We start from the raw sequence: 108,741 nt of genomic DNA, 5'->3' as shown, positions 1-108,741 counted from the left end.
TTGAGGCAATGTCCCGGAATAGTCCCGAACCTGTATCGGCCGGCCCTGAAAAAGCGGCGACGGAACAACCGACTAAGCGGACAGGCACGGACGCTTCATAACCCACAGGTCGGCGGTTCGATCCCGCCTCCAGTCACCACCTTTTTCTGACCGAGCCGCGTCAAAAGCGGACGTAGATGTATTGTTCTTCAGCGAATCGCGCTGGCGATTGTCTGGGCGCTATGCTAAGTTGTGCATGGGTAGGCATGCGCTGGATTTATCCCGAGTTGCTTTCGAGCGGCAGCACTCTCGCAGTGTGAATCAGGGACCGGGGGCCTACCCACACCCTTCCGTGAACGATTTGATTATCGCGCTTTGAGCGTCCGTTGGCCGGGAGGCCGCAAGTGATGGGACAAAAGCAAAGCCTCGGTTGAGAGCATTGCCATCCTTCTGCAAAACGCAAGGTTTCAGTAGTTGCGCGTATGTTGGCTCGTGGTTGCCGTAGACGTTCGGCTCGACAGCAGTCCAAAATGCGCTCGTGATGCAGTCCGCAATTTGTAGGCCAGCCCATTTTGAGTGGTCTTCTACAATCACATCCTCGACATTCAGCACGTCCCACAAGATAGAACGGACTGGACGCATCAGTTCTTTCCCATCCCGCATCAGCCGTAGGTACTCCCCCATACTGTGATAATCGGTGCCGCCTCGCCGAGAGAACACGAGGCGAACTCGGCAAGGTTCTTCTTTAGCGGCATGACGACAGGCGTAAGTTACACGTTCAAGCAGCCATCGCACGAGATAGTTGTAGAGATATCCCTTTTGCTTGAAGACAGGTGCGAACTTGGTTCCGGGTATGGTCGTCTTATTGGAGAGCATGACGGCTGCTCCTAAAGGAAAACCGCCGATCTCCTGGCAGGCGACGACTTTTTGGTCGTGGTTCAGGTCGCGGAAATGAAGATCTCTGCGTGATCGCTGAGGGAAGCGGGCCAGTATTTGTCGCTTTAACGCGGGTAACCGCTGGTCATTCTCCGCTGAGACGATGCAGCAGCCGATAGCGAGCCAATGGGATTGCCCACCCACTTGGCCTCCCTGTTTCAGCTTGCCGAAGCCTTCATCGCCCGCTTCATCAATGTAAACGACGTATTCCTTGCTCATCCTGATTTAGTAAGCGGACGCACAACGCTGAGTCGAGTCGATCCAGGCTACGCAGCGCTGAGCCGCCGGAGACAAAAGCCTCTTAGGAAGGGGGCGCGCCGTGGCTCCAACCCACCACTGCCGCCGCTCCACCACCCAAGTGTCGCATCTGGTCTTCGCAACCGGCCCGGTCCTGCCGCGTTCAGCGGCCGACAACCTTGACCGGAAAAACCTCATGACCATACGTACGAAGGCCCTGCTGGCCGCCGCCGCCGTTCTGTCGCTGGGCGCCGCCGCCTGCACCGAGGCCGAGCAGGAAAACACCGAGGCCCATGCCGAGGCGGCCGCCGATAACACCGCCGAGGCCGCTGCTCGAGCCGGTGAAGTGATCGAATCCGGCGCCATGAAGGCCGCGCGGGCGGTCGAGACCGGCGCGGGCAATGTCGCGGACGAGCTGGAGCAAAACCAAGCCGAAGCCGCCGCCGAGGGCAAGCCCGGCGCCGTCAACCCGAACACCGATCAGCGCGTGCCGGCCGACAACTGACGCCTCAGGCGCCCGGCGTCGCCCCGACCGGGGGCGCGCCCTCCGCCAGCAGGGCGTCGATCAGGGCGTGGGCCTCGGGGCTGTTCCAGTCGGCTTCGCCCGAGAAGGTCGCGCGGATGCGGCCTTCGCGATCCAGGAAGATGGTCTGGGGCATCTTGCCCTTGCCCGGAAACTCGAACGGCAGCTGGAATTTGATGTCGCTGTACAGCGGCAGGGGCTCGTGAACGTCGATGAAGCTCTTGGCGTCGGCCAGGGCGTCGGGCGAGGCGTCGACGTTGATCGGCAGGACGATCAGATCCTCGTTGCGCTGATAGGACCGGGCCAGCTGGGCCAGGGTCGGCATTTCGGTGCGGCACGGGGCGCACCACATGGCCCACAGATTGACCACCACCACCTTGCCCTCGAAGGTCGAGAACCGCACCGCCGTGTCGTTGCGGTCGCGGAACATGTATTCCGGCGCGGTCTTCAGCTCGGACGGCGTCTCCAGCGACGCCAGCGGCCCGACGGCGAACCGGGCCAGATCGCTTTTCGCAACAGGCGTCGTCTGGGGTTGCGCCTTCTGCCGATGATTGGCGTATAGCGACATCGCCAAGCCGCCGGCGCCGGCGAGCGTGCTGAACAGCACGAGCGCGCCGACGACCGCCCAGATCGCCTTTCTCGAGCCACTCATGACAGACGCCGCCTCCGATACCGCCCAAGCCAGTGCTTCTAAGGCCCCGGCCAAGCCCGCAGGTCAAGACATGTGGGGCGGCCGCTTTTCGTCGCGCCCCGCCGAGATCATGCAGGCGATCAACGTCTCCATCGGCGTGGACCAGCGTCTGTGGCGTCAGGATATGGCCGGATCGCGCGCCCATTGCCGGATGCTGGCCAAGCAAGGCGTTATCCAGCCGGCCGACGCCGAAGCCATCCTGGGCGGGCTGGACGCCATCGAGGCCGAGATCCTCGGCGGGACCTTCCCCTTCCGCGACCAGTTCGAGGACATCCACATGAATGTGGAGGCCAGGCTGTCGGAACTGATCGGCGAACCCTCGGGCCGGCTGCACACCGCCCGCAGCCGCAACGACCAGGTGGCCGTCGATTTCCGCCTGTGGGTTCGCGACGCCGCCGACCGCACCATCGCCCAGCTCAAGGCCTTGCAGGCCGCCCTGCTGGGTCGGGCCGAACAGCACGCCGGCGACCTGATGCCCGGCTTCACCCATCTGCAGACCGCCCAGCCGGTGACCCTGGGTCACCATCTGATGGCCTATGTCGAGATGTTCGGCCGCGACGCCGGCCGGTTCGCCGACGCCCGCACGCGGATGAACGAAAGCCCGCTGGGCGCCGCCGCCCTGGCCGGCTCGCCCTTCCCGATCGACCGCCACATGACGGCGGCCGAACTGGGCTTCGACCGGCCGATGGCCAATTCGCTGGACGCGGTGTCGGACCGCGATTTCGCCCTGGAAAGCCTGGCCGCCGCCTCGATCACGGCGGGACACCTGTCGCGCCTGGCCGAGGAGATCGTGGTCTGGATGACGCCGATGTTCGGTTTCGCCAGCCTGCCGGACGACCTGACGACCGGGTCGTCGATCATGCCGCAGAAGCGCAATCCAGACGCCGCCGAACTGGTCCGGGCCAAGACCGGCCGGATCCTGGGCTCGCTGGTCGCCCTGTCCACCGTGATGAAGGGTCTGCCGCTCGCCTATTCCAAGGACATGCAGGAAGACAAACCGCCGGTGTTCGAGGCCTTCGACGCCCTGGACCTGGCCCTGGTCGCCATGACCGCCATGGTCTCGGCCCTGCGGCCCAACACCGAACGGATGGCGGCGGCCGCCGGGGCCGGCTTCTCGACCGCGACCGATCTGGCCGACTGGCTGGTGCGTGAACTGAACCTGCCGTTCCGCAAGGCGCACCATGTGACGGGCGCGGCGGTGAAACAGGCCGAGGCGATGGGCGTGGACCTGTCGCAACTGCCGCTGACGGAAATGCAGAAACTCGAGCCGGGGATCACGGAAGCGGTTTACAAGGTGCTGACCGCCGAGGCTTCGTGCCAAAGCCGTCAGAGCTATGGCGGCACCGCGCCGGAACAGGTCCGTGCGCGCATCGCCGACTGGAGAGCCCGCCTATGAAAGTCTTTGGGAAAAAGACCCTGATCCTCGCGGGCCTGCTCGCCCTGTCGGCCGCCGGCTGCGGCCGCATGGCCGACCTGGAATCGCCGGCGCGCGAGACCGAGCGCGCGCCGCGCAGCAGCCGCGCCCCCGGCCTGCCCGAACCGGCGACCCTGAACCGCCCGTCCAGCAGCGTGCCGATCGACGGCGGTCCCTCCAATCCGATCGGCGCCGGCGCCGCCCAGAACGACCCCCGCTAGGCCGCCTTGCATCATTTCGACCTGAAGGACGGCGCCCTGTACGCCGAAGGCGTCCCGCTCGAGATCATCGCCGACGAGGTGGGGACGCCCGTCTATGTCTATTCCACCGCGACGCTGAAGCGGCACTACGGCCTGTTGCGCGCCGCCGCCGACGCCCATCGCGAGGCCCTAGGCGAGGCCCTGATCGCCTTTGCGGTCAAGGCCAACTCCAACCTGTCGGTGCTGGCGACTCTGGCCAAGTTGGGCTCGGGCGCCGACACGGTGTCCGAGGGCGAGATTCGTCGGGCCCTGGCGGCGGGCATCCCCGCCGACCGGATCATCTTCTCCGGCGTCGGCAAGACGGATGTGGAGATGGTGTTCGCCATCGGCGTCGGCGTGCGCCAGATCAATATCGAATCCGGCGCCGAGCTGGATCGGCTGATCGCGGTCGCCGCCCTGATGCAGGCGTCGCCCGCCGTGGCCGTGCGGGTCAATCCGAATGTGGGGGCGGGCGGCCACGCCAAGATCACCACGGGCGGCAAGGGCGACAAGTTCGGCGTGCCGGTCGAGGAGGCGATGGCCCTCTACGCCCGCGCCTCGGCCTCGCCCCATGTCACGCCCGTCGGCCTGGCCTGTCACATCGGCAGCCAGATCACCGACCTGGCCCCGCTGGAGGCCGCCTTCACCGTGCTGGCCCAGATGACGCGCGACCTGCGGGCCCAGGGCCATGCGGTGACGCGGCTGGACCTGGGCGGCGGCCTGGGCGTGCCCTATTCGGGCGGGGTCGAACCCCCGTCGCCGGCGGATTATGTCGCCATGGCCGCGCGGGTCCTGTCCGGGCTGGACGTCGAGGCGGCGTTCGAGCCGGGGCGTCTGCTGGCCGCCAACGCCGGGGTGCTGCTCAGCCAGGTGATCCAGGTCAACGAACGCTCGGACGGGCGGCGCTTCCTGGTGCTGGACGCGGCGATGAACGACCTGATGCGCCCGGCCCTGTACGACGCCTTCCACGACATCAAGCCGGTCAATCCCCGTCCCGGCGCCGCCCTGTCTCATGACGTGGTGGGGCCGGTCTGCGAGACGGGCGACACCTTTGCGCGCGACCGCAGCCTGCCGCCGCTGGAGGCCGAGGATCTGGTGGTCTTCACCGGGGCCGGCGCCTATGGGGCCGTCATGGCCAGCGAATACAACAGCCGCCCCCTGGTCCCTGAGGTTCTGGTCGACGGCGACCAGTGGGCCGTCATTCGGCCGCGCCCCACCTATGAAGACATGCTGGACCGGGAACCCTTCGCCGACTGGCTGTAAGGTGGAATTAGTCTCGACCGTTATAAAGTAACGGAGTATAGGCCCGCCCATGTCGCCCGTCTCCGAACCGTCCGTGTTGCTGTCCCTGCTCGGGGGCGGCTTCGTCGCGGCCTTCCTGCACGCCGCCCTGCCGACCCATTGGCTGCCCTTCACCCTGGTGGGCCGGGCGCAGGGCTGGCGGGCGTCGCGCGTGCTGCTGGCCGTAACTGCGGCGGGCCTGGCCCATATCGCCTCGACGGCGGTGGTCGGCGGCCTGATCGTGGCGGCGGGCCTGGCGCTGGATCAGTGGGTCGAGGGGCTCCTGCCTCATCTGGCGGCGGTGCTGCTGTTCCTGTTCGGCGCCTTCTACCTGGCGCGCGCCACGGTGTTGCGGCCCGCAACGGCCGGCGGCCCGACGATGGAGGCCGCGCCGCCGGCCGTGTCCGACAAGGCCGCCTTCCTGGGCCTGGTCGCCATGATGGCGGTGTCGCCGGGCGAGGTGCTGCTGCCCATCTATCTGTCTTCGGCCTCCCAGGGCCTGGCGGCCCTGGCTCTGCTGACCCTGGTCTTCGCCGTCGGCACCATCGCCGGCATGGCGGTGTTCACGGGCCTGGCCAGCGCGGGCGCGTCGATCCTGCGGATGGAGCGGTGGGCGCGCTATGAGGGGGCGGTGCTGGGCGTGGCCCTGATCGCCCTGGGGCTGGGGATCGTTCTCCAACCGCATTGATGGGTATTACATGATAACATTCAATGCGTTATCAAGTACCAGCTTGGCCGTTGTCGCAAAAGGCGTATAGGCGGAGCCATGAACGTCTCGCTCGAACACGACCATTCCGATCATGGGCACGATCATGATGATCACGGCCATGACTCTTCGCATGGCCATCACCACCATCATCATGGGCATGGGCACGCCCATGGACCGGTGGACACCGGCGACTGGCGCTACGCCGTCGGCCTGGTGGTCAATCTGGCCTTCGTGTTCTGCGAGTTCGGCGCGGGGCTGATCGCGGATTCGACCGCCTTGCTGGCCGACGCCGGGCATAATCTGTCGGATGTCCTGGGCCTGGCCATGGCGGGCGGCGCGGCCTGGCTGGCGCGGCGCGGGGCGCACGGGGCGGCGGGCGGCCGGCGGACCTATGGTTTCGGCAAGGCCACGGTGCTGGCGGCCCTGGGCAACGCCCTGCTGCTGATCTTCGCCTGTGGGGCCATCGCCTTCGAGGCCGTGCGGCGTTTTGCAGAACCCGCGCCGGTCGGCTCGGGCGTGATCATGACGGTGGCGGCCATCGGCTTCTTCATCAATCTGGGCACCGCCCTGCTGTTCATGAAGTCCCAGCACGACCTGAACGCGCGGGGCGCCTATCTGCACATGATGGCCGACGCCGGCGTGTCGCTGGGGGTGGTGGCGGCCGGCGGGCTGATCATGCTGACCGGCTGGTCCCTGGTCGATCCGATCGTCAGCCTGGTCATCGTCGCCGTGATCCTGTGGTCGACCTGGGGCTTGCTGAAGGACTCGGTCAATCTGGCCATGGACGGGGCGCCCGCCGACGTGGACGTGGCCAAGCTGGAAAAGGCGCTGATGGGGCTGCCGGGCGTGCGCGCGGTCCACGACCTGCACGTCTGGGGCCTGTCCACGACCGAGACCGCCCTGACGGCCCATCTGGTCCACGACCGCGAGGACGGCGTCGCCCTGCTGATGGAGGCTCAGGCGCTGGCGAAACGCCATTCGATCCGCCACACGACGCTTCAGCTGGAAAGCGAGGCCCTGCCGGACTGTCCGGGGTGTTGAACCCCAGCCGCCGTCACCCTCGGGCTTGACCCGAGGGCCGGGCGCTCCGCCAGCTGTTCGCTGGCCGTCGAGGCGCAGCCCGATCCCTATCCGGTCCTCGGGCCAAGCCCGAGGATGATGATAATGAGAGGGGGCCTACGCTTGGGCGAACGCCAGCGGCGCGCCCCAGAATTGCGACACCATTTCCGACTGCGGACCGGCCTGGCCCGTCGTCAGGAAGTCGCGGCGGCCGCTGTCGCCCAGTTCGAATTCGGGATGTCGCGCGAAATACCGCTCCAGCGCATCGGCCACGGCGGTCGGCTGGTTGATCAGCACCGTCCCCGCCGGCAGGGCCGAGGCGAACAGTTCGGCGATGATCTCGTAATGGGTGCAGCCCAGGATGGCCTTGTCCGGGTGGCGGCCGATGCGGCGACGCAGGGCGTCGACATGGTCGTCCACCACCACCTTCAGCTCCTCGCGCGGGGCGCCCAGCTCGATCAGGCCCGCCAGGCCGGGGCAGGGTTCGGAGAAGACGGCGATGTCCTCGCGCCGCTTGTCGATCTCGATCTCGAAGACGCGGCTGATAGCGGTGGCGGCGGTGCAGAAGACGCCGGTGACAGCGATCGCCTCGACTTTATCCCCTTCTGCGGCGCGCTCCGCCTCGAAGCTCCAGGGCTTGCCGGTGGCGGCCTCGATGGTCGGCACGATGATGCCCAGCACATTGACCGGACGGCCCAGACGTTCGCGCAGGCTGGGGATCCAGGTCTGCTGCAGACGGCGCAGGGCGATGGCGCTGGCGGTGTTGCAGGCCAGGACCACGACCGAGGCGCCGGCCTCGAACAGCCGCTCGCAGCCCGCCCTGGTCAGTTCGACGATGTCTTCGCCGCCGCGGCCGCCATAGGGCGCGTGGGCCTGGTCGGCCAGATAGACGAAGTCCCGCTGGGGAAAGCGTCGGGTCAGTTCACGGTGGACGGTCAGGCCGCCCACGCCGGAGTCGAATACGCCAATAGCCATGACCGCGCTTTAGAACAGTGCGACGATCGATCCAACAAGATTACGGGCCTTTAACGGGCGGGGCAGGTGACGATCCGGTCCGGTGCGCCTAAGTGTGACCCCGACATGATTTTTCCACGGAGCATTCCATGCACAGACGCCAGCTTCTCATCGCGGGCGGCAGCCTGATGGCCCTCTCGGCCTGCGCCTCCACCGGATCCGGCGCTACGCCCGCCGCCGGCGCGCCGACCGCCATGGACCTGGCTGAAGAAGGCCGCATCGCCCGCGCCGTCCTGCCGGCCGCGACGCCCAAGGCCGAACTGCTGCAGCCGTGGACCGGTTCGTATGACGGCCTGCCGCCGTTCGACAAGGTGACCCCGGCCAAGCTGCGCGAGGCCATGCTGGAAGGCATCGAGCTGCAACGCGCCGACATCGCCGCCATCGCCAACAACCCGGAGGCCCCGACCTTCGCCAACACCATGGCGGCGCTGGAGCTGGCCGGCGAGCCGCTGGACCGGGCGTCCAACCTCTATGGCGTCATGACCTCCAACATCGGCGGCGAGGCCTATGACGCGGTCGACACCGAACTGTCGCCCATCCTGTCGGCGGCCTCGGACGAGATCACCTTCAACGCGGCCCTGTTCCAGCGCGTCAAGACCGTCGCCGACAACGCCGACGCCATGGGCCTGAGCGCCCAGCAGAAGCGTCTGGCCGAGCGTCGCCGCGACGCCTTCATCCGTTCGGGCGCGAATCTGGACGCGGCCGGCAAGGCCGAACTGGGCCGGATCAACACCGCGCTGTCCAACGCCTTCACCCGCTTCGGCCAGAAGGTCGTCGCCGACGAAAACGCCTGGACCCTGATCTCGAACGAAGCCGGTCTCGCCGGCCTGCCCGCCTCGAACAAGGCCGCCGCCGCCTCGGCCGCGCGCAGCCGCAATCTGACCGGCTGGGCCATTCTGAACACCCGTTCGGCCGTGGACCCCTTCCTGACCTTCGCCGACGACCGCGCCCTGCGCGAGCAGGTCTGGAAGAAATTCGTCAATCGCGGCGACAACGGCGACGCCAATGACACCAATGCGACCATCGCCGAGATCGTGAAGCTGCGCGACCAGCGGGCCAAGCTGCTGGGCTATCGCAACCATGCCGAACTGCGGATGCAGGACACCATGGCCAAGACCCCGGCCAATGCGCAGAACCTGATGGACCGCGTCTGGGCTCCGGCCAAGGCGCGCGTCGCCGAAGAGGTCGCCGACATGAAGGCGATCGCCGGCTTCGACATCGAGCCCTGGGACTACCTCTATTTCGCCGAGAAGGTCCGCAAGGCCAAGTACGACCTGGATCAGAACCAGCTGAAGCCCTATTTCGAACTGAACGCGGTTCGCGCCGGCTCCTTCGCCATGGCCGAACGTCTGTACGGCTTCAAGTTCACCAAACTGCCCAAGGGTTCGGTCCCGACCTTCGAGCCGGACGTCGAGGTCTATGAACTGCACGACAAGGCCACCGGCAAGCTGATCGGCCTCTACTACACCGACGACTACGCCCGTCCGGGCAAGCGTTCGGGCGCCTGGATGACCACCTACCGGTCCTTCTCGACCCTGGACGGATCGAAGGTGATCCTGGGCTCGAACAACAACAACTTCACCAAGCCCGAGCCGGGCGAGCCGGTGCTGATCTCGCTGGACGACGCCGAGACCCTGTTCCACGAGTTCGGCCACACCCTGCATTACTTCTCGTCGAACGTGACCTATCCGTCGTTCGGCAATACGCCGCGCGACTTCGTCGAATATCCGTCGCAGGTCCACGAGCACTGGGTGCTGAGCCGGCCGATCCTGGACGGCTATCTGAAACACTATCAGACGGGCGAGGCCATGCCCCAGGCCCTGGTCGACAAGATCCAGGCCTCGTCGACCTTCAACCAGGGCTATGCGACGGTCAGTTATCTGTCCTCGGCCATCGTCGACATGGACCTGCACACCCAGGCCACGCCGCCGACCGACATCGACGCCTTCGAGAAGGCCAGCCTGGCGCGGATCGGCATGCCCAAGGAGATCGTGATGCGGCACCGCCTGCCGCAGTTCAATCACCTGTTCACGTCCGACGCCTATTCGGCCGGCTACTACAGCTACCTGTGGTCCGAGACGATGGACGCCGACACCTGGGCCTATTTCGAGGAGTCGGGCGACGTCTTCAATCCGGACATCGCCGGCCGCTTCAAGTCGATCATGCTGGCGCCCGGCAACACCACCGACCGGGCCGAGGCCTACCGCGCCTTCCGGGGTCGCGACCCGGACGTGGCGGCCCTGCTGAAGGTCCGCGGCTTCCCGGTGTCCTGATCCTGGCCTGTCGGCCTTCGGCCGAGTTGGACTGAATGAGCGAACGGCCGGCGGAGCGATCCGCCGGCCGTTTCGTTTGGGCGCGACCTGGCCTAGATCAGGATCAGAATCCGCCGAGAGAAGAGCCCGCATGTCCGTCGTCGCCTCCTACGTCTATCGTGACGGCAAGCGCGTGCGGGCGGCGCCGCTGACGGAAAAAGGCCTGACGATGAAACCCGGCGAATTCGTCTGGATCGGCCTGCACGAGCCGACCGACGCCGAGTTCGACGTTCTGGTGAAACGGTTCCACCTGCACCCCCTGGCGGTCGAGGACGCCCTGTCGGCCCACCAGATGCCCAAGGTCGAAGTCTATGGCCACGAACTGTTCGTCGTCGCCCGCACCGCCGAAAAGGTGGACGACGTCATCCGCTATGGCGAGACCCACGTCTTCGTCGGCACGGACCACGTCATCAGCATTCGCCACGGCTCGGCCCGGTCGCACACGGCCCTGCGCGCCCAGCTGGAGGCCTCCCCCGAACAGCTTCGCGCCGGTCCCGACTTCGTCCTGCACGGGGTGCTGGACTTCATCGCCGACGCCTATGTGCCGATCGTCGACGGAGCCGAGGACAGCGTGCTGGAGCTGGAGCAGCGCGCGCTGGAGGCCTTCCTGTCGCGGCGCGAGATCCGCCGCCTGTTCACCCTGCGCCGCGAACTGCTGAAGTTCCGGCGCATCCTGGGGCCGATGGAGGAGGTGGCGGGTCGGCTGCAGTCGCTGGACCTGCCCTGTATCGACCCGGACATCCGACCCTATTTCCGCGACATCGCCGACCATGTGCGTCGGGTGAACAGCCGGTTGAACGGGCTGACGGACATCCTGGCCTCGGTGTTCGAGGTCGCCAATCTGCTGGAACAGCAGCGACAGGGGGTGATCACCCGCAAGCTGGCCTCATGGGCGGCGCTGCTGGCCGTGCCGACGGCCATCGCCGGCATCTACGGCATGAACTTCGAGTTCATGCCGGAACTGCACTGGCGTTACGGCTATGCGGTCGTGATGGGTCTGATCGTCGCGGTCTGCGTCGGCCTGTACATCACCTTCAAACGCACGAAGTGGCTGTAGGCCGGCCGATGCGGCGAAGGGCGACGGGCACCCTTCGCCGGTCTTGGATCAGCTGTTGGCGAACAGGCCGACCACCTGGGCGACCTGACGGGCGTCGCGCGGGGCGCGGGCGTAGTCGACCTGGCGCGAACGCGGCAGTTGGCGCATCGCCTCGGCGCGAACGGCTGAGCGGCAGGCGTGGCTGCGAACGATCCGGCTGCCCGTAACGGTGAAGTTGCGGCACAGGCCTGCGGCGGCCTGGTCGATGCGGCCGTCGAAGGCGGCGGCGCCGGCGGCCGAGGACAGGTCCAGATCGCGGAAGGCGATCCGCGCGTCATTGCTTTGGGCCAGGGCGGGGGACACGGACAGGACGGCGACGGCGAAGAGAACGGGGGAGAGAACCTTCATCGCTTTGCTCCTAAAGGGAAAGATAATCGCTCGAAACGGCGACGAAGGCGCAATACGCGTGTTGTGTAACAGCTCAATGAGGGTTCAGCCGCCGATCCAAGACAGGCGGATTAAATCGTCGTCATGGTTGCGGCTGTAATCAGCCGCTGTTGCGCAGCCCAGCCGCCACGCCGTTGATCGCCAGCAGAATCCCCTCGCGAACACGGGGGTTTTCATCCCCGGCGCGGCGGCGGCGGATCAGTTCGATCTGCACATGGTTCAGCGGCTCGACATAGGGCATGCGCAGCCGGATCAGCCGATCCAGTTCCGGCTGGCCGCCCAACAGCTTGTCATGACCGGTGATGGCCAGGACGGCGTCGTGGGTTCTCTGCCACTCGTCGCGGATCTCGCCATAGATGCGCGCCGCCAGCGCCGGATCGGGCACCAGGGTGGCGTAACGGCGGGCCACGGTCATGTCCGACTTGGCCATGACCATTTCCATGTTCTGGACCAGGGTGCGGAAGAAGGGCCAGACCTCGGCCATGGCCTTCAGTTCGGCCATGTCCTGGCCCTGGACGGCCGAACCGAAACCGAACCAGCCGGGCAGCATGACCCGGCTCTGCGACCAGCTGAACACCCAGGGAATGGCGCGCAGATCCTCGATCCGGGTCGAGGCGGTGCGCGATGACGGGCGCGAGCCGATCTTCAGGTCGGCGATCTCGGCGATGGGGGTGGCGGCGCGGTAATAGTCGACGAAGCCGTCGGTCTCATAGACCAGCTTGCGATAGGCGGCCATCGACCGGGCGGACAGGTCCGACAGGGTGGCGCCGTGGTCGGCGGTGAACACGTGATCCTTGCCCTGGTCCAGCGAGGCCAGGACGGCGCCGCAGGTCAGGGCGTCGAGGTTGCGCAGGGCGATCTCGGGCTCGCCGTACTTGTTGGCGATGACCTCGCCCTGTTCGGTGGTGCGGATGCGGCCCTGGACCGTGCCTTCCGGCTGGGCCAGCACCCCGGCGAAGGACGAACCCCCGCCGCGCCCGACCGTGCCGCCGCGCCCGTGGAACAGCTGCAGCTTCAGGCCGGCGGCCTTGGTCACCTCGACCAGGGCGCGCGAGGCCTCGTGCAGCTCCCAGCCGGATGTCAGATACGAGCCGTCCTTGTTGGAGTCCGAATAGCCGATCATCACTTCCTGAACGCCGCGCGCCTTGGCGACGGCCAGGGCGGACGGCTCCTTCAGCAGGCGCTCCAGCGTCGGACGCGAGGCGCGCAGGTCCTCGATGGTCTCGAACAGGGGGGCGGCCTGGATCGGGCAGGCGGCGGGATCCTCGGGGCGATAGAGGCCGACCTCCTTGAGCAGCAGATAGACCTCCAGCAGGTCCGAGGCCGCGTCGGTCTTGGAGACGATATGGGTGCGGATCGCCTGGGGGCCGAAGGCGGCCAGGGCCTCGGCGGCGGCCTGAAGAATGCCGCGCTCCTTCAGGGTTTCGGCCGCATACTCGGCATAGGGGCTGAACAACAGGCGCGGCGAGGCCAGTTCTGCGGCCAGCACCGCAAGCCGCCCCTCTTCGTCCAGGCCGGAATAGTCGGCGCAGACCCCGGCCGTCTTCAGCAGGTCGGCGACGACCCGTTCGTGGACGTCCGAGTTCTGGCGCAGGTCCAGGGTCGCCATGTGAAAGCCGAAGATCTCGACGGCGGTGACCAGGTCGCTGAGCCGGTCGTCGGCGAAGACCTCGCCATTATACGCCACCAGGCTGTCGCGCATGATCTTCAGATCGGCCTCGAAGGCGTCGGGGCCGGGGTAGGGCTCGGCGGCGACAACGGCGCGGCGGGGCGGCGGGGTTCCGCCCCGCGCCTCATAGGTGGCGGCCAGGCGGCCGTAGACGCCGGTCAGGGCGCGTCGATAGGGTTCGTCGGCGCGATGGGGGGACGGGTCGTGGGCGGCGTCCGCCAGGACGGCCAGTTCCGGCGAGACCTGGGCCAGTTCGGCCGCCAGACTGAGTTCGGCGCCCAGGGCGTGAACCTCTTCCAGGTAATAGCCCAGGACGGCGCGCGACTGGGTGCGGAAGGCGGCGGCCAGCACGGCGCCGTCGACGTTCGGATTGCCGTCCCGATCGCCGCCGACCCAGGTGCCGACCCGCATGAAGGGCTGAAGGTCCGGGGCGTCCAGCAGACGCCGCCAGGCCGACAATTGCTTCGGCGCGACGCGCAGGAAGATGCGGTCCAGGAAGGAGACGACGGTGTCGATCTCGTCCTGCACCACCAGTCCCTGGGTGCGGACCAGACGCGTGGCCCACAGGATGACGATCTGGCGGCGCAGGGGTTGGTTGATCTGGGCGGCTGAACAGGCGTCGCCGGCCTTGTCGCAGGCGTCCAGCATGTCGCTGACGGCGGCGATCCGGTCGATGACGCTCTTGCGCCGCACCTCGGACGGGTGGGCGGTCAGGACCGGCGAGACCAGGGCCTCGTCCAGCAGGGCGCGCACCGCCGCCTTGTCCACCTTCTGTTCGGCCAGCCGTTGCAGGGCGCCTTCGGGCGTATCGGGACGGGCGCCGGCCACGACCTGGTCCTGGGCGCGACGACGGGTGGCGCGATCCTCGGCGATATTGGCCAGCAGGGAGAACAGGGCGAAGCCGTGGGCCAGGCCGGCGGCCTGATCCACCGTCATGGCGGTCAACAGCTTCTCCAGCCGCTTGGCCGGATGCGAGGCCGGGTCGCGGTGATAGGCGACCGAGGCCTGGCGCACCGCCTCGACATGATCGAACAGATCCTGGCCGCCTTCCTGACGAATGACCTCGCCCAGAATGCCGCCCAGCAGTCGGACTTCTTCACGCAGGGCGTCGTCGGCGGCGGGGGTCATCATCGGCATGTCCTAGTCGGCAGCGGGGAGACCGGCATGTGAAAGAGCCGAAACGCCCCCGTCAACGCACGTTCCATGACAGGTCGCGATAGGAAAGGTCATGGTGAACCCGCCGTTAGGGTTTCTTAACCGGCGCGGTGCAAGACTGGGCGTGAAGGATTCCGCCCCGTGTCCATGTTCGCCAAACGCCAGTCCGCCCTCGCCGCCGCCGCCGGTTCTCCGCCCGCGGCGCGTGGAAAGCCGAGCCTGAAACCTGTCGTCGCCGCGCTGAAGAAGCCGCCGGTGATCGCGGGGCTTTCCGGCCTCTTCCTGCTGTCCGCGACGGCCCTGTTTCTGACCGTCCTCGGCGACCCGCGCGCCGGCACGCCTTCAGCCCGGATCGCCCTGCATCGTGAAGAGGCCGCGCCCGCCCCGGCCCCGACCGGGTTCGAGGCCTTCTCCATGGGGGCCATGGGCCTGTATCAGGACCTGACCGGAACCGGGGACCCCAGCGGCGCCGCAGGCGGCGAGGCGGTGATCACCCTGCCGGACGGGGCCACCGTCGCGGGCGGGGCCAGCTATAGCGCCCCCGTCCAGGCGGCGTCTCCGCTGGCCAAGGCCCCGATCGCCGGCCTGTCGCAACCCGGTCCCAGCGGCCCCCTGCCGATGATCGCGCCCGACGGCCGCGTTCCGGCCCAGGCCTATGCCCGGCCCTTCCGCTCGAACGGGAAGCCGCGCGTGGCCCTGATCGTCGGCGGCCTGGGGCTGAACGCCGTCACCACCCGCGCGGCCATCGAACGCCTGCCGCCCGAGGTGACGCTCAGCTTCGTGCCCTATGCCGACAATCTCCAGTCCTGGATCGACCAGGCCCGCGCCCAGGGCCACGAAGTCATGCTGGAAATGCCGATGGAGCCCACCGGCTATCCCGACAACGACCCCGGCCCCTATACGCTGCTGGCCAGCGGAACCCCGGACGACGTCCAGGCCAAGATGGACTGGCTGCTGGGCCGCGCTGTCGGCTATTTCGGCGTGACCAACTATCTGGGCGACCGGTTCGCCACCTCGGACACGGGAATGAGCGCCTTCCTGTCGACCCTGCGCCAGCGCGGGATCGCCTTCCTGGACGACGGTTCGTTCCAGCGCCGTCCCGGCGCCTGGGCCCGCGCCAGCGCCGACAAGGTCATCGACCAGACCCAGTCCCCCGCCGCCATCATCGCCGCCCTGAACAGTCTGGAAGCCCAGGCCAAGCTGCGCGGCTCGGCCCTGGGGACCGGCTTCTCCTATCCGGTGACGGTCGAGGCCGCCGCCCGCTGGACCGCCGGTCTGGAACAGCGCGGTCTGCAACTGGCGCCGGCGTCGGCCATGACCCTGCGGCCGGGGCGCTGAGAAGTGGCGAGTGGCGCGTGGCGAGTGGCGAGTGAGGACTCTCGCCGGCTAAGCGCGTCGATGTGGCCGCGCGGCCTCGCCACTCGCCACGCGCCACTCGCCACTCGATGACCGACCTCAGTCTGTACCGCCCCAATGTCGGGGTCGTGCTGTTCAACGCCAACGGCCTAGTCTGGTACGGCCGCCGCCACGCCACGCCCGGCCCGCATAACTGGCAGTTCCCGCAAGGGGGCGTGGACGAGGGCGAGGATCTGCTGGCCGCCGCCCTGCGCGAACTGCGCGAGGAGACGGGGGTGACCTCGGTCGAGTTCCTGGCGCGGACCGACGACTGGATCCTGTACGATTTCCCGCCCGAGGCGATGAACAATCCCAAGGCCTGGCGCGGCTTCGTCGGCCAGCGCCAGCAGTGGTTCGCCTTCCGCTTCACCGGACAGGACAGCGAGATCGACCTGGCCGCCGACGACGAGATCGAGTTCGACGCCTGGCGCTGGGGTTCCCTGTCCGAGGCCTGCGACCTGATCGTGCCGTTCAAACGCCCGGCCTACGAACAGGTGGTCGCCGCCTTCGCGCACTTAGCGGCATAGAGGGCTCGCATATTCAAAGTATCTGTGTCTGCCTGTCTACAGGGCGAGCCGACGTGAGGACACGGATATGAAACTCAGCGATCTGATCGAGGAAACTCTCAGTGAAATCGCCCAGGGCGTGAAGAACGCAAAAGAGAAGTCCAGAAGCGTCCTTGCCATAACTCCAGGCACTCTCGATGGAAAAATGGTCGCTGAAATCACCTACATTGAGTTTGATGTCTCTTTGGTTGTTTCGGACGCACACGAGGCGTCTTCTTCCAAAGACGGTGGCGTGGGCGGCAGCCTTAAGGTGGTTTCCGTAGGTGGGTTGGAAGCACGCAAGGGCGGGGCCGAGGCCACCAAAAACGTTGGATCGTCCCAGTTGACCCATCGCGTGTCGTTCAAGGTTCCAGTTTGCATGGCTGCTGAGTTCGACTTGCGCTGACTACTGGTCGTCGGACACAAAAAAGGGCGGCGCGAGCGCCGCCCTTTCCAGTTTCGGGAGACCGATCAGGCCGCCTTGGCCTTGTCCGTCTTGCCTTCGATAAGGGGCTGGGCGCCGCCGATCTCGATGCGGCGGGGCTTGAGCGCTTCCGGCAGTTCGCGCTTCAGCGAAATCGACAGCAGGCCGTTGACCAGATTGGCCTCGCTCACGACCACATAGTCGGCCAGCTGGAAGCGGCGCTCGAAATCGCGCTCGGCCAGGCCGCGGTGCAGATAGGTCTTCTGCGCCTCGGCGTCGTCATTGGCGGTCTTGCGGCCGGTCACGGTCAGCAGGTTTTCCTTCACCTCGATATTCAGCTCGTCGGGAGAGAATCCGGCGACGGCGATCTCGATGCGATAGGCGTTCTCGCCCGTGGTCTCGATATTATAGGGCGGATAGCCGCCGTCCTGGCTGGTCCGCGCGGCGGTCTCCAGCAGATTGGCCAGACGGTCGAAACCGACGGCCGAACGGTACAGCGGGGTGAAATCATAGGTACGCATCAGCATCCTCCTGAGGATCAGCAAGGTTGAGCCGCCCGGCGGTTTGCCCGGACGGTTGGGGTTCAGCCCGGCGACCCGAAATCGGCGCCGTCGGTCTGGAGAGCCCGGAACCGGCGCTCTCGGACACTGAAATGGGATGCGGCGAACCAGCGTCAAGGGGGTGGAATACGCGGCAAATCGTCGGCGTCTCGGGATCGTCATTTGCGCCGGCCGCGATGCTCCGTAAGGAGAGGCGAACCGGATCAAGGAACACGCCCATGCGTCTCGCCGCCCTCGGCCTCTCCGCCCTGCTGTCGACCGTCGCCCCGACGATGGCCGCCGCCCAATCTCCGGCCCCGCCGCCCGCCCAGACCGAAGGCGCCTGGACGCCGCCGCGCTCGGCCCTGTCCAGCGCCATGCCGACCTTCGAGGAGGATACGGCGCTGAAGGCCGCCGTCGCCGCCCAGACCCGTCCCGCCGCCGACCGGGCTCGCGACGCCGCCCGTCACCCCTATGAGGCCCTGACTTTCTGGGGGCTGACGCCGGGCATGACCGTGGTCGAGATCGAGCCGGGCGGCGCCAGCTGGTGGCGGCATATCCTGGAGCCCTATGCGGCGGCGACCGGCGGTCGCTATGTCGGGGTCGGTCGCCCGCTCGAGGGCATGGGGGTCGAGGCCGGCTCGGCCGACTTCATCCTGGTGGCCCGCGCCTTCCACAACTGGTCGCGCGACGGCCGCACCCAGCCCTATCTGAAGGCCTTCTACGCCGCCCTGAAGCCCGGCGGGATCCTGGCCGTGGAACAGTACCGCAGCGCCGAGGGGCTGAACGTCGCCGACGTCGCCTCGACCGGCTATGTGCCCGAAAGCTATGTGATCCACGAGGCCCAGGACGCCGGCTTCGTCCTGGAGGCCCGCAGCGAGCTGAACGCCAATCCCAGGGACGACCACGACCACCCGTTCGGCGTCTGGACCCTGCCGCCGGTGCGCCAGTCCCAGGCCCGCGACGGCTCGGCCGCCCTGACCCCCGATCAGCGCGCGACCTTCGATGCGGTCGGCGAAAGCGACCGCATGACCCTGCGTTTCCGCAAACCGGAATAGTCGGGTTTTGACCCGCGCCACGAACCTGCTTATGCCCGTTCGACCAAGGTTTGCCGGACACGGGGCCCGGCGTTCCGAGGGGGTGTTTTGATGGCTGCTCTTTCTGCGATTTCCAGCGACCCGTCGCGCCGGTTCCTGTTGTCCGGCGCCGCGGCTCTGGCCCTGATCGCCGTGGCCGGCTGCGGCCCCAAGAAGGAGGAGGCCCCCGAGGCGCCGCCCGCCCCCGCCGGTCCGCCCGAAGGATCGCTGGAATGGGCCGTCGCCGGGCCGTGGCGCGCCCAGGACCGGCCCCGCGACGCCTTCCGCCATCCGATGGAGACCCTGCGCTTCTTCGGGCTGCAACCGCGCATGACGGTGGTCGAATTCTGGCCCGGCAGCGGCTGGTATACCGAAATCCTGGCCCCTTATCTGACGCGGGGCCAGGGGACCTATATCGCCGCCCTGTTCCCGGAAGGTCCGACCGCCGATCCGGCCCAGGCCGCCCTGAACGCCGCCTTCCAGACCCGGTTCAGCGCCGACAAGAAACTGTATGGCGAGCCCCAGTTCACCACCTTCGGCGCCGCCTCCGGCCCGGTGGCTCCGGTGGGCACGGCCGACCTGTGCCTGTTCATGCGCACCCTGCACGGCTGGATGGCGGCCGGGATCGCCGAAAAGGCCTTCTCCGACGCCTTCGCCGCCCTGAAGCCCGGCGGCGTCCTGGGCGTCGAACAGCACCGTCTGGCCCCGGAAGAGGACCAGGATCCGGTGGCGGCCAACGGCTATGTCCAGGAGGCCTTCGTCCGACAGCTGGCTGCAGAGGCGGGCTTCGTCTTCGTCGCCGCATCCGAGGTCAACGCCAACGAGAAGGACACCAAGGATCATCCGTTCGGCGTCGACACCCTGCCGCCGACCCGCCTGACCGCCCCCCGCGGCGACCCCGCCGACCCCGCCTTCGACCGATCCAAATACGAGGAGATCGGCGAGAGCGACCGCATGACCTTGAAATTCAGGAAACCCGAGTGAACCGCGCCCAAGCCTTCGCCGCCAACGCCCCCCTGATGGGGGTTCCAGGCGCGTCCTCGCCGCCGGGCGGCAAGGGCGACTGGTACCGTGGGGCCGGCGGCATGCGGCTGCGCGCCGCCCTGTGGACGCCGTCGCACCTGACCGCCGAAAAGCCGCGCGGCACGGTGGTGCTCAGCCCCGGCCGCACCGAACCGATCGAGAAATATTTCGAGGTCATCGGCAATTTCCTGGCGCGCGGCTGGTGCGTCCTGGCTCACGACTGGCGCGGCCAGGGTCTGTCGGCGCGGCTCCTGCCCGACCGCCTGAAGGGCCACGCCCGCGCGGTCGAGGAGTTTCTGGACGACTACGGCCGGCTGCTGGACGCCTTCGAGGACCAGTGCCCCAAGCCCTGGATCATGGTCGGCCATTCGATGGGCGCCTGCCTGAACCTGTTGTCGCTGGAAGCCGGCGAGAGCCGCTTCTCGGGCGCGGTCCTGTCCAGCCCGATGCTGCGCATCAAGACCGGCAAACGGTCGATGTGGTCGGTCAAGCTGGCGGTCCGCTGGAACATCCGCCACGGCCACGCCGGCGACTATATCCTGGGCGACCCGGATGATCCGTTCGATCACACCTTCGCCGAGGACGCCCTGACTTCGGACGAGGCCCGCTACGAGATGTGGCGCCAGCAGCTGTACGCCTGCCCCCACCTGGCCATCGGCGGCCCCACCTACGGTTGGCTGGCCTTCGCCCTGGACGCCGGCGAGCGGGCGCTGAAGCCCAAGGCCCTGAAAGCGGTCAAGATACCGGTCGCCATCGTCCAGGCCGACAATGACGACGTGGTGTGGAAACAGACCAACCGCTGGGCCGCCAAACGCCTGGGCCGCGGCCGCTATGTCGAGGTCCCCGGAGCCCTGCACGAGGTGATCATGGAGGCCGACGACAAGCGCGCCGTCTTCCTGGACGAGTTCGACGCCATGGCCGACTACGTCTCGCCGATCCAGGATTTGTCCCCCGTTGATCCGTCGGCCAGGATCGAGGACGTGACGGAAGAGACGCCGTCGGTGGCCTAGAACTCGGTGCTCTGCGGTCGGGATTGAATTTGGCGTCTAGAAGGCCCGCGTGAAGCCGATCTCCATGGCTTTGCGGCTGTAGTCGTAAATCCCGACCGTGGAGTCGTTCTCTTCGAACGTCGCTCGAACAACCGGCGTCAGCTTGGCGACGGTCAGCGTTCGGAACGTCACGCCGGCCTTTGCTGTAACCAACCACTCTTCACGGCGCTCGGGAAATAGGAAAAGTCGAGCATCGCCGACTGTGCGCCTAAGACCGGTCGAGACAAAGATTGTCCCCCAGCGCATGTCCCGCCACCCACCGACCGTGATTCCTCCGGCCCATGTCGCATAGCCTGGATCCTCTGCGGTCTGGCGTGTCGCCGAGGCGCTGAGGGTCAGACCCGAGGCTGAGGTGATGGCGCGCTCATAGGCGACCGAGGCGTCATAGAGCCAGCCGTCCTGAAGCGCGTTCTGATCATATGTGGCGGCGCCGGCGCTGGCCGATGTCACGATCTGGGATTTTGCGTCAATCATCCGGACCCAGTCCACAGCCACCGTCCGCGTTTGGGCATAGGCTTCGCCGCCGAACCACCGCCGGGTCTCTCCGATGGACGGACTGAAGCGATCCTTGCGGCCACGCCATTCGATTCCGATCAAGGCGGACGCCGACACATCATTGAAGCGGTCATCGCCATAGAGGTTGGCCAGCCCGGCGACGCGCGGAAGCAACGACAGGCTCGGGCTCAAGGGCAGTTTGGCGAAGCCCTGTCCTGCTGTTCTTACTCCCAGGCCGGACTGGGCCCGTGCGTCATCTGACAGGGTGAGCGGGGCGATGATGGTGTCGAGTGTGCGAGCCTGTGTCGCACGATTGATATTGCTGTCCGGCGCGAGGCTCCATTCGACCGAGCCACCGAACCTCTGTGGGGACCGCAAGGCGGCGGCGAATTGCTGGACCATCGGCGCCGCGTCTGCCGGGATCCCGGCGGCCTGAGCCTGCCTCAACTCTCTGCGCGCTTCATTCTCAAGGCCCAGGGCCGCAAGCATCCGCGCCAGTTCAAGCCGCGCGGCCAGGGCGTCCGGCTTTTCGTTGAGCAGGGCTCGGAACGCCAAGGCGGCTTCTGCGTAGCGTCCCAGGTCCGCCAGCATCAGCCCCTTGCGGTATCGCGCCTCGGCGCGGATGTCGGCGTCGGCGTCCTGAGCAAGGGCGTCATAGGCGGCGACGGCGTCCACCACGGCGCCGGCCTGGCGTCGCGTCTCCGCGAATTCGAAGACCTGAGCGGCTGTAAGCCCTTCGACGACGTCCTGGGCGCGTAGCGGCGTTGCGACCAGCACTGTGCTGATCGCGAAAAGCATGCCTCTGCGCCAGGCGCGTGGAATACGGCGCGGAATCACCGCCGACGTGCGATCGTCGCCCCGCCGATCTGAGTACGCCCTGCCTGAACGCTCTCCGGTACGAAGATATTGAAATCCCCGCCGATCTCTTCGCCGGTTGGCCCGTAGAAGCGTGTGACGAGTTCTCCGGCCGCTGCGCCCGCCTGAGTTAGGCCGACGGTGGTCCCCGTAGTCGTGCTGCTTAGCCGGCCCGCAAAATCGTACCGTCCGAAGTCGACCGTGCCGCTGCTGCTGCGACCATTCAGCGTCAGATCGCCCGAATAGGTCTGCCCGCTGAAGTCGACGTTGAAAACCGACGTTCCGCGCACATCATACTCCACGCCGCTGGCCGCGTTCGCCCCTGCGCCATAGACGACGCCCTCGTACCGCGCTGTGCCGGTTCGCGTGGTCAACAGACCCAGCGGCGTTTCAAGTCCATACACGAAGTGATGGTGCTGGCTGGTGGTCGCTATACCGGAGCGAACTGTGCTGCTCCAACGTCCCAGTGTCGAGTATGTCAGCGCCAGCTGGCCGTTGGAGGAGCCGACCTTGAACAGTTCCAAGCGTACCCCGGTGTCCCCAAAGGTTTTTTTCGTAGACGGTAAAATTGGGGTCATCGGAGGCGACAATCGAGTTCACGGTGAAGTCGCCGCCAGCCATGTTGGATAGACCGGGACCAAAGGAGAAGTTGCCGCTCGTGCGGTCCTGAAGCTGCCCGATCATGCGGTAGGTCCAGAGTTGGTTCTCTGCGCGACCATCCACCTTATCAAGGAACAAGCCGGTCCCCTGCACATAGAACAATTGCGGCGTCACCATATTGGTCAGGGTCAGGTTGACGGCCGGGCCTGTGCCACGCTGTCCGGTGAGGCTGCCCGTGAACGACGCCCCTTCGCTGTTCGTCGCGCTGAAACTGGCGCCGATTTCCTCGGCGCCCGGTCCGTAGAACAGTCCCGATAGAGACCCGGTCAGCTTGGCGTTACGGCTGCCTGCCGTCACATTGCCCGAAAATTTTGGCTCGGTGCTGGACAGAGTGCCGGCGCCGATCAGCTCTATGCCGCCGCCGCTCACGCCAGAGCCCGTTATAAGCCCCGTCTCGGTCAGATAGGTCTGGGTCGAGAAGACGCCCGCCATGAAGTCCACGTCGAAATTGCCGCGGCCCTGAAGGACGCTGGGCTCAAATCCAGGCACAGACGACATGCCGAAGACGTCGATGGCGAAGTTCGCCCGTCCCGCCCGCGGCATGGCGGCGGCTGGCGTATTCAGGCCGTAGACGAAGGTTGCGAACTGATCGTTCTGCCGGTCGCCGACCGTGTTGGAACGTTGCCAGATCCCCATACCCACATATCGATTGCTGGTCTGGCTCGAGTACGGCGTCGTCAACAGCGTAAGCCGGTCCTTGCCGGCGGCGCCTTCCTTCTGAAAGCGGGTTTCGCCAGTTGCGGTAGCGGTCACGTCGCCCGGCGCAAAAGTCTGGGTTCGGCCGGCGACTGAGACCGTGTAGCTCTTGGCGGAGGCGTCATATGAGACCGACAGGGTGTCGGCTGCGCCGCTGCTGTTTACCGTGGTGCCCGAGGTCAGATTGAACTCGTTATTGGCTGTTGCGGCCGGTCCGGTGAAGGTCTGATTGACCGTCAAGGCGGCGATGTTGCTGTTTGTGGGGGCGACAGGGGGAGTGACCACTCCTCCGCCGCTGCCGCCGCCTCCGCCACAGGCTGTCAAAGTCGTCGCCGCCAAGGCGATCAACCCGGTTCGAATAAGACGCATACCATCCCCCATACGCTGCCCGGCATGTAGCGGGGGGCGTCCCGCCGGGTCAATCCACAACTGCGGGTAGACGGCAAGTCTTCATAATGGGCGGGGTCACGCGCCTTCGCCAGATTGGCTTCCGCTGCTACCCCGCCGCCCGCTTCAGCGTCACCAGCGCCTGATCGATCAGCCGCTCATCCCCGACCGCCAATATCTGCCCGCTGCCGTCCGGCGCATCGCCGCGCCAGTTGACGACCCGGCCGCCGGCGGCCTCGATCACGGGGACCAGGGCGGACCAGTCCCAGGATTTCAGGCTGGCTTCGGCCACCAGGTCCATCTGGCCCGCCGCCACCATGGCGTAGGCATAGGCGTCGCAGCCCAGGCGGGCCAGGCGGGCGGCGGCGCGCACCTGGGTCCAGGCGCCCCGTTCGGCGCCGTTGAAGATGTCGGGGTCGGTGGTCGAGATGACGGCGTCGGTCAGGTGTTCGCAGGCCCGCACGGCCAGGGGCCGCTCGGTCGCGCCGCGCAACAGGCGGGCGCCGGACGGGCCGCCGATGAAGATCTCGTCCAGATAGGGCTGGGCGATCAGGCCCACAGTCGGCTTTTCGGCGACGCGCAGGGCGATCAGGGTGGTCCACAGCGGCAGGCCCGAGATGAAGGCCCGCGTCCCGTCGATGGGATCCAGAACCCAGACGTGCTCGGCGTCCGGCCGGTCCTCGCCGTATTCCTCGCCGATCACGCCGTGGTCGGGATAGCGGGCGGCGATCAGGCGGCGGATCGCGGCCTCGGCCTGTTTGTCCCCCTCGGTGACGGGGTCGAAGCCCGCCGCCCCGCCCTTGTCCTCATGCCCGATGCCCGAGCGGAAGAAGGGCAGGGTGACGCGCGCGGCTTCGTGCGCCAGTTCAACGGCGAAGGATTCGAATTCGATCATGGGCGCTCTTAGCGCGGATCGCCCCGTGCAGAGAACCCCGGCCGCAACGCCTGCGCCCTATTCGTTCAGGCGACCGCGTCGTTGACGTCGTGCAGGGACTTGGCCAGATCCAGCAGGCGTCGGCGCGGGCGTTCGCCCAGCTGGTAGTAGGCCTGGATCAGGTCCAGCGTCTCCTTGCGCGAGAACATCTCGCCCCCTCCGGCGGACGTTCCCGGCGCCGCGTCCTTGCGCTCCAGCGCCTCGGTCACGCCGTCGTAGAAATAGCTGACCGGCGTCTCCAGCGCCTCGGCCAGTTGCCACAGACGGGCGGCCGAGATCCGGTTGGCGCCGCATTCGTATTTCTGGATCTGCTGGAAGCGGATGCCGACCTGAACGGCCAACTGCTGCTGGGTCAGGCCCAGCAGGCGGCGGCGGCGACGCAGGCGGCGGCCCAGGTGGAGATCGATGTCGGTGGCCATGACCCTCAATGCCTTATCTGAAGACCTGTCCCGACACGGGACGGTTCGCCCGCCACGCCGCAATCCGCGTGCCGCAGGTCGCGTCAGGGGCGAGTTTCGCGGCTCATCGAACTCTGCATGTCGTGATCGCAACCCAATCCGGCCGCGTGCATTTACTCCCCAGCTTGGCTTCACAGGAAGGAACCTACACCATGGGCATTATCGCCTGGATCATCATCGGCATCGTCGCGGGCTGGCTCGCGGAACAGATCATGGGCCGCAACCACGGCCTGATCACCAATCTGATCGTCGGCGTCATCGGCGCCCTGATCGGCGGCTTCGTCGCCAATGCGCTGGGCTTCGCCTGGGGCGGCTGGATCGGTTCGACCATCGTCGCTACCATCGGCGCCATCATCCTTCTGTTCCTTCTGGGTCTGGTCAAGCGTCGCGCTTGATCGTCCCTCTGGACTGAGAATGAACGAAAGGGCGGCTCGCGAGAGCCGCCCTTTTTGTATGTTTCGACCGGCTTATTGCGCCGCAGGGGCGGGCCGGAAGTCGCCCTGCGCGGCGATCAGGACGCCGCCCTGCACCGTGGCGGCGTCGGCGGGCAGCAGGCGGGTCGATCCGTCGGGCAGACGGATCAGATAGCCGTCGACACGGCCGCCCGACCCCCGACTGACGCCCACGACCTGGCCCAGCGCCTCTCCGCTCGATCCCCGCGCCGTTGCGCCGACGGCGACCTCGGCGGGGGCGTCTTCCGAGCGGGCAGGGGCTTCGGCAGGCGTATCGACTTGGCGCGAGGGCGGCGCTTTGTCCTGACCATCGGCCTGAATCGACGCGGTTTGAGCCGACGCGGTTTGGGCCAGGACGGCTGTGGCCGCCAGGGCCGCGAGGGTTGCGAAACGCATCATGGAACGGTCCTTCCTGTCAGGTGACAATGGAAAAGGCGGCCGGGATGTCCCGGCCGCCTTCTCGACGTCTGTGGCTCAGGCTCGAGCCCAGGCCGTCATGGATCAGCGCTGGGGCTGGTCGCCGGTCGGCGGGGCCATCGGGTCGCTGCTGCCCGACGGATCGGCAGGCTCGGTCGTGGTGGGTTCCGTGGGGATCGGCCCAGTCGGGGCCGGTTCGCCCGTCATCGGCGCGGCAGGCTCGGCGGGCATGGCCGAAGGATCGGCGGCGGGGGCGGGGGCGGGCGCCGTTGCGGCGGACGGAGGCGGCGGCGCGCTAGCGATCGGGGCGGCGGCGTCGTACTCGGTCTTGGTATAGGCCACCACCACATTGGCGCCGTCCTGGCGGATGCCGTTCAGCGGCACGGCGCGAAGCTGGCCGTCGGCGCCGCGAACTGTCAGTTCCTGGGCGCCCGAGGCGTTGTTCTGAACGCCTTCAAGCTTGCCCAGTTCGCCATCGGGACCGTGCACCGAAGTGCCGGGCGTCAACGACAGGCTGGGCTGAGCGGGGGCGTCTTGGGTTGCGGGGGCCGCGGGAGCGATTTCCTGCGCCAGGGCGGGCGAGGCGATCAGGAAGGCGGCGGCGGCGCTGCTCAGAATGGCGGTCTTGAAATTCATGGGAGAACATCCGGTTGCACGGGCCCGGCGCCCGCAATCACCAAACCCACCATGTTACGGATTGTTTCGTCGGCCCCAAAATGACCCTGAACCTGCCCCGGTTGGACGATTCCTGGTCTAAGGTGCGGCATTGCGTCGAATCGGCAGGAGGCCGCGTGAATCGCCGGAACGCCTATGTCCCCGGCCTGCTGCGCAGGCTGTTGGGTCTCGCCTATGAGCTGACCCCTCAGGTTTTCGCCGTGGTGGCCTTCTGCGCCGGGGCGCTGATGCTCATTTCGGCGGTGACGCCCGAGTTCGACGACCGGTTGCGGCAACTCACCGGCGTCGTGTCGCCGATCCTGATCGACCTGTCCCATTTCGTGGCCAGCATCGCCGGATTCATGCTGATCCTGCTGTCGGCCGGTCTGTGGCGACGGCGCCGCGGCGCCTATTGGGCGGCCCTGGCGGTGCTGGCCGTCGGGGCCGTCTTTTCGGTTCTGAAGGGGCTGGACTGGGAAGAGTCCGTCGATCTGGCGCTCGTCGCCGCCCTGCTGGCGCCGTGTCGCACGGCCTTCAACCGCCGCTCGCGTCTCAGCGAGCCCCTGCGGCCCGGCTGGCTGCTGCTGCTGATCGCGGTGGTGGGGTCGATGCTGTGGCTGGGCTTCTTCGCCTATCGCGACGTGGCCTATTCGGACGAGCTGTGGTGGCGGTTCCTGGTGGATCGCCAGGCCTCGGGCTTCCTGCGGGCGGGGCTGGTCCTGTCCCTGCTGACCCTGCTGGTCGCAGGACGCTCCCTGCTCAGTTCGCCGGGCGCCGACAGTCACGGTCCGGCCTCGAAGGACCAGATCGAACGCGCCCGCATCGCGCTGGAGGCGGCGGAAGAGGCCACGCCCGAGGCTTGGCTGGCCATGCTGGGCGACAAGGCCCTGTTGTTCAGCCCCTCGGGCCGCAGCTTCCTGGCCTATCGGGTGCGGGGCCGGCGCTGGATCGCCATGGGCGAACCGGCAGGGGCGCTGGCGGAACGCCAGGAGCTGCTGTGGGCCTTCACCGAACTGGCCGACAGCTACGGCGGTGCGGCGGTCTTCTACTCGGTCGGGGACGATATCCTCAGCGAACTGGCGACCATGGGCCTGGCCATGCGCAAGGTCGGCGAGACGGCGGTGATCCGCACCGAGGCCTTCGCCCTGGAGGGCAAGAGCAAGCAGAACCTGCGCACGGCCGTGAACCGGGCCGAACGCGAGGGGGCCAGTTTCGACATCCTGCCCGCCGGCGCCGCCAGGGCGCTGGAGCCCGAGCTGAAGGCGATTTCGGACGCCTGGATGAGCCTGCACAACGGGGCGGAGAAGTCCTTCTCCCTGGGCCGGTTCGACATCGACTATCTGAACCTGACGCCGTTGGCGGTGGTGCGCGAGGAAGATCGGATCGTGGCCTTCGCCAATCTGCTGGTCACGCCGGGCGAGGCGGCGGTGGACCTGATGCGCTATACGCCCGAAGCGCCGCATGGGGTGATGGACTATCTGTTCATCCGCTGCGTCCAGTGGGCCAAGGCCGAGGGGATCGCCACCTTCGACCTGGGCATGGCGCCCCTAGCCGGGCTGGAGGATCGTCGCGTCGCCCCCGTCTTCGCCCGCGTCGGCGCCCTGGTGTTCGAGGAGGGCGGCGCCCTCTACGGCTTCCAGGGTCTGCGCAGCTACAAGGCCAAGTTCGCGCCGGACTGGAAGGCCCGGTTCATCGCTGCGCCCGTATCCACCCCCCTGCCCCTGGCCCTGCTGGACGTGGCCCTGCTGACCAGCGGCGGCTGGCTGGGCATGTTGGGCCTGCGCAAGGGCCGCTAATATCGACGGGCGGCGCCGAAGCGGTCATGGTGCGCCCATGTCGTTCAAGCCCCTCTTTTCCCGCGCCCTGGCCCTTGCGCCGGAGCGCCTGCATTTCGCCGCCCACAGCCATCACCTGTGGCCCGACGTCAGTTTCGAGGCCCAGCAACAGGCCTGGCTTGACGCCAATCGGCACGCCGACCGCAAATGGGACCTGATCTTCGACGAGATCGTCCCCCAGGCCCAGGCCGAGGTGGCGCGCGAACTGAGCCTGGCCTCGCCGGACAGCGTGGTGTTTTCGCCCAACACCCATGACCTGCTGCTGCGGGTCTTTTCGGCCTTCGAGACCCAGCCGGTGCGGATACTGTCCACGGACGGCGAGTTCCACTCGTTCCGGCGCCAGGCCGAGCGCTGGGAGGAGGCGGGCCAGGCCGTGGTCACCCGCGTGCCCCTGGCGCCCTTCGACACCTTCGCCGAGCGGTTCGTCGCGGCGGCCGCAGCGGGCGGTCACGACTGGATCCTGGTCAGCCAGATCTTCTTCCGCACCGGCGGCCTGTTCGACGGGATCGAGGCCCTGGCCGCCTGGCCCGGCCCGAGGGCCCGTGGGTCCTGATCGACGGCTATCACGGCTTCATGGCGACCCCGACGGATCTGTCGGCCGTGGCGGACCGGGTCTTCTATGTCGGCGGCGGCTACAAATACGCAATGGCGGGCGAGGGGGCCTGTTTCCTGCACGCCCCCGACGGCTTTGCGCCCCGGCCGGTGGTCACCGGCTGGTTCGCCGAGTTCGGGGATCTGTCCGGCCCGCCGGGCGGGGTCCAGTATCGCTCGGACGGCGGCCGGTTCTGGGGCGCGACCTTCGACAGTTCGGCCCTGTACCGGTTCAACGCCGTGCGCCGGATGTTGAGAGAAGCCGGGCTGACCACGGCGGACGTGGCGGACCACAGTCGGGCGCTGGCGATGCAATTCCAGGCGGCGCTTCAGGCCGGAGAGGCCGGAGCGGTCGGCGCAGCCGAGATGCTGAACCCGGTCCAGGGCGACGACGCCCGCGCCCGTTTCCTGGCCCTGCGCCACGACAACGCTCCGGCCTGGCGGGCGGACCTGCTGGCGGCCGGCGTGGTGACCGACGTGCGCGACGACGTGATCCGGTTCGGCTTCGGCCTGTATCAGGACGCCGCTGACGTGGATCGGCTGATCTCGGCCTGCCGCGCCCTGTAGGGTTTCAGCCTCCCCTAGAAGAAGGTGGTGTCGTCCTGCTTCTTGGCCTGGGGCGCGGCGCGGGGCGTCGTCGCCGGCGGGGTTTGGCGCGGCGTCCCGGCGTTCGGCGCCCGTCCGCTGGGCGACTGTCCGCTGGGCGATTGGCCGTTGGGCGTCTGCCCGTTCGCAGGCGGGATCGCCGGCAGGGCCGGATAGGGCATGGCCGGGGTCTGGCCCGCTTCGGCCGGGCTTCCGTCGCCCGGATAGGCTTCCGCCGCCGGGAGCTCGTCGACCGGCGTCGCCTGACCCACGCGGTCGGGCGCGTTCAGATCGTCACGGATGAAGGCCCAGGACCGACTGTCGGCGCAACCGCAGGCCTTCAGGAAGCCGTCGCGGTCACGCCACAGGATCAACGGATAGGTGATGTGCACCCCGGCGTCGCTGAGCAGGGCGGTCAGGCGTTCGTCGAACTGGCGGCTGGCGTCCACCACGGCCGAGCGGGCCAGATTGCCGTCCGCCTGGGGGATGCCGGCGGCGGTCCAGTTCCGCGCGGGCGTCGCCGTCCAGCGTTGGTACAGGGACCAGTCGCGGGTCAGCCACAGTTCCGCGATCGTGGCCCGTTCGGCGGCGGTGGACTGGGCCAGGCCCTCGCGGTCGGCGCGAGCGAACAGGATGACGCGCGGCTCGACCCCTGCGGCCTGAAGCTTGGCGACCTCCTCCTGCTCATAGCGCTGGGCCGACGCGCTATCGCGATAGCCGACGATATAGAGGGGTTCGCCCCCGCCGCCGCCCGACACCCAGGAGGCCTCGTCGAGAAGTTGCTGGATCTGGGCCTGGTTGCGGCTGATCGTGACCGGCTGGAACCGCGAATAGAAGTTCCAGTAGGCCCAGTAGCCGAGCCCCGCCAGGATCAGGCCGATCAGAGCGGCCAGGGCGGACCAAATGAGGAATCGACGCATGGGGGAGGAGTGCTCCAGCTTCACCGTTGGCACGGGTTAACGCATAGCACCGAAATCCGTTGTCCGCTCATTCGCCGTGCCGTTTTCCCCGGCGAAATCCGCAGGTGACGTTCGCACGCCACACCCGCCCATCCCGGCCCGCGCCGGGATGGGCGGGGGATTTCAAGGCTGCCAGCCCGAGGTCTGGTCGATGTCGCTTTCGCCCGCCAGGGCCCCGCGGGTCTTCTTCACCTCGGCCCAGGCGGCGCGCAGCAGGGCCGCCACGCCTTCGCCCGACACGCCCGAGACCAGCATGGGCCGACGACCGGCGACGGCCTCCAGCTCGGCCGCCTTCTCCTCGCGCGCCTCGGGCGTCAGGGCGTCGATCTTGTTCAGGGCCAGGATCTCGGCCTTTTCGGCCAGACCTTCGCCATAGGCTTCCAGCTCGCCCCGGATGATCCGGTAAGCCCCGGCCACATCGTCCTGGGTGCCGTCGATCAGGTGGATCAGGCTGGCCGAGCGCTCGACATGGCCCAGGAAGCGCGTGCCCAGGCCCGCGCCTTCGCTGGCGCCCTCGATCAGACCGGGAATGTCGGCGATGACGAACCGCTCGGACGGCGACAGGTCCACCATCCCCAGGTTCGGCGCCAGGGTGGTGAAGGGATAGTCGGCGATCTTGGGCTTGGCGGCGCTGGCCGCTGACAGGAAGGTGGACTTGCCCGCATTGGGCAGACCCGCCAGGCCGATGTCGGCGATCAGCTTCAGCCGCAGCCAGATCCAGCGTTCCTGCCCGTCCTGGCCGGGGTTGGCGTAGGTCGGCGCCTGGTTGGTCGGGCCCTTGAAGCGGACATTGCCCCAGCCGCCGTTGCCGCCCTTCAGCAGCAGTTCGATCTTGCCGGGCGTGTCCATGTCCAGGAGCACGGTCTCCTTGTCCTCGTCCAGCACCTGGGTGCCGACGGGCACCTTCAGATGCACGTCGTCGCCCTTGCCGCCGTGCATCTGGCGACCCTGGCCGTGGTGGCCGGTCTGGGCCTTGAAATGCTGCTGGTAGCGATAGTCGATCAGGGTGTTCAGCCCGTCGACCGCCTCGATCCAGACGTCGCCGCCCTTGCCGCCGTCGCCGCCGTCGGGGCCGCCGTTGGGAATGAATTTCTCGCGTCGAAACGACACGGAGCCCGCGCCGCCGTTGCCGGAGCGGATATAGATCTTGGCCTGGTCGAGGAACTTCATCGCGGGCTTATGCCGCAAGACGACGGCGAATTACAGGCGTGACCTTCGGTTCAGCGTGTCTCGAATGTCAGGGTGATTTCGCGCATCCCTGCCTGACCGGAGTGAGCCCGGCCAGTCCTGACCCCGCGCAGGGCTTCGCGGCCGAAACCCTGGCCGACCGGCGTCTCGGACACGATCAGGCAATTCGTGGGGATGCCGTTGGCCGTGAAGTCGCACCGGAGAACCACGACGCCGGATTTCACGCCCGTCTCAAGCGCCTTGGCGGGCATTTCAATGCGGGGCGGAGTTTCCCAAACCACGGGCGGCGCTGAAGCCGTGGCCTGGGCGGTCGTCAGGGCGGCCAGAAGAGCAAACAGGGTCATGTTTCAGAGCTAGATGACCACGCCTGTCGTCGCAACCCCCGATTTTACTGTCTGCTTCCTAGCCGAGCTGTGACGTTCATGGAGCGTTAAGCGTTGCAGACGAGATTCTCGGTCATGAACGTGTCCAGCGCGACATCCATGACCAGCGTCCTGGCCGAGGGCCGGGTCCAGCGCGAAAAACAGGCGCAGGAGCGCGCCGAGGCCAGGCTGCGCGATGCGCGCTCCGCCGTCGAAACGTTGAAGCAGCGCAACACCGCCGCCGCTAAGGACGCCCAGGAACAGCGCAAGGCGGCCGCCAAGCAGAAGATCGAACAGATCAAGGCCCGCATCCGCATGTTGCAGATGAGCGGCTCGGCCGATCCCAAACTGCTGGCCCAGTTGGCGAAGGAACTGAAGTCCGCAGTCAAAATGTACGGCGGATCGGGCGGCGCGTCGGTGGAGATCGGCGGCGCCGACGCCGGTTCTTCGGCGGCCTCCAATGCGGCGCCGGCGGCGGACCCCAGCGTCGGTGCGACCGAGACCGCGTCCACGGAGACGCCCATCGCGGCGGAGCCTCCCGCCCCGCCCGCGAATGAGGATGCTGCGGCGCCCAAGGGCGAGGGCGAGGGCGAGGGCGAGGGCGAGAAAAATCCCGAAACCACCAAGTCTGAAGACAATCCGTATCGGCGCATGGCGGCGGAAGCCCAGGCGCGCGTCGCTGAGCAGTCACGACGCGGGGCGGCGCAGCAGGAGGATCGCGACTTCCTGTCCGACGCCCGCAATCTGGCGAGCCAGATCAAGAGCATGGCGAAGCGGGCGCAGCACCAGGCCGAGACCGACCCCGCCCTGCGCCAGCACGCCGACCAAGCGGCGCAGGCTGCAACCGAGGCCGTGCGGGCGATCGAGAGCGCCGGCCGCGATCTGGGCGCGGCCGGGGTCTCCCTGACGGTCTAGATCAGCCGCGCGCCCAGACGCCGAACGGATCGCTCCATTCCAGGCCAAGGGCCTGGGCCACGGCCGGATAGGTGATCTCGCCCTTCAGCACGTTCAGGCCGCGCGCCAGGTGGGGATCGGCCTTCAGGGCGTCCAGACCCTTGTCGGCCAGGGCCAGGCCGAAGGGCAGGGTGGCGTTGTTCAGGGCTTCGGAACTGGTGCGGGGCGCGGCGCCCGGCATGTTGGCGACGCAATAATGGACCACGCCGTCGATGACATAGGTCGGGTCTTCGTGGGTCGTGGCGTGCGAGGTCTCGAAACAGCCGCCCTGGTCGATGGCCACGTCGATCAGCACCGATCCCGGCTTCATCGTCTTCAGATGGTCGCGCTTCACCAGTTTCGGGGCCGAGGCGCCCGGCACCAGGACGGCGCCGATCACCACATCGGCCTTGATCAGTTCTTCCTCGATCGCGCCGATGGAGGAATAGCGGGTGATGACCCGGCCGCCGGTGATCTCGTCGATATAGGCCATGCGCGGGATCGAGCGTTCCAGCACCACAACCTCGGCGCCCAGGCCCATGGCCATCCGCGCCGCGTTCAGCCCGACCACGCCGCCGCCCAGCACCAGCACGCGCGCCGGGGCCACGCCGGGAACGCCGCAGAACAGCAGGCCCATGCCGCCGTTATGCTTCAGCAGGGTCTCGGCGGCCGAGAAGACGGCGATCCGACCCGCGACTTCCGACATGGGCGCCAGCAGCGGCAGGCCGCCGCGCGCGTCGGTCACGGTCTCATAGGCGATGGCGGCGCATTTCGACGCCAGCAGGCCCTTGGTCTGTTCCGGGTCGGGGGCCAAGTGCAGATAGGTGTAGAGGATCTGGTCCTCGCGCAGCATCTCCCACTCGACCTTCTGCGGCTCCTTGACCTTCACGATCATGTCGTTGTTGGCGAAGATGGTCGCCGCGTCGGCGACCAGGGTCGCGCCCGCCTTTTCGTAGTCGGCGTCGGTGAAACCGGCGCCCAGGCCGGCGCCGGTCTGGACCGAGACCGCATGGCCGTGGGCCACATATTCGCGCACCGCCGTCGGCGTCAGGCCGACCCGATGTTCGTTCTTCTTGATTTCGCTGGGAACGCCGACGCGCATGGGGAACCTCTCCGGAAATAATGGGAGCGTCCGTCTCTGCGGGCGGATCGCCGTTGCGCCACATATAGCGCCGAGCGGGTCGCAGAATCCTGTTCATTTGACGACCTGATCGCCATACATGCGCAGTCTCTGCGATGGATTGACCAAATGAAGACTGTTTCCGCCGTCGAACTGGACGGAACTGACAGGAAGATGCTCCGCCTGCTGCAGCAGGACGGACGGATGACCAATGCCGACCTGGCGCGTCAGGTGGCCCTGTCCGAAAGCGCCTGCCTTCGTCGTTTGCGAGCGCTGGAGGCGGCGGGGGTGGTCGATCACTATGCGGCGGTGATCAGCGAACGGGCCGTGGGCCTGCCGATCAGCGTCTTCGTCACCGTCACCCTGTCGTCCCAGTCCGAGGCGGTTCTGACCGCCTTCGAACAGGCCGTGGCCGCCGCCCCCGAGGTGATGGAATGCTATCTGATGACCGGGGGCGCGGACTATCTGCTGCGGCTGGTGGTGCGCGACGTCGACGATCTGGAACGGGTCCACGCCAAGACCCTGACGCGCCTGCCCGGCGTCCACCGCGTCTCCTCCAGCGTGGCCATGCGGTCGGTGGTCAAACGGGGGGCCTTGCCGGTGTGAGCGGCGGTTCCCAGATCGAATGGGGACATCTGGTCTGGGGGATATATGGATCGCGACGGTTTGATCTGGTTCGGCCTGGCGATCACCGCCGCCTTGGTCGCCATGCCGGGGGTGCTGGCGGGCGGACTGGCGCTGCTCCCGTTGTTTATCGTCTGCGTCGGCCTGGCCTGTACTCTCCATTCGGGCTGTCGCCGTCTGGTCGTGAGCACCACCCTGCGCCTGTTGTCGCGCGGCGCCTTCAGGACCGCGATCATCGTGCTGGGCGCCGTGATGCTGATTCAGCTTCTGCCGCTGGAGTTGGCGTTGTTCATGGCCGGCGACGTCCTGGCCTATGTCGAGGTGCTGGCGGCTGTCGGACTGATCGCGGCGAACGCTCGCGTCCAGGTCATTCGAGGGATGATCGAAGCGAAGACGGATCAGTGGCGGGCCGCGGTCCGGCGTCGGATCGCCAATCGCACGCCCCGGGTTGGGCGGCCTTCGGCCCGTCGTCGCCCGCCGTCACCGGACGACGACCCGGCGGCCGGTTGGGCCTTCGCGTGATTTGACTCGTGCGGTTCAGTGTGGATCATACGACCTATGGGTGTTGAAGAGAGCATCGTCGTCTGGACGGATCGCGAGCCCACGCTCGATGAGGAACTGCGCGCTCTGGGCGAGGAGGACGTCGTCGAGATGGCTAATCTCCCGCCTGACTGGACCGGCGTGCTGGCGACCATTTTCATTTCGACCGCATTGGGCGGCCATGGTCCGAGGATCAAACTGTACCTCAAGACGGGTAGACACCAGCCCAGCGCCTCAATCTCGATAGGTCCAAATCCTCGCGTCCTGGCGAGCAGTCTGGAGGAGCGCGATCTTAATCGGATCGCGCCCAAGGCTCTGGAGTGGGTCGCCCTGAACCATGAAGCCCTGACGCGTTTCTGGTTCGAAGGTCAGGACTTGATGATCCAGGACGTGGCCGATTTCAGCCGGTCCCTAAAAAGGGTGTGACCCTCACCGCAACGCCAGGGTCACCGTCTTCACCTCCACATATTCGTCGATGCCGTGGATCGAGCCTTCGCGGCCGTAGCCGGACTGTTTGACCCCGCCGAACGGGGCCACGGCGGTGGAGATCAGGCCGGTGTTGACCCCGCACATCCCCGCCTCGATGCGGCGGCTGAACCGCATCGCCCGGTCCAGATCGCGGGTGAACAGATAGGAGGCCAGGCCGTAATCGCTGGCGTTGGCCTTCTCCAGAACCTCCTCCTCGCTGTCGAAAGGAAAGACCGGGATCATCGGGCCGAAGGTCTCCTCCTCGCGGAACAGGGCGTCGTTTCCGCCCAGGGTCACCGTCGGCTGGAAGAAGCGACCGCCCAGTTCATGGCGCGAACCGCCGGTCAGCACCCGCCCGCCGTCGGCCTGCACCGCCGCGACGTGCTTCTCGACCTTGTCGATGGCCTTGTCCTCGATCAGGGGGCCGACCTTGACCCCGTCTTCGAAGGCGTTCCCGACCTTGATCTTCGCCACTTCGGCCGCGAGCTTCTCGGCATAGGCCTCTGACACCGACCGTTCGACATAGACGCGGTTGGGACAGACGCAGGTCTGGCCCGAGTTGCGGAACTTGCCCTTGATGGTCTCGGCCACCGCCAGATCCAGATCGGCGTCGGCGAAGACGATCAGGGGGGCGGCGCCGCCCAGCTCCATCGACACCCGTTTCAGGGTCGGGGCGCACTGTTCCGCCAGTTTCCGACCCACGCCGGTCGATCCGGTGAAGGACAGTTTTCGGATCAGGGGACTGTCGGTCAGGGCCTTTCCGATCACCGCCGCCTCGCCGGTCACGATCGACAGGGCGCCGACCGGCAGGCCCGCCTGATAGGCCAACTCGGCCAGGGCGATGGCGGTGAACGGAGTCTGGCTGGCCGGCTTGACCACGGCGGTGCAGCCGGCGGCGAAGGCCGGACCCAGCTTCCGCGTCAGCATGGCCGCCGGAAAGTTCCAGGGCGTGATCAGGGCGCACGGCCCCACCGCCTCGCGATAGGTCAGCAGCAGATGGCCCAGCGGGCTGTCCTGGGTCTCGCCGATCAGGCGTTCGGCCTCACCGGCGAACCATTTGATGAAGCCGTTGGCGTAGACCACCTCGCCCTTGGCCTCTTCGAACGGCTTGCCGTTCTCCAGCGCCATCAGGGCGCCCAGCCCCTCGACGTTCTCGTCGATCAACTCGGCCCATTTACGCAGAAAGGCGGCGCGCTTGTGCGGGTCGGTGCGGGACCAGGCGGGAAAGGCGGCGGCGGCGGCCTGAATGGCGGTCTCGGTCTCGGCGGCGCCCAGATCGGGAACATGGCCGATAATCTCTCCCGTCGCCGGATCATCGACCGCGATCCCCCCGCCGTTGGCCGGCACGGGCTCTCCGGCGATCAAGGCGTGCTGGCGAAGCAGGGCGAGGCCGGCGTTCCGGGCGGTCTGGTTCACGGAAATTCTCCTGGTGCAGTCCTGAAACGAACAAGGCCCCGACGAAGCGGGGCCTTGCAAGCATCTTCAATGCGACATTCGCCGCCGAAAGATCAGTTCTTGGCGTCTTGGGCGGCGCCCGAAACGGCCGAACCGGCGGCCTGGGTGTCACGACCCACGCCTTCGACCGTGTTGCAGGCGGCGGTGGTCAGGGCGGCGGCGGCGGCGACCAGTACGAAAATCTTGCGCATGAGAAAGCTCCGGTTGAGCCGACATGGGAGTCTGTCGGTCTTGGCCTATCAACGCGACCGCACAGTCCCGGTTCCGTCCTGACCGCCCGACTTGTCTGCGGGGTCCGTCGGCGACAGGGCTTCCGGCGTGGCGAAGGTCATGCGGGCGATCGCCCCGCCGCCGGGCGACTCGATGAACTCGGCCTCGCCGCGCAGTTGTTTGGCGAAGGCGCCCATCAGGGTGCGTCCGACCCCGACCTCCGCCCCGGCCGAGGCGCCGGGTCCGTCGTCCTCGACTTCCAGCGTCGAGGTGTCGCCAAGGACCCGGAACCGGACCTTCAGCACGCCGCCCCGCCCGGCGAAGGCGTGTTTCTGGGCGTTGGTCACCGCCTCCACCAGCCACAGGGCCAGGGGCGCCAGCTTGTCCGGATCGACCAGCAGCGAATCCGCCTCCACCGAACTGACGACGACCGGGCCGCGCCCCGCCTCGCTGGCGACCAACTGGCCGACCAGTTCCGTCAGGAAGTCGCGCGCGTCGGCATGACGGATGTCGTCGCTCTGATACAGGGTGCGATAGATCAGGGCCAAGGCCGATATCCGCTGGCGCGTATCGCCCAGAGCGGCCTTGGCCGGGGCGTCGGTCAGGGCCCGCTGCTGCATCGACAGCAGGGACGAGATGATCTGAAGATTGTTCTTCACCCGGTGATGGATCTCGCGCATCAGCGCGTCCTTCTCGGCGATCGAATTCATCAGCTCGCGGTCGCGCACCGTGATGGCCTCGGCCATCTCGTCCAGGGTGCGGGCCATGGTGCGGATCTCGGCCGGGGCGTTCATCGCCTGCAGCGGCCGCACCGAGAACCGGCCCTTGGCGTAGAGGGCGGCGATCCGCTCCAGATAATCCAGCCAGCGAATGAAGATGCGTTCCGACAGCAGCATGACCGCCGCAAAGGCCGTCAGCCAGGCCCCCAGCGGCAGCAGCAGACTGCCGATCGGATTGAGCCGCGCCCAGGACAGCAGGCCGGGAGCCGGGGCCGACAGCAGGGCGTACAGGTCGCCGCCGGCCAGCACGGCCCCGGCGTAGTCGCGACGCTGGTTGCGGCTGTCCTTGGCCGCGAACACCGCCGTTCCCTCGTCGCGCGCTCGGGCGACCCAGCCCGAAACGTCGCCGCCGTCCGCCAGGCGGAAGGCGGCGGGATCGCTGGCGACCAGGATCCGGCCAGCGCCGTCGGTCAATGCGGCTTCGGAGGCCGAGGGCAGGGCGGGGTCCTCGATGTCCGGCTGAAGCGCGGACAGGGGGATCACGGCGGCCATGGCGCCGTCGAACCGGCCCATGGGGCGTTCTGAACGCACGGCGACGATCAGCGCCGCCGGATAGCCGGCGTTGGCCGGCGCGCGAACCACGACCAGATCCTCGCCGCGCCGCAATCTTTGGAACCAGTCGGCGCCGGCGGCGGGGGCGAGGCCGGCTCGAACCCCGTCAGGCCGTCCCGACGCGCAGACCGCCTCGCCGGTGGGGCTCAGGCGGTACAGGCCCTCATAGCCCTCCAGCCGATCGACCAGCGCCGTCAGACGCGGCGCGCAATAGGGACCGAGCGCATCGAGGCTCAAGGCGCGCAGCAGAACCTGCGCGCCGTCCAGCCGCGCCTTGGCGCTGCCGGCGCTGCGCTCGGCGGCCAGCTGCAGATCGACCTTGCGATCTTCGGCCTGCTGGCTGAAGTCGGCCTGGGTCTGGATCAGGATCAGGATGAAGATCGGCAGCAGGGCCAGGGCCATGGCCACGCCGAGGCGAAAGCGGATGCCCTGGAACCGAGCGGTGTTCAATTTCCGACCGAGTCGCGGCTGCGCGTCCGCGTCGCCGGGTCTGGTCTCGTCCGCCACCGGGGATCAGGACCGGGCGCCGGCCAGCCTGTCGGCCTCGCCGAGAATCGACCGCATCGCGTCGCCCGCCGCCTTGCCGTCGCGGCCGTAGCCGCCTTTTTCCAGCGTGGCCGCCAGGGCGCGGCGCGCCCGGCTGACGCGGCTCTTCACCGTACCCACCGCGCAGCCGCAGATCTCGGCCGCCTCTTCGTAGGCGAAGCCGCCGGCGCCCACCAGGATCAGCGCTTCACGCTGCTCTTCAGGCAGGGTCTTCAGCGCCTGGCGCAGTTCGTCCAGGGCGACCGGCGCCTCGGGGTCGTCGACCGCCACCAGGGTCCGTTCGGCCGCTTCCTGATCCAGTTGGGACTGGCGCCAGGACCGGCGCTTCTCGGAATAGAATTGGTTGCGCAGGATCATGAAGGTCCAGGCCTTCATGTTGGTGCCCATCTGATAGCTGGCCCGCGCGTCCCACGCCTTCATCATGGCGTCCTGCGCCAGGTCGTCGGCGGCGGTCGGATCACCCGTCAGGGTCCGTGCGAAGGCGCGCAGATGAGGGATCAGCTGAACCAATTCCCGCTTGAAGCCGTCGTCGTCGGCCGAAGCGGGTTTCGGGGCGGCTCCCAGGCGAGACGTGCTCATGCGCCACCGCCCGACGCCTTGGCGTCGGCGCGCTTCAGAATTTCCAGGAATTCGTCAGGCACAGGCTCGTTGACCACCTCGTCGAACATGTGGCGCAGCTTGACGCCGATGGCCTGCTGGCGAAGTCGAGCTTCCTCAAGCCCCGCCTCCCCCGCATTTTCGACGTCGTTGCGCCGCGAGGAATCGGAAGAATTTATCATAGACAGAACACCGCCCACCCAACTGCAGTGCAGAAATGCGGACTGGATAACGTCGCCCCTGCCGCCGGGTTCCTCCCATTTTGGGAATAAATACTCAAGCTTGCGGCTTGGTGCGGAACCGTGGTGGATTTGATACGTTTCAACCCGCTGTAGCGCTGCGCCCTGGTCGGGCGAGACAGCGATTTTTGTCGGGGACTATCTAGCATGAGCCTTCTGGCCAGACTTGCGCCGCATCTGCCCTATGTCCGTCGGTATGCACGGGCGCTGACCGGAGACCAGGCGACGGGCGACAACTATGTGCGTGTCGCGCTCGAGGCCCTGGCGGCCGGCGAGCAACAGCTTTCGACGGACATGACGCCGCGCGTCGCCCTCTATCACGTCTTCCACGCCATCTGGTCCTCGACCGGGGCGCAGTTGGAAGACGTCAGCGGCGTCGATGGCCGCACCGACGCCTCGAGCCGTCTGCTGCGGATTGCGCCGCGCTCGCGTCAGGCCTTCCTGCTGACCGCGCTGGAGGGCTTCACGCCGTCGGAAGCGGCGCAGATCCTGTCGGCCGACGCCCGCGACGTCGAACGCCTGATCGCCGAAGCCCAGTCCGACATCGACGCCGAACTGGCGACCGATGTTCTGGTGATCGAGGACGAAGCCATCATCTCGGCCGACATCCAGAGCCTGGTGAAGGAACTGGGGCACCGCGTCACCGGCGCGGCCACCACCCATGACGAGGCCATTGAGGCCGTGGCTCGCCACAAGCCGGGTCTGGTCCTGGCCGACATCCAACTGGCCGACGGGTCTTCGGGCATCGATGCGGTCAAGGAAATCCTCAAGGACATGGACGTGCCGGTGATCTTCATCACCGCCTTCCCGGAGCGCCTGCTGACCGGCGAACGGCCGGAACCCACCTTCCTGATCACCAAGCCCTTCCAGCCGGAAACGGTGAAGGCGGCGATCAGCCAGGCCCTGTTCTTCCACCCTTCGCGTCACAAGCAAGCGGCCTGACCGCCCTTTCGAACTGAACGCCGTCAGGGCCCCGGTCGCTTGCGCGCCGGGGCCTTTTTCTGTCCGCTAGTTCGACGGCGCGGTCGGGGCGTTGACGTTCGGCGTCTCGCCTGTCGGGGCGGGCTGAGCCTCGCCCGCGGGGCCGGTGGGGGCGTCGGCGGCCGGCGGGGTCTGGGCGTCGCCCTGGAAGGCGCGGGCGTCCACCGCCTGGTCGCCGTCATTGGCGTTGGTGGTCGACATGCCGCCCTGGCTGAAGGCCCAGATGGACAGCAGAAGCACCGCCGCCGCCCCGCCGGAGAGGATCAGCAGCCACAGAATGCGCACGCCGGACCGGCCCTGGCGGGTGGACTGGGCGTCGATCGGCCGGTTGGATCGATCCGCGTCCGTTATCTTCGTCTGGGGGTCTTGGTGGCTCATGCTCGGCCTCCCTTGTTCTGTTTTCTGGTCGCGCCTCAACGCCCTGCCGGTGGCGACGTTCCGATCGGCGCGCGGCTCCGGCGAACCTTGTTCGTGGGAAGACGAAAAATTGCACGCAACCTCTGGAACCACTCTCTCGGCCTGCCGTTATCGGCTTGCGGAGGCGGCGACGCCCCCCCGACTTGAGATTGGCGAAAGCCAATCTGTCGCCTCCGCGCCTCATTCTCGATGATGCCACTTCAAAGCGGTCCGCAAGGGCCGCTTTTTTCTTTTCAGCCACTTAGCGGGTTTGATGGGCGGTGAGCGGCCGCTGGAAATCAGCCGCCGCAACTGCGCCCAGGGTGAGAAGATCCTCATGATCCCGCTGAGGCCCCGCTTCTGGGACTAGGCGGCGGACGAGAAGCAGCAGGCGGCGCTGGCCAGGCTTGAAACTCGCTCAGCGCTGAACAAATTCGGCTAGTCAAAGAATCGCGTTATGTTAGCCGCTCGTGCAACTACAGGTAAGGCGGAAGCCATGACACGTGGTTTGATCGTCGGCGAGACCGGCAAGCTTCTCCTCCAATCCGGCGGGTTCGAGGGGATGGGCGAGGATGAGGGGCCATCTCGGCAGCAGGTGCGATATTGGCTCCTGTTTTGGGATCAGGCCGTGCACGCCCGCAATGCGTTGCTAGGCGGCGCCCCGTTGCCGGACCGAGACTTCCTACTTGATGTGGGCTTCCTGTCGGAACGACCTGCACCGCCGATCCAAGGAAACTTCTCACTGCCAGGCGTTTTGCAGGATGCCTATTCAGACGCCCTCTTGGCATGCGAGCGAGAACAGCCCGGTTCTTGGGCCATGGCCACAGGCTTGGGCACGCTGGACCCAGAGGAAGGCGAGTTGTTCGACGGCGTTGAGGATCGCGGCTTATTGGTGCGGCTATACGGGGCCATCCCTGTTCCTGACAAAGATGTGCACCTGAATGATGTTCTTGAGTTCAAGGCTAAAAGAACGTCAGAGCTTGCTGCGCTCCGCCACCAAATCGAACAAATCTATCTAAAGGCCGGATCTAACGATGATGATCCAGCCGTGGCGATCAGGCTCGGTTTAGAAAAGGTTGCCGTTGCGGGAGCCGACTGCGTTCGCGTCATGCGAGAGCGCAAGCTACCCTTCAAGATGACGACAGAACTGGCGAGCCTAAACCTCGCCAGCGCCGTGATCGCTGGCGCCGCCAGCCTAGCAGCCCATCAACCCATTGAAGTGATCGCAGGCAACGTCCTTACGGCAGGGTTTTCAACGACGCTCGCCGTGTCTTGGAAGGGGCGAGCGAAGGCCGGAGTGCCGTTCCAATACGTTGCGGATTTCCACGACGAAGTCTTCGGCGAATAAGCCAGTTTCGGACGTTTATATAGATCAAGCCGAGGCAGAAGCCGAACACGGGCACCCGCCAGTCGAATGGCAGCCAGTCCATCACTTATCGCCTCCACACGACCCGCCATGAAACACCACCAGCCGGTCCAGCTGGTCGGCGTTGGCGCCGAAGGCGGTCATGATGCGGATGGCGGCGGCGCGCGCCTCGGGCGTCATCGTGCCGATCACCGCCGCCGGAAACCCGGCCGGGCGCCGCGCACAGGTCAGCAGCTCGCCCTGGGGCCGCAGGTCGGGGGCGTCCACGACCGTGACGATGGGCGGCGGCGCGGCGCTAACAGCCCGGCCCGCGCACCCCGGCAAGGTCGTTGAGAGCGCAAGCAAAGCCAGCGCCGACCCGGTCATTCTCGACTTTCGCATTCTCGGTTTCCATGTGGGTAATCGCTTCCAGCGACCGTTGCGAGTTGGCGGCCGCGATCAACGCACCGTGACGTGGGGCGACCGACTATCACGACGCCAACCAGGCGGTCACCGATGTAGGCGGCAAGGCTGAAACGGTGCCCGCGCGGGGCGGCATGATGCCGATGGTTCGCACTCACGACCGCGCAGGCATCTTTCTCGATCATGCCACTTGAAGGCGGCCCGCAGGGGTCGCCTTTTTCTTTTCGCTCTCGACCGCCGGGGGCGGCAGGGTCAGGATGGCCTCAAAAGACAATCCTAGGAGATAGACGCATGGCTTTGAACGGCAAGACGAACCGCCAGTGGGTGCTGCGCCAGCGGCCCAAGGGTCTGATTCAACCGGGCGACCTGGAACTGGTCGAAAGCCCGATCCCGGATCTCAAGGAGACCGAGGTTCTGGTCCGCACCGTCTATCTGTCGCTGGATCCGACCAATCGCACCTGGATGAACGATTCCGAGGGTTATCTGCCGCCGGTGGGTCTGGGCGAGGTCATGCGCGGCCTGACCCTGGGCGTGGTCGAACACAGCCGATCCGACCGGTTCAAGGTCGGGGACGTGGTCATGCCCGCCTCGGCCGGCTGGGCCGATTACGCCGTCGTGCCCGAGGGCGGGCTGCGTCCGGTCCACCGTGCGCCAGGCCTGCCGTTGACGGCCAATATGTCGGTCCTGGGCATGACCGGCCTGACCGCCTATTTCGGCGTCACCGACGTGCTGAAGGCCAAGGCCGGCGAGACGATCGTGATCTCGGCCGCCGCCGGCGCCGTGGGCTCCATCGCCGGCCAGATCGCCAAACAGCGCGGCTGCCGCGTCATCGGCATCGCCGGCGGACCCGAGAAATGCGCCTGGCTGACCGACGAACTCGGCTTCGACGCCGCCGTCGATTACAAGAACGAGGATGTCGGCGCGGCCCTGGATCGGCTGGCGCCGGACGGGATCGATCTGAACTTCGAGAATGTGGGCGGCGACATCATGATCGCTGTCTTCAACCGGCTGAAGGTGCACGGCCGGATGGCGGTGTGCGGCCTGGTGTCGTCCTACAACGCCACCAAGGCGCCGCCGTCGCCGAACTTCGCCCGCATCATCACCCACCGTCTGACCGTCCAGGGCTTCCTGGTGCTCGACTACGCCCCGCGCGCCCGCGAAATGGTCGCCGAGATGGGACCCTGGCTGGCCGAAGGCAAGGTGAAGTGGAAGGTCCATGTCGATGACGGGCTGGAAGGGGCGGTGGAATCGCTGAATCGCTTGTTCACCGGCGATCACGACGGCAAGCTGCTGGTTCGCGTCTCCGAAGAACCGGCCTGAGGATATCCATGAGCGACCCCCTGCTCGTCCATTACGAGGATCTGGAGACGGGACAGGTCGTGCCCCTGGGCGCCTGCGCGGTCGATCCGGCCGCGCTGGACGTCTTCGTCGAGCGGTTCTCGCCCGGCTGGGACGTCGCCTATGGCGCGCCGGACGCCATGGTCTACGCCCTGTGGAGCCGGCTGGCGGCCGAGAAGGCCGGCGGCTGGGCCCAGACCAAGGTCCTGGCCGTGGACGGTCTGCGCTATCTGCGCAATCCGCCGCCGGGCGAACTGCTGCGCGGACGGATGACGGTGATGGGCAAGGATCCGGTCGGAGACGAGAAGGGCATCGTCATCGCCTCGCACGACCTGCTGGATGAAGGCGGTCGGCTGGTCTTCTCCTGCCTGACCCGCGCCGTCTTTTCGCGCCGCTGAAACGCAGAACGCCCCGCCGGCGAACCGGCGGGGCGTTCCATTTCGATCGGAGGGCGGGTCTTAGTTGACCGTGCCCGGGGCCTGGCGAAGGAAGGCCAGGGCGATCAGGCGGTCCCAACCCAGCAGCGACACCAGGTGGGCGTAGATCTGGCCCAGGGCGCCGTTGTCGCGCAGTTCGGCCAGCTTCTCGGCCGGCAGGGCCTTCAGCTTGTCTTCCGAGACGGCGTAATATTCGGCCAGCTTCTGCGGCGCGCCGGGCGTGCCGTCCGGGTTGCGCGGCGTGAAGACGGCTTCGCGCACGTCCAGCAGATCCAGGTCAGTGATCAGCTTGACGAAGGCCTCGGTGCGCTGACGCTCCTGCTCGAAGTTGTTGCAGAACTCCATCGCCATGGTGGTGTAGTCGCTGGCCTGGCCGTTGACGAACAGCGGGTTCTGGCCGCCCTCGGCGACGATCTCCGCGCCGCGGTCGATGCACAGGATCAGGCGCTGGTTCTGCTTGTCGTCGGCGAAGACGAACGGATAGCGGCGCACATAGGCCGGGATATAGGCGTCGGGGCGGAACTCGCCGTCGGCCGCCACGAACAGGTTCTCGCCCTGGCGCAGGCCCATGACCACGACCGGCTGGCGGTTGTCGCCGGTGAAGATCACCGGATAGGACAGGGCGGCGGCGGCGAACTCGGTCACCGTCAGCGGCACGACATTGGTCTGGCCGACGAAGGCGTAGGGCTTGTCGGCCGGATTGACGCCCAGCGCGCCGTGCAGGCCCGGATCCAGCGGCTCGGGGTTCTTGTAGAAGAGGACATTGCCCTCGAGCGGCGAGTTGGTCGTGTCGGTCATGAGAAGCCAGGCGCTCTGGAATGGAAACGAGGCGGGCCTTCTAGCCCAAGCGCGTCCCAGCGGCAAACGGAGGCGACGCCCGACGGCGTCTCATGTTGCGGCCAGGCCGCTCAGCCATTAGCTGTGGCGCATGACCTCCACCTGCGACCACGATCACGATCATGCGGGCCTGCACGGCGCGGCCCTGATCCGCGCGCTGGAGGGGGCGGAAGCGCGCATGACGGCGGCGGGCGAGCGGATGACGCCGCCGCGTCGACGGGTGCTGTCCCTTCTGCTCGAGACCGGCGAGCCGGTGAAGGCCTATGACCTGATCGCCCGCTTCGGCGAGGACGGCCAGGCCGCCAAGCCGCCTACCGTCTATCGCGCTCTGGAGTTTCTGGAACGCCAGGGCATGGCCCACCGCATCGCCTCCATCAGCGCCTATGTCGCCTGCGCCGGACATGAAGAAAACACCGCGCCCCATGCGGCGGCCTTCCTGATCTGCGACTGCTGCGGGGCGACGCGCGAGATCAACGGGCCGGACCAGGGCGCCATGGACGCCGCCGCCGCCGCCGCCGGCTACGCCATCGCCCGCACCACCATAGAGGCGCACGGACTCTGCGCCGCCTGTCGTCAGGCCGCATGATCATGGATGCTGCGCTGATGTCCCCGCCCCGTCGACTCAGCGTGCCGATCAACAATCACTGGGGCGCGGGCCGGATGTCCGTGATGGACTTCGGCGACCCGAAGCGGCCCGTGGACCTGATCTTCTCCCACGCCAACGGCTTCAACGCCGCCACCTACCGCAGCCTGTTGTCGCCCCTGTCGGCCAGTCTGCGGATCTGGGCTCCGGATCTGCGCGGCCACGGCGGGTCGGACCTGCCGGTGTTCGCTCGGCCCAAGTCCAGCTGGCTGGATCACCGCGACGACATCCTGGCCCTGATCGAGGCGATCGACGGGCCGCCGGTGGTCCTGGCCGGCCATTCGATGGGCGGAACCGCCTCGCTGCTGGCGGCGGCCGAACGGCCGGATCGGGTGTCGAGCCTGGTCCTGTTCGATCCGGTGATCTGGCGGCGCGCGGCGGTCTTCGCCTTCAACCTGCCCTTCGCCCACCGGCTGATGAAGGACATCCCCATCGCCAGGGCCACACGCCGCCGTCGCCCGGTGTTCGACAGTCGCGAACAGGCCATGGCCGCCTATCGCGGACGCGGCGCCTTCAAGGGCTGGCCCGACCGGGTGCTGACCGACTATCTGTCCGAGGGCCTGGTCGAGACGTCGGACGGTCTGACGCTGACCGCCACCCCGGCCTGGGAGGCCGCCAACTACGCCGCCCAGGCGCATGATCCCTGGCGGGCCCTGCGCCGCTATCCGGGGCCGATCCATATTCTGAAGGCCGAGCACGGCGCCCTGACCCATGTGCCGGTCGCGCCGCGCGGCCTGCCGAACGTGACGGTCGAGGTGGTCGCCGGCGGCGGCCATCTGTTCCCCATGACCCATGCCGACGTCGCCCGCGACGCCCTGTTCGAGGCGGCGGTCTGAGGGCGGACGATTAATCGGGGGACAGGCGCCGAGCCCCATGATAAGGGCGCCGCTGAGCATAACTCCCCGAGACGTCCCGCTTGTCCTTCTTTCACGCCGGTCCCGCGCCCAAAGGCGCCGGCCCCCGATCCGGGGGGTTGCGGGACGGTTTGATCCTGACGCCGGGAATGAAGGTCGGGCTGTTCGGCGGCTCCTTCAATCCGGCCCACGACGGTCACGCCCATGTGGCCGAGACGGCCATGCGCCGCCTGGGCCTGGACCGGGTCGTCTGGCTGGTCTCGCCGCAGAACCCGCTGAAGGACGCCCGCCACAGCGCGCCCCTCTCCGAACGCATGGCTTCGGCGCGTGAACACGCCCGCGGCCCGTCGATGATCATTTCGGATTTCGAGACTCGCACCGGCGTGGCCTGGACCGTGGACACCCTGCGCCTGCTGGTCGCGCGGCATCCCGGCGTGCATTTCGTCTGGCTGATGGGGTCGGACAATCTGGCCAGTTTCCATCGCTGGCGCGGCTGGACCGACATCATGCGGCTGATGCCGGTGGCGGTGATCGCCCGGCCGGGCTCCCTGCTGGACAGCCGCACCGCCCCGGCGGCCGCGCGGTTCGCGACCTTCCGCGTTCCGGCCGAACAGGCGGGTCTGTTGCCGACCCTGTCGGCGCCCGCCTGGACCTATCTGACGGCGCCGCTGAACCCCCTGTCCTCGACCGCGATCCGGACCGGGACCGGACGACGCGCGGCCTCGTGATCGGGGCGCCGGTTCACGGACGGGCCCATCCGTGCTAGAGGGCTTCTTTAGTCAATGCTCCTGGAGCCCTCCGCTGACCCCCTCGCCCGCGTATGATACGCAAGACGCCGCCGTTTCGAACACGGCGCACGAGATGGATGCCATAGAACCTCTGCATTCCGAAGACGGCTTTGAATCCGACGGCGCGCCCAGCGCCTTCGGCGATTCCGCACCGCGCCCGATCGGCTCGACCCCGCTTGAAGAAGCCATTCTGAGCCGCCTCGACGAGGACAAGGCCCAGGAGATGGTTCTGATCGATCTCAAGGGCAAAAGCGCCATGGCCGACACCATGATCGTGGCGTCGGGCCGGTCGCACCGCCATGTCGGCGCCATCGCCGACCACCTGCTGCGCACGCTGAAGGAACAGGGCCTGGGCAAGGCCAAGGTCGAGGGCCTGCCGCATTGCGACTGGGTCCTGATCGACGCCGGCGACGTGATCGTGCATCTGTTCCGCCCGGAAGTGCGCACCTTTTACAATATCGAGAAGATCTGGGCCGTCGATTCCGCTCACCGCATGGTCCGCGACTGAGACCATGAGGCTGGGGATCGTCGCCATCGGCCGACCGGGCCGAGGGCCAGAGGCGACCCTCGCCGACGACTACGCCAAGCGCGCCACCCTGTCCGGACGCGCGCTTGGCCTCGGCCCCCTTGAACTGATCGACCTGGAAGCCAAGAAGCCGGGCAAGGGGCCGGAAGCCGAACTGATCCTCGCGGCCGCGGAAGGGTCGCATCTGATCGCCTGCGACGAGCGTGGAAAGACCTATTCCTCGCGCGCCTTCGCCGACCATGTCGCCAAACTGCGCGACCAGGGGGAACGCCGTCTGGTCTTCGCCATCGGCGGCGCGGACGGGCTGGACGACAGCGTGCGCGCGGCCGCCTCATCGACCCTGGCCTTCGGTCCCCAGACCTGGCCCCACGCCCTGGCCCGCGCCATGCTGGCCGAACAACTCTATCGGGCCGTGACCATCCTGGCCGGATCCCCCTATCATCGCGACTGACATGGGTCGCGCCGCCACACTCTCTCTCGCCCTGCTGACGGGCTTCGTGCTCGCCGCGCCCGCCGTGGGCCGGCAGGCGCCTGAAAGCGAGCTGGCCCGCACCCAGGCCGAATACCGCGACGAGGCCGTGCGGGCGCGCCGCCTGCGCGCCGACGCCGATGCGGCCAAGTCCGAACTGGCCCAGCTGGAGCGACGCCTGGCGGCCTTGCGCGCCGACGAACGGACCGACGACCGCCAGATCGACGACCAACGCGCCCGCCTGCGCCAGCTCAGCGAACGCGAGGCCGAACTGGTCACGAACCTGGCCCGGGAGCGCGGGGCCCAGGGCCGGCTGCTCAGCGCCCTGCAGATGATGAGCCGTCGCCCCCCGCCGCCCCTGCTGATTCCGGCGGACAAGGCGGTGGATACGGTGCGCGCCTCCATCCTGCTTCGGGCCATGACGCCCGACCTGGAAAGGCGCGCCCAGGCCCTGGCCGCGCGTCAGGCCGAGATCATGCGCATCCGCCGCCTGGCGGTCCTGTCGTCCGAACGGCTGCTGACCACGGAAAGCGCCCAGGGCGACCGCCGCGCCGAGATCGAGGGGCTGACGGCGCGCAAGACCGCCCTGACCGCCGTCCTGAACGCCGAGGCTCGCACCGCCGAACGCGCGGCCCGCGTGCTGGAGAACCGTATCCGCCAACTGGGCGGCGACGTCCCCGCGGCCGAGACGGCCGAGGCGGCGCCCACGCGCCTGCCCGCCGGCCGCACCCGCCTCAGTTCGCCCGTCCAGGGCGCGCCCAGCCAGACCTGGGGGGCAGGGACCTCGGGGTGGCGCTGGCGGGCCGACCGGGCGGCCGTGACCGCCCCCGCCGACGCCAAGGTCGCCTACGCCGGCCCCCTGACCGGCTGGGGCCAGGTGGTGATTCTGGATCTCGGCCCCGGCTGGCGGGCGGTCATCGCCGGGCTGGAAAGCGTGGACGTGGCGCACGACGCCCGCGTCTCGGACGGCCAGACCCTGGGACGCAGCGGCCCCGACGGCGACGTCTATTTCGAACTGCGGCGCGAGGAACGGCCCATCGATCCCGGTCCCTGGCTGAAATAGGCTCCGACAGGCGTCATTTCCGGCCTCTTGCCTCTGACGGCGAGTTGGGAGGCGGCGAAATGGCCGAGATGCGATAAGGCCTTGCTTTCCAACCTGACGCTGATTTTATCGGCGTGACGCTGCGCCGCCACGATTTCGTCGTGTCTGCGGGGCCTTACCCTTGCAACGGGCGCCTTTCATGATCGGCCCGACCGAAAGAGACCGAATGCGTAAACTGCTCCTCGTCGGCTGCGCCGCCCTGGTTCTCGGCGGCTCGGCCGCCGTCGCCACCAGCCAGACGCCCCGCAACGAAACCTTCCGGATGCTGGAGCTGTTCGGCGACGTGGTCGGCATCGTCGAGCAGGCCTATGTCGTCCCCGTCGACAACAAGAAGCTGATCGAGGCGGCCCTGGCCGGCATGATGACGGCGCTGGATCCCCACTCCAACTATCTGCCGCCGTCCAACTATGACGAGCTGCGCGAACGGACCGAGGGGCAGTATTCGGGCGTCGGCCTGACCATCACCTCCGAGGGCGGGCTGGTGAAGGTCATCTCACCGATGGACGAAAGCCCCGCCGCCAAGGCCGGGGTTCAGGCTGGCGACGTCATCTCATCCATCGAGGGGCAGAACGCTTCCGGCCTGACCGTCAGCCAGGTGTCCGAGAAACTGCGCGGATCCGTCGGCACCAGCGTGCGCGTCACCTTCCTGCGCGACGGCGAGGACCCGCTCGAGGTCGTCCTGACCCGCGAGATCATCAAGGTTCAGTCGGTCACGGGCCGGGTCGAAGGCGATTTCGGCTATCTGCGCGTCTCGACCTTCAACGAGAACACCGGCCGCGAACTGACCGAGGCCATCGCCAAGATCAAGGCCGAGAAGCCCGGCGTGAAGGGCTATGTCCTGGACCTGCGCAACAACGGCGGCGGCCTGCTGAACGCCGCCATCGACGTGTCGGACGCCTTCCTGGAGCGCGGCGAGATCGTCAGCCAGCGCGGCCGCAAGCCCGAGCAGATCCAGCGCTATTCCGCCAAGCCCGGCGATCTGACCGGCGGCCTGCCGGTGGTGGTCCTGGTCAACTACGGCTCGGCCTCGGCCTCGGAAATCGTCGCCGGCGCCCTGAAGGACCATGAGCGGGCGACCATCGTCGGCCTGACCAGCTTCGGCAAGGGGTCGGTCCAGACGGTGATCCCGCTGCGCCAGGGCCAGGACGGCGCCCTGTCGATCACCACGGCCCGCTACTACACGCCGTCCGGCGCCTCGATCCAGAAGATCGGCATCGAGCCGGATCTGGAGGTCGCCCGGTCCGAGGCCGAGGCCCGCATCGTCTCGCGCTCCAGCTTCATCTATTCCGAAGCCGCCTACGCCACCGCCCTGGACTCCTCCATCGGCGCGGAACGCAAGGGGCCGCACACGCCGCGCGAGGCCCCGGGCAAGGACTTCGACAAGGAAAAGGACTACCAGCTGCAACGCGCCCTGGATGTCCTGCGCGCCGGCGGCGACCTGTCCAAACTGTCCGCCCCGCCCGAGACGATCGTCGTCACCGAGCCGGGCTCCGAACCGAAGAAGGACGAAACCCCGGACGAAACGCCTGAGGACTGATTTCGGCACGCGGGTTGCAAGCCTTTCCGCAACAGTCGCGTCGTCGACTATTTCGGAAAGGAGAATGTCTTGTCGATTTCGTCGGTTAGCAGCTTCCTTGGCAGTGTGGGCTCGGTCGGCCAGAGCGCATCCGCCGGGCAAAATAAGCCCACTTCTGTCCTTCAGAACGATCTTGACCAGATTCGTGAGAAGGGGCTCAGCGCCTGGGCGCATGAGCAGCAGATGGAGAAGCTCAAGGCGCGGCTCCGCGAGCAGGTCCTGTCGGACAAGAATATGAGCGAGCGCGACGTCGCCGCCCTGCCGAAGGAAGCCCGCGCCACGATCGAGGACGAGATCGCCAAGCTGGTCGCCCAGAAGCTGCAGGAGGCGCTGGAGGCCAAGGTCAAGGACGCGGCCGCCCAGGGCAAGACGCAGGCCGTGCTGCTGAACATCTCCGTCTGAACCGGGAAGGGGCCTCCGCCGTGCGCACGGCGAGAGAATCTGTGGCGTTGGGATTCGACATTCCCCTTGTTTTCCTTCATAAGCCGCCGCTTCCGACGCAAGTGAACCTCGCGTCTCCACCCACACGACAGCTCTTTTGTCGTGCTACCGCGCTCCGCGCTGCTTGAGCACAGCCCATTCGGGCTCAAGCAGGCCGCAAGGCCGATAGCCCAAAAAAGAGAACGAGGTGGGCGAGAACCCTCTGCCGACGTGATCGTCGCCAGAGGCCGTTGTCGTATGGAGCCGTTTCACCCGTCGCCACGAGGTAGTGAATGTTCGAGGCTCTGAACGAGCGGCTGACAGGCGTCTTCGACCGGATCACCGGCCGCGGCGCCCTGTCCGAAAAGGATGTCGCCGAGGCGATGCGCGAAGTGCGCGTGGCCCTGCTCGAGGCCGACGTCGCCCTGCCGGTCGTCAAGGAATTCATCGCCTTCGCCACCGAGCGCGCCACGGGCGAAGAGGTCATCCGTTCGGTCCGCCCCGCCGACCAGGTGGTCAAGATCGTCTATGACGGCCTGATCGAGATGCTGGGCGGCGAAGAGCCGGTCCCGCTCAACACCAACGCCACTCCGCCCGCCGTGGTCCTGATGGCCGGCCTTCAGGGCTCGGGCAAGACCACGACCTCGGCCAAGCTGGCGCTGCGCCTGACCAAGTTCGATCGCAAGAAGGTCATGATGGCCTCGCTGGACACGCGTCGTCCGGCCGCGATGGAACAGCTGGCCCAGTTGGGCAAACAGATCGACGTCGCCGTCCTGCCCATCGTGGCGGGCGAAAGCGCCGTCCAGATCACGCGCCGGGCGCTGCAATCCGCCAAGCTCCAGGGCTTCGACGTCCTGATCCTCGACACCGCCGGCCGCATCACCCTGGACGAGGGGCTGATGAACGAGGTGGCCGAGGTCGCCGAGATCGCCAAGCCCGTCGAGACCCTGCTGGTCGCCGACAGCCTGACCGGCCAGGACGCGGTCCGCACCGCCGCCGCCTTCCACGCCCGCCTGCCCCTGACGGGCCTGGTCCTGACCCGCGCCGACGGCGACGGTCGCGGCGGCGCCATGCTGTCGATGCGGGCCGTCACCGGCCTGCCGATCAAATATCTGGGCGCCGGCGAAAAGGTCGATGCGCTGGACGTCTTCGACGCCCGCCGCGTCGCCGGCCGCATCCTGGGCCAGGGCGACATCGTCGCCCTGGTCGAGAAGGCGTCGCAGGACCTGGACCAGGCCAAGGCCGAGAAGATGGCCCGCAAACTGGCCAAGGGCCAGTTCGACCTGGACGACCTGGCCGGTCAGCTGCAGCAGATGAAGCGGATGGGCGGGCTTCAGGGCATCATGGGCATGCTGCCCGGCGTGGCCAAGATGAAGGGTCAGATGGCCGAGAGCGGCATCGACGACCGCATGATCCTGCGCCAGGAAGCCATCATCTCCTCGATGACCAAGGTCGAGCGCAAGAAGCCCGACCTGCTGAACGCCAGCCGCAAGAAGCGGATCGCCGCCGGCGCCGGCGTCGATGTCCAGGACGTGAACCGGGTTCTGAAACAGCACCGCCAGATGGCCGACGTGGTCAAGCAGATGGCGCGCGGCGGACCCAAGAAGATGCAGCAGATGGCCGCCATGCTGGGCGGCCTCGGCGGCGGCGGCGGCATCCCCGGCATGCCGGGCATGGGCGGCGGCCCCGATCTGAACCGATTGAAGGCCCTGGGCGGCGGCAAGACGCCGGAACCCAGCGCCGACGACCTGAAAGCCATCCAGGACCGCCTCGCGGGACTTGGAAACCCCCTCGGGGGCGGCGGACAACTTCCGGGAGGCCTTCCGGGCCTGCCGGGCTTCCCTCCCAAGAAATAACGACTTCCTAGAAAGAGACTGAAAATGCTGAAGATTCGTCTGGCCCGCGGCGGCGCCAAGAAGCGCCCCTACTACCACATCGTCATCGCCGACTCGCACTCGCCCCGCGACGGCAAGTTCATCGAGAAGGTCGGCAGCTACAACCCGATGCTGCCCAAGGACGGCGCCACTCCGCGCGTCGCCCTGAAGGTCGAGCGTATCGCCGAATGGCTCGGCAAGGGCGCCCAGCCGACCGACCGCGTCGCCCGCTTCCTGTCGCAGGACGAGACCCTGGGCGCCAAGGTGAAGTGGACCCAGTCCAACAACCCGAACAAGGCCCAGCCCGGCAAGAAGGCGCAAGAGCGCGCCGCCGAACGCGCCCAGCGCGAAGCCGACCGCCTGGAAGCCGAAGCCGCCGCCAAGGTCGAGGCCGCTGAAGCCGCCGCCCGCGCCAAGGAAGAAGCCGCCGCCGCTGCTGCTGCTCCGGCTGTCGAAGAAGCCCCGGCCGAAGAATCGCCCGCCGCTGAAGCCGCTGCTGAAGAGGCCCCCGCTGCTGAAGAAGCAACCGAAGAAAAGACCGAAGCCTAAGATCTTCGGTCTCGACACGATCAAGGCGGCGTCCTTCGACGCCGCCTTTTTCATGCGCTACTAGACCCTCTCCCGCTTGCGGGAGAGGTGGCCCGGCGATCGGCGCAGCCGATCCAGGGTCGGAGAGGGAAGTGTCGCGACACTTCCCCCATCGTCAGCCGTCTCGCTGCGCTCGACGAGCTGACACTTCCCCCCGCAAGCGGGGGAAGATCTAGGACGACGGACACAGACCATGACCACGGACAGCAGATTGATCCTCGTCGGCCAGATCGGCGGCGGTTTCGGGGTGCGGGGCGAGGTGCGGGTGACCGCCTTCACCGCCGATCCCCTGGCCCTGACCGCCTATGGCCCGCTGCTGCGCGCCGACGGCACGGTCGCCCTGACCCTGTCCGCGACCCGCCCGGACAAGAGCGGCGTGGTCGGCCGGGCCAAGGAGATCGCCACCAAGGAACAGGCCGACGCCCTGCGCGGCCTGAAACTCTATGTTCCCCGCGACCGCTTCCCCGAACCGGAGGAGGACGAATTCTATCTCGCCGACCTGCTGGGCGTCGAGGTCCGCGACACGGCGGGCGAGGTCATGGGCACGGTCAAGTCGGTCCAGAATTTCGGCGCCGACGACATGCTGGAGATCGCCCCCGCTGCGGGCGGCCCGACCTGGTATCTGCCCTTCACCAAGGAAGCGACGCCCGAGCTGCACCTGGCCGACGGCTGGCTTCTGGCCGTCCCGCCGACCGAGGTGGGTGAGCGCGAGCCGGACTAGCTGTTGTCTTCGACCTCGGCGTCCGGGCCGTTCTTCTTGATGGAGTCGATGGCGTTCTGGGCCGAGGCCTTGGAGCTGTAGCCTTCGGTCGAGAACAGGGTCTCGGAATTGTATTTGAACCGGACCCGGAACTCGCCGGCCTTGTCCTTGTAGATCTCGAACTTGTGCGCCATCGGGCGTCTCCCTTCCTGCGACCTGTGATCGGTCACGGCCAAGCTGGCGCCGTCCTCGGTGCGTTTCCAGACACAAGCCCGCGACCAAATCGTGCCGATGACAGTTGCGAACCTTGCGCATGGCGCCGACATGGTTGTTCATCACCACGCCGAGGCCGAACCCATGACCGACCTGTCCACCTTTCCGATCACCGGCCGCTGGCCGGCCCGGCGTCCCGACCGGTTGCAGCTCTATTCCCTGCCCACGCCCAATGGCGTGAAGGTGTCGATCATGCTGGAAGAGGTCGGCCTGGCCTATGAGCCGCACTTCATCGACATCATGGCCAACGAGACCTGGGGGCCGGAATTCCTCTCGCTGAACCCCAACGGCAAGATCCCCGCCATTCTCGACCCGGACGGCCCCGGCGGACAGCCGCTGGCCCTGTTCGAGTCCGGCGCCATCCTGATCTATCTGGCGGAAAAGACCGGCAAACTGCTCTCGACCGATCCGGCGACCCGCTATGAGACGATCCAGTGGCTGATGTTCCAGATGGGCGCGATCGGCCCGATGTTCGGCCAACTGGGCTTCTTCCACAAGTTCGCCGGCAAGGACTATGAGGACAAGCGTCCGCGCGACCGCTACGTCGCCGAGAGCCGCCGTCTACTGGGCGTGCTGGAAACGCGGCTAGAGGGCCGCGACTGGATCATGGACGACTATTCCATCGCCGACGTCGCCACCCTGGGCTGGGTCCGCAACCTGATCGGCTTCTACGAGGCGGGCGAGATCGTCGGCTTCAACGACTTCCCGCACGTCGCCGCCTGGCTGGAGCGCGGCCTGGCCCGTCCGGCGGTGCAGCGCGGGCTGGCGATTCCGGCGCGGGGCTGAACCCTCGCCCATTGGCCGCGTTGTCTCGCCACACCAACAGGAGCGCGACCGATGGGCATCTTCTCTTCGATCTGGAACAAGATCACCGGCCACAAACCGAAGACGGCCCCCGCGCCGTCGCTGACCGTCGGCGGCGCGCCCCCCACGCCGGGCGCTGCGCCCATTGCGACGGCGGCACCTGTCCTGCCCCCGGTCGACGTCGAGGCGGTGCTCAGCGATCTGGCCGAATCCAGGGGGGGCGGCGGCAACTGGCGCACCTCGATCGTCGATCTGCTGAAGCTGCTGGATCTGGATTCCAGCCTGGCCGCCCGCAAGGAACTGGCCGAGGAACTGAACGTCCACGCCGGCGAACACGGCTCGGCCGAGCAGAACACCGCCCTGTCCAGGGCGGTCTGGAACAAGCTGGCGGAAAACGGCGGCCAGGTTCCGGCGTCGCTGCGGGACTGAGGCGACTCGGCGGCCCGGGGCGCTGGATCAGGCTTTCGGTCTGATCCAGCGCAGCGCGCCCAGGGCCGCGAAGCCGACGACCAGGCCCCAGAAGGCCGAGCCTATGCCGAACAGGGCGATCCCCGATCCGGTGGCGGCGAAGGTCAGGACGGCGGCTTCGCGCTCGTCCGACTTGGCCAGCATGGCGACCAGAGCGCCCGTCAGGGCCGCGATCAAGGCCAGGCCCGTGATGATGGCCAGCACCGCCGGCGGCATGGCGATGAACAGTCCCGCCAGAGGCGCCGCGAACAGCGCCACCAGGATATAGAAGCCGCCATAGATCACCCCGACGATCCAGCGTCGCGCCGGATCCGGGTGGGCGTCCGGCCCGGTGCAGAGGGCGGCGGTTATGGCGGCCAGATTGACTCCGTGCGCCCCGAACGGCGCGGCGATCACGCTGGTCAGGCCCGTCGCCAGGATCAGGAGGTTCGCCGGGGGCGCATATCCGGCGGCCCGCAACACCACCAGGCCCGGCAGGTTCTGCGACGCCAGCGTCACCAGGAACAACGGCAGGCCCAGACTGGCGGCGACCTTCCAGTCAAAGGCGGGCATGACGGGCGACAGCGTCCCGAACAGGCCAGTCCCCGGCGGCAGGCCGATCTGGTTCCTGAGCATCAGCACGACGAAAGCCGCGCCCAGGACGGCGGGCAGGGCCCAGGCGGGCCACAGGCGGCGCACGACGATGAAGACGGCCAGCAGGCCGGCCGCCAAGGTCAGCTCGTCGGGCGCGACCTTGAACAGTCTCAGCACGAAGGGCGACAGCACGCCCGCCAGCATGGCCGAGGCGACCGAGGCCGGGATTTTCTGGGCCAGCCGTCCCAGGACGGGCAACAGGCCGGTCAGCAGCATCAACACGCCCGCCACCACGAAGGCGCCGACGGCGTTGGCCCAGCCCAGCCCCAGAGTGGAGGCCGCGAGCAGGGCCGCGCCGGGCGTCGACCAGGCCAGGACGACCGGCATCCGCAGTCGCCAGCTCAGCACCATGCCCGGCACGCCTATGCCCAGGCACAGGGCTGTGACCATCGACACGATCTGGGCGGGGTGGGCGCCGAGCGCCTGACCCGCCTGCACCACCAGGGCCACCGTGCCGCCGAAGCCGACGACGGTCGCCACCGCCGCCGCCGAAACGGCGGACGGCGTCAGCAGGGGGACGGACGGTTCGGAAATGGACAGGGGACGCCCCTATTCCTCGTCGCCGGCCAGACCCATCATGTGGAAGCCGGCGTCGACGTGGACGACTTCGCCCGTGGTCGACAGGCCCAGGTCCGAGCACAGCCACAGGGCCGCCCCGGCGACGCCTTCCATCGAGGTGTCTTCCTTCATGGCCGACATGGCGCGGCCCTGGCTGATCATGCCGCGGCCGCCCGAGATGCCGGCCAGCGACAGGGTGCGCATGGCGCCGGCCGAGATGGCGTTGACGCGGATGCCCTTGGGCCCCAGGTCACGGGCGATATAGCGGGTCGCCGCCTCCAGCGCCGCCTTGGCCACGCCCATGGTGTTGTAGTTGGGGATGGCCCGTTCCGAGCCGAGGTAGGTCATGGTGATCATCGACCCGCCGTTCGGCATCAGTTTAGACGCGCGCTTGGCCACGTCCACGAAGCTGAAGGCCGAGATGTTCATGGCCAGCAGGAAGCTGTCGCGGCTGGTGTTCTCGACGAACGACCCCTTCAGCTCGTCCTTGTTGGCGAAGGCGACCGAGTGGACGACGAAGTCGATCGTGCCGAACTCTTTTTCCAGCTCGGCGAAGGCGGCGTCCATCGAGGCGTCGTCGGTGACGTCGGCCTGGATCAGCAGCCTGGCGCCCACGCTCTCGGCCAGCGGCCGCACCCGACGCTCAAGCCCATCGCCCAGATAGGTGAAGGCCAGTTCCGCCCCCTGGGCCGCCAGTTGCGAGGCGATGCCCCAGGCGATGGAATTGGCGTTCGCCACCCCCATGATCAGGCCCTTCTTGCCCTTCATGAGTTCGCCGGTCGGCATGTTCCAGCCTTCGGAAGCGGCCATGATACGTCTCCTGATGATTTGCGCGGAGGGTTAGCAGGCGCAGGCCACGGGCTCAACGTCTTCTCCCTCCCCCTGCGGGGGAGGGGGGCGAAGGCGGAGCCGAAGCCGGGTGGGAAGGGCCGCGCGACCCGTCCCCGACATTAGAAGATCTGAGCGGCGTCGCCTTGCCGCCCCCGCCCCGTCGCTGACGCGACGCCCCTCCCCCGCAGGGGGAGGGAGATCCATTGTCGTTAAAGCAGGGCCGAAATCGCCGCCCGCGCCGCCTCGCCCAGATCGGGGCGTTTCAGGGCCAGGGCCACATTGGCGCGCAGCAGGCCGATCTTGTCGCCGCAGTCGTGGGTGACGCCCGCGTATTCGACGGCGGTGAAGGCCTGGCGCTCCATCAGGCGGGCCATGGCGTCGGTCAGCTGGATCTCGCCCCCGGCGCCCTTCTCCTGGGTCGCCAGCAGGTCGAAGATCTCCGGCTGAAGGATGTAGCGGCCCGAGATCGACAGATTGGACGGCGCCGTGCCGGGGGCGGGCTTCTCGACCATCCCCTTCATCTCGATCCGGTTGCCCTGACGGCCGACCGGATCGACGATGCCGTATTTGTGGGCCTGTTCGACATCGACGGATTCCACGCCGATGATGTTGCCGCCGGTCTCGGCATAGACCTCGGCCAGCTGTTTCAGGGCGCCGGGCTGCGAGTCGACGATGACGTCGGGCAGGATGACGGCGAAGGGTTCGTCGCCGATGATGTCGCGGGCGCACCAGACGGCGTGGCCCAGCCCCTTGGGCTGCATCTGGCGGGTGAAGCTCATCTCGCCGGCCGAGGCCAGCTCGGCGTTCATCATCTCGAGGATCTCGATCTTGCCCTTGGCCAGCAGTTGGGCCTCAAGCTCGATCTGGTGGTCGAAATAGTCCTCGATGGCGCCCTTGGAGCGGCCGGTGACGAAGACGATGTGCTCGATCCCGGCTTCGCGGGCTTCTTCGACGATATAGGAGAGAATCGGCCGATCGACGACGTTCAGCAGTTCCTTGGGCGTGGTCTTGGTGCCGGGAAGAACGCGGGTGCCGAGGCCCGCGACGGGCAGAACGGCCTTGCGCAGACGCGCGGGCTTGGTGGTCATCAATGAATCCTGACAGCTATCCCGCCCCTCTTAGCCGGTGCGGACCGGCGAAAGAAGGGGCAGGACGGCCGTCGGTTCCGCCTTACTTGGCGGGCCGCTGCATCGGGGTCATGGCCGATGCGGTCGCGCGCTGGGCGACCAGTTGGTTTTCGGGCAGCGGGATCAGGCCGCGGTCGGCCAGATAGCCGCCCTTGCCTGCGGCGCCTTCCGACAGGAATTCCTGAATATACTGCTGCAGGCCGGGGATCACGCCGATATGGGCCTTCTTCACATAGATGAAGAGGCTGCGCGACAGCGGGTATTCGCCGCTGGCGATGGTGTCGGCGTTGGGGGTGACGCCGTCGATGGTCTCGGCCTTCACCGTGTCCAGGTTCTGTTCCAGGAAGGAATAGCCGAACACGCCCAGCGAGCCGGGGGTGCGGGTCAGGGTCTGGACGATGGCGTTGTCGTTCTCGCCCGAGTCGATCCAGGCGCCGTCTTCGCGCAGGGTGTGGGCCAGGGCCTCGAACCGGTCCTTGTCGGCTTTTTCCACGGCGGCGGCGGCGGGCACCAGCTTGGCGCCCGGCGTCATGCCCAGCTCCAGGAAGGCGTCGCGCGTGCCCGAGGTGGGCGGCGGGCCATAGACCTGGATCCGCTGGTTCGGCAGGCCCTTGTTGACCTCGTTCCAGGTCTTGGCCGGGTTGGCGACGAACTGGCCGTCGGGGCCGGGCACTTCCTTGGCCAGGCCTTCGTACAGGTCGTTCAGCTCGAAGTTGAAGCCGTTGCCGTTGCGGGCCGTGGCGACGACGATGCCGTCAAAGCCGATCTTGATCTCGACGATGTCGGTGACGCCGTTCTTCTGGCACAGGTCGAACTCCGACGCCTTCATGGGACGCGAGGCGTTGGCGATGTCCGGGGTGTTCGGGCCGACGCCCTGGCAGAAGGCCTGGATGCCGCCGCCGGTGCCCAGGGATTCGACGCGGGGCGCGGCGCCGCCGGCGGTGCGGGCGAAATTCTCGGCCACGCGGGTGGCGAAGGGGAAGACGGTCGACGAACCGGCCGACCAGATGCCCGAACGGGCGCCCGAGCTCCCGCCGCCGGAGCCGTCGCCGCAGGCCGCCAGGGCCAGAAGGGCGGCGGCCGCCGTCGCCAGTTTCAGTGTGCGGATCATTTGAAGATCTCCCTGAGCATCGATTTCACGACGGTTAGACCAGACGAGTGTGACTGTTTTTCCTGCGTCCCGGGCACGGCGCCCACCGTTACAGCAGGCGTTTGCGCATGACCTGGGACAGGGTGTCGATCAGGGTCACGGCGACCACGATGACGATGGCGATGGCGGCGACCCGGCTGTAGTCGAAGGCCTGGATGCTCTCGAACAGGGTCTGGCCGATGCCGCCGGCCCCGATCAGGCCCAGCACCGTGGCCGCGCGGCTGTTGGATTCGAACCGATACAGGGCGAACGAGGTCCACAGGGGCGCCACCTGGGGGAAGACGCCCCAGACGATCTCGTGCAGCTTGCCGGCGCCGGTGGCGCGCACGCCCTCGACCGGCCCCTTGTCGATCGACTCGACCGCTTCGGAGAACAGCTTGGCCAGCACCCCGCCGGTGTTCAGGGCCAGGGCCAGCACCCCCGCCAGCGGACCCAGTCCCACGGCGACGATGAACAGGGTGGCGATGACCAGGTCGGGGATCGAACGCAGCAGGTCCATGAACCGGCGCACGATGAAGACCATCCAGCCGGGCGCGATGTTGCGCGACGCCATCAGGCTGAGGGGCAGGGCGATGAAGACGGCCAGGAAGGTGCCCCACAGGGCGATCTGCACCGTCAGCCACATCTGGCCCGCCAGACTGGTCGTCGGCTGGGTGAAGACATGGGTGAACGACGTCCAGAAGTCTCCCGGCGGGAAGATGGCCCCCCAGTCGGGCCGCAGCAGGTCGGCGCCATAGGTGGAGATGTTCGACGAGCCCGAGAACAGCCGGCCGAAATTCTGCATGTCCACCTTGCCGAAGCTGGCGATCAGGATGATCGCCAGACCGCCCCACAGCATCAGGTCGAACAGGGTCGCCGACAGCGACTTGGTCGGCGCCGAGGGGATGGCGGTCGGGGCGACGCCGCCCTTGGCCGCCATGTCGAGGCTGGCTTCGGTCAAGGCTGGACCTCACGCTTGGCGCGCAGGGCGGCCAGGTCGCGTTCGGCGGCGGCGACGCCGGCCTGGTCGTTCTTGGCCCTGGCCTCGCTCAGCTTCTGGTCGGCGACCATCTCGCGCACCGGGTCCAGGTAGGAATCGTCGGCGGCGCGGAACATCGAATAGTTCAGGCCCGCCAGCACCTGACGCTGGCGCTCGGCCTCGGGGCCCTGGCCCTGGCCGTAGGTCAGGAAGAAGCTGCGCAACTTCTCCTTCAGCGCCGGATCCAGATCCTCGCGGATGACGATGCCGGATTCCGGGATCGGCGGCGACACCCAGATGTCCTCGATCTGCGACGCCAGTTGCGGGTTCTCGCGGCGCATGAAGACGGTGTTGACCGAGTTGGAGGTCGCAACATCGACCACGCCCGTGGCGACGGCGAAGGCGTTGGCCTGGTGGCTGGCCGAGCGCACGGTCTTGAAGCACTGGGCCGGCACGATGCCGCGGGGATTGAACAGGAAGGTCAGCGGGGCGAGCGTGCCCGAGGTCGACTGGGCGTCGCCGATGCCGAAATCATACTGCTTGCCGCAGGCCAGCACCTTGTCCAGCGTGACGCCCGAGCCTTTGCGCACGATCAGGGTCGAGGTGTAGCTGTCGCGACCCTCGGGATCGACGATGCGGGCGATGACCTCGCCCTGGGCGCGGTCGACGGCTTCCAGGGCCGGTTTGGCCGAGAACCAGGCCACCTGGGTCTGGTTGAACCGCATGGCCTCGATCAGGACATTGTAGTTGCCCGCGAAGAAGGGCTTCACCGGCACGCCGACGGCCTTGGACATGTCGTCCAGCAGCGGCTGCCACAGCGGGCCCGAAGAGGCCTGGCCCTCGGCCGAGAGGATGGAGAAGGTCAGTTCCGACGGCATGGTCCCGGCCGCCGGCTTCTCGTCGCCCCCGCCGCACGAGGCGAGGCCCAGGATCATCGCGGCGCCCAGGGCGGCGACGCCGGCCTTCGCTACGAAGCGACGCGCCAAAGAAGCTTGAAACGGGCTCATGCCTTGGTCTCCCAGAACGCGTCCTCGAATTCAGGACCATAGATATCGATCAGGCGCTGTTGGTCCAGGCCCGTGGCGGGACCGTCATAGACGATCTTGCCGCCCTGCAGCGCGATGACGCGGTCGCAGTAGCGGATGGCGTAGTCGACCTGGTGCAGGGTGACGATCACCCCCATGCCGTCGCGGCGATTCAGCTCGACCAGCAGCTCCATCACCTTGCGGGCGGACACCGGGTCCAGCGAGGCGACGGGTTCGTCGGCCAGGATGGCCTTGGCCCCCTGAACGATGGCGCGGGCGATGGCGCCCCGCTGCTGCTGGCCGCCCGACAGGGTGTTGGCGCGCTGCCCGGCGTAGTCGCTGACCCCGACCCGGTGCAGGGCCGCCATGGCGCGATCCTTGTCGGCCTGGGGCCACAGGCCCAGCAGGCCCTGCCAGGCCGGCAGACGCCCCAGGGCGCCCAGCATGACATTGGAGAACAGGCTCAGCCGCCCGACCAGATTGAACTGCTGGAAGATCATGCCCAGTTTGCCGCGCGCCTGGCGCACGGCGCCGGTGACGCGCCCGTCCTTCTGGACGGTTTCACCAAAGACGCTGATCGTCCCCTTGCCGGGATCGATCGACTGCAGGCCGGTGATGGAGCGCAGCAGGGTGGACTTGCCCGATCCCGACGGGCCGATCAGGGCGACCATCTCGCCCGAGGCCACGGAGATCGAGACGCCGTCCAGCGCCTTTCGCGATCCGAAGGTCTTCGACACGTCACGCGCCAGGACAAGCCCGGGGGCGACGGCGGCTGCGGATGAGGTCATGAACTCGCTGGGAGGCTGTGGCGAACGGGCGCCGCATGACGCGACAAAGGCTTCTGGGCAAGTCTTAATCGCACGGCAGGCGCAATCTCGTCCAGACCCGACCCGTTCAACCGGCCTCGGCCGCCGCCTCGACCCGTGCGACATCGGCGGCGATCGGCAGGGCGACGCGCGATCTGTCCAGCGCCTCGCGGGCCAGAACCTCCACCGCCCCGGCCAGGGCCGGCGTCGTCGCCAGAGTCTTCAGGCCCTTCTGAAGCCGCACGGCGACGGCGACGTCTCCGGCCCCGTAACGGGCCACCGGTCCGAAAACATCGTCAAGCAGGTCCGCGTCGGCGATTCCCGGCACGAACAGCCGGTCGCGATGCGGGGGCTGTTTTTCCGGACTGGCGTCGGCCGTCCAGACGTCCAGCAGGCGGACGCCCGCGCCGATGATCTGGATCGCCGTTCCGGGGTCGTTGACGCCGGGAGACAGGGCCTTGGCGGCGATCTCCCCCAGCACGATCAGGCCGAAACGCGGATCCTGATCATAGGACCGGGAATCGCCCAGGGCGAAGGCCGAACAGAAGTCGGCCTGCGCCGTGTCGTCGCAGGCGGCCAGGCTGATGCGCGCCAGCACCCCGCCGCGCCGCACGAAGGCGCCCGGCGCAGCCACGACCTCGACCTGACAGTCGCGCGCCTCGGCCAGGGTCTGAAGCCGGTCGGGATCGACGTTCTGGACATAGCCGGTGGCGGGGGCGACGACGACGGCGCCGTTTTCCAGGCCGCCCGCCCGGCCGCCCAGTCGCGGCAGGTCACGGCGCTGTTCCAGCGCATCCCGTGCATAGGACTCGACCAGCTCGATCATGTGCCCGACCCGCGCCAGGCTGGACAGGCGGTTGATCCAGGCCAGCAGGCGAAACGCCACCAGCCCGACCATGGCCAGGCTGAACAGGAACAGGATCGCCCGGCCGTTCTGGCCGTAGTAGTGGGCGTTGATCGCCGTCACCGACACGATGGCGTACAGGAAGGCGCCGACGAAGGTCGCCAGCGACTTCTGGGTTTCCTCGTCGCTGGTCACCAGGGCCGCGACCCTGGGGCTGGCGGCGGACGACACCGACGTATAGGCAGTCACCATGGCCCCGACCGAGAAGGTCGCGACGCCCAGCAGGCTGGACGCCAGTATGGTCAGGATGGATTCGACCGATTCTCCGCCCAGGCGCTCGGCCATGTCCTGGGGCACCCAGGGCGACAGGGCCGCCGCCAGCAGCGAGGCCGCCAGGCCGAAGACGGCGTAGGCGGTCGCCCGCACCCACAGTTGGCGCCGCGTCTTGCGCCACAGAAACAGCCATCGATTCATTCACGCCTCCCGTTCATCAACGGCGTGAAAAGGCCAAGGTTGCGCCCCTGGGGGGCTGTGACACTGTCGCGGGGGATTTGTGACAGTCCAAACCCAGGCCCCGCCACGAAAAAACCCCTTTACATGACAGTCCGATGCCCCCATATCGCGGCTTCCGGCGGACCCCGTGGTCTAACCGTTAAGCGCTGCTAACGCCGGTCTGGGTTTCACAATTAGCAGGGGGTTACGTGAATTGCGCACGTATCAGCTTCCCCTGGACCTGGTCCGTGAGCGGTCCCCTGAACGTCCCGTCGCCCTCGTGCGACCGCGTTCGGTATCCGTAGCGGCGCTTTGGTTCCAGGATAATCTAAAAGCCGACGTCTTCTATGCCGTGAAGGCGAATCCGTCGCGTTGGGTCATCGAGACCCTGATCGAGGCCGGGGTTCGTGGCTTCGACGTGGCGTCCATCGCCGAGATCGAACTGGTGCGTTCGGTCAGCCATGACGTTCGCCTGGCCTTCATGCATCCGGTCAAGAGCCGGTCTGCGATCACCAAGGCCTATTTCGAACACGGCGTTCGCACCTTCTCGCTCGACTGCGTGGATGAGCTGAACAAGATCCTCGACGCCACCGGCGGCGCGGACGACCTGAACCTGATCGTGCGCATGGCGGTTTCGGCCGACGGCGCCGCCTATACCCTGTCGGGCAAGTTCGGCGTCCCCGCCGACCAGGCCCCCGCCTTGCTGCTGGCCACGCGCCAGGCGGTCAAGGACGGGCTGATGGGCGTCAGCTTCCATGTCGGCAGCCAGTGCATGCGCCCGACCGCCTATCAGGCGGCCATGGCCCAGGTCGGCCGTTCGATCAGCCGTGCGGGCGTCATCGTGGACATCGTCGATGTCGGCGGCGGCTTCCCCTCGGTCTATCCCGGCATGGTGCCGCCGGACATGAGCGAATACGCCGACGCCATCCATCGCGGCTTCAACGAGATGCCGGTGTCGGAAACGACCGAGCTGTGGTGCGAACCCGGCCGGGCCATCGTCGCCGAATCCTCGTCGATCCTGGCCCGTGTGGACCTGCGCAAGGGCGACGCCCTGTATCTGAACGACGGCTCCTACGGCTCGCTGTTCGATGCGACCCACTCGCGCTGGCCCTTCCCGACCAAGCTGGTCCGGGACGGCGAGGCTGCGTCCGAGCTGAAGGCGTTCCAGTTCTATGGTCCGACCTGCGACTCGATCGACCATATGCCGGGTCCGTTCTGGCTGCCGGCCGACATCCGCGAAGGCGATTTCATCGAAATCGGCATGCTCGGCGCCTATGGCGTCGCCATGTCGACCGGCTTCAACGGCTATGGCGAACACGACATCGCCATCGTCGAAGACGCCCCGATGGCCTCGCTCTACGGCTTGGCGCCGCGCTCCATCCCCACCGTGCGCACCACGGCCGAGGAGAACGCCCGCAAGGTCGTGCGTCTGTCACGTCCGAAAGGTAAGGCCGGTCAGAGGAAGAAGTCGCGACGCTGATCGTGAGAGGTGAATCGTGAGTCGTGATTGTCAGCCATGACCGACTTGCGAACTCACCGCGATCTAGACGTCTGGAAGCTCTCGGTTGATTGGGTTGAAGCCGTTTATCGTTGCTCGGTCTCCTGGCCGTCTGACGCGCGGTTTGGCCTGATCAGTCAAGTTCGTCGTTCAGCCGTCAGCGTGGCCGCCAATATCGCGGAGGGCGCAGGCCGAAACGGAACGGGGGAGTTCGTCCACTTCCTCGGCGTCGCGCGCGGGTCGCTCGCGGAGGTCGAAACCCATCTCCTCATCGCCGCGCGTCTCGGCTATCTAACGACTGACAATCTCCAGCCTTTGCTTGCCGACATGGAGCGGATCGGGCGTATGCTCTCCGCCCTTTCGACGCGACTGAAGCAACGGCGGCACGACTGACCGCACTTCACCATTCACGCCTCACGATTCACGAGTCACCCATGACTGCCAACACCAAGGCCCAGCTGCTGCAGAACGTCGTCGAACACGTGGACATCACGTCCTTCGACGCCCGTCCGATCATCGACAGCATGCGCAAGATGTCGTTCTCGAGCCGCGACACCGCCCGCGCCGCCGACATCTTCTCCATGGCCATCGAGGACAAGGACTGCTCGCCGTGGCTGATCCTGGCCGGCTCGACCTCGGCCGGCGGCTGCATGCACGTGTACCGCGACATGGTGAAGTTCGGCATGGTGGACGCGGTCGTCGCCACCGGCGCCTCGATCGTGGACATGGATTTCTTCGAGGCCCTGGGCTTCAAACACTATCAGGCGGCCGGCGAGGTGGACGACAACGTCCTGCGCGAGAACTACGTCGACCGGATCTACGACACCTATATCGACGAGGAAGAGCTCCAGGCCTGCGACCACACCATCCTGGAGATCGCCAACCGGCTGGAGCCGCGCGGCTATTCCAGCCGTGAGTTCATCTGGGAAATGGGCAAGTGGCTGAGCGAGGGCAACGCCAAGAAGCCCGGCTCGCTGATCCAGACCGCCTATGAAGAAGGCGTGCCGATCTTCTGCCCGGCCTTCGTCGACTCATCGGCCGGCTTCGGCCTGGTCAAGCACCAGAAGGAACGCGCCGCGGCCGGTCTGCCCTATCTGATGCTGGACGCCATCGCCGACTTCCGCGAACTGACAGACATCAAGATCGCCGCCGGCGTCACCGGCCTGTTCATGGTCGGCGGCGGCGTGCCCAAGAATTTCGCCCAGGACACCGTCGTCTGCGCCGAAATCCTCGGCGTCGAGGCCGAGATGCACCGTTATGCGGTCCAGATCACCGTCGCCGATGTCCGCGACGGCGCCTGTTCCTCCTCGACGCTGAAAGAGGCCGCCTCCTGGGGCAAGGTCCAGACCACCCACGAGCAGATGGTCTTCGCCGAAGCCACCACCGTCGTCCCCCTGATCGGCTCCGACGCCTACCACCGCGGCGCCTGGAAGGCCCGCGACAAGCGCCGCTGGAACAAGCTGTTCGAGAGGGGCTGAGCCGAGGCGGCTGCCCATGAGAAAAAGGCCGGCGGACCGATCCGCCGGCCTTTTTCTTACCCTCTCCCGCTTGCGGGAGAGGTGGCCCGTCGTTCGCGCAGCGAACCAGGGTCGGAGAGGGAAGTCTTCGTTCAGAAGAGACTTCCCCCATCGTCAGGCGTGTCGCTACGCGCCACGACCTGACACTTCCCCCGCAAGCGGGGGAAGGTCGTTCTAGGCCGCGCAACCCTCGAACCCGGCCCGCAGCGCGGCCTCGTCCAGCTCGCGGCCGATGAAGACGGCGCGGCTCCAGCGGCGTTCGCTCTCGCCCCATTCGCGTTGCAGATCGCCCTCCAGGATCATGTGGACGGCCTGGAAGACCAGGCGGCGGTTCTCGCCCTGGACGTCGATGATGCCCTTGGCGCGCAGGATGTTCTGACCCTGCTCGCCCAGCAGCCGATCCAGCCAGGCGGTGAATTTCGCCCCGTCCAGCGGTCGGTCCAGCGACAGGGAAATCCCCTTGATGTCGTCCTGGTGGGCGTGACCCCTCGCGCTATGGGAATGGGCGTCATGGGAATGGTCGCCGTGCGAATGATCATGCCCGTGGTCGTGGTCATGATGATGGTGGTCGTGGCCGCAATGCTCGTCGTGCACATGGCCGTCCGCGCCGTGCGGCGGGTTGGCGAAGTCCGGCTGGACCTCCAGAATCCGCTCCAGATCGAAGGCGCCCAGGCCCAGCACCTGATCCAGCGGCACGTTCGACCGTTCGGCGCGCACGATGGGCGCCAGCGGGTTCAGCGCCCGCAGCCGGGCCTCGACCGCGTCCAGCTCTTCCGCCGTCGCCAGATCGACCTTGTTCAGGATGATCCGGTCGGCGAAGGCCACCTGTTCGCGGGCCTCCTTGGAGTCGTCCAGCCGCGCCATCACGTGCTTGGCGTCGACCAGGGTGGTGACGCTGTCCAGCTGGGTCTTGGCCTTGACGTCCTCGTCGACGAAGAAGGTCTGGGCCACCGGGCCGGGGTCGGCCAGGCCCGTCGTTTCCACGATGATGGCGTCGAAGGCCGGCTTGCCGGGACGCTGGCGCTTCATCAGGCCGGCGACCACGCGGATCAGGTCGCCCCGCACGGTGCAGCAGACGCAGCCGTTGTTCATCTCGAACACGTCCTCGTCGGCGCCGACCACCAAGTCGTTGTCGATGCCGATCTCGCCGAACTCGTTGACGATGACGGCGTAGCGTTTGCCGTGATCCTCGGTCAGGATCCGGTTCAGCAGCGTGGTCTTGCCCGCGCCGAGATAGCCGGTCAGGACGGTGACGGGGATCTTGCCGCCAGAATTCTGGGGTGCGGCGGTCGAAACGGGGGCGTCGAGGGTGTCGGTCATAGGCCGCTAGATGGCGGCTGCATCGCCCGATGAAAAGGGGGCTTAGGCCTTCTTCACGAACTCGACGCGCAGGACCAGACCGCGCACCTTGTCGACATTGGCCTCGATCTCGTCGGTGTCGCCGGTCAGACGGATGTTCTTGACCAGGGTCCCGCGCTTCAGCGTCACGCCGCCCGAGCCCTTGACCTTCAGATCCTTGATCAGGGTCACGCTGTCGCCGTCGGCCAGGATGTTGCCGTTCGAGTCTTTGGTCACGTCTTCGGTCATGGCGAAGCTTCTAGCGGCGCGGACCCCATGCGTCACGCAATATCCGCGTTTCGAATGTGGATATGAGCGATTTCGCGGGCTCAAGTAGCGCGATAGCCCGATTTCGCGGGCTCAAGTAGCGCGAAGCGCGATAGCCCGAACAAGGAACCGACGCCGTCAGGCGTCCGGCACGTTGACGTCCAGTTCGTCCAGCCACACCCGCGCATTGCCGTCCGACGGGGCGCGCCAGTCGCCGCGTGGCGACAGCGAGCCGCCGGTCACCACCTTCGGCCCGTTCGGCAGGGCCGAGCGTTTGAACTGGGCGGTCTGGAAGAAGCGGATCAGGAACTTCCTCAGCCAGGCCTTGATGGTGGCCAGGTCGTATTCGACCCGCTCGTTCTCCGGCGTGTTCGCCGGCCAATGTCCGGCGCCGGCGTCGCTCCAGGCCTGGTGCGCCAGGAAGGCGACCTTGGACGGCTTCAGGCCGAAGCGGCTGATGTAGAACAGGAAGAAGTCGTTCAGCGCATAGGGGCCGACCGTCCCCTCGGTGGACTGGATCACGCCGTCCTTGGCCGGCACCAGTTCGGGCGAAATCTCGGTGTTCAGGATGGCGTGCAGGGTCGGGCTCGCCTCGGCGCCGACCAGTTCGCGGTCGGCCACCCAGCGGATCAGGTGGCGGATCAGGGTCTTCGCCACCCCGCCGTTGACGTTGTAGTGGCTCATATGGTCGCCGACGCCATAGGTGGCCCAGCCCAGGGCCAGCTCCGACAGGTCGCCGGTGCCCAGGACGAAGGCCCGGTTCTGGTTGGCTAGGCGGAACAGATAGTCGGTCCGCAGCCCCGCCTGCACATTCTCGAAGGTGATGTCGTGCACCGGTTCGCCCGCCGCATAGGGGTGGCCGATGTCCTTGAACATCTGTTCGGCGGCGGGGCGGATGTCGATCTCGGCCCCGGTCACGCCCAGGGCCTTCATCAGGGCCCAGGCGTTGGACTTGGTCCCGTCCGAGGTCGCAAAGCCGGGCATGGTGAAGCCCAGGATATTGGTCCGGGGCAGGTTCAGCCGGTCGAAGGCGCGGCAGGCGACCAGCAGGGCCTGGGTCGAATCCAGCCCGCCCGACACGCCGATGACCAGCCGCTCGCCATTGGTCGCCGCCATCCGGCGCATCAGCCCCTGGACCTGGATGTTGAAGGCCTCGTAGCAGTCCTGATCCAGCCGTCCGGCCTCGTCCGGCACGAAGGGGAAACGGTCCAGCGGCCGGATCAGCTCGCTCTCGACCGCGTCCTCGCGCGCCATGAAGGGGACGACGGTCGCCGGTTCGCCCTCGACCCGCGCGCATTCGGAAAAGGTGCCGTTTCTCAGGCGATCCAGCCCGATCCGGTCCACGTCCACGTCGGCGAGGGTCAGGTGGTTCTCCAGGGCGAACCGCTCGCCCTCGGCCAGTTTCGACCCCAGTTCGTGGATGGTCGCCTGACCGTCCCAGGCCAGGTCGGTGGTGCTTTCGCCCCAGCCCGAGGCGGTGAAGACATAGGCCGACAGGGTGCGGGCCGAATGGCTGGCGCTCAGCATGGCGCGCTCGTCAGCCTTGCCGATGACGATGTTCGACGCCGACAGGTTCAGCAGGATGCGCGCCCCCGCCAGGGCCGCGCGGGTCGAGGGGGGCAGGGGGGCCCAATAGTCCTCGCAAATCTCGACCGCGAAGACGAAGCCCGGCCGGTTGACCGCCTCGAACACCAGGCCGGGCGCGAAATCCACCGTCTCGCCGTTCAGACGGATCACGTCCTCGGCGCGGGCCGTCGCCGGGGCGAACCAGCGTTTCTCGTAATATTCCCGGTAGTTGGGCAGATAGGTCTTGGGCACGACGCCCAGAACCTCGCCGGCGCCCATCACCACGGCGCAGTTGTACAGGGCGTCGCCGTTGCGGATCGGCGCCCCCACCACGGCGACCAGATCATGCTCGCCCGTCGCCTGGGCGATGACCGCGATCTGGCGCTCCACCTCGTCCAGCAGGGCCGCCTGCATATGCAGGTCGTCGATGGCGTAGGCCGACAGCGACAGCTCCGGAAACACCATCAGGTCCACGCCCTGATCGGCCGCCTGACGGATCAGGGCCAGGTGTTCCTCGGCGTTCGCCTTCGGGTCGCCCACATGGCTGACGGGCGTGGCCGCAGCCACCCGCACGAAGCCGTGGGTCTTGGGGGAATGGAAGGGCAGGGGCTCGGCCATGGGGTCGTCCGTTCATCCCGGCGCGCGCCGGTCGTCAGCCTTCATATAGGCCGGAATGACGACGGGAGAGAATCCCCCCGTCCGACGTCGCCTGCCGATGCGCCTAGACCGCCGGCGCGGCCGCCGTCTCTTCGTCGGTCTTGCGATGCAGCACCGAGACCTCCGTGCCGGGGGCCAGGTCCTTGACGGTGATCGTGGCGTCGAGCTGGCTGGCCAGGGCCTTGACGATGGCGGTTCCCAGGCCGGCTTCTGAATCGTCCGGGTTCTTCGGCATGCCGACGCCGTCGTCGGAAATCGTCAGATCCCAATCCTTGGACCGCGACTGGAAATCCACGCTGACTAGGCCCTTCCGCCCGTTCGGGAAGGCGTGTTTCAGGGCGTTGATCACCAGTTCGGTGACGACCAGGCCAAGACTGACCGAGGCCTCGGCGTCCAGGGCGCTGGCGTCGCCGCTGACCTCGATCCGCACCAGATCATGGTCGGCGATCATCGAGGCGCCGATACTGCCGCACAACTGCGCCAGATAGGGTTTCAGCGCGACCTCGCCGACCTTGTTCAGGGACAGCTGGCGCTGGACCTCGGCGACCGACATGACGCGGTTGTGCGCCTCGGTCAGATGGGCGCGGCTTTCGATCGATTCCGTCTTCCGCGCGGTCTGCAGCAGCACGCTGGCGATGATCTGCAGACTGTTGGCGACGCGGTGCTGAACCTCCTGAAGCAGAACCTCCTTCTGCCGCACCAGGTCGTCCATCTTCTTCTGGGCCGCCTTGTCCGCCGTGACGTCCACGATGGTCAGCAAAAGGCGCACGGGCTGGACGTCGGAGAAGGCCAGGCGCTTGGCGTTCAGTTTCAGGCTGCGGGTCGCGGCGGTCCGGAACGGCATGTCCAGCTGATAGTCGGGCACGTCCGCCCCGCCGGAACCGACCGCGCCCAGCAGGGAGCGCAGCCGGGGCAGGTTCCATTCCCCGCCGCCCAGGTCGAAGATCGACCGCCCGACCACCGCATCGTCGTCCAGCCCGAATTCCATCAGGAAGGATTGGCTGGCGGCGACGATGTCGAACGCCTCGTCCATCAGCAGCAGCGGCGCGCTGGACACCGAAATGACCGCCAGGGCCAGGGCGGAGCCCAGATCTTCATCTTGAGATACGGGAGCCATGGGCCTCCCTTTCCGATCCCGTCGCGACGCTCAGTGTGAGCATCAAGCCTCGGGTTCAGACGCGTCTGAGCGTCTTTCACCCCACTCTAGCATGCGGGGGCGCAACTGAGCATCGAAAGTGACGACTTCGCTCTAGGCCGCCGCCCGCTTCTCCTCGGGCCGCAATGTCAGCACCCGCACCCCGTCCCCTGTCACCGCCACCGTATGTTCGAACTGGGCCGACAGCATCCCGTCCGCCGTCACCACGGTCCAGCCGTCGTCCTCGGTCCGCACCGTCCGGCGACCCTGATTCAGCATGGGTTCGATGGTGAAGACCATGCCCTCGCGCAGGGTCACGCCCGTGCCCGCCCTGCCGAAATGCAGCACCTGGGGGTCTTCGTGCATTTCGCGGCCGATGCCGTGGCCGCAGTATTCGCGCACGACCGAATAGCCGGCCTTCTTGGCGTGCCGTTCGATGGCGAAGCCGATGTCGCCCAGCTTCGCCCCCGGCCGCACGGCCTGAATACCCTTCCACATCGCCTCATAGGTGGTGCGGACCAGCCGCCGCGCCTGGGGCCCCACGGTTCCGATCAGATAGGTCTTGCTGGAATCGGCGATGAAGCCGTCCTTTTCTAGGGTGATGTCCAGATTGACGATGTCGCCGCTTTTCAGCACCTCGTCCGTCGACGGCACGCCGTGGCAGACGACCTGATTGCGCGAACTGTTCAGCACGAACCCATAGCCGTACTGGCCCTTGCTGGCGGGCCGGGCCTGAAGGTCATCGACGATGAAGGCCTCGACGCGGTCATTGATCTCCATCGTGGTCATGCCGGCCAGCGCCAGCCCGTCCAGATGGGTGAAGACCGAGGCCAGCCGGCGCCCGGCCTCGGCCATCAACTCGACCTCGGCGGGGGTCTTGGTCATGCAGCCGCGCCGGTCAGGGCCGGGGCGTCCATCAGGGCCGTCGCGTCCACGCCCGCCGCCTTCAGCTCACGCGCCACCAGGTCCTGAAAGGTCAGGCCCGGATTGGTCTCGCACAACAGGCCGATCCTTATCCAGAAGGCCGCCTGGGCGTTGATGGACCGATAGGAGGCCTTGCTGGCGCGACGCAGCTGTTCGTGCAGCGCGTCCTCGATATTGACGATGCCCAAGGCCTGACTCCGGACTATATGACTCGTATATGCAATGTATATTCGTCGTTCTGGCGCCGCAAGCGGCCGTTTCCGCCGTGTCGGCGCCGTGCCCCGTCCGCCAACTGTCACAATGACGCTGGTGCTTCGTCAGGTATTTCAAGGTCTTGCCGAATCTTCGGGGTCTTTTCCCAGCCTGGGCTCCCGTCGGCCTCATAGTCTGCGGTCCAGAGGACGGACACGGCAGAGAGGGCGGATTTCAGACGATTCATACTATCTAGACTCTGTTTTTTTCCGCGAGAGTCTGAAATCCCCGCCCCGGCGCCCGATGACGCAGGCCGCCGTCTGCATGCGAATGCGGATGACGTCGGCCTCCGCCGCCGCTAAAGCCATCCGATGACCGATACGCCGAAAAAGGGCTGGTTCCAGCGCCTGTCCGCGGGGCTCTCGCGCTCCTCCAAACAGATGACCGACCAGGTCGTCGCCAGCTTCGTCAAGGAACCCCTGTCCGAGGCGGCGCTGGAGCGGCTGGAGGAGCATCTGCTGGAAAGCGATCTCGGCCCCGCCGCCTCGGCCCGGATCGTCGAACGCTTCCGCGCGCTGAAGTTCGGCAAGGACGCCCAGGAACATGAGGTCAAGGAGGCCCTGGCCGAGGCCGTCGCCGCCGAGCTGTCGCCGCGCCAGGCGGCCTTCGACCCGCTGAGCGGGCCCAAACCCTATGTCGTCCTGTTCGTCGGGGTGAACGGCTCGGGCAAGACCACGACCCTGGGCAAGATCGCCGCCGACCTGACGGCCAAGGGCGCCAAGGTCATGATCGTCGCCGGCGACACCTTCCGCGCCGCCGCCCGCGAACAGCTGAAGGTCTGGGCCGACCGGGCGGGCGCCGAGTTCGAGAGCCGTCGCGACGGGGCCGACGCCGCCGGCCTGGTCTTCGACGCCTACGCCAAGGCGCGGGCCGAGGGATTCGACGTGGTGCTGGTCGATACGGCCGGCCGACTGCAGAACAAATCCGCCCTGATGGACGAACTGCTCAAGATCGTGCGCGTGCTGAAGAAGATCGATCCGGCGGCCCCCCACGACACCCTGCTGGTGCTGGACGCCACGGTCGGCCGCAACGCCCTGGCCCAGGAACAGATCTTCGGCCGCACCGCCTTCGTCACCGGCATCGTCATGACCAAGCTGGACGGCACCGCGCGCGGCGGGGTTCTGGTGCCCGTGGCCCAGGCCTCCGACGCCCCGCTTATGCTGATCGGCGTGGGCGAGGGGATCGACGACCTGCAACCCTTCGACGCCCGCGCCTTCTCCCGCTCGCTGGTGGGACTGGAAGACTGACATGACCGACACGACCGCTTCTCCCGAACCGAAGAAGAACCGCCAGTGGATCCGCCAGCTCGTCGATTTCGGCGCCCTGGCCGCCTTCATGATCAGCTATTTCGTCAGCCGGGACATGATCCTGGCGACCTGGGTCCTGGTCGGCGCCTCGGGCCTGGCCCTGATCATCGGCTATGCGGTGGAGCGGCGGTTCGCCCCCCTGCCGCTGATCACCGGCCTGTTCGCCCTGGTGTTCGGCCTGCTGACCGTCCTCACCCATGACGACCTCTATGTGAAGCTGAAGCTGACGGTGCAGAACGGCCTGCTGGCGGTGATCCTGCTGGGGTCGATCCCGCTGAAGAAATATCCGTTCAAGGCCCTGCTGGGCTCGGCCATCAAGGTCAATGACGCCGCCTGGCGCACCCTGACCCTGCGCTACGGCCTGTATTTCCTGGCGGTGGCGATCCTGAACGAGATTTTCCGCAGCCCCGCCGCCGTGACCGCCCTCTGGCACGCCCTGGGCCGCGACACCCCAAATCCGAACGACGTCTGGACCAGTTTCCGCGGCGTCCTGTGGATCGCCGCCTCGATCTTCGGCCTGTCCCAGGTGCCGCTGATCATGAAGAACATGACCAAGGACGAGGAGCCCGGTCCCATTTCTCCCGACACGGGAATGTAGCGCGCGCACCTGACGGAACCACGGGAGCCTACAGACAGAATGTCGCGGAAGTGACATACGTGTCGCGTCAAATCGTAAAGCGCGGCTGGTACGCATGCGGACGAAAGACACTCGGGGGACGGTCGATATGGTCAAGTCTGGCAAGTCGTTACGCAAGGTCGGGCCTCTGGCCACCTCGCCCAGTCACCTGATGCACCGGGCCCTGCAACTGGCCCTGGATATCTATTCCGAGGAAATGGGCGCCGACGGCCTGACCCAGCGTCAGTTCGCCGTGCTTGAGGCCGCCTCGCTGAAGGCCGGTCTGACCCAGACCGAACTGGTGCGGATGACCGGCATCGACCGCTCGACCCTGGCCGACCTGGTCACCCGCATGACCGCCAAGGGCCTGCTGGAGCGCGAACGCTCGACCCTGGACGCCCGCGCCAAGGCGGTCCGTCTGTCCACGGAGGGCGCCGCCCGGCTTGAGGCCGCCCGCCCGCTGGTCGAGGCCGCCGACAAGCGGATCATGGCCCTGCTGCCCAAGGGCCAGCGCGAGACCTTCCTGGCCCAGCTGGCTGAACTGGCCGCCGCCGCCGACGCCGCCCCCGACGCCGCCAAGGCCGAGGCCAAGGCCGCCAAGAAGGCGCTGAAGATGGCCGAGAAGGAAGCCAAGAAGGCCGAAAAGGCCGCCAAGAAGGCGGTCCGCCCGGCCAAGACCTCCAAGCTCAAGAAGCCCAAGCTGAAGGTGGTCGAGGTCGCCTGACTTCCCCGCCCCATGGCGTGGGCAGGACACGGCTTGCGGCGCAAATCCGGGGCTGCGAAAATGGCGCATGGCTGAGGATGCAGACCTGCCCGGCGGCGTCGTCCACCCCCTGCCCGCCGATCTGCGGGCGGCGCTGAGCCGCGACGCCGCAGCCCTGGCGACCTGGACGGCGATCACCCCCCTGGCCCGCAACGAGTGGATCTGCTGGGTCGAGTCGGCGAAGAAGGCCGAGACCCGGCTCAAGCGGATCGACTGGGGTCGCGAGAACCTGAGCGACGGCAAACGCCGCCCCTGCTGCTGGCCGGGATGCCCGCATCGCGACAAGGGGACCGGAGCAGCTTAGGCGGTCCTCGTGTCAGGGGCCGTTTCAAACCGCAAGATCGGTCGAGCGCGCGACGGCGTCCGGCGCCAAGGTGGCCTCATCACGACGGATGAGGATGATGACGACGGCGCTGGACCACTATCATGCCCGGATGCTGAGTTCCTGGGGGAGCCGGAGAGGGGGCGGCGGCGGAGTTGTTTTTGCCGCTGAGGTGAGGGGGATTTCGGGCGTGCAGCGTTGGCCACTAGCTCGGCTTGTGCGCAATGCGCCGACGCCTGAAGGCGTCGGCGCTAAGCTTCACAGTTTGATTCCGGCCGCGTCGAGAGCGCCGTCGATGCGAGCATCGACCTCCTGCTTGGTGGCGGCCCACGCGGGCGCCGTCTTCAACAGTCGCTGCTGCCAAGCGACCAAGTTAGGGAATTCGTTGAGCGGGATTTTGGTCCGCTCATTCTGCGAGAAAGGTCCTGCGATATCGAGGTCGGCCAGCGTCAGCCGATCGCCGACGATGAACTGTCGATCCGCGAGATGGGCGTCCAGCACCGCTGCCGCAGCGCGGATTTTGGCGAACGCCAACTGCACGATGGTCTCGTCCGCAGGCAGGCCCACGAAACGCTTGGCGAGCACCTCGTCGAAGGTGAGCGTCGCGAAGACCCGCCACTGTTCGCCCGACCAAAACATCCACTGAAGGATCTCGTACCGTTCGCGCGTCGTGGCGCCGGCGAGGTCGCTGCCCGCCTTCTCCGCGAGATAAAGATTGATCGCCGAAGACTCGTAGAGAACGAAGTCGCCATCCACCATCACAGGCGAAAGGCCGTGCGGATTGAGCTCTAGGAACTCCGGCGTGTGGCTCTCGCCCTTGAAGAGGTCGATGTTCACGCGTTCGATCGGCACGCCCATCGCGGCTGATGCTGACGTGACGCGACGCAGGCTTCCCGAGCCTGGGTCGCCATAAATCTTGATCGACATTGGAACTCGCTCCGTAATTTTAGGTATCGATTGAGTTCGGCAATAACCTACCGAAGATCAAACGATGAGACGGCGTGATCGCCGTGAGAGAGGAATTAGGCTATCCGCCAGAGGCCGTGTATCAGTCGAATTCGAACAGGTTATATTCGGATTTCGAATGAGTGACCGTTGGCAGGAGATGGCCGTTTTCGTCCGCGTGGCCGAGGGCGGCGGCCTTTCGCGGGCGGCCCGCGAGCTGAACCTATCGCAGCCCTCGGTATCGCGCATCATCGGCGCGCTGGAGGCGCGTCTGGGCACGACGCTGTTGTTGCGCACTACCCGCAGCATCTCCCTGACGGAAGCCGGGTCTCTGTACCTGGAGCGTGCAAGACATCTGCTCGCGGAGATGGAGGAGGCCGAGCAGGCGACCCGAGGGCTTGACTCGCTGCACGGCGTGCTCCGCCTCGCCATGCCGGTGCTCTATGGCGCGCGCGCGGTCATTCCGGCGCTGGCGACGTTCCTGCCGCTGCATCCGGATCTTCGAGTCGAAATTGTCATGAGCGACGCGCGCCAGAATCTCGTCACGGAGGGGGTCGACGTGGCCATACGCCTAGGAGTCGGGCCGCTCGACGACTCCACCTTCGGCGCTCGCAGAATCGCGCAGGTCGAACGGCTGGTGGTCGCCGCGCCCGCCTATCTCTCTTCACGTGGCGAGCCTGCAAGTCCCGCTGAACTCGCCGGGCACGATTGCATTGTCCAGCACGGATTGTTCGGCCGCGAGAGCTGGCGCTTCACGCACAATCACACCGCTACGTCAGTCGATGTCTCGGCGAAACTCTGGATCAACTCGGCGCCAGGGGTCCTTGCAGCCGCAGTCGCAGGGCTCGGCGTCGCGCTGGCCACCCGCGTCATGGCAGGAGAAGAACTGCGCAGCGGCCAGCTTGTACAATTGCTCGATCGCTATCGTCTCGAACCCGCCGAGGTTTACGCTGTTTTTCCGGCGGGGCCGCGGCCGTCAGCGAAAGTACGGGCCATCGTGGATCACCTAGCAGCATCGCTTGATGCGTCCGGCTAGGCCCTTTTGCTCGCCGCGCTAGTCCGAATGTCCGCATCCCAGGTCAAGCCCGAAGATGACGGGGGTGAGCGGTTGCCCCTACGACTTCCTCAACCGCTTGGCGTTGGCGACGGCGGTCTTGTGGATGGGCGTGAGGGCGTCGGTCTGGGCCTGGGTCAGTTCGGCGGTCAGGGTCTGGGCCTGCCCGGCGGCGCGGGTCCACCAGCCCAGGGCGTAGCGGAGTTGGGCCTGGGCGGCCTCGGCCGGGGTCCGGGCGCCGGCGATTTCAGTCGCCGCCTGCAGGGCGCGTGCGCCTTCGTCCAGGGCGGCCTTGCCCAGGCGTTTGCCGACGGTCCCGGCGCTGGCGGCGAGCGCGGCGGCGGAGGCGGACAGGGCCTCGGTCTTTTCCGAGCTCATCAGCGACAGTTCGACCCTGTCCTGTCCGGCCGGATCGGTCAGGCCGTGGACCATCAGGGTGGTGCGCGCCGCGATGACCTCGGCCGAGGCGGACAGCATTTCGGCGCCCAGAACAGCCGGTGTTGGAACGCCGGTGGCGCAGGTCTTGCGGGTCAGGACGCGTCTCCGGGCCGGGCCTCGGCGGCGAAGGCCGCGACGTCGGACAGCAGGGCGGGGACGGCCAGGTCGATGATGCGGCGGCCCTTTTCAGGGCTGGCCTGGGCCGGGTCGGAGCCGATGCGGCCGTCGGGGAAGCGGGCGCGATAGTCGAGGGCGTCGCGGATCGGGCCGCTGGGCGCGATCTTGGGGGCGTATTCCGCCGTCTTGATCCGGTCGGGATAGGCGGCCTGGGTCACGGCGATCTCGGACGGGGTGGCGTGCATGCCGTGGCCGGTGGGGAAGATCGAGTTGCACAGGCCCTGGACGCCCGGCAGGTCCCACCAGTTCTTCAGCTTCAGGATGAAGGGCGGCTCCTCCTCCATGAAGCTCCATTCGGCGTAGATTTCCGAGAAGGTCGCCTCGATGGTGGCGACGTTGCCGCCGTGGCCGTTGAGGAAATAGATCCGCTCGAACCCGTGGCGGCTGAGCGACGAGACCCAGTCGGTGATGGCGGCCATGAAGGTGGAGGGGCGCAGGCTGATGGTGCCGGCGAAGGCCAGGTGGTGCTGGGCCATGCCGATGTTGAAGGTGGGGGCGACCATCAGGGCGGCGTCCGAACGCTCGGCCTCATGGGCGATGATCTCGGGGCACAGCCAGTCGGTGCCCAACAGGCCGGTCGGCCCGTGCTGCTCGTTGGAGCCGATCGGCACGACGACCGTCTTCGACAGGGGCCGGCCCGACGCGATCTGGGCGTCGATCTCGGGCCAGGACGACAGGTGGATCAGCATGGGCGAACTCCTCTACGCGACGGGTCTCACCTAGCGCGATCCTGGCCAGGCGCATAGGAGGTCGGCGCATAGGCCGCGACGAAGACCCGTGCGGCCTCGCGGGCGCGGCGGAGGCGGTGGTCGGCGTCGATCTGGGGCACGTTCAGCATGGCCCGCAGATGGCCGTGGCCCAGGACCAGGCCCGAGAACATCTCGGCCGCCTCGTCGGGGTCGGGCACGTTCAGCCGGCCCCCGCGCGTCTGGTCCGCCAGCCAGGCCGACAGCAGTTTCAGGCTGCGCAGGGGGCCGGCCTCATAGACGGCCTGGGCGATCTCGGGAGCCTCGGTCGACATCAGCACCACGCCGCGCATCGAGCCGACCTTGTCCGGGTGGCAGATGCGCTCCAGCAGGCTCAGGGCCAGGGCCTCCAGCACCGCGGCAGGATCGCCGGGCGCCTTCAGCGGCGCCGCCACGGCGTCGGATCGCTGGCTGGCCATGGCCCGGGCGATCTCCAGCTTGGAGGCGAAGCGGTTGTAGACCGTCTGTTTGGAAACGCCGGCGACGCGGGCGATTTCGTCCATCGACACCGCCAGACCCTTGTCCGCGAACAGGGTCGCGGCGGCGTCGAGGATGGCCTCGCTCTTCTTCTCGTCGACCTGACCCCGGCGGCGGGCCATCAGTGGGCGTCCGACGGGGGCGCGCCCGGTTGGGCCTTGACCGGCTGGGCCAGCAGGGTGACGAAGGCGGCGCCGGCGCACATGATGCCCAGCAGGGCGAAGGCGTCGCCGAAGGCCATGGTCGTGGCCTGTTTCTGCAGAATCCCATAGACGGCCTTCATCGCCGAGGCGGCGGGGTCGATGGTGCCGGCGAAGCGCTGGGCCATGCCGGCCATCATATTACGCATGGCCTGGTCGCCCTGGGCGATGCCGCTGGTCAGTTCGCCGATATGGACGGCGGTGTTGGTGGTCAGGCCGGTGTTCAGGATCGCCAGGCCGAAGGCCCCGCCGACGTTGCGCGACAGGTTCACCAGGCCCGAGGCGTTCTTGACCATGTGCGGCGGCAGGGTGGCCATCGTCACCTGCTGCGAGGCGATCATCGCCAGCATGACGCCGACGCCCCGGAAGGCCTGGACCGAGGCGAACTGCCAGAAGCCCCATTCGTCCGTGACCAGCCGCGCCTCCCACATGCCCCAGGCGCACATCATGAAGCCGCCGAACATCAGGATGCGGGCGTCCATCTTGCGCACCAGTCGCCCGGCGAAGGGGGCGGTGGCGAACATGGCCAGGCCGGAAACCACCATGGTGGTGCCCACCTCGGCCGACGAATAATCACGCACCCGGCCCAGGAACAGCGGCAGCAGGAAGGTGCCGCCGAACAGGGCGAATCCCACCGTGAAGGTCATGATGAAGCCGACCAGGAAGTTGCGGTTGGTGAAGGCGCGCAACTCGACGATCGGCTGGCGATAGGTCAGCGAGCGCCAGACGAAGACCGGCCCCGCCACGGCCGCGACCACCGCCAGCAGCAGGATGGAGGTGTCGTCGAACCAGTCGTTCCTGGCGCCCTCCTCCAGCACATACTGCATGCTCATCAGGAAGACGGCCATGAAGCCCAGGCCCCACCAGTCGAAGCCCTTGGCCAGGGACGGGTCGCCCTTGTCGAAGTTTCCGTAGCGGCCGACCAGGAAGAGGACCAGCAGGCCCGGCGCCACATTGATGAAGAAGAGCCAGCGCCAGCTGAGCCATTCGGTCAGGTGTCCGCCCAGGGTCGGGCCGACGGTCGGGGCCAGGGTGACGATCAGGCCCATGACCACGCTGGCCGTGACCCGCTTGTCCGGCGGGAAGGCGGTGAAGGCCACGGCGAAGACGGTCGGGATCATGGCCCCGCCGACGAAGCCCTGGATGGCCCGGAACAGGATCATCATGTCGATGGAGGTCGACAGGCCCGTGGCGATGCTCATCAGGACGAAGCCGGCGCACGAGGCCAGGAACAGCTTCTGGGTGCCCCATAGCCGCGACAGGAAGCCGGACAGGGGGATCATCACCACCTCGGGGATCAGATAGGCGGTCTGGATCCAGCTGATCTCGTCCGCCGAGGCACCGACGCCGGCCTGGATCTGGGGCAGGGAGGCGGCGACGATCTGGATGTCCAGAATGGCCATGAACTGGCCCACCACCATCCCGGCGAAGCCGAGCAGCAGCATGGTCCAGTTGATCTCGGGATGGCCGGCGACGGGGTTCTGCGGCGTGGCCCCGCCCCCAGCCCCGCCTCCAGCCGCAGCCGGGTTGGCGGTGGTCACGGGCGAGGCGTCCCGATGGAGGCCTCGGCGAAGCTCTGGCCGCCCTGGCTCTTCAGATCGACCTTGACGTCAACCGACAGGCCGGGACGCAGGGCCAGGCTGCGGTCGGCGCCGCTGACGACGATCCGCACGGGCACCCGCTGGGTGATCTTGGTGAAGTTGCCGGTGGCGTTCTCGACCGGGATCAGGGCGAATTCGGACCCGGTGGCGGGGGCGAAACTGTCGATCCGGCCCTCGATCTTGCGGCCGGGGAAGGCGTCGGCGGAAATCTCGACCGTCTGGCCCAGTCGCATCCGGTCGAGCTGGGTCTCCTTGAAGTTGGCGACGATATAGGTCTGGGTCAGGGGCACGATGGACAGCAGCTGCGTCCCGGCGTTGACGTATTGACCGGGCCGGACGCTGCGGGCGCCGACGACGCCGGCGATGGGGGCGCGGATGACGGTGCGTTCCAAGGCGATGCGGGCGGTTTCGACCACGGCGCGGGCCTGTTCGACGGCGGCGACGCTCTGTTCGCGGGTCGAGCCCAGCACCCCGGCGGTGCGCTGTTCGGCGACCAGGGCGGCCTGGGCCTGTTGCACGCTGGCGTCGGCGGTGGCGGCGCCGGCGCGTTCGGTCTGGATCCGTTGCTGCGAGACCCAGCCCTGCTGGGCCAGCTTGCCGTAGCGGTCGACCTCGGCGCGGGCGAGACCCGCCTGGGCGCGGGCCTGGGTCACGGCGGCGGCGCGGGCGGCGATGGCGGCCTTCTCCTGCTCGGCCTGTGCGTCGACATTGCCGACGGCGGCGATGGCGGCCTGGAGATTGGCCTCGGCGCGGGCCAGTTCGGCGCGTTGATTGGCGTCGTCCAGCCGGACCAGGATCTGACCGGCCTCGACCCGCTGGTTGTCGCCGACCAGGACCTCGGTCACCCGGCTCGCCAGCTGGGGGCTGATCAGGGTGGTGTCGGCCTGGACGAAGGCGTTGTCGGTGCTTTCCCACCTCTGGCCGTTGATCCACCAGACGATCCCGCCCGCGACCAAGGCGAGGCCGACGAGGATGGCGGCGAACAGGGGCAGGCGTTTCTTCAGTTCAGGCGACATGGGACATCCGGGGGGAGGGTGCGGCGTTTTGAAGCGGGGCTAAAATGGACGTCGCCGTCCAAAAATCAATGTCCAATCGCGAAGAGGCCGATCAAAGCCTCTTTTCGTGTATGTCCTCGGCCCATGAGCGACCGCGCCCGAGCCTCCAATCCGCTGCCGTCCCAGGTCGATGTCGTCGTGATCGGCGCGGGCGCGGCCGGGATCGCCGCCGCACGCCGGCTGATGCGGCCCGGCCTGTCGGTTCTGGTGCTGGAAGCCCGCGACCGGATCGGCGGGCGCGCCTGGACGGCGCGGGTCGAGGGCGAGGGTCTGGACATGGGCTGCGGCTGGATGCACTCGGCCGACGACAATGTCCTGGCCGGGCGGGTCGAGGCCGAGGGGCTGACGCTGGACCAGACGCCGCCGCCGTGGCGGACCCAGGCCTTCGACCACGAGGTCGCGCGGGCCGATCTGGCCGAGTTCGGCGAAGCCTTCGCCGCCTTCGACCAGCGTGTGACGGAAGCGGCCGGGCGGGGCGAAGACCGGCCCGCGTCCGACTTCTTCGAGCCGGACTGTCGCTGGAACGCCCGGATGGACGCCATTTCGGGCGCCCTGAACGGGGCGCGGTTCGCCGAGGTGTCCAGTCTGGATTACGACGCCTATGGCGACACCGGGGTGAACTGGCGGGTGCGCGAGGGCTATGGCCGGTTGATCGCCCGTCTGGGCGAGGCGGTGGCTGACGCGGTGGTGCGCGACTGCGCCGTGCGCCGGATCGACCGATCCGGCCCCCTGCTGCGGCTGGAGACCAGCCGGGGCGAGCTGACGGCGCGGGTCGTGATCCTGACGGTTCCCAACAGTCTGATCGCCACCGAGGCGGTGCGGATCGATCCGCCCGTTCCGGCCTGGCTGGAGGCGACGGCGGGCGTGCCCCTGGGGCTGGCGTCCAAGGTGCATATGACGGTGCGGGGGGCGGGGGACTTCCAGCCCGACACCCAGTTATGGACCCGGACCGACACGGCCGAGACCGGCGGCTATCATCTGCGGCCGTTCGGGCGGCCGATGATCGAGGCCTATTTCGGCGCAGGACTGGCCTGGGGCCTGGAGGCGGAAGGCCCCGCCGCCCTGGTCGATTTCGCCGTGTCCGAACTGGTGGCGGCCCTGGGGTCGAGCCTGCGGCGGCGGCTGGAGGCCGTCGCCGTGTCGAACTGGGGCGTCGATCCCTGGTCGCGCGGCGCCTATTCCCACGCCCTGCCGGGCCATGCGGGGGATCGGGCGAAGTTGCGGACGGCGGTCGAGGATCGGATCTTCCTGGCGGGCGAAGCCACGGCCCCGGTCTATTACGGCACGGCCCACGGCGCCTGGATGGAGGGCGAACGGGCGGCGGATGCGGCCCTGACCAGCCTGGGTCTTGACCCGCGTCGCGACGACGGCGACAGCGAGGCATGACGCCGCCCAAGGCCCGAAAACCTGTCGCCAAGTCCAAGATCCCCGGTCCGAAACGCCCGGCGGTCATGACCGGCGCGTCCGTTCCGGTGCTGCGCTGGCCGCCGGACGAGGACCGGGTCGAGGCCATTTTCGAGCGTCTGTCCAGCGTCATGCCCGAGCCGAAGACCGAGCTGAACTTCTCCAACCCCTTCACCCTGGTGGTCGCCGTGGCCCTGTCGGCCCAGGCGACGGACGTGTCGGTCAACAAGGCGACCGAGCGGCTGTTCCGGGTGGCGGACACGCCGCAGAAGATGCTGGCCCTGGGGGAGGAGGGGCTGATCCACTACATCGCCTCCATCGGCCTGTATCGCGGCAAGGCCCGCAATGTGATCGCCCTGTCCCGCCTGGTGCTGGAGCAACACGGCGGCGAGGTTCCGCTGAACCGGGCCGATCTGCAGGCCCTGCCGAGCGTGGGGCGAAAGACGGCGTCGGTGGTGCTGAACGAACTGGGGATCGAGGCCGCCATCGCGGTGGACACCCATGTCTTCCGCGTCTCGCACCGGCTGGGCCTGGCCAATGCGGGCACGCCCGACAAGGTGGAGGCCCAGCTGTTCAAGGTCGTGCCGGAGCAGTGGCTGCCCAAGGCGCACCACTGGCTGATCCTGCACGGACGCTACACCTGCACGGCGCGCAAACCCAAATGCCTGTCTTGCGTCATCGCCGACCTGTGCCCGTCGCGGGCGGGGCTGATGGCGCTGGGCGAGGCGGGCTAGGACGGTTTCGCGGCCAGGCCTGGATGGACGGCCAGACGCGCCGCCAGCGTGTCCAGCACGCGCTGGGCTGTTTCCAGATCCGCCTGTGGAATATCCACGAATATGCGGTCGCGCATTTCGGAGGCGTGGACGTCCAGCTCCAGCAAGGCTTCGCGTCCGGCCGGCTCGATCATGATCAGACGCACCCGGCCGTCTCCGATCATGCGGCGCCGGCTGACGAAGCCCAGCCTCTCGAGCTTGTCGAGTTGCCGGGTCAGGCTGGGGCCGGAGATCTCCAGACGGCTCGCCAGTTCCGTCTGGGTCAGGCCTTTGGGAGATTCCTCCAGGAAGTAGAGCAGACTGGTCCGCGCCGCCTCCTGGCCGCAGGCCTGCCGGGCTTCGGCGGCTGCGGTCTGGAAACGCCGGGCCGCCAAGGTGATGGCGAAAGCGATTTTCAGTTGCAAAACTTGACGGGGCGATAATGTTGTAGAAAGCAACTGTAACAATGGCAGGTCCTTGGATTGCGATATTCAGGGTTGAATGATCGCCTATCGTGATTTGCCGCGCTTATTCCGAATACGAGTGGATGCACTATTTGGATGCTTGTCGAGGCTAAATACATGGGCGCCGCGTCGTAACGAATTGATGTCACGCTTCAGAACATCAACTGCTCGCGTAGAACGTCCGTCATGAAATCCTTCTTCCAGCCCCGCCCCTCCCCCGATGCGGCGGAGACCGCTGAGCTGCGCAGCATGATGGCGGCGGTTCAGCGGTCGCAGGCCGTGATCGAGTTCGAGCTGGACGGCACCATCATCACGGCCAATCCGAACTTCCTCGCGGTGATCGGCTATGAGCTGGCCGAGGTTAAGGGCCGCCATCACCGCATGCTGATGGACCCTGCCGAGGCCGCCAAGCCCGCCTACACGGAATTCTGGCGTCGGCTGAACGCGGGCGAGTTCATCGCCGAAAAGTTCATCCGCTACGGCAAGGGCGGCGCCCGTGCAGTGATCGAGGCCAGTTACAACCCGATCTTCGGCGCTGACGGAAAACCCTACAAGGTCGTCAAGTTCGCCACCGACGTCACGGCGGCGGAGGTCGAGCGCGAGCGCCGCGCCGAGGCTGATCGCGTGGCGGCCGAAGTTCAGGCTTCCGTCGTCCAGGCCACGGGGCGCGGCCTGTCGGCCATGGCGGCCGGCGACCTGTCGTATCGGATCGGCGAGGCCTTCCCCGGCGACTACGCCATTCTGCGTGAGGACTTCAACCGCGCCATGGCGGCCCTGGATGAGGCGGTCGCCGTCATCCGCGGCAACGCGGGGTCCATGCAGTCGGGCGCCAATGAAATCAGCAGCGCAGCCGAGGATCTGTCGCGTCGCACCGAACGTCAGGCCGCCGGTCTGGAGCAGACCGCCGCCGCCCTGGACGAGATCACCGCCACCGTCCGCAAGGCGGCTGAGAACGCTCAGGCTGCGGATGTGGTCGTGGGTCAGACCCGCACCCAGGCCGAGACAGGCGGCGCCGTCGTCCAGCGCGCCATCACAGCCATGGGCGAGATCGAGAAATCCTCCGATCAGATCGGCCAGATCATCGGCGTCATCGATGAAATCGCCTTCCAGACCAACCTTCTGGCCCTGAACGCCGGGGTCGAGGCGGCGCGCGCGGGCGAAGCCGGTCGCGGCTTTGCCGTGGTGGCCTCCGAAGTTCGGGCCCTGGCCCAGCGGTCGGCGGACTCGGCGCGGGAGATCAAGACCCTGATCTCGACCAGCAGCACTCAGGTCAAGAGCGGGGTCGTGCTGGTCCGCGAATCCGGCGAGGCCCTGTCGGCCATCGCCGTGCGCATCAACGACATCACCCATCTGATGGGCGAGATCCGCGCCTCGACCCAGGAACAGGCCCTGGCCCTGGCCGAGGTCAATACGGCCGTGAACGAGATGGACCAGGTCACCCAGCAAAACGCCGCGATGGTCGAGGAATCGACCGCCGCCAGCCTGAGCCTGAGCCGCGAGGCGACGGACCTGACGCAACTGGTCGGGCGGTTCCAGGTCAGCGAGGACGGCGCCGACCGCGCCCCGGCCCCGATTCGTGACGCCCACGCCCGGATCGCGGCCTTTGCGGCCGACCGGGCGCCGGCCCGCTCGCGTCAGGCGGGCTTCTAGCCGCCCAGCCGTTCGCCGACGGCGCGGGCGAACCCAGCGCCGTCGGCCGGATCATGGTCCAGATAGAAGTCGGGCTCGATCAGTTCCGCCTCCATCAGCACCCAGCGCCCGGCGTTATCGCGCGCCAGATCGATGCGGGCGTAGAGCAGGGGGTCGTCAATGGCGGCCAGCACGCGTTCGGCCAGGGCCATGGCCGCCGCGTCGGGCGTCACGGCCGTGTAGAGGCCGCCGAACTGCATCTGGATGCGGAAGTCGCCGGGAACCGGCCGCTTGTTGACCGCATGACTGAACCGGCCGCCGAAGAAGAGCAGCGATGTCTCGCCGTCGGTCTCGATGGATTTCAGATAGGGCTGGATCATCGCCGGGCCTTCCGGCGCATCGGTCAGAGCTTGGCCGGGCGTGAGACGCAGGGTGCGGAAGGCGCCGGCCGAGACGGTCGGCTTGACGATCAGTACCGGGGCGCCGGTTTCCGCAAAGGCCGCATCCACCTGGTCCTGAGTGATCGCCTCGCTCCACCGCGTCGGCGGAATGGGCACGCCCTTGTCGGCCAGTCGCGCCAGATAGGTCTTGTCCGAATTCCAGCCCAGCACCGAGGCCGGATTGGCGACCGGCAGGCCCGCTTCGGTCCAGGTCGCGCAGGCCTTCAGCCAGCGGGCGTGGTCGCGGTGATACCCCCAGGCGATGACCGGCAGGATCAGGTCATAGGCGGCCAGAGCCGAGGCGTCCTCGATATGATCGGTCCAGGGCGTCGCCGTAACCGTCGCGCCGGTCCCTTCCAGCGTCGTCGTCAGCCGTGTCAGCACCTCGGGCCAGCGGCCGATGTAGGATGTGTCGGTCGGATCGGGGGTCAGGACAGCGATCTGGGTCATGACGCCTCCGTATCGCAACCCGCTGACGCATATAAGGGCTTCCTTATATGTTTTCGGGTGACGTGCGGGCCTTCAACCGCTAAGGCGCGACCATGACCCAGAACACCGCCCAATATGACGTCTGCGCTGTCGGCAACGCCATCGTCGACGTGCTCAGCCCCTGTGACGCCGCCTTCCTGACGGCCCAGGACCTGGCCCCCAACTCGATGCAGCTGGTCGACGCCGAACGCAGCGCCGCCCTGTATGACGCCATGGCGCCGGGGGTCGAGGCCTCGGGCGGATCGGCCGGCAACACCGTGGCGGGCGTCGGCTCGTTCGGCGGCCGGGCGGCCTATATCGGCAAGGTGGCCGATGATGTCCTGGGCGAGGTGTTCAGCCACGACATCCGCGCCGCCGGCGTCCATTTCGACACCCCGGTCCTGAGCAGCGGAGCGGACAACGGCTTCGGCACCGGCCGTTGCCTGATCAACGTCCTGTCCGACGGCGCGCGCACCATGGCGACCTTCCTGGGCGCCGCCAACCAGCTGTACGCCGACGACATCGACGAGGCCCTGATCGGCGCCAGCCAGATCGTCTATCTGGAAGGCTATCTGTTCGACCCGGCCCCGGCCCGCGCGGCCTTCGAACGCGCCGCCGCCGCCGCGCACAAGGCCGGTCGCAAGGTCGCCATCACCCTGTCGGACACCTTCGTCGTCGCCCGCTGGCGCGCCGAACTGCTGAGCTTCATCGAACAGTCGGCCGACATCGTCCTGGCCAACGAAGCCGAACTGGCCGCCCTGTTCGAAACCGAAGATTTTGACGCCGCCGCCGCGAAACTGGCCGCCATCGTCGAGATCGCCGCCGTGACGCGCGGCGAGCACGGCTCGGTGGTGATCGCCGGCGACGAGCGGGTGACGGTCGCCGCCTATCCGGTCGCCAAGGTGATCGACACCACGGGCGCCGGCGACCAGTACGCCGCCGGCTTCCTGCTGGGCGTCGCGCGCGGCCTGACGCTGGAAGAGGCCGGCAAGCTGGGCTCGCTGGCGGCGTCCGAAGTCATCGCCCACTGGGGTCCGCGGCCGATGGTGAAACTGGCCGATCTGGCCGGTGAAGCCGGGTTGAGGCTGTAAACGATTCTTCCTTCTCCCCTTGCGGGAGAAGGTGGCCGAGCGCAGCGAGGTCGGATGAGGGGTCGGCGGATGCACGACGACCCTGTCCGACCCAACATCTAACAACCCCTCATCCGGCCCTTCGGGCCACCTTCTCCCGCAAGGGGAGAAGGAAGCGGATTCAGCTCTTCCACCGCAGCGTCGTCGGCTGGATCGGGTTGACGAACTCCCGCCCCTCAGCCCGGCTCCTGGCCCATTCGCGCTTCAACTGCTGGTACCATTTGGCCTGTTTGTCGGCGTCGTCGATCCAGATCAGGGCGGGGTCGTAGCGCAGGCCTTCGTTCTGCAGGTTCACCATGCCGCCGTCCTGTTTCAGGAAGGCGACCACCCCCATCCGCAGGAAGGGCTTGGCCAGGTCGAAGACCCAGTGGTCCGACCAGAAGATCTGGGTGATCCGGGTCCTGGTCTCGCTGATCGGGGTCAGGCAGGTCAGGGCCAGGACCTGTTTTTCACCGACCTGGATATGCTCCCAGCGATAGCCGGGCAGGCGGAAGGTGATCTCCGTCGCAGGGGCGCCGCCCAGGATCCTGTAGAGCCGGCTGTTGGACGAGGGGGCGTGACGCACCATGGCCCAGCCGAAATCAGCGGGGACGAAGGCCTTGGTCTTTTCGTGCATCGAATGTTCGGACCGCCACCACCATTGCTGGTGGACATAGGGGCCGTGGGCGGGGTCCATCAGGCCGACGACGGCGTGGTCGATATGGCTGTCGAACTCCATGGCCTCGACCAGTTTCGGGCCTGATCCGACCACGCCCGGGAAGACGGGGGGCGCGTGGTCCGGCTCCATCGGATTGCGGGCGTCGGACGCCATCCAGACGAAGACCATGCCCTGGCTCTCGCGCACCGGAAAGGCGCGCACCTTGATGCGATTGGCCTCGAACGCCTGGTCCTCGACCAGGGACGGAATGGCGGCGCAGACCCCGTCGGGGCGGAAGCGCCAGCCGTGATAGGGGCATTCGATGGTCTCGCCCTCGCCGGGCTTTTCGACCAGTTTCCCGGCTGACAGGGGCGCGGCGCGGTGGGGGCAGATGTCGCGCATCGCATAGACGGCGCCCGCGCGTGTGCGGCCGACCAGGACGGGCTCGCCCATGATCTCGTAGCGTTTCAAGCCGGCCGGAGCGACGTCGCGGGACAGGGCGACGAAGTACCAGGCGTCGGCGACGAATCCCTTGCCGAAGGGCTGGGCGCCCGCCTTTGAGGGGGCGGCTTCGGCTTGAGGGGACTGGACGGGGGGAGCGTCTACAGGCTTCATGAGCGCCTTCTAACAGAGGGACGCGGGGTCTGTCCCTATGGAGCCGATAGAGAACTTTACATAACAAAGTGAAGGCGGCATAAGGGTCGCCTTGCAGGGGAGTTTCATCATGTTTCGCGCCTTAGGTTTCGCCGCCATGCTGTTCGCCGCCACCGCCGTCCAGGCTCAGGACGGGCACGGGGCCCATCCCGACAGGGGCCATGCGCACGGCCATCATCACGCGGATTTCACCTCCGACCGCATCCATGTCCGGGTGGACGGCGAAGCGGGCGGTCGCGACATCATCCTGATCCCCGGTCTCAGTTCCTCGCCCGAAGTCTGGCAGGGCACGGTCGATCATCTCGGCGCCGGGTGGAGAGTGCACCGGATCCATATCCAGGGCTTCGCGGGGGCCCCGGCTGAGGGCAACGCCCAGACGGGCGCGACGCCGACCCCGGTGGCGGCCCCGGTCGCCGAGGAGATCGCCCGCTATATCGCCGAACAGGGGCTGGAGAAGCCTGCCGTGGTCGGCCATTCGATGGGCGGGACCATCGGCCTGATGCTGGCCGCGCGTCATCCCGACAGCGTCGGCAAGCTGATGGTGGTGGACATGATCCCCTTCATGGGCGCGATGTTCGCGCCGCCTGGCGCTTCGAACGAGGCGATCACCACGATGGCCGATCAGGTCTACGCCGGCATGGCCAGTGTTTCCCGCGCAGAGTACGACCAGCGCGCGACAGTGTCGCTCACGGGCATGATCGCGACCGAAGGTTTGCGGGCCGGCCCTCTGGAAGACAGCCGCACGAGCGATCAGAAGGTCTCGGCCGCCGCCTTCCGCGAACTGATCGTGACAGATCTGAGGCCTGAATTGTCCGGTATCGTCGCCCCGACCGAGGTGATGTACGTCAAGTTCAACGATCCGCGCATGACGCCCGAGATTACCGATCAGATTTTCCGCAGCAGCTTCGCCAACCTGCCCGGCGTGACCCTGAAACGGATCGACGACAGCGCCCATTTCATCATGCTGGACCAGCCCCAGGCCTTCTACGGCGAACTGGACGCCTTTCTTTCGGCGAAATAGCCGCTCACGGTCGCGTGATATCGACGGGGCCGTTTCGGCGGCGGTTCATACGCGATACATGTCCGTAGAGCTTAATCCCGCTGAGCGCGGCATCTGAAGGAAAGTCATGGCGGGTCCAGGGTTCGGGGGCGGGCAGCAGGGCGGCGCAAAGCCGGCTCGCACGCGGCTGCAACAGGCGCTCTACTGGGGCGCGGTGCTGGCCGTCTGGGGACTGATCTTCCTGGTGGTCTTCTTCGCCGTGTTCGCGCGCGGCCTGCCCGACACGTCCAGCCTGTATAATGTCGATCGTCAGCCCTCGATCACCTATCTGGACCGCAACGGCGCCCTGATCGCCACCCGGGGCACCCAGATGGCGCCGCCCGCCGACCTGGACTCCCTGCCCGACTATGTGCCGGCCGCCTTCATCGCCATCGAGGACCGGCGCTTCTATCACCACCCCGGTTTCGACCCCATCGGCATGATGCGGGCGGCAGCGACCAATATGCGCGCCGGCCGGGTGGTGCAGGGCGGTTCGACCCTGACGCAGCAACTGGCCAAGAACCTGTTCCTGACGCCCGACCAGAACCTGCGCCGCAAGGTGCAGGAGCTGATGCTGGCGGTCTGGCTGGAGATGAAATTCTCCAAGAAGGAGATCCTGGCCCTGTATCTGAACCGGGTCTATTTCGGCGCCGGCGCCTATGGGATCGAGGCGGCGTCGCAACGCTATTTCGACAAGTCGGCCAAGGATTTGACCGTCGGCGAGGCCGCGCTTCTGGCCGGGCTGCTGAAGGCCCCGTCGCGTTATTCGCCCGTGTCCGAAAGCGAGCGGGCCGCCACCCGCGCCACCGTCGTGCTGAACGAGATGGAAGAGGCCGGGGTCATCACCGCCGCCCAGCGCGAGGAGGCCGTGACCCAGCCGATCATCGTGTCGCGCACCCTGGCGACCCAGCACGCCCAGTATTTCATCGACTGGCTGGACCAGTCGATCCGCGGCCTGGTCGGCGAACCGACCGAGGACATGGTGGTCGAGACCACCCTGGACCTGACGCTGCAGACGGCCGCCGAACGGTCGGTGCGCCGCATTCTGGACCGTGACGAGCGCAAGGGCGTCGAACAGGCGGCCCTGGTCGCCCTGGACGGCGACGGCCGGGTGCGGGCCATGATCGGCGGCGGCTCCTATGCCGACAGCCAGTTCAACCGCGCCGTCGAGGCGCGTCGCCAGGCGGGCTCGGCCTTCAAGCCCTTCGTCTATCTGGCGGCGGTCGAGGCCGGCTATACGCCCCAGACCCCGGTGGTCGATCAGCCGATCACCATCGGCAACTGGTCGCCCAAGAACTATTCCAACACCTTCAGCGGAAACATGACCCTGGCCCAGGCCGTGGCCCAGTCGACCAATACGGTGGCGGCCTATGTCGCCGACCAGATCGGACGCGACAGCGTGGCCCGCGCCGCGCGGCGCCTGGGCATCGAGAGCCGCATCGGTCTGGAGCCGGCCATGGCGCTCGGCGCCGTTGAGGTGTCGCCGCTGGAGATGGCCACCGCCTATGACGCCTTCGCCAACGGCGGCCGCCGGGTCGAGGCCTATGGCATCAGCCGTATCCGCACCCCCCAGGGCCGGGTCATCTATCAGCGGGCCAGCGGCCAGAGCGGCCAGGCGATCAACAATCCGTCGCTGTACTACATGAACCAGATGTTGCGCGGGGTCATGACCTCGGGCACCGGGCGCAGCGCGGCCATCGCCGGGCGCGATCTGGCGGGCAAGTCGGGCACGACCTCGGACTACAAGGACGCCTGGTTCGTCGGCTACACCGGCGGCTTCGTCACCGCCGTCTGGGTGGGCAAGGACGACAACACCGCCATGCGCGGCGTGACCGGCGGCTCGTCGCCCGCCGCCATCTGGAAGGGTTTCATGGAGGCGGCCCTCCCGCGCCTGAACGCGCCGCGCATCCCGGACGGCCCGCCCATGCCCGAGGGCTGGACTGCGCCGGATCCCGTCGGCGATCTGATGTCGGGTCTGGGCCAGGGCGGTCTGGACGAAGGTGGAGCCCCGGTCGAGCCGGTCGATCCGAGCCTGGGCGACCCCTATGTGGAAGAGCCGGCCCAGCAACCGTCTCAACCGGCGTCGAGACCGCCGGTCGTTCGCCCCACCTCGCCCCAGCCCGCCCCGCGCGACACGCCGGACCAACAGCTCGAAGGCCGTTTGCCGGCCGAGAAGCGAAGCGACCCGTTGTTCTTCTGATCCTCCCCCGTTGGGGGAGGGGGACCGCCGCGCTCTTCGCGCGGGGGTGGAGGGGGGCGACACAGGCCCGCCGTTTGTGGAGGCGCCGCCTTAGCGGCGCTCTCTTGCCCCCTCCGTCTCGGCGCTACGCGCCGATCCACCTCCCCCAAGGGGGGAGGAGTGGGTTCTACCGCCCCACGGCGTGCAGGGCCGCGCCGTAGTCCTTCAGCCATTTGCGCCAGGGCTTGTGGTCGCCGACCAGGCGTTCGACGACCGACCAGTAGGCCGGGCTGTGGTCGGCGTGGACCAGGTGGGCGACCTCGTGGGCGGCCAGATAGTCGATGACCGGCGGCGGGGCCATGATGACGCGCCAGGAATAGCGGATGGTGCGGTTGTGCGGGCTGCACGAGCCCCAGCGGGATCGGGTGTCGGCGATGGAGACCGTGACCGGCGCCTGGCCCAGGGCGCGCAGATGATGGTCGGTGCGTTCCAACAGCGTGCTGCGCGCCTCGCGCTTCAGCAGGTTCTCGACCCGGCGGGCGTAGGCCTCGCCCTCGCCGCCCGAGCGGATGACGGTTCCGTCTTCGACCAGGCGGGCTGCGCCGGCGCCGGGCGTCGCCTCCAGGCGGACCGGGCGGCCGCGCAATGAGATGACCTGGCCGGGCTCCAGCGGTCGGCCCTTGGGCCGCACCGCCAGGCGTTCGGAGATCCAGACGCCTTTCGAACGGGCGAAGGCCACGGCCTGGGCCAGGCCGCGCTCGGTCGGGGCGATCACCACCGCCTCGCCCGCGCGCGCATCGATCCGCACCGACAGACGCCGGGCGCGGGGATTGACCGACAGTCTCAGTGTGGGGCCGGAACCGGAGCCCAAGCCCCCGCCGTCAAGCGGCAGACGCTGACCGTTGCGATACGCCACCGAGGGCCTCGTTCTGGGCGATGAAATCGCGGACGCGGGGATAGATCTCGTCACGGAAGCGACGACCGTTGAAGACGCCGTAATGGCCCACGTTCGGTTGGACGTACAGCACCCGTCGGTCCTCGGGGATGTTGGGGCACAGGCCGTGGGCCGCCTGGGTCTGGCCGACGCCGGAGATGTCGTCCTTCTCGCCCTCGACCGTCATCAGGCCGATGTCGGTGATCTTGGTCAGATCGACCTTGCGCCCGCGATGCTCCAGCAGGCCGCGCGCCAGCAGATGCTGCTGGAAGACGATGTCGATGGTCTGGAGATAGAATTCCTCGGTCAGATCCAGCACCGACAGATATTCGTCGTAGAATTCCTCGTGCTTCTCGACCCCGTCGCCGTCGCCGTCGATCAGGCTGTTGAAATAGTCCCAGTGGGCGTCGCGATGGCGCTCTTCGTTCATCGACATGAAGCTGTAGAGCTGGACGAAGCCCGGATAGACCCGCCGCCCGAACCCCGCATAGGGCAGGGGCACGGTGTGGATCATGTTCGACCGGAACCAGGTGAAGGGCTTTTCCTCCGCCAGCTGGTTGGTCACGGTCGGCGACAGCCGGGCGTCGATGGGCGAGCCCATGAAGGTCATGGAGAGGGGGCGGTTCTCGTCGCCGTCCTCGGCCATGATCGCGCAGGCCGCCAGAACGGGCGGGCCGGGCTGGCAGACCCCGACCACATGGGCCCGGCCGCCGATCTCGGCAAGCATCCGCCGGACGTGGTCGATATAGTCGAAGAAATCGAACCGGCCTTCCAGCACCGGCACCTGGCGGGCGTTGATCCAGTCGGTGACATAGACGTCGTGGTCCTGAAGAAAGGCCTCGACCGTGCCGCGCAGCAGGGTGGCGTAGTGGCCCGACAGGGGCGCGACGACCAGGACGGCGGGGCCGGAGGCCGGCTTTCCGGCCCGTTTCAGGTCGCCGATATTGCGGGCGAACCGGACCAGGCGGCACCAGGGGCTCTGCCAGATCACCTGTTCGACGGTGCGCACCGGCTTGCCGGCGATCTCGATGGTTTCCAGCTTCCAGTCCGGTTTGCCGTAGCGACGTGTGACGCTCTCGAACAGTTCGGCCGAGGCGTAGGCGGTGCGTCCGACCGCCGTGTCCGCCGCCGGATTGAACGGCGAGGTCCAGAAGCGCCGGGCCATCTGGGCGCCGACCCGAAACGGCAGGGCCGACTGATAGGCGAGTTCATGAAAGGCGTAGAGCATGACGATCCATTGCGGGTCTTGCCGAGACCGAAAACCGGGTTCCGGCCGTTTGCTGCATAGCAGCATACAGGGTTTGAGCTCAGCGCGGCAGTTATTCGCAATCCTGTCCAATTCCCGCCCGGGTTCGATCTTCTCCCCGTCGTCGGAACGTGATCTGATGTCGGCGATGTCCGGGGGGATGTCTATGGAGCCTTCCCATGTTGGTCCTGCTGACCATCGCCAGTCTGCTGCTTCAGCACGCGCCGAACGTCGGCCTCGTCTCCTACGAGGAGGCGGTGCGCTGCGCCGGCCTGACCCAGGCCGCGTCCGAACTGGAAGGCGGCGAAAGCGCGGAGGGCAGGCGGCTGTACGACGCCGCCCTGTTCTGGTCGCTCGCGGCCATGCAGGCCGCGACCGCCGCCGGCAAGCCCTCGCGCGCGGCCGAGGCCGACCAGACCCGCGCCCGGATCGAGGCCGTGCGTCGGCTGAACGCCGACGCCTCCGAGGCCCGCGCCGCCTTGCAGCGCTGTCGCCAGAAAACCCCCGATCTGAATTGACGAAAAATCATCCTTAAGGCCAGGCTGAACCCCCTTGGCGGCGTCGCGTTTGCATTGGAACCCCAGGGGGACGCACCGGTCGTCCCGAAGCGGGATTTAGAGGCGTCCATCGCATGTTCGAGTTCGGCCGAGACCTTCGCAAGCTGTTCGCCCAGGCCCGCGAGAGCGAGGATCTGGGCTGGGTCGAGCTGATCGGCGTCGATCTGCTGGCGGCTGAGGCGCGGCGCGAAACCACCGACGCCGGTCGCGTCTCCTGCGCCCGCCCGTTCGAGACCGAGAGTCGCGCCGCCGCCCTGTGGCGCGAACACGCCCGCCGCAGCGGCGCCGTCGACAGCCTGGACCGCGCCGACCGTTGCGCCGACAGCCTGGTGCGCGCCGCCGTGGGCGAGGATCGGGCGGCGCGGGCCGCGATCGACAAGGCCCAGGCCCTGATGCTGCGCTTCGATCTGTGCGGCGATCCGATTCACCTGGATCGCGCCCTGGCTGCGCTCGACGCCGCCGGGCGGCCGCGTCGGTCCCATGCCGCAGGCGAGCTGTCCTCGATCCATGCCCGGCTCAAGACACGCAAGGCCCGTCTGTCCGGCGATCCCGCCGCCCTGATGGACGCCGCCGCCCTGATGGACCTGGCCCTGCATGAGGCGGGGGCGAACGACGTCGAACTGCGGCTGGATCGGGCGGGACTGGCGCTGGAGACCGGGGTGATCAAGCGGGACGCCCGCCTGCTGGACCAGGCCGGACGCGATCTCGGCGCCCTGGTCGAGAACGCCTCGCCCGACTATCGCCCCCTGACGCGCGCTCGCGCCCTGGCCCTGTGCGGCGCGGGTCTTTCGGCCCTGGCCTCCGTCGCCGATCATGCCGAGGCCCTGGCCCAGGGACGGATGATGTTCGACGCCGCCGCCGATCAGTTCACGCCCGACCACAGCCCGCTGGACTGGGCCGTCATTCAGGTGCTGCGCGCCGGCGACGACGCCACGCCCCTGATGCTGTTGAACCAGGCCGAGGCCCTGACCCAGGGCCGCGGCCTGATCATCGGCGCCCTGGTGCGCGAACGCCGCGTATCGCGCGAGATCGCTCTGGCCGAGGCTGTGCGCGACCTGACGGGGCTGGAGCTGATGGAGGCCCGCCTGCGCGACCGGCTCGCCGCCGCTGCGCCGCTGGACTGGGCCGCCGACCAGATCGGTCTGGCCGAACTGGCCCTGGCCCGTCATCGCCTGGGCGGCCCTGCGCCCGCCCACCTGCACCTGATCCTGAACGAAGCCGTCCTGACCGCGCGCGAACTGGGCGTGCCGGCCCTGGCCGACCGGGCCGGGATGCTGCTGTGGAAGGCGGGGCTTTAGATCTAAGCCTCAGCCGCCCATGGCGACGAAGGGTCCGTTGAGGAACTGGGGCTTGCCGTAGGCCAGGCGCTGGCCGTCGTCGGCCAGAACGCGGCCGCCGGCGGCTTCCAGCACGGCCTGACCGGCCGCCGTATCCCATTCCGAGGTCGGGCCGGAGCGCGGATAGGCGTCGAAGCGGCCCTCGGCGATCAGGCAGAATTTCAGCGAGGAATCCGTGCCCTGCCAGCGGGTGCAGCCGTGGCGGGCGGCCAGACGCGCGGCCTCTTCATCGGTGACGCTGTGGCTCAGCAGGGCCATGCCCTCCTGCGGGCGGTCGCGGACCTTGATCGGCCGCCATTCGGCGCCGGCGTGGGCCTCGCCCTCCTGCTGCTCGCCGTATTGGCGACGGAAGGCGCCGCCGCCCGGCGTGTCCGTGCGCCAGGTCGTGGCCTTCGCCGGAGCCGTGACCACGCCCGCGACGGGATAGCCCGCGTGCATCAGGGCGATGTTGACGGTGAAGGCCTCGCCGCCGCGCACGAACCCCTTGGTGCCGTCCAGCGGGTCGATCAGCCAGAACCAGTCCTCGGCCGAGGCCGGGGCGCCGTTCGCGGCCACCGCTTCTTCGGCCACCGTCTGGACGCCGGGATAGAGGGCGGCCAGCCGTTCGAGGATCAGGGCCTCCGCGGCGCGGTCGGCCTGGGTGACGGGACTGTCGTCCGACTTGGTCTCGACGGCGGTGTTATTGCGCCAGTAGGGCAGGATCAGGCGCGCGGCGTCTTCGGCGATCTCGGCGATGGCCAGGGCCAGGGCGCCGGACTCCAGGTCGAGGGCCAGGGTGTTCGTGGGGGAGGTCGTCATTATGGGCTCGATAGACCATTGCGGCGGTTCCATGAACCGGCAAATCACGTCAGCTTCGCGCACGACATGAACTGTGACCTGAACGCCGACGAGAGTATGCTGGCCTCCATGAATTCGACCGACGCCGCCAAAGCCCCGCTGGACCTGCCTGTCGACGGAATCGAACTGGCCACCTATGTCGCCGCCAAACTGTGCCACGACTTCATCAGCCCGTCGGGCGCGATCGTCTCGGGCCTGGATCTCATGCGCGATCCTTCGGCCCAGGACATGCGCGAGGACGCCCTGTCCCTGATCGAACAGAGCGCCCGCAAGATGGTCGCCCTGGTCCATTTCGCCCGCGTCGCCTTCGGCGCGGCGACGACCAGCGAACGGTTCACCGCACGCGAGCTTCAGTCTCTGGTCACGGGTCTGACCGAGGGCGGGCGCGCCTCGCTGGACTGGCGCATCCACGAGGGCGAGTTTTCCAAGCCCCAGGCGCGCGCCCTGACCAATCTGGCCTATCTCACCGTCGGCGCCCTGCCTATGGGGGGCGATGCGGTGATCCAGTCGCGCGTCGAGAACGGCTTCCTGTTCATCGAGGGATTCGCCGAGGGCGCCCGCGCCCGGCTGAAGCCGGAAGCGGTCACGGGCCTGGCCGGCGAGCGCCTGATCGAAGGGCTGGCGGGGCAGTGGATCCAGCCCTACTGGCTGTGGCTGACCGTGGTCGAGGCCGGCGGCTCGCTGCATGTGACGGTCGAGGACGGCCGCGTCGTCCTGGTCGCGCGAATGCCCGTGTGAGGCTTTCCCAACGACTCGTTAACTGGAATCGGGCGATGCTGCTACGACGCGTGACTTCTGCTGAAGGTCCGGCGCCGGGGAGCCCGTCTTGGATTTCAAAACCTGCCTCATCGTCGATGACAGCCGGATCATTCGCAAGGTCGCCCGCCGGATCGTAGAGGGCCTCGGTTACGAGGTCGACGAGGCGGCGGACGGCGCCGAGGCCCTGGCCTATTGCTCAGGCGTCATGCCCGACGTGCTGCTGATCGACTGGAACATGCCGGTGATGGACGGGCTGACCTTCTTGCGCCGCCTGCGCGCCTCGCCCGGAGGAGAGGTTCCGAAGGTGTTGTTCTGCACCATCGAAACCCGGCCTGAGCGGATCGCCGAGGCCCTGGCCGCCGGCGCTGACGACTATGTCATGAAACCTTTTGACGGCGAAATTCTTCAGTCCAAGCTGATGGAGGTCGGCGCGATCGCGGCATGACACCCGAGGACTTCGACAAGCTTCAGGGGCTATTGGCCACCCGCGCCGGCTATCGGCTGGCGCGGGATCGCATTCACCTGGCCGAACACCGGCTGGGACCGATCGCGCGTCGTGAAGGCTACGCCAATGTCGAGGCCCTGCTGACGAATCTCTGGGCCAATCCGGTCGCCTCCCTGGGCTGGGCTGTGATCGAGGCCCTGCTGAACGCCGAAACCTGGTTCCGTCGCGATCGCACCCCGTTCACCGTGCTGGAGAAGGAGCTTCTGCCGGCCCTGTCGCGCGCCCGGCCGAACGGCCGGGTCAAGGTCTGGTCCGCCGGATGTTCGACGGGCCAGGAGGCCTGGTCGATCGCCATGGCGGGGCTGGACATCGGCGTTCCGCTGGATCTGACGGCCACCGACCTGTCGCAGCGTGCGATCGAGAAGGCGCGTTCAGGCCTCTACACCGGCTTCGAGATCCAGCGCGGTCTGACCGCCAAGACCATGCTGCGCTGGTTCGAGCCGGCCGAGGACAACTGGTGCGTCCGCGCCGAACTGGCCGACACCGTCCGTTTCGGACGCGCCAACCTGCTGGACGAGCCGACCGACGAGGCCCGTTTCGACGTCATCTTCTGCCGCTACGTGCTCGGGGACATGGAGCCCTCGCGCCGCGCCCGCGTGCTGGACGGGCTGGAACGCCGCCTGGTCGACGACGGCTGCCTGTTTCTGGGCATGGATGAACGGCTGGAAGGCGAGACCGTCGCCTTCCGCCCCGTCACCGGCCGCAAGGGCCTGTATGTGAAATCCCCCTCCGCCGCGCGCAGAGCCGCCTGAACGGCCGCTTTGAACCGCGACGTGGATTCAGCCCGCGTGCAGTTCCTGCTTCACCCGTTCCGCCAGGGTCTTGATGTCCAGAGGCTTGGGCAGGAAGGAGACCCCGACCTCGTCCTGCAGCAGGTCCGAGAAGTCGCTTTCGGCATAGCCTGAGATGAACATGACCGGGGCGTCGCCCAGGTATTTGCGCGCCTTCTTCAGCAGGGACGGGCCGTCCAGGCCGGGCATGATGACGTCGGAGATCATCATGTCGATCTGGCCCGCGTATTCCTCGGCCAGGATCAGGGCCTCCTCGCCGTCGGCGGCCTCGATCACCTCATAGCCGCGCTGGCGCAGCAGGCGGGCGGCGATGCCGCGCACGGCGTCCTCGTCCTCGACGAACAGGATGCGGCCGGCGCCCGACAGGTCGCGCGGCGCCTTGACCTTGACCTCGACCGGCTGAACCTCGGCCAGTTCCGCCTCGCCGGCGGCCGGCAGGAAGATGCGGAAGGCCGCGCCCATGCTCATGCCGTGCGGGCCCTCGATATTGCTGACCGAGATATGGCCGCCGGCCTGCTGGGCGATGCCGTAGACGGTGGCCAGGCCCATGCCCGTGCCCTCGTTCACCGCCTTGGTGGTGAAGAAGGGTTCGAAGATCTTGTCCACCAGTTCAGGCGGCACGCCGGGGCCGGTGTCCGACACCTCGATCAGGGCGACCTCATCGGTGGGAGCGTCGGGCCAGCCCATCTCGCGCGCCTGCTGGGCGGTCAGGCGGCGGGTGGTGATGGTGACGACCGCGTCGCCCGGCTCGACCACGCCGCGCATGGCGTCGCGGGCGTTGACGGCCAGATTCATGACGGCGGTCTCGAGCTGGCTCTTGTCGGCCAGGACCACAGGCAGGTCGCGGCCGTAGTCGGTCTCCAGCCGAACGTCCTCGCGCAGCAGGCGCCGCAGCAGGATGGCGAACTCCCCGACCAGCTCGCCCAGATCCAGCCGCTCACGCCGCACCGTGGACTTGCGCGAGAAGGCCAGCAGTTTGCGCACCAGGTCGGCGGCGCGAATGGCGGTCTGGCGGATCTCGTTCAGCCCCTCGTAGGAGGGGTCGCCGACCGGATGCCGCTCCAGCAGGCCCGACAGCTGCAACTGGATGGCCGTCAGCAGATTGTTGAAGTCGTGGGCCACGCCGCCGGCCAGCTGGCCCACGGCCTGCATCTTCTGGGCCTGCGACAGCTGCAGCTCCATCGACTTCTGCGCCGAGACGTCGAACAGCCAGATGCGCTTCTGTTCGCCCTCTGGCGCCACATAGAGGTGCAGCATCTTGTCGGGATAGGCGCGGGCGACCAGTTCGATGGGGCCGGACGACCCGGCCGCCAGCTTGACCCGCGCCTCGGCCACGCCCGTCGGGTCGAACAGATGGCCGAAGGCGGCGTCGCGCGCGGCGTTGGGGCCGGTCAGCACGGCCAGGGCGGCGTTGGCCTCCTGCGCCCGGCCGGCGAACAGGTCGGGGCCGTCGATCACGGCCGAGCCGAAGGGAGCGCCGGCGGCCATGGCGCGGGATTCGCCCGTCGCCGCGCCGTTCGTCGGGGCCGTCGCCACGGGCAGGGGCAGGACGGCTTCGGGCGCGACCCGCATCAGATACCGGTCGGGGCCGGCCTTGCCGATCACCACCTCGACCTCGCGGTCGCCGATCTGGACGATGGCGTGGCCCGGCTCGCCCCGACGCGCCTGGGCGAAGGCCATGTACAGGGCCTGGGCCGACTTGCCGCGGGGCAGGGCGGTGGTCGTGCCGTTGGACTGGGCCCAGGCGCCGTTGAAGGCCAGGACCTGGCCCGTCTCCCACACCAGGGCCGCCGGCTCCGCCATGGCGTCCAGCATGTCCACGGCCACGTCGCTGGACGGCTTGACCGTCTCGGCGCGGCGGAAACCGAACAGGCCGATCAGGGCGATCAGACCCGCCGTGACGATCAGGATCATGCCCGGCCCCGACATCGGATTGGCCTTGAAGGCCGGATAGGCCAGGGCCGCGACGGCCACGACCACGCCGAACGCCGTCGCAACGGAGAGCAGGTCGAACGGAAGGCGACGGTTGGGCTTCATGCGGCCTCGCGAATCAGTGGTCTGATCATACCCCCAAATCCGGCGCCAAGCCTTACGGGGGTCTTACCGACGTTTGCGGGACTGGAACACGAAGCCGATGATCTTGGCGGCGGCCTCGAAATGTTCCTTGGGAATGACGGCGTCGATCTCGACCGAGGCGTAAAGGGCGCGGGCCAGAGGGACGTTCTCGACGATCGGCACGCCATGTTCCTTGGCGACTTCACGGATCCGCATGGCCAGGGCGTCGACCCCCTTGGCCACACAGACCGGCGCCCCGTCGCCCTCGCTGGGTTCGTAGCGCAGGGCCACCGAATAGTGGGTCGGGTTGGTCACGATGACCGTGGCCTTGGGCACATTGGCCATCATCCGCTGGCGGCTGCGCTGCATGCGGATCTGCTTCAGCTTGGCCTTGATGTGGGGATCGCCCTCGGACTGTTTGTAGTCTTCCTTCAGTTCCTCCTTGGTCATCCGCATCCGCTTGGCGAAGCGCATCTTCTGCCAGACGAAGTCGGCTCCGGCCGTCGCCCCCAACAGGATGATGGCCGCCACGAACAGGGCCAGGGCCATGTCCCGCGCCAGCGGCAGCAGGGCGGCCGGGCTCAGGGTGACCATGTTCTCGAACTCGCGGACATGGGGTTTCAGCACCATCCAGCAGACGACGCAGACGGCGATCAGCTTCAGGAAGGTCTTGACGAACTGCATCAGGCCGTCGGGGCCGAAGATGCGCTTGAACCCCGACATCGGGTTCACCGACGACCATTTCGGCTTCAGCTTTTCGGCGGTGAAGATCAGGCCGGACTGGGCCAGGTGTCCGCCCGCCCCGCCGATGATGGTCGCCAGCATGACCGCTCCCAGGAAGGGGGTCATGGCCCAAAGAGCCTGGGCCAGAATCTGAGCCCCCGCCCCCGAATCCAGCATCCCCAGCATCTGGTGAGGGGCCGCGATAAAGGGCAGCAGCTGTTGCGCCATCGACCCCGCGAACCAGCCCCCGGCGCCCAGGATCACCGCCGCCGCCCCGGCCAGGGACAGGACCTGGCCGACGTCCTGAGACTTGGCGACGTCGCCCTTCTTGCGGGCGTCCTCGAGTTTTCGAGGGGTGGCGTCTTCTGTTTTCGACTCGGGATCGGTGTCGTCAGCCACCCGCCCCTCCTCCGAAGGCGCCGGCCGCGAACACCTCGGCGAGGCGGCGGTAGCGGTCGATGAAGACGGTGCCCAGGGCGCCCAGGCTGAGCGCGAAGATCGACAGGCCCAGGATGACGCTCAGAGGCGCGGCGGCGAAATAGACCTGGAACGACGGCATGACCCGCGCGATCAGGCCCGAGGCCAGGTTGAAGATCAGGGCGAACACCAGAACCGGCGCCGCCAACTGCACCCCCAGCAGGAAGCTGTCCCCCAGGGTTCGCACCGCCATCTCGGTGAAATCCCCCATGATCAGGGGCTTGGCCGGGGCGATCAGACTGTAGGAACCGACCATGCCGGCGATGAACAGGTGGTGGGTGTCGGTGGCGAAGATCAGCGTCACCCCGAACAGCAGCAGGAACGAACCGACCGTCGACCCCGGCTGGGCCTGTAGCGGATTGGCCGTCTGGGCGAAGCTGAGGGTGGTCTGCAGCGAGACGATCTCGCCCGCCGTCATCAGCGACGTCAGGAACATGCGCAGCAGCATGCCGATCATCAGGCCGACCACCACCTCGCGGATCACCCACCCGGCCATGCCGCCCAGGGTCTCGGGCAGGCCCGGCAGGCTGTCACGCACCACAGGCCACAGCGCCAGGCTGATCAGCAGGGCCAGCGAAAGGCGGATGCGCGGCGGCACATAGGTTTCCCCGAAGCCGGGGATCAGCATCAGGATCGCGCCGATGCGGGCGAAGATCAGCCCCCCGGCCCAGACCTGATCCGCGGTGGCGTAAGCCTCCACTACATGCCCGCGATGCGCGCCGCGATCTGGCGCATGAACCCGCCCAGCAGGGCGCCCATCAGCGGCAGGAACAGCAACAGGGACACGAAGATGGCGATGATCTTGGGCGCATAGATCAGGGTCTGTTCCTGGATCTGCGTCAGGGCCTGGAACAGGCCGATCACGACGCCGACGACCAGGCCGACCAGCAGGACCGGCAGGCACAGCTGGATCGTCAGCCAGATGGCGTCGCGCCCTACATCCAGAACTTCCGCGCCGTTCATCGGCCCACGCTCCCGCAAATCACTGGGCAGAAAATGCCGGGAGGATGGTTAACGGGGAGATAATGGCCGGATCCCTCCCCAATCCTTTTCGGTCTGTAGAAAGCAAATAGGAGCCATCTCCGCCCCAATGCCGGAACCGGCTTCCGGGCCGCCTGGACCGTCTCGTCAGTCCGACGGATCGTAGCGGGAATTCGGACGTGGGCTTGCTGTGAAATTCCACGATCTGCTGCGTGTTGCGACCCGTAGATGTATTTCAGGCGGGGTGAGATTCTGTGGCGGAACGACCTGAAAGTGCATGGCTGGCGGGCTGCGGTTCGACCTTCGTTGATCAAAAAAATCCACCAATCTTAGAGGCTTATCGATAGGTACAACTCCCTATCAGGCGTTTGAAGTCGGTTTAACCATATCCCTGGATGGTGCGTTCGGGTTGTGTTTTAGCGCGCCGTGGGGATGGGACGAGATATGAGAATACGCATACCAGTGGATGTGGCTGTCGAGGTTCGTGATGTTGCGAGCCTCCGAGGGTCGACTTTCCCGGTCGATGGCTCGCTCGTCATTCAGATGGCGCTGGCTTTCGTCCTGACCGCCCTCGGATGTTCGGCTGTCTGCAATCTGCACCAGGGTGCACGCTCGCCAGTGGCGTCCGTCGCTCGTCATGATCGATTTTTCGGGAGATAGGCTATGCGTTTCACCATCAAGGCCAAGTTGATCCTGACGTTCGGGGTGCTGATCGCGGCGATCGCCGTTTTAGTCGGCGTTTCCCTCAGTCATCTTTCGTCTCTGCACGCCGCCATCCATGAGGTTGTCGCCGGACCGGCCGCTCAACTGAGCCGGGCCCAGAGCATCCAGACCGAGTTCAGCAGCTATGTGAGGCGTGAGCGCGGCATGCTCCTGACCACCGACCCTGAAGCGGTGCGTGAGTTTTCCGAAGAGGTAGGCCGGGGCCGAGGCATGTTGGAAGACCTGCTGGCTCAAGGCCAGGCGGTCGCATCGGCAGACGCCAAGGCCGAGTGGGTTTCGCTCGCGAACGCCTGGTCAGAATACAAGCCGATCAGCGAAGAAATTCACAGGCTGGCGCTCGCCGGCGATGACGTCGGCGCCAAGGCGTTGATGTTGAACGAAGCGCGCGCCAGCCTTTCTGCGATCGAGGACTCCGCCCAAAACATCGTCGCGACGGACAAGGCGCTGATGGCGCAGGCCGAGGAGGGCGCCAATGCGGTGTTTGAGGAAGCGCGTGTAGGGCTGATCGTCGCCAGCGCCTTCGCTCTATTCGCTGCGGTCTTCGGTTGTGTCTGCATCACACTGATTGTTCGGAAGGGACTGATCCGCGCCACTGAGGCCGTTCGCGCCGTCGCCGAAGGCGATCTGACCCAGGCGGTCGTCGTCACCAGTCGGGACGAAATCGGCGACATGCTGGGCGACCTTAACCGGATGATCGAACGCCTCCGCAGCGTAGTCGGGGACGCGTTAGCGGCTGCAGACAATGTCTCGGCCGGCAGCCAGGAACTGTCGTCTTCGTCGGAACAGATGAGCCAGGGCGCGACCGAACAGGCCGCCGCCGCCGAACAGGCCTCGGCCTCGATGGAAGAGATGGCCGCCAACATCAAGCAGAACGCCGACAACGCGGCCCAGACCGAGAAGATCTCGCGTCAGTCGTCCAAGGACGCGGAAACCAGCGGTGAGGCCGTTCATCGCGCGGTCGAGGCCATGCGCACCATCGTCGCCAAGATCGGCATCGTGCAGGAGATCGCGCGCCAGACCGACCTGCTGGCCCTGAACGCGGCGGTCGAGGCCGCCCGGGCCGGGGAGCACGGCAAGGGCTTCGCCGTCGTCGCCTCGGAAGTGCGCAAGCTGGCCGAACGCAGCCAGACGGCCGCCGCCGAGATCGGCGCCGTCTCGGGCGACACCGTCAAGGCGGCCCAGGAAGCCGGCGAGATGCTGCAACGCCTGGTGCCGGACATCCGCAAGACCGCCGAACTGGTGTCGGAGATCAGCGCCGCCTGCCGCGAGCAGGACGTCGGCGCCAGCCAGATCAACGAGGCCATCCAGCAGCTGGACAAGGTGATCCAGCAGAACGCCGGCGCGGCCGAGGAAATGTCGGCCACCTCCGAGGAACTGGCGGCCCAGGCCGAGGAGCTGCAGACCTCGATCGCCTTCTTCCGCACGGACGCCGAAAGAGTCCCTGCCCGTGCTCAGGCCCGGGTCTCGACCTTCAAGTCTCCGGCCAAGCCGGCGGCCCGCCCGACGCCCAAGGCTGCGCCGTCCAAGCCCGCCGTCCACGCCCAGCAGGCCCGCGC

Annotated in this window: 116 protein-coding genes and 1 pseudogene (1 of these 117 only partly in view); 59 read left to right on the top strand and 58 right to left on the bottom strand. The window is 67.6% G+C overall.

What is annotated here, in order from left to right; genetic code table 11:
* Positions 1-101: the 3' portion of a tyrosine-type recombinase/integrase gene (locus tag AC07NC_RS05620; RefSeq protein WP_494568853.1), read on the top strand. Its footprint begins 907 nt before the window's first position; the window shows 101 of its 1,008 coding nt (coding positions 908-1,008); its start codon lies beyond the left edge, outside the window; it ends in the stop codon at positions 99-101.
* A gap of 214 nt (positions 102-315) precedes the next feature.
* Here AC07NC_RS05620 and AC07NC_RS05615 read toward each other — a convergent pair whose 3' ends face one another.
* The gene (locus AC07NC_RS05615) at positions 316-1,134 is read right to left on the bottom strand and encodes a DUF3800 domain-containing protein (protein ID WP_494568852.1); all 819 of its coding nucleotides are present in this window, start codon (positions 1,132-1,134) and stop codon (positions 316-318) included.
* A 214-nt stretch (positions 1,135-1,348) separates the two neighbouring features.
* On the opposite strand from AC07NC_RS05615, the gene AC07NC_RS05610 reads away from it, so the two are divergent.
* The gene (locus tag AC07NC_RS05610) at positions 1,349-1,657 is read left to right on the top strand and encodes a hypothetical protein (RefSeq protein WP_494568851.1); all 309 of its coding nucleotides are present in this window, start codon (positions 1,349-1,351) and stop codon (positions 1,655-1,657) included.
* Between the two features lie 4 nt (positions 1,658-1,661).
* Here AC07NC_RS05610 and AC07NC_RS05605 read toward each other — a convergent pair whose 3' ends face one another.
* On the bottom strand, positions 1,662-2,327 hold the full coding sequence (locus AC07NC_RS05605; protein ID WP_494568850.1) for a TlpA family protein disulfide reductase: 666 nt from the start codon (positions 2,325-2,327) through the stop codon (positions 1,662-1,664).
* 70 nt (positions 2,328-2,397) lie between these two features.
* Here AC07NC_RS05605 and argH point away from each other — a divergent pair, with 70 nt between their 5' ends.
* The 4 genes from argH to AC07NC_RS05585 are packed head-to-tail and all read left to right on the top strand — an operon-like array spanning position 2,398 to position 5,988.
* Positions 2,398-3,762 carry an argininosuccinate lyase gene (gene argH, locus AC07NC_RS05600; protein WP_494568943.1) on the top strand — a complete coding sequence of 455 codons (1,365 nt, stop codon included), beginning with the start codon at positions 2,398-2,400 and terminating at the stop codon, positions 3,760-3,762.
* The gene (locus tag AC07NC_RS05595) at positions 3,759-4,001 is read left to right on the top strand and encodes a hypothetical protein (RefSeq protein ID WP_494568849.1); all 243 of its coding nucleotides are present in this window, start codon (positions 3,759-3,761) and stop codon (positions 3,999-4,001) included. Before argH ends, AC07NC_RS05595 begins: the two co-directional genes overlap by 4 nt.
* Before the next feature lie 6 nt (positions 4,002-4,007).
* Complete coding sequence (gene lysA, locus AC07NC_RS05590; RefSeq protein ID WP_372705400.1) at positions 4,008-5,282, top strand: diaminopimelate decarboxylase; 1,275 nt, start codon at positions 4,008-4,010, stop codon at positions 5,280-5,282.
* A 49-nt stretch (positions 5,283-5,331) separates the two neighbouring features.
* The gene (locus AC07NC_RS05585) at positions 5,332-5,988 is read left to right on the top strand and encodes a hypothetical protein (protein ID WP_494568848.1); all 657 of its coding nucleotides are present in this window, start codon (positions 5,332-5,334) and stop codon (positions 5,986-5,988) included.
* A 6-nt stretch (positions 5,989-5,994) separates the two neighbouring features.
* Here the strand turns inward: AC07NC_RS05585 and AC07NC_RS05580 are convergent, their stop codons facing one another.
* Positions 5,995-6,168: a hypothetical protein gene (locus tag AC07NC_RS05580; protein ID WP_494568847.1), complete on the bottom strand. Its 174-nt coding sequence runs from the start codon at positions 6,166-6,168 to the stop codon at positions 5,995-5,997.
* Between the two features lie 18 nt (positions 6,169-6,186).
* On the opposite strand from AC07NC_RS05580, the gene AC07NC_RS05575 reads away from it, so the two are divergent.
* Complete coding sequence (locus AC07NC_RS05575) at positions 6,187-7,050, top strand: cation diffusion facilitator family transporter (RefSeq protein WP_494568846.1); 864 nt, start codon at positions 6,187-6,189, stop codon at positions 7,048-7,050.
* A 135-nt stretch (positions 7,051-7,185) separates the two neighbouring features.
* Here the strand turns inward: AC07NC_RS05575 and AC07NC_RS05570 are convergent, their stop codons facing one another.
* Complete coding sequence (locus tag AC07NC_RS05570) at positions 7,186-8,043, bottom strand: glutamate racemase (RefSeq protein WP_494568845.1); 858 nt, start codon at positions 8,041-8,043, stop codon at positions 7,186-7,188.
* A 128-nt stretch (positions 8,044-8,171) separates the two neighbouring features.
* On the opposite strand from AC07NC_RS05570, the gene AC07NC_RS05565 reads away from it, so the two are divergent.
* Together AC07NC_RS05565 and AC07NC_RS05560 are read left to right on the top strand one after the other, a co-directional pair.
* Positions 8,172-10,355 (top strand): M3 family metallopeptidase, encoded by a 2,184-nt coding sequence (locus AC07NC_RS05565; RefSeq protein WP_494568844.1) that lies wholly within the window; start codon positions 8,172-8,174, stop codon positions 10,353-10,355.
* 130 nt (positions 10,356-10,485) lie between these two features.
* Positions 10,486-11,451: a magnesium and cobalt transport protein CorA gene (locus AC07NC_RS05560; protein ID WP_426025553.1), complete on the top strand. Its 966-nt coding sequence runs from the start codon at positions 10,486-10,488 to the stop codon at positions 11,449-11,451.
* Between the two features lie 48 nt (positions 11,452-11,499).
* Here the strand turns inward: AC07NC_RS05560 and AC07NC_RS05555 are convergent, their stop codons facing one another.
* Both AC07NC_RS05555 and ppc read right to left on the bottom strand, forming a co-directional pair.
* Positions 11,500-11,838: a UrcA family protein gene (locus tag AC07NC_RS05555; protein ID WP_494568843.1), complete on the bottom strand. Its 339-nt coding sequence runs from the start codon at positions 11,836-11,838 to the stop codon at positions 11,500-11,502.
* Positions 11,839-11,977: 139 nt separating this feature from the next.
* Entirely contained in the window at positions 11,978-14,677 is a 2,700-nt protein-coding gene (gene ppc / locus AC07NC_RS05550; RefSeq protein WP_494568842.1) for a phosphoenolpyruvate carboxylase, read from the bottom strand.
* A gap of 171 nt (positions 14,678-14,848) precedes the next feature.
* Here ppc and AC07NC_RS05545 point away from each other — a divergent pair, with 171 nt between their 5' ends.
* From AC07NC_RS05545 to AC07NC_RS05535, 3 genes are all read left to right on the top strand, one after another.
* Positions 14,849-16,039, top strand: a complete 1,191-nt coding sequence (locus AC07NC_RS05545; RefSeq protein WP_292149452.1) for a divergent polysaccharide deacetylase family protein — start codon at positions 14,849-14,851, stop codon at positions 16,037-16,039.
* 107 nt (positions 16,040-16,146) lie between these two features.
* On the top strand, positions 16,147-16,623 hold the full coding sequence (locus tag AC07NC_RS05540; protein WP_494568841.1) for an RNA pyrophosphohydrolase: 477 nt from the start codon (positions 16,147-16,149) through the stop codon (positions 16,621-16,623).
* A gap of 67 nt (positions 16,624-16,690) precedes the next feature.
* The gene (locus AC07NC_RS05535) at positions 16,691-17,047 is read left to right on the top strand and encodes a hypothetical protein (protein ID WP_494568840.1); all 357 of its coding nucleotides are present in this window, start codon (positions 16,691-16,693) and stop codon (positions 17,045-17,047) included.
* Positions 17,048-17,112: 65 nt separating this feature from the next.
* On the opposite strand, the gene AC07NC_RS05530 is transcribed toward AC07NC_RS05535, so the two are convergent.
* Entirely contained in the window at positions 17,113-17,586 is a 474-nt protein-coding gene (locus AC07NC_RS05530) for an Hsp20 family protein (RefSeq protein ID WP_183196525.1), read from the bottom strand.
* Between the two features lie 257 nt (positions 17,587-17,843).
* Between AC07NC_RS05530 and AC07NC_RS05525 the strand changes: the two genes are divergently transcribed.
* From AC07NC_RS05525 to AC07NC_RS05515, 3 genes are all read left to right on the top strand, one after another.
* The gene (locus tag AC07NC_RS05525) at positions 17,844-18,662 is read left to right on the top strand and encodes a class I SAM-dependent methyltransferase (protein ID WP_494568839.1); all 819 of its coding nucleotides are present in this window, start codon (positions 17,844-17,846) and stop codon (positions 18,660-18,662) included.
* A gap of 90 nt (positions 18,663-18,752) precedes the next feature.
* Positions 18,753-19,664 carry a class I SAM-dependent methyltransferase gene (locus tag AC07NC_RS05520; RefSeq protein ID WP_494568838.1) on the top strand — a complete coding sequence of 304 codons (912 nt, stop codon included), beginning with the start codon at positions 18,753-18,755 and terminating at the stop codon, positions 19,662-19,664.
* Positions 19,661-20,713 (top strand): alpha/beta fold hydrolase, encoded by a 1,053-nt coding sequence (locus tag AC07NC_RS05515; protein ID WP_494568837.1) that lies wholly within the window; start codon positions 19,661-19,663, stop codon positions 20,711-20,713. Before AC07NC_RS05520 ends, AC07NC_RS05515 begins: the two co-directional genes overlap by 4 nt.
* 36 nt (positions 20,714-20,749) lie before the next feature.
* Here AC07NC_RS05515 and AC07NC_RS05510 read toward each other — a convergent pair whose 3' ends face one another.
* From AC07NC_RS05510 to AC07NC_RS05490, 5 genes are all read right to left on the bottom strand, one after another.
* Entirely contained in the window at positions 20,750-22,045 is a 1,296-nt protein-coding gene (locus AC07NC_RS05510; protein WP_494568836.1) for a surface lipoprotein assembly modifier, read from the bottom strand.
* A 35-nt stretch (positions 22,046-22,080) separates the two neighbouring features.
* Positions 22,081-22,476, bottom strand: coding sequence for a transferrin-binding protein-like solute binding protein (locus tag AC07NC_RS05505; protein ID WP_494568835.1), 396 nt, complete (start codon positions 22,474-22,476; stop codon positions 22,081-22,083).
* Between the two features lie 16 nt (positions 22,477-22,492).
* Complete coding sequence (locus AC07NC_RS05500) at positions 22,493-23,827, bottom strand: HupA family protein (RefSeq protein ID WP_494568834.1); 1,335 nt, start codon at positions 23,825-23,827, stop codon at positions 22,493-22,495.
* Positions 23,828-23,954: 127 nt separating this feature from the next.
* Entirely contained in the window at positions 23,955-24,740 is a 786-nt protein-coding gene (gene hisN / locus AC07NC_RS05495) for a histidinol-phosphatase (protein ID WP_492072440.1), read from the bottom strand.
* A 65-nt stretch (positions 24,741-24,805) separates the two neighbouring features.
* Complete coding sequence (locus AC07NC_RS05490; protein ID WP_035309925.1) at positions 24,806-25,198, bottom strand: helix-turn-helix transcriptional regulator; 393 nt, start codon at positions 25,196-25,198, stop codon at positions 24,806-24,808.
* A gap of 191 nt (positions 25,199-25,389) precedes the next feature.
* Here AC07NC_RS05490 and AC07NC_RS05485 point away from each other — a divergent pair, with 191 nt between their 5' ends.
* The gene (locus AC07NC_RS05485) at positions 25,390-25,632 is read left to right on the top strand and encodes a GlsB/YeaQ/YmgE family stress response membrane protein (RefSeq protein ID WP_008258823.1); all 243 of its coding nucleotides are present in this window, start codon (positions 25,390-25,392) and stop codon (positions 25,630-25,632) included.
* A gap of 72 nt (positions 25,633-25,704) precedes the next feature.
* Here AC07NC_RS05485 and AC07NC_RS05480 read toward each other — a convergent pair whose 3' ends face one another.
* Positions 25,705-26,088, bottom strand: a complete 384-nt coding sequence (locus tag AC07NC_RS05480) for a hypothetical protein (protein ID WP_494568833.1) — start codon at positions 26,086-26,088, stop codon at positions 25,705-25,707.
* A 102-nt stretch (positions 26,089-26,190) separates the two neighbouring features.
* Entirely contained in the window at positions 26,191-26,742 is a 552-nt protein-coding gene (locus AC07NC_RS05475) for a hypothetical protein (RefSeq protein ID WP_494568832.1), read from the bottom strand.
* A 155-nt stretch (positions 26,743-26,897) separates the two neighbouring features.
* Between AC07NC_RS05475 and AC07NC_RS05470 the strand changes: the two genes are divergently transcribed.
* On the top strand, positions 26,898-28,556 hold the full coding sequence (locus AC07NC_RS05470) for a GNAT family N-acetyltransferase (protein WP_494568831.1): 1,659 nt from the start codon (positions 26,898-26,900) through the stop codon (positions 28,554-28,556).
* Positions 28,557-28,593: 37 nt separating this feature from the next.
* Positions 28,594-29,753 (top strand): annotated as a pseudogene (locus tag AC07NC_RS05465) (kynureninase/PvdN C-terminal domain-containing protein).
* Between the two features lie 14 nt (positions 29,754-29,767).
* Here AC07NC_RS05465 and AC07NC_RS05460 read toward each other — a convergent pair.
* The 3 genes from AC07NC_RS05460 to AC07NC_RS05450 all read right to left on the bottom strand — a co-directional run bounded on the left by AC07NC_RS05460 (position 29,768) and on the right by AC07NC_RS05450 (position 32,262).
* Complete coding sequence (locus AC07NC_RS05460) at positions 29,768-30,691, bottom strand: hypothetical protein (RefSeq protein ID WP_494568830.1); 924 nt, start codon at positions 30,689-30,691, stop codon at positions 29,768-29,770.
* A gap of 162 nt (positions 30,692-30,853) precedes the next feature.
* Positions 30,854-31,900 (bottom strand): GTPase ObgE, encoded by a 1,047-nt coding sequence (gene obgE, locus AC07NC_RS05455; protein WP_494568829.1) that lies wholly within the window; start codon positions 31,898-31,900, stop codon positions 30,854-30,856.
* Between the two features lie 50 nt (positions 31,901-31,950).
* Positions 31,951-32,262: an energy transducer TonB gene (locus tag AC07NC_RS05450; RefSeq protein WP_494568828.1), complete on the bottom strand. Its 312-nt coding sequence runs from the start codon at positions 32,260-32,262 to the stop codon at positions 31,951-31,953.
* A 93-nt stretch (positions 32,263-32,355) separates the two neighbouring features.
* Here AC07NC_RS05450 and AC07NC_RS05445 point away from each other — a divergent pair, with 93 nt between their 5' ends.
* Complete coding sequence (locus AC07NC_RS05445; protein ID WP_494568827.1) at positions 32,356-33,195, top strand: hypothetical protein; 840 nt, start codon at positions 32,356-32,358, stop codon at positions 33,193-33,195.
* Position 33,196: 1 nt separating this feature from the next.
* Here AC07NC_RS05445 and ald read toward each other — a convergent pair whose 3' ends face one another.
* Entirely contained in the window at positions 33,197-34,315 is a 1,119-nt protein-coding gene (gene ald, locus AC07NC_RS05440; protein WP_154726098.1) for an alanine dehydrogenase, read from the bottom strand.
* Between the two features lie 147 nt (positions 34,316-34,462).
* Between ald and AC07NC_RS05435 the strand changes: the two genes are divergently transcribed.
* From AC07NC_RS05435 to AC07NC_RS05425, 3 genes are read left to right on the top strand one after another with little or no spacing between them, the layout of a single operon-like run.
* Positions 34,463-34,939, top strand: coding sequence for an Lrp/AsnC family transcriptional regulator (locus AC07NC_RS05435; RefSeq protein ID WP_008258826.1), 477 nt, complete (start codon positions 34,463-34,465; stop codon positions 34,937-34,939).
* Positions 34,940-34,984: 45 nt separating this feature from the next.
* Positions 34,985-35,479 (top strand): hypothetical protein, encoded by a 495-nt coding sequence (locus tag AC07NC_RS05430; protein WP_494568826.1) that lies wholly within the window; start codon positions 34,985-34,987, stop codon positions 35,477-35,479.
* A gap of 36 nt (positions 35,480-35,515) precedes the next feature.
* Positions 35,516-35,923, top strand: a complete 408-nt coding sequence (locus AC07NC_RS05425) for a hypothetical protein (protein WP_154726096.1) — start codon at positions 35,516-35,518, stop codon at positions 35,921-35,923.
* Between the two features lie 3 nt (positions 35,924-35,926).
* Here AC07NC_RS05425 and AC07NC_RS05420 read toward each other — a convergent pair whose 3' ends face one another.
* The 5 genes from AC07NC_RS05420 to nepR form a co-directional block, all read right to left on the bottom strand.
* Positions 35,927-37,381, bottom strand: a complete 1,455-nt coding sequence (locus tag AC07NC_RS05420; RefSeq protein ID WP_494568825.1) for an NAD-dependent succinate-semialdehyde dehydrogenase — start codon at positions 37,379-37,381, stop codon at positions 35,927-35,929.
* Positions 37,382-37,473: 92 nt separating this feature from the next.
* Positions 37,474-37,611 carry an entericidin A/B family lipoprotein gene (locus tag AC07NC_RS05415; protein ID WP_008264300.1) on the bottom strand — a complete coding sequence of 46 codons (138 nt, stop codon included), beginning with the start codon at positions 37,609-37,611 and terminating at the stop codon, positions 37,474-37,476.
* A gap of 48 nt (positions 37,612-37,659) precedes the next feature.
* A complete protein-coding gene (gene phyK / locus AC07NC_RS05410) occupies positions 37,660-39,363 on the bottom strand; it encodes a sensor histidine kinase PhyK (RefSeq protein ID WP_494568942.1) in 1,704 nt (567 codons plus the stop codon).
* Between the two features lie 111 nt (positions 39,364-39,474).
* A complete protein-coding gene (locus tag AC07NC_RS05405) occupies positions 39,475-40,086 on the bottom strand; it encodes a sigma-70 family RNA polymerase sigma factor (RefSeq protein WP_008259301.1) in 612 nt (203 codons plus the stop codon).
* A complete protein-coding gene (nepR, locus tag AC07NC_RS05400) occupies positions 40,083-40,286 on the bottom strand; it encodes an anti-sigma T factor NepR (protein ID WP_035309987.1) in 204 nt (67 codons plus the stop codon). Before nepR ends, AC07NC_RS05405 begins: the two co-directional genes overlap by 4 nt.
* A gap of 204 nt (positions 40,287-40,490) precedes the next feature.
* Between nepR and phyR the strand changes: the two genes are divergently transcribed.
* Positions 40,491-41,285 (top strand): anti-anti sigma factor/receiver protein PhyR, encoded by a 795-nt coding sequence (gene phyR / locus AC07NC_RS05395; protein WP_008262700.1) that lies wholly within the window; start codon positions 40,491-40,493, stop codon positions 41,283-41,285.
* 66 nt (positions 41,286-41,351) lie between these two features.
* Here phyR and AC07NC_RS05390 read toward each other — a convergent pair whose 3' ends face one another.
* Entirely contained in the window at positions 41,352-41,702 is a 351-nt protein-coding gene (locus AC07NC_RS05390; RefSeq protein WP_444573330.1) for a hypothetical protein, read from the bottom strand.
* Between the two features lie 514 nt (positions 41,703-42,216).
* Here AC07NC_RS05390 and AC07NC_RS05385 point away from each other — a divergent pair.
* Positions 42,217-43,068 (top strand): DUF6236 family protein, encoded by an 852-nt coding sequence (locus AC07NC_RS05385; RefSeq protein WP_494568824.1) that lies wholly within the window; start codon positions 42,217-42,219, stop codon positions 43,066-43,068.
* A gap of 81 nt (positions 43,069-43,149) precedes the next feature.
* On the opposite strand, the gene AC07NC_RS05380 is transcribed toward AC07NC_RS05385, so the two are convergent.
* Entirely contained in the window at positions 43,150-43,467 is a 318-nt protein-coding gene (locus AC07NC_RS05380) for a hypothetical protein (protein WP_494568823.1), read from the bottom strand.
* Complete coding sequence (locus AC07NC_RS05375) at positions 43,449-43,673, bottom strand: XF1762 family protein (RefSeq protein ID WP_494568822.1); 225 nt, start codon at positions 43,671-43,673, stop codon at positions 43,449-43,451. The genes AC07NC_RS05380 and AC07NC_RS05375 overlap by 19 nt, the downstream gene beginning before the upstream one ends.
* Positions 43,674-43,779: 106 nt before the next feature.
* Here AC07NC_RS05375 and AC07NC_RS05370 point away from each other — a divergent pair, with 106 nt between their 5' ends.
* On the top strand, positions 43,780-44,808 hold the full coding sequence (locus AC07NC_RS05370; protein WP_008263474.1) for an NADP-dependent oxidoreductase: 1,029 nt from the start codon (positions 43,780-43,782) through the stop codon (positions 44,806-44,808).
* Between the two features lie 8 nt (positions 44,809-44,816).
* Positions 44,817-45,224 (top strand): acyl dehydratase, encoded by a 408-nt coding sequence (locus AC07NC_RS05365; RefSeq protein WP_494568821.1) that lies wholly within the window; start codon positions 44,817-44,819, stop codon positions 45,222-45,224.
* Positions 45,225-45,284: 60 nt separating this feature from the next.
* Here AC07NC_RS05365 and AC07NC_RS05360 read toward each other — a convergent pair whose 3' ends face one another.
* Positions 45,285-46,061, bottom strand: a complete 777-nt coding sequence (locus tag AC07NC_RS05360) for a SapC family protein (protein WP_494568820.1) — start codon at positions 46,059-46,061, stop codon at positions 45,285-45,287.
* Positions 46,062-46,191: 130 nt separating this feature from the next.
* On the opposite strand from AC07NC_RS05360, the gene AC07NC_RS05355 reads away from it, so the two are divergent.
* The 11 genes from AC07NC_RS05355 (at position 46,192) to rimM (ending at position 55,661) form a co-directional block, all read left to right on the top strand.
* On the top strand, positions 46,192-46,686 hold the full coding sequence (locus tag AC07NC_RS05355) for a Fur family transcriptional regulator (protein WP_008262920.1): 495 nt from the start codon (positions 46,192-46,194) through the stop codon (positions 46,684-46,686).
* Positions 46,687-46,703: 17 nt separating this feature from the next.
* Positions 46,704-47,579 (top strand): alpha/beta fold hydrolase, encoded by an 876-nt coding sequence (locus AC07NC_RS05350; protein WP_494568819.1) that lies wholly within the window; start codon positions 46,704-46,706, stop codon positions 47,577-47,579.
* Between the two features lie 137 nt (positions 47,580-47,716).
* On the top strand, positions 47,717-48,325 hold the full coding sequence (locus tag AC07NC_RS05345; protein ID WP_231492532.1) for a nicotinate-nucleotide adenylyltransferase: 609 nt from the start codon (positions 47,717-47,719) through the stop codon (positions 48,323-48,325).
* 133 nt (positions 48,326-48,458) lie between these two features.
* Positions 48,459-48,893, top strand: coding sequence for a ribosome silencing factor (gene rsfS, locus AC07NC_RS05340; RefSeq protein ID WP_008264216.1), 435 nt, complete (start codon positions 48,459-48,461; stop codon positions 48,891-48,893).
* 4 nt (positions 48,894-48,897) lie between these two features.
* Entirely contained in the window at positions 48,898-49,362 is a 465-nt protein-coding gene (rlmH, locus tag AC07NC_RS05335) for a 23S rRNA (pseudouridine(1915)-N(3))-methyltransferase RlmH (RefSeq protein ID WP_008262378.1), read from the top strand.
* Position 49,363: 1 nt separating this feature from the next.
* Entirely contained in the window at positions 49,364-50,443 is a 1,080-nt protein-coding gene (locus AC07NC_RS05330) for a murein hydrolase activator EnvC family protein (protein ID WP_494568818.1), read from the top strand.
* Between the two features lie 205 nt (positions 50,444-50,648).
* Complete coding sequence (locus AC07NC_RS05325; RefSeq protein WP_494568817.1) at positions 50,649-52,019, top strand: S41 family peptidase; 1,371 nt, start codon at positions 50,649-50,651, stop codon at positions 52,017-52,019.
* A gap of 222 nt (positions 52,020-52,241) precedes the next feature.
* The gene (locus AC07NC_RS05320; RefSeq protein ID WP_008262658.1) at positions 52,242-52,460 is read left to right on the top strand and encodes a hypothetical protein; all 219 of its coding nucleotides are present in this window, start codon (positions 52,242-52,244) and stop codon (positions 52,458-52,460) included.
* Positions 52,461-52,771: 311 nt separating this feature from the next.
* Complete coding sequence (gene ffh / locus AC07NC_RS05315; RefSeq protein WP_035309160.1) at positions 52,772-54,334, top strand: signal recognition particle protein; 1,563 nt, start codon at positions 52,772-52,774, stop codon at positions 54,332-54,334.
* A gap of 24 nt (positions 54,335-54,358) precedes the next feature.
* Positions 54,359-54,901: a 30S ribosomal protein S16 gene (rpsP, locus tag AC07NC_RS05310; RefSeq protein WP_494568816.1), complete on the top strand. Its 543-nt coding sequence runs from the start codon at positions 54,359-54,361 to the stop codon at positions 54,899-54,901.
* 232 nt (positions 54,902-55,133) lie between these two features.
* Positions 55,134-55,661, top strand: coding sequence for a ribosome maturation factor RimM (gene rimM, locus AC07NC_RS05305; protein WP_494568815.1), 528 nt, complete (start codon positions 55,134-55,136; stop codon positions 55,659-55,661).
* Here rimM and AC07NC_RS05300 read toward each other — a convergent pair.
* Positions 55,658-55,834, bottom strand: coding sequence for a YegP family protein (locus tag AC07NC_RS05300; RefSeq protein ID WP_008260025.1), 177 nt, complete (start codon positions 55,832-55,834; stop codon positions 55,658-55,660). The genes rimM and AC07NC_RS05300 overlap by 4 nt on opposite strands.
* Positions 55,835-55,997: 163 nt before the next feature.
* On the opposite strand from AC07NC_RS05300, the gene AC07NC_RS05295 reads away from it, so the two are divergent.
* Both AC07NC_RS05295 and AC07NC_RS05290 read left to right on the top strand, forming a co-directional pair.
* Positions 55,998-56,699 (top strand): glutathione S-transferase N-terminal domain-containing protein, encoded by a 702-nt coding sequence (locus AC07NC_RS05295; RefSeq protein ID WP_494568941.1) that lies wholly within the window; start codon positions 55,998-56,000, stop codon positions 56,697-56,699.
* Between the two features lie 51 nt (positions 56,700-56,750).
* On the top strand, positions 56,751-57,146 hold the full coding sequence (locus AC07NC_RS05290; RefSeq protein ID WP_494568814.1) for a DUF3597 domain-containing protein: 396 nt from the start codon (positions 56,751-56,753) through the stop codon (positions 57,144-57,146).
* 27 nt (positions 57,147-57,173) lie between these two features.
* Here AC07NC_RS05290 and AC07NC_RS05285 read toward each other — a convergent pair whose 3' ends face one another.
* The 8 genes from AC07NC_RS05285 to AC07NC_RS05250 all read right to left on the bottom strand — a co-directional run bounded on the left by AC07NC_RS05285 (position 57,174) and on the right by AC07NC_RS05250 (position 65,591).
* Positions 57,174-58,328 carry a benzoate/H(+) symporter BenE family transporter gene (locus AC07NC_RS05285; RefSeq protein WP_426025897.1) on the bottom strand — a complete coding sequence of 385 codons (1,155 nt, stop codon included), beginning with the start codon at positions 58,326-58,328 and terminating at the stop codon, positions 57,174-57,176.
* A 39-nt stretch (positions 58,329-58,367) separates the two neighbouring features.
* Complete coding sequence (locus tag AC07NC_RS05280; protein WP_494568940.1) at positions 58,368-59,162, bottom strand: enoyl-ACP reductase FabI; 795 nt, start codon at positions 59,160-59,162, stop codon at positions 58,368-58,370.
* Positions 59,163-59,416: 254 nt separating this feature from the next.
* Positions 59,417-60,295, bottom strand: a complete 879-nt coding sequence (galU, locus tag AC07NC_RS05275; RefSeq protein WP_494568813.1) for a UTP--glucose-1-phosphate uridylyltransferase GalU — start codon at positions 60,293-60,295, stop codon at positions 59,417-59,419.
* Positions 60,296-60,377: 82 nt separating this feature from the next.
* Complete coding sequence (locus AC07NC_RS05270) at positions 60,378-61,445, bottom strand: substrate-binding domain-containing protein (RefSeq protein ID WP_494568812.1); 1,068 nt, start codon at positions 61,443-61,445, stop codon at positions 60,378-60,380.
* Positions 61,446-61,533: 88 nt separating this feature from the next.
* The gene (phnE, locus tag AC07NC_RS05265) at positions 61,534-62,424 is read right to left on the bottom strand and encodes a phosphonate ABC transporter, permease protein PhnE (RefSeq protein WP_008258633.1); all 891 of its coding nucleotides are present in this window, start codon (positions 62,422-62,424) and stop codon (positions 61,534-61,536) included.
* The gene (gene phnD / locus AC07NC_RS05260) at positions 62,421-63,449 is read right to left on the bottom strand and encodes a phosphate/phosphite/phosphonate ABC transporter substrate-binding protein (protein ID WP_008259855.1); all 1,029 of its coding nucleotides are present in this window, start codon (positions 63,447-63,449) and stop codon (positions 62,421-62,423) included. Before phnD ends, phnE begins: the two co-directional genes overlap by 4 nt.
* The gene (gene phnC, locus AC07NC_RS05255) at positions 63,446-64,255 is read right to left on the bottom strand and encodes a phosphonate ABC transporter ATP-binding protein (protein ID WP_008264302.1); all 810 of its coding nucleotides are present in this window, start codon (positions 64,253-64,255) and stop codon (positions 63,446-63,448) included. The genes phnD and phnC overlap by 4 nt, the downstream gene beginning before the upstream one ends.
* A gap of 106 nt (positions 64,256-64,361) precedes the next feature.
* Positions 64,362-65,591 (bottom strand): DUF2254 domain-containing protein, encoded by a 1,230-nt coding sequence (locus AC07NC_RS05250; RefSeq protein WP_494568811.1) that lies wholly within the window; start codon positions 65,589-65,591, stop codon positions 64,362-64,364.
* A 232-nt stretch (positions 65,592-65,823) separates the two neighbouring features.
* Here AC07NC_RS05250 and AC07NC_RS05245 point away from each other — a divergent pair, with 232 nt between their 5' ends.
* Genes AC07NC_RS05245 through AC07NC_RS05235 form a run of 3 tightly spaced genes read left to right on the top strand, consistent with a single transcriptional unit; the run spans position 65,824 to position 68,585 of the window.
* Positions 65,824-67,089 carry a type III PLP-dependent enzyme gene (locus tag AC07NC_RS05245; protein WP_035307304.1) on the top strand — a complete coding sequence of 422 codons (1,266 nt, stop codon included), beginning with the start codon at positions 65,824-65,826 and terminating at the stop codon, positions 67,087-67,089.
* 36 nt (positions 67,090-67,125) lie between these two features.
* Positions 67,126-67,500 carry a four helix bundle protein gene (locus AC07NC_RS05240; RefSeq protein WP_494568810.1) on the top strand — a complete coding sequence of 125 codons (375 nt, stop codon included), beginning with the start codon at positions 67,126-67,128 and terminating at the stop codon, positions 67,498-67,500.
* Positions 67,501-67,541: 41 nt separating this feature from the next.
* Positions 67,542-68,585: a 1,9-bis(guanidino)-5-aza-nonane synthase gene (locus AC07NC_RS05235; protein WP_154726130.1), complete on the top strand. Its 1,044-nt coding sequence runs from the start codon at positions 67,542-67,544 to the stop codon at positions 68,583-68,585.
* 213 nt (positions 68,586-68,798) lie between these two features.
* On the opposite strand, the gene AC07NC_RS05230 is transcribed toward AC07NC_RS05235, so the two are convergent.
* From AC07NC_RS05230 to AC07NC_RS05205, 6 genes are all read right to left on the bottom strand, one after another.
* The gene (locus AC07NC_RS05230) at positions 68,799-69,944 is read right to left on the bottom strand and encodes a CobW family GTP-binding protein (protein WP_494568809.1); all 1,146 of its coding nucleotides are present in this window, start codon (positions 69,942-69,944) and stop codon (positions 68,799-68,801) included.
* A 42-nt stretch (positions 69,945-69,986) separates the two neighbouring features.
* Positions 69,987-70,211 carry an alkylphosphonate utilization protein gene (locus tag AC07NC_RS05225; RefSeq protein WP_008263608.1) on the bottom strand — a complete coding sequence of 75 codons (225 nt, stop codon included), beginning with the start codon at positions 70,209-70,211 and terminating at the stop codon, positions 69,987-69,989.
* A 156-nt stretch (positions 70,212-70,367) separates the two neighbouring features.
* Entirely contained in the window at positions 70,368-72,413 is a 2,046-nt protein-coding gene (locus AC07NC_RS05220) for an NAD(+) synthase (RefSeq protein WP_494568808.1), read from the bottom strand.
* A gap of 103 nt (positions 72,414-72,516) precedes the next feature.
* Positions 72,517-73,569, bottom strand: a complete 1,053-nt coding sequence (locus AC07NC_RS05215) for a sensor histidine kinase (RefSeq protein WP_494568807.1) — start codon at positions 73,567-73,569, stop codon at positions 72,517-72,519.
* A gap of 132 nt (positions 73,570-73,701) precedes the next feature.
* Positions 73,702-74,472 carry a type I methionyl aminopeptidase gene (gene map / locus AC07NC_RS05210; RefSeq protein ID WP_494568806.1) on the bottom strand — a complete coding sequence of 257 codons (771 nt, stop codon included), beginning with the start codon at positions 74,470-74,472 and terminating at the stop codon, positions 73,702-73,704.
* A complete protein-coding gene (locus AC07NC_RS05205; protein ID WP_183196483.1) occupies positions 74,469-74,699 on the bottom strand; it encodes a ParD-like family protein in 231 nt (76 codons plus the stop codon). Before AC07NC_RS05205 ends, map begins: the two co-directional genes overlap by 4 nt.
* Positions 74,700-75,074: 375 nt before the next feature.
* Between AC07NC_RS05205 and ftsY the strand changes: the two genes are divergently transcribed.
* The 4 genes from ftsY (at position 75,075) to AC07NC_RS05185 (ending at position 77,753) form a co-directional block, all read left to right on the top strand.
* Positions 75,075-76,010 (top strand): signal recognition particle-docking protein FtsY, encoded by a 936-nt coding sequence (gene ftsY, locus AC07NC_RS05200; protein ID WP_008262203.1) that lies wholly within the window; start codon positions 75,075-75,077, stop codon positions 76,008-76,010.
* Position 76,011: 1 nt separating this feature from the next.
* Entirely contained in the window at positions 76,012-76,668 is a 657-nt protein-coding gene (locus tag AC07NC_RS05195) for an inner membrane-spanning protein YciB (RefSeq protein WP_008264172.1), read from the top strand.
* A gap of 127 nt (positions 76,669-76,795) precedes the next feature.
* Positions 76,796-77,410, top strand: coding sequence for a MarR family winged helix-turn-helix transcriptional regulator (locus tag AC07NC_RS05190; RefSeq protein ID WP_008259635.1), 615 nt, complete (start codon positions 76,796-76,798; stop codon positions 77,408-77,410).
* 67 nt (positions 77,411-77,477) lie between these two features.
* Entirely contained in the window at positions 77,478-77,753 is a 276-nt protein-coding gene (locus AC07NC_RS05185) for a YdeI/OmpD-associated family protein (RefSeq protein WP_008263047.1), read from the top strand.
* 276 nt (positions 77,754-78,029) lie between these two features.
* Here the strand turns inward: AC07NC_RS05185 and AC07NC_RS05180 are convergent, their stop codons facing one another.
* Positions 78,030-78,698, bottom strand: coding sequence for a glutathione S-transferase family protein (locus AC07NC_RS05180; protein ID WP_035307283.1), 669 nt, complete (start codon positions 78,696-78,698; stop codon positions 78,030-78,032).
* 157 nt (positions 78,699-78,855) lie between these two features.
* Here AC07NC_RS05180 and AC07NC_RS05175 point away from each other — a divergent pair, with 157 nt between their 5' ends.
* Positions 78,856-79,752, top strand: a complete 897-nt coding sequence (locus tag AC07NC_RS05175; RefSeq protein WP_494568805.1) for a LysR family transcriptional regulator — start codon at positions 78,856-78,858, stop codon at positions 79,750-79,752.
* 78 nt (positions 79,753-79,830) lie between these two features.
* Here AC07NC_RS05175 and AC07NC_RS05170 read toward each other — a convergent pair whose 3' ends face one another.
* The 5 genes from AC07NC_RS05170 to AC07NC_RS05150 are packed head-to-tail and all read right to left on the bottom strand — an operon-like array spanning position 79,831 to position 84,425.
* Positions 79,831-80,247 (bottom strand): phasin family protein, encoded by a 417-nt coding sequence (locus AC07NC_RS05170; protein WP_494568804.1) that lies wholly within the window; start codon positions 80,245-80,247, stop codon positions 79,831-79,833.
* A gap of 53 nt (positions 80,248-80,300) precedes the next feature.
* Complete coding sequence (locus tag AC07NC_RS05165) at positions 80,301-81,074, bottom strand: creatininase family protein (RefSeq protein WP_492071653.1); 774 nt, start codon at positions 81,072-81,074, stop codon at positions 80,301-80,303.
* Between the two features lie 26 nt (positions 81,075-81,100).
* A complete protein-coding gene (locus AC07NC_RS05160; RefSeq protein ID WP_494568803.1) occupies positions 81,101-81,730 on the bottom strand; it encodes a TetR/AcrR family transcriptional regulator in 630 nt (209 codons plus the stop codon).
* Positions 81,730-83,349: a DHA2 family efflux MFS transporter permease subunit gene (locus tag AC07NC_RS05155; RefSeq protein ID WP_494568802.1), complete on the bottom strand. Its 1,620-nt coding sequence runs from the start codon at positions 83,347-83,349 to the stop codon at positions 81,730-81,732. Before AC07NC_RS05155 ends, AC07NC_RS05160 begins: the two co-directional genes overlap by 1 nt.
* On the bottom strand, positions 83,346-84,425 hold the full coding sequence (locus AC07NC_RS05150) for an HlyD family secretion protein (RefSeq protein WP_154726137.1): 1,080 nt from the start codon (positions 84,423-84,425) through the stop codon (positions 83,346-83,348). The genes AC07NC_RS05155 and AC07NC_RS05150 overlap by 4 nt, the downstream gene beginning before the upstream one ends.
* 123 nt (positions 84,426-84,548) lie before the next feature.
* On the opposite strand from AC07NC_RS05150, the gene AC07NC_RS05145 reads away from it, so the two are divergent.
* On the top strand, positions 84,549-85,850 hold the full coding sequence (locus AC07NC_RS05145) for a flavin monoamine oxidase family protein (RefSeq protein ID WP_494568801.1): 1,302 nt from the start codon (positions 84,549-84,551) through the stop codon (positions 85,848-85,850).
* Entirely contained in the window at positions 85,847-86,602 is a 756-nt protein-coding gene (nth, locus tag AC07NC_RS05140) for an endonuclease III (protein WP_494568800.1), read from the top strand. The genes AC07NC_RS05145 and nth overlap by 4 nt, the downstream gene beginning before the upstream one ends.
* Here nth and AC07NC_RS05135 read toward each other — a convergent pair.
* The gene (locus AC07NC_RS05135) at positions 86,599-87,045 is read right to left on the bottom strand and encodes a MarR family winged helix-turn-helix transcriptional regulator (protein WP_494568799.1); all 447 of its coding nucleotides are present in this window, start codon (positions 87,043-87,045) and stop codon (positions 86,599-86,601) included. The genes nth and AC07NC_RS05135 overlap by 4 nt on opposite strands.
* Before the next feature lie 225 nt (positions 87,046-87,270).
* Here AC07NC_RS05135 and AC07NC_RS05130 point away from each other — a divergent pair, with 225 nt between their 5' ends.
* Positions 87,271-88,734: a methyl-accepting chemotaxis protein gene (locus AC07NC_RS05130; RefSeq protein WP_494568798.1), complete on the top strand. Its 1,464-nt coding sequence runs from the start codon at positions 87,271-87,273 to the stop codon at positions 88,732-88,734.
* Here AC07NC_RS05130 and AC07NC_RS05125 read toward each other — a convergent pair.
* Positions 88,731-89,603, bottom strand: a complete 873-nt coding sequence (locus tag AC07NC_RS05125; RefSeq protein WP_494568797.1) for an ATP-grasp domain-containing protein — start codon at positions 89,601-89,603, stop codon at positions 88,731-88,733. The genes AC07NC_RS05130 and AC07NC_RS05125 overlap by 4 nt on opposite strands.
* 92 nt (positions 89,604-89,695) lie before the next feature.
* Here AC07NC_RS05125 and AC07NC_RS05120 point away from each other — a divergent pair, with 92 nt between their 5' ends.
* Complete coding sequence (locus AC07NC_RS05120) at positions 89,696-90,712, top strand: adenosine kinase (RefSeq protein WP_494568796.1); 1,017 nt, start codon at positions 89,696-89,698, stop codon at positions 90,710-90,712.
* A gap of 160 nt (positions 90,713-90,872) precedes the next feature.
* On the opposite strand, the gene AC07NC_RS05115 is transcribed toward AC07NC_RS05120, so the two are convergent.
* Complete coding sequence (locus AC07NC_RS05115) at positions 90,873-92,003, bottom strand: aromatic ring-hydroxylating oxygenase subunit alpha (RefSeq protein ID WP_494568795.1); 1,131 nt, start codon at positions 92,001-92,003, stop codon at positions 90,873-90,875.
* Between the two features lie 109 nt (positions 92,004-92,112).
* Between AC07NC_RS05115 and AC07NC_RS05110 the strand changes: the two genes are divergently transcribed.
* Both AC07NC_RS05110 and AC07NC_RS05105 read left to right on the top strand, forming a co-directional pair.
* Positions 92,113-93,063 carry an alpha/beta fold hydrolase gene (locus tag AC07NC_RS05110; protein WP_494568794.1) on the top strand — a complete coding sequence of 317 codons (951 nt, stop codon included), beginning with the start codon at positions 92,113-92,115 and terminating at the stop codon, positions 93,061-93,063.
* A gap of 106 nt (positions 93,064-93,169) precedes the next feature.
* Positions 93,170-95,281, top strand: a complete 2,112-nt coding sequence (locus AC07NC_RS05105; protein WP_492071636.1) for a transglycosylase domain-containing protein — start codon at positions 93,170-93,172, stop codon at positions 95,279-95,281.
* A 166-nt stretch (positions 95,282-95,447) separates the two neighbouring features.
* Here the strand turns inward: AC07NC_RS05105 and AC07NC_RS05100 are convergent, their stop codons facing one another.
* Together AC07NC_RS05100 and AC07NC_RS05095 are read right to left on the bottom strand one after the other, a co-directional pair.
* Entirely contained in the window at positions 95,448-96,176 is a 729-nt protein-coding gene (locus tag AC07NC_RS05100) for a M48 family metallopeptidase (protein ID WP_494568793.1), read from the bottom strand.
* Entirely contained in the window at positions 96,142-97,422 is a 1,281-nt protein-coding gene (locus AC07NC_RS05095) for a polyhydroxyalkanoate depolymerase (RefSeq protein ID WP_494568792.1), read from the bottom strand. Before AC07NC_RS05095 ends, AC07NC_RS05100 begins: the two co-directional genes overlap by 35 nt.
* Positions 97,423-97,619: 197 nt before the next feature.
* Here AC07NC_RS05095 and AC07NC_RS05090 point away from each other — a divergent pair, with 197 nt between their 5' ends.
* Positions 97,620-97,958 carry a hypothetical protein gene (locus AC07NC_RS05090; RefSeq protein ID WP_154726679.1) on the top strand — a complete coding sequence of 113 codons (339 nt, stop codon included), beginning with the start codon at positions 97,620-97,622 and terminating at the stop codon, positions 97,956-97,958.
* A gap of 113 nt (positions 97,959-98,071) precedes the next feature.
* Positions 98,072-99,295: a hypothetical protein gene (locus tag AC07NC_RS05085; RefSeq protein ID WP_494568791.1), complete on the top strand. Its 1,224-nt coding sequence runs from the start codon at positions 98,072-98,074 to the stop codon at positions 99,293-99,295.
* A gap of 9 nt (positions 99,296-99,304) precedes the next feature.
* On the opposite strand, the gene cysQ is transcribed toward AC07NC_RS05085, so the two are convergent.
* Positions 99,305-100,132, bottom strand: coding sequence for a 3'(2'),5'-bisphosphate nucleotidase CysQ (cysQ, locus tag AC07NC_RS05080; RefSeq protein ID WP_494568790.1), 828 nt, complete (start codon positions 100,130-100,132; stop codon positions 99,305-99,307).
* A 66-nt stretch (positions 100,133-100,198) separates the two neighbouring features.
* Here cysQ and chpT point away from each other — a divergent pair, with 66 nt between their 5' ends.
* The 3 genes from chpT (at position 100,199) to AC07NC_RS05065 (ending at position 102,187) form a co-directional block, all read left to right on the top strand.
* Positions 100,199-100,909 carry a histidine phosphotransferase ChpT gene (gene chpT, locus AC07NC_RS05075; protein WP_008259610.1) on the top strand — a complete coding sequence of 237 codons (711 nt, stop codon included), beginning with the start codon at positions 100,199-100,201 and terminating at the stop codon, positions 100,907-100,909.
* 88 nt (positions 100,910-100,997) lie between these two features.
* Positions 100,998-101,375 carry a response regulator gene (locus AC07NC_RS05070; RefSeq protein WP_008263303.1) on the top strand — a complete coding sequence of 126 codons (378 nt, stop codon included), beginning with the start codon at positions 100,998-101,000 and terminating at the stop codon, positions 101,373-101,375.
* On the top strand, positions 101,372-102,187 hold the full coding sequence (locus AC07NC_RS05065; RefSeq protein WP_494568789.1) for a CheR family methyltransferase: 816 nt from the start codon (positions 101,372-101,374) through the stop codon (positions 102,185-102,187). The genes AC07NC_RS05070 and AC07NC_RS05065 overlap by 4 nt, the downstream gene beginning before the upstream one ends.
* Positions 102,188-102,214: 27 nt before the next feature.
* Here AC07NC_RS05065 and cckA read toward each other — a convergent pair whose 3' ends face one another.
* From cckA to fliQ, 4 genes are all read right to left on the bottom strand, one after another.
* Positions 102,215-104,263 (bottom strand): cell cycle histidine kinase CckA, encoded by a 2,049-nt coding sequence (cckA, locus tag AC07NC_RS05060; protein ID WP_008264323.1) that lies wholly within the window; start codon positions 104,261-104,263, stop codon positions 102,215-102,217.
* A 63-nt stretch (positions 104,264-104,326) separates the two neighbouring features.
* Entirely contained in the window at positions 104,327-105,403 is a 1,077-nt protein-coding gene (gene flhB, locus AC07NC_RS05055; RefSeq protein ID WP_494568788.1) for a flagellar biosynthesis protein FlhB, read from the bottom strand.
* Positions 105,396-106,181 carry a flagellar biosynthetic protein FliR gene (gene fliR, locus AC07NC_RS05050; RefSeq protein WP_035308077.1) on the bottom strand — a complete coding sequence of 262 codons (786 nt, stop codon included), beginning with the start codon at positions 106,179-106,181 and terminating at the stop codon, positions 105,396-105,398. Before fliR ends, flhB begins: the two co-directional genes overlap by 8 nt.
* Positions 106,181-106,444, bottom strand: coding sequence for a flagellar biosynthesis protein FliQ (fliQ, locus tag AC07NC_RS05045; protein ID WP_008258892.1), 264 nt, complete (start codon positions 106,442-106,444; stop codon positions 106,181-106,183). Before fliQ ends, fliR begins: the two co-directional genes overlap by 1 nt.
* Before the next feature lie 681 nt (positions 106,445-107,125).
* Here fliQ and AC07NC_RS05040 point away from each other — a divergent pair.
* A partial coding sequence (locus AC07NC_RS05040) for a methyl-accepting chemotaxis protein (RefSeq protein WP_494568787.1) occupies positions 107,126-108,741 on the top strand: 1,616 nt, incomplete at its 3' end.

It is taken from the genome of Brevundimonas sp. GW821-FHT10A07, assembly GCF_059415785.1.
The sequence above is the reverse complement of the archived record's forward strand: the minus strand, read 5'-3'. Positions and strand labels throughout refer to the sequence as shown.

What these genes read in the sequence shown, in the direction of transcription:
- AC07NC_RS05485 (WP_008258823.1), top strand. Translation starts at nt 25,390, where the DNA reads ATGGGCATTATCGCCTGGATCATCATCGGCATCGTCGCGGGCTGGCTC.
- AC07NC_RS05295 (WP_494568941.1), top strand. Translation starts at nt 55,998, where the DNA reads ATGACCGACCTGTCCACCTTTCCGATCACCGGCCGCTGGCCGGCCCGG.
- AC07NC_RS05450 (WP_494568828.1), bottom strand. Translation starts at nt 32,262, where the DNA reads ATGACCCTGTTTGCTCTTCTGGCCGCCCTGACGACCGCCCAGGCCACG.
- phnD (WP_008259855.1), bottom strand. Translation starts at nt 63,449, where the DNA reads ATGAGCCCGTTTCAAGCTTCTTTGGCGCGTCGCTTCGTAGCGAAGGCC.
- AC07NC_RS05330 (WP_494568818.1), top strand. Translation starts at nt 49,364, where the DNA reads ATGGGTCGCGCCGCCACACTCTCTCTCGCCCTGCTGACGGGCTTCGTG.
- AC07NC_RS05300 (WP_008260025.1), bottom strand. Translation starts at nt 55,834, where the DNA reads ATGGCGCACAAGTTCGAGATCTACAAGGACAAGGCCGGCGAGTTCCGG.
- fliQ (WP_008258892.1), bottom strand. Translation starts at nt 106,444, where the DNA reads ATGAACGGCGCGGAAGTTCTGGATGTAGGGCGCGACGCCATCTGGCTG.
- AC07NC_RS05425 (WP_154726096.1), top strand. Translation starts at nt 35,516, where the DNA reads ATGGGTGTTGAAGAGAGCATCGTCGTCTGGACGGATCGCGAGCCCACG.
- AC07NC_RS05385 (WP_494568824.1), top strand. Translation starts at nt 42,217, where the DNA reads ATGACACGTGGTTTGATCGTCGGCGAGACCGGCAAGCTTCTCCTCCAA.
- AC07NC_RS05510 (WP_494568836.1), bottom strand. Translation starts at nt 22,045, where the DNA reads ATGCTTTTCGCGATCAGCACAGTGCTGGTCGCAACGCCGCTACGCGCC.
- AC07NC_RS05390 (WP_444573330.1), bottom strand. Translation starts at nt 41,702, where the DNA reads ATGAGCCACCAAGACCCCCAGACGAAGATAACGGACGCGGATCGATCC.
- AC07NC_RS05065 (WP_494568789.1), top strand. Translation starts at nt 101,372, where the DNA reads ATGACACCCGAGGACTTCGACAAGCTTCAGGGGCTATTGGCCACCCGC.
- AC07NC_RS05190 (WP_008259635.1), top strand. Translation starts at nt 76,796, where the DNA reads ATGGTCAAGTCTGGCAAGTCGTTACGCAAGGTCGGGCCTCTGGCCACC.
- phyR (WP_008262700.1), top strand. Translation starts at nt 40,491, where the DNA reads ATGAGCCTTCTGGCCAGACTTGCGCCGCATCTGCCCTATGTCCGTCGG.
- AC07NC_RS05405 (WP_008259301.1), bottom strand. Translation starts at nt 40,086, where the DNA reads ATGAGCACGTCTCGCCTGGGAGCCGCCCCGAAACCCGCTTCGGCCGAC.
- AC07NC_RS05225 (WP_008263608.1), bottom strand. Translation starts at nt 70,211, where the DNA reads ATGACCGAAGACGTGACCAAAGACTCGAACGGCAACATCCTGGCCGAC.
- hisN (WP_492072440.1), bottom strand. Translation starts at nt 24,740, where the DNA reads ATGATCGAATTCGAATCCTTCGCCGTTGAACTGGCGCACGAAGCCGCG.
- phnC (WP_008264302.1), bottom strand. Translation starts at nt 64,255, where the DNA reads ATGACCTCATCCGCAGCCGCCGTCGCCCCCGGGCTTGTCCTGGCGCGT.
- argH (WP_494568943.1), top strand. Translation starts at nt 2,398, where the DNA reads ATGTGGGGCGGCCGCTTTTCGTCGCGCCCCGCCGAGATCATGCAGGCG.
- AC07NC_RS05130 (WP_494568798.1), top strand. Translation starts at nt 87,271, where the DNA reads ATGAAATCCTTCTTCCAGCCCCGCCCCTCCCCCGATGCGGCGGAGACC.
- AC07NC_RS05460 (WP_494568830.1), bottom strand. Translation starts at nt 30,691, where the DNA reads ATGCGTCGATTCCTCATTTGGTCCGCCCTGGCCGCTCTGATCGGCCTG.
- AC07NC_RS05535 (WP_494568840.1), top strand. Translation starts at nt 16,691, where the DNA reads ATGAAACTCAGCGATCTGATCGAGGAAACTCTCAGTGAAATCGCCCAG.
- AC07NC_RS05320 (WP_008262658.1), top strand. Translation starts at nt 52,242, where the DNA reads ATGGAGAAGCTCAAGGCGCGGCTCCGCGAGCAGGTCCTGTCGGACAAG.
- AC07NC_RS05565 (WP_494568844.1), top strand. Translation starts at nt 8,172, where the DNA reads ATGCACAGACGCCAGCTTCTCATCGCGGGCGGCAGCCTGATGGCCCTC.
- AC07NC_RS05085 (WP_494568791.1), top strand. Translation starts at nt 98,072, where the DNA reads ATGTTCGAGTTCGGCCGAGACCTTCGCAAGCTGTTCGCCCAGGCCCGC.
- AC07NC_RS05110 (WP_494568794.1), top strand. Translation starts at nt 92,113, where the DNA reads ATGTTTCGCGCCTTAGGTTTCGCCGCCATGCTGTTCGCCGCCACCGCC.
- AC07NC_RS05145 (WP_494568801.1), top strand. Translation starts at nt 84,549, where the DNA reads ATGAGCGACCGCGCCCGAGCCTCCAATCCGCTGCCGTCCCAGGTCGAT.
- rpsP (WP_494568816.1), top strand. Translation starts at nt 54,359, where the DNA reads ATGCTGAAGATTCGTCTGGCCCGCGGCGGCGCCAAGAAGCGCCCCTAC.
- AC07NC_RS05175 (WP_494568805.1), top strand. Translation starts at nt 78,856, where the DNA reads ATGAGTGACCGTTGGCAGGAGATGGCCGTTTTCGTCCGCGTGGCCGAG.
- AC07NC_RS05560 (WP_426025553.1), top strand. Translation starts at nt 10,486, where the DNA reads ATGTCCGTCGTCGCCTCCTACGTCTATCGTGACGGCAAGCGCGTGCGG.
- ppc (WP_494568842.1), bottom strand. Translation starts at nt 14,677, where the DNA reads ATGATGACCCCCGCCGCCGACGACGCCCTGCGTGAAGAAGTCCGACTG.
- AC07NC_RS05555 (WP_494568843.1), bottom strand. Translation starts at nt 11,838, where the DNA reads ATGAAGGTTCTCTCCCCCGTTCTCTTCGCCGTCGCCGTCCTGTCCGTG.
- rlmH (WP_008262378.1), top strand. Translation starts at nt 48,898, where the DNA reads ATGAGGCTGGGGATCGTCGCCATCGGCCGACCGGGCCGAGGGCCAGAG.
- AC07NC_RS05235 (WP_154726130.1), top strand. Translation starts at nt 67,542, where the DNA reads ATGACTGCCAACACCAAGGCCCAGCTGCTGCAGAACGTCGTCGAACAC.
- AC07NC_RS05360 (WP_494568820.1), bottom strand. Translation starts at nt 46,061, where the DNA reads ATGACCGACACGACCAACTCGCCGCTCGAGGGCAATGTCCTCTTCTAC.
- AC07NC_RS05120 (WP_494568796.1), top strand. Translation starts at nt 89,696, where the DNA reads ATGACCCAGAACACCGCCCAATATGACGTCTGCGCTGTCGGCAACGCC.
- AC07NC_RS05595 (WP_494568849.1), top strand. Translation starts at nt 3,759, where the DNA reads ATGAAAGTCTTTGGGAAAAAGACCCTGATCCTCGCGGGCCTGCTCGCC.
- AC07NC_RS05570 (WP_494568845.1), bottom strand. Translation starts at nt 8,043, where the DNA reads ATGGCTATTGGCGTATTCGACTCCGGCGTGGGCGGCCTGACCGTCCAC.
- AC07NC_RS05185 (WP_008263047.1), top strand. Translation starts at nt 77,478, where the DNA reads ATGGCTGAGGATGCAGACCTGCCCGGCGGCGTCGTCCACCCCCTGCCC.
- AC07NC_RS05475 (WP_494568832.1), bottom strand. Translation starts at nt 26,742, where the DNA reads ATGAATTTCAAGACCGCCATTCTGAGCAGCGCCGCCGCCGCCTTCCTG.
- AC07NC_RS05430 (WP_494568826.1), top strand. Translation starts at nt 34,985, where the DNA reads ATGGATCGCGACGGTTTGATCTGGTTCGGCCTGGCGATCACCGCCGCC.
- galU (WP_494568813.1), bottom strand. Translation starts at nt 60,295, where the DNA reads ATGACCACCAAGCCCGCGCGTCTGCGCAAGGCCGTTCTGCCCGTCGCG.
- AC07NC_RS05520 (WP_494568838.1), top strand. Translation starts at nt 18,753, where the DNA reads ATGGCTGCTCTTTCTGCGATTTCCAGCGACCCGTCGCGCCGGTTCCTG.
- AC07NC_RS05270 (WP_494568812.1), bottom strand. Translation starts at nt 61,445, where the DNA reads ATGATCCGCACACTGAAACTGGCGACGGCGGCCGCCGCCCTTCTGGCC.
- AC07NC_RS05215 (WP_494568807.1), bottom strand. Translation starts at nt 73,569, where the DNA reads ATGGCTCCCGTATCTCAAGATGAAGATCTGGGCTCCGCCCTGGCCCTG.
- AC07NC_RS05350 (WP_494568819.1), top strand. Translation starts at nt 46,704, where the DNA reads ATGTCCCCGCCCCGTCGACTCAGCGTGCCGATCAACAATCACTGGGGC.
- AC07NC_RS05540 (WP_494568841.1), top strand. Translation starts at nt 16,147, where the DNA reads ATGACCGACCTCAGTCTGTACCGCCCCAATGTCGGGGTCGTGCTGTTC.
- AC07NC_RS05545 (WP_292149452.1), top strand. Translation starts at nt 14,849, where the DNA reads ATGTTCGCCAAACGCCAGTCCGCCCTCGCCGCCGCCGCCGGTTCTCCG.
- AC07NC_RS05180 (WP_035307283.1), bottom strand. Translation starts at nt 78,698, where the DNA reads ATGTCGATCAAGATTTATGGCGACCCAGGCTCGGGAAGCCTGCGTCGC.
- AC07NC_RS05375 (WP_494568822.1), bottom strand. Translation starts at nt 43,673, where the DNA reads ATGATCGAGAAAGATGCCTGCGCGGTCGTGAGTGCGAACCATCGGCAT.
- AC07NC_RS05615 (WP_494568852.1), bottom strand. Translation starts at nt 1,134, where the DNA reads ATGAGCAAGGAATACGTCGTTTACATTGATGAAGCGGGCGATGAAGGC.
- AC07NC_RS05220 (WP_494568808.1), bottom strand. Translation starts at nt 72,413, where the DNA reads ATGGCCGAGCCCCTGCCCTTCCATTCCCCCAAGACCCACGGCTTCGTG.
- AC07NC_RS05435 (WP_008258826.1), top strand. Translation starts at nt 34,463, where the DNA reads ATGAAGACTGTTTCCGCCGTCGAACTGGACGGAACTGACAGGAAGATG.
- ffh (WP_035309160.1), top strand. Translation starts at nt 52,772, where the DNA reads ATGTTCGAGGCTCTGAACGAGCGGCTGACAGGCGTCTTCGACCGGATC.
- nth (WP_494568800.1), top strand. Translation starts at nt 85,847, where the DNA reads ATGACGCCGCCCAAGGCCCGAAAACCTGTCGCCAAGTCCAAGATCCCC.
- AC07NC_RS05530 (WP_183196525.1), bottom strand. Translation starts at nt 17,586, where the DNA reads ATGCGTACCTATGATTTCACCCCGCTGTACCGTTCGGCCGTCGGTTTC.
- AC07NC_RS05415 (WP_008264300.1), bottom strand. Translation starts at nt 37,611, where the DNA reads ATGCGCAAGATTTTCGTACTGGTCGCCGCCGCCGCCGCCCTGACCACC.
- phyK (WP_494568942.1), bottom strand. Translation starts at nt 39,363, where the DNA reads ATGGCCCTGGCCCTGCTGCCGATCTTCATCCTGATCCTGATCCAGACC.
- AC07NC_RS05280 (WP_494568940.1), bottom strand. Translation starts at nt 59,162, where the DNA reads ATGCCGACCGGCGAACTCATGAAGGGCAAGAAGGGCCTGATCATGGGG.
- AC07NC_RS05500 (WP_494568834.1), bottom strand. Translation starts at nt 23,827, where the DNA reads ATGCGTCTTATTCGAACCGGGTTGATCGCCTTGGCGGCGACGACTTTG.
- AC07NC_RS05115 (WP_494568795.1), bottom strand. Translation starts at nt 92,003, where the DNA reads ATGAAGCCTGTAGACGCTCCCCCCGTCCAGTCCCCTCAAGCCGAAGCC.
- AC07NC_RS05105 (WP_492071636.1), top strand. Translation starts at nt 93,170, where the DNA reads ATGGCGGGTCCAGGGTTCGGGGGCGGGCAGCAGGGCGGCGCAAAGCCG.
- ftsY (WP_008262203.1), top strand. Translation starts at nt 75,075, where the DNA reads ATGACCGATACGCCGAAAAAGGGCTGGTTCCAGCGCCTGTCCGCGGGG.
- obgE (WP_494568829.1), bottom strand. Translation starts at nt 31,900, where the DNA reads ATGAAGTTCCTCGACCAGGCCAAGATCTATATCCGCTCCGGCAACGGC.
- AC07NC_RS05580 (WP_494568847.1), bottom strand. Translation starts at nt 6,168, where the DNA reads ATGCCCATGATGATGGTGGTGATGGCCATGCGAAGAGTCATGGCCGTG.
- cckA (WP_008264323.1), bottom strand. Translation starts at nt 104,263, where the DNA reads ATGAAGCCCAACCGTCGCCTTCCGTTCGACCTGCTCTCCGTTGCGACG.
- cysQ (WP_494568790.1), bottom strand. Translation starts at nt 100,132, where the DNA reads ATGACGACCTCCCCCACGAACACCCTGGCCCTCGACCTGGAGTCCGGC.
- AC07NC_RS05325 (WP_494568817.1), top strand. Translation starts at nt 50,649, where the DNA reads ATGCGTAAACTGCTCCTCGTCGGCTGCGCCGCCCTGGTTCTCGGCGGC.
- AC07NC_RS05380 (WP_494568823.1), bottom strand. Translation starts at nt 43,467, where the DNA reads ATGCGAAAGTCGAGAATGACCGGGTCGGCGCTGGCTTTGCTTGCGCTC.
- rsfS (WP_008264216.1), top strand. Translation starts at nt 48,459, where the DNA reads ATGGATGCCATAGAACCTCTGCATTCCGAAGACGGCTTTGAATCCGAC.
- rimM (WP_494568815.1), top strand. Translation starts at nt 55,134, where the DNA reads ATGACCACGGACAGCAGATTGATCCTCGTCGGCCAGATCGGCGGCGGT.
- AC07NC_RS05525 (WP_494568839.1), top strand. Translation starts at nt 17,844, where the DNA reads ATGCGTCTCGCCGCCCTCGGCCTCTCCGCCCTGCTGTCGACCGTCGCC.
- chpT (WP_008259610.1), top strand. Translation starts at nt 100,199, where the DNA reads ATGAACTGTGACCTGAACGCCGACGAGAGTATGCTGGCCTCCATGAAT.
- AC07NC_RS05610 (WP_494568851.1), top strand. Translation starts at nt 1,349, where the DNA reads ATGACCATACGTACGAAGGCCCTGCTGGCCGCCGCCGCCGTTCTGTCG.
- AC07NC_RS05230 (WP_494568809.1), bottom strand. Translation starts at nt 69,944, where the DNA reads ATGACCGACACCCTCGACGCCCCCGTTTCGACCGCCGCACCCCAGAAT.
- AC07NC_RS05090 (WP_154726679.1), top strand. Translation starts at nt 97,620, where the DNA reads ATGTTGGTCCTGCTGACCATCGCCAGTCTGCTGCTTCAGCACGCGCCG.
- AC07NC_RS05480 (WP_494568833.1), bottom strand. Translation starts at nt 26,088, where the DNA reads ATGATGCGTTTCGCAACCCTCGCGGCCCTGGCGGCCACAGCCGTCCTG.
- AC07NC_RS05150 (WP_154726137.1), bottom strand. Translation starts at nt 84,425, where the DNA reads ATGTCGCCTGAACTGAAGAAACGCCTGCCCCTGTTCGCCGCCATCCTC.
- AC07NC_RS05170 (WP_494568804.1), bottom strand. Translation starts at nt 80,247, where the DNA reads ATGCTGTCCGCCTCGGCCGAGGTCATCGCGGCGCGCACCACCCTGATG.
- AC07NC_RS05490 (WP_035309925.1), bottom strand. Translation starts at nt 25,198, where the DNA reads ATGGCCACCGACATCGATCTCCACCTGGGCCGCCGCCTGCGTCGCCGC.
- AC07NC_RS05095 (WP_494568792.1), bottom strand. Translation starts at nt 97,422, where the DNA reads ATGCTCTACGCCTTTCATGAACTCGCCTATCAGTCGGCCCTGCCGTTT.
- AC07NC_RS05585 (WP_494568848.1), top strand. Translation starts at nt 5,332, where the DNA reads ATGTCGCCCGTCTCCGAACCGTCCGTGTTGCTGTCCCTGCTCGGGGGC.
- AC07NC_RS05125 (WP_494568797.1), bottom strand. Translation starts at nt 89,603, where the DNA reads ATGACCCAGATCGCTGTCCTGACCCCCGATCCGACCGACACATCCTAC.
- map (WP_494568806.1), bottom strand. Translation starts at nt 74,472, where the DNA reads ATGACCAAGACCCCCGCCGAGGTCGAGTTGATGGCCGAGGCCGGGCGC.
- nepR (WP_035309987.1), bottom strand. Translation starts at nt 40,286, where the DNA reads ATGATAAATTCTTCCGATTCCTCGCGGCGCAACGACGTCGAAAATGCG.
- AC07NC_RS05195 (WP_008264172.1), top strand. Translation starts at nt 76,012, where the DNA reads ATGACCGACACGACCGCTTCTCCCGAACCGAAGAAGAACCGCCAGTGG.
- AC07NC_RS05370 (WP_008263474.1), top strand. Translation starts at nt 43,780, where the DNA reads ATGGCTTTGAACGGCAAGACGAACCGCCAGTGGGTGCTGCGCCAGCGG.
- ald (WP_154726098.1), bottom strand. Translation starts at nt 34,315, where the DNA reads ATGCGCGTCGGCGTTCCCAGCGAAATCAAGAAGAACGAACATCGGGTC.
- AC07NC_RS05290 (WP_494568814.1), top strand. Translation starts at nt 56,751, where the DNA reads ATGGGCATCTTCTCTTCGATCTGGAACAAGATCACCGGCCACAAACCG.
- AC07NC_RS05240 (WP_494568810.1), top strand. Translation starts at nt 67,126, where the DNA reads ATGACCGACTTGCGAACTCACCGCGATCTAGACGTCTGGAAGCTCTCG.
- AC07NC_RS05365 (WP_494568821.1), top strand. Translation starts at nt 44,817, where the DNA reads ATGAGCGACCCCCTGCTCGTCCATTACGAGGATCTGGAGACGGGACAG.
- AC07NC_RS05250 (WP_494568811.1), bottom strand. Translation starts at nt 65,591, where the DNA reads ATGAATCGATGGCTGTTTCTGTGGCGCAAGACGCGGCGCCAACTGTGG.
- AC07NC_RS05355 (WP_008262920.1), top strand. Translation starts at nt 46,192, where the DNA reads ATGACCTCCACCTGCGACCACGATCACGATCATGCGGGCCTGCACGGC.
- AC07NC_RS05605 (WP_494568850.1), bottom strand. Translation starts at nt 2,327, where the DNA reads ATGAGTGGCTCGAGAAAGGCGATCTGGGCGGTCGTCGGCGCGCTCGTG.
- AC07NC_RS05165 (WP_492071653.1), bottom strand. Translation starts at nt 81,074, where the DNA reads ATGCTGATCCACCTGTCGTCCTGGCCCGAGATCGACGCCCAGATCGCG.
- AC07NC_RS05160 (WP_494568803.1), bottom strand. Translation starts at nt 81,730, where the DNA reads ATGGCCCGCCGCCGGGGTCAGGTCGACGAGAAGAAGAGCGAGGCCATC.